Here is a 111433-nt window from a genome sequence, read left to right as displayed (position 1 = left end):
CTGGTCGGCGGCCGCGACTCCAAGGACCGCACCCTGTCCGCGCTCGGCCCCGGCCTCGACCGCTCCGCCGCCCCCGAGGTGCGCCACCGCGTCCTGACCCTCCTCGCCGGCCTCCCCGAAGGCTCCGCCCCCGCCCCCGACTCCCTCCTCGCCCGCCTCCGCTGGGAACGCCCCCCTGGCGTGGTCGCCTCCGACCTGCGGGCCCGCCTGGCCACCTGGACGCTGGACGAGGCGGAACTCCTCGGCGTGACGGGGCGGGGGGCACTCGCGTCCCACGCCCGCGCGCTGCTGGCCGCGGGCCCGGAGGCGGGCGAGGCTGACGCCGCCCGGCTCCTCGCCCCCCTCCTCCCCGAACCCCTCGACCACGTCCTCCTCCAGGCCGACCTCACGGCCGTCGCGCCGGGGCCGTTGCGGCGGCCGCTCGCCGACGCGCTGACCGTGCTCGCCGACGTCGAGTCGAAGGGCGGGGCGACCGTGTACCGGTTCACGCCCGGGTCCGTGCGGCGGGCGCTCGACGCCGGGCAGAGCGCGTCCGACCTGCACGCCTTCCTCGCCGCGCACTCCCGTACGCCGGTCCCCCAGCCCCTCACGTACCTGATCGACGACGTCGCGAGAAAACACGGCCACCTGCGCATCGGCGCCGCGTCCGCGTACGTCCGCTGTGACGACGAGGGCGTCCTCAACGAGATCCTCGCCGACAAGCGTGCCCAGGGCCTGCGCCTGCGCCGCCTCGCCCCGACCGTCCTCGCCACCCAGGCCGACCCGGCCGCGCTCCTCGACGGCCTGCGCTCCCTCGGCTTCGCCCCGTCCGCCGAGAGCGCCGAGGGCGACGTCCTCATCACCCGCGCCCACAGCCACCGCACCCCGCCGCGCACCCCGCCCGAGCCGGTTCCGGACGGCCCGCCGCTGCCCGACACCACCCTCATCGACGCCGCCGTACGCGCCATCCGCGCCGGCGACCTGGCCTCCACGACCCCCCGCAAGACCACCACCCCCGACACCGGCGAACTCCCCCGCACCACCCCCGCCGAGACCCTCGCCACCATGCAGGCCGCCGTCCTCACCGGCGAGACCCTCTGGATCGGCTACGTCAACGCCGAGGGCGCCGCCAGCCAACGCGTCATCGCCCCCGTCCGCGTGGAGGGCGGCTTCGTCACGGCCTACGACCACACGGCAGACGAGGTCCGCACCTATCCCCTGCACCGGGTCACGGGGGTCGCGGAGCTGGCGGACGACTGACGGGCCCTGCCCCGCACGCGTCCGGGACCTTCGAAAGAGTGAACGCATCCCTGTTCGCCCGACACACCGGAACGTGATCCAACAGGGTTGCGCCCATGGTCAGTTCATCCCACGAGGGCTTACACCGCATCTTCCAGGAGCGGCCGGAGATCCTCGCCCCCGTCTTCCGAGTACTGGACGTCCCCTTCCCCGAGAAGGCGACCCTGGACGTGCTCACCCCCGACGTCACGGAGACCAAGCCGCTCGAACGCCGCATCGACACCGTGCTGCGCATCGGCCCGTCCGACGGGGACGACTTCCTGCTCGCCGTCGAGGCACAGGGAGCACGAAAAGCCGACAAGGAGTCGAGCTGGCCGTACTACGTCGCCCACCTCCAGGCCAAGTACCGCCTGCCGGTGCTGCTGCTCGTGGTCTGCCAGGACCTGCCCACGGCCAAGTGGGCGGCCGGTCCCTTCGACTGCGGAGTCCGGGGCTGGACCACACAGCGCACGCACCCGCTGGTCGTCGGCCCCGACAACCTGCCGGTGATCACCGATCAGAGGACGGCGGCGGAGAACCCCGCGATGGCGGCCTTCTCCGCTCTGGCACACGCCCGCAGCCGCCGTATCGACGCCATACTGGAAGCACTCGGCCGTGGCCTTCAACAGCAGGACCCGAAGGCCGCCGACTACTTCTACGAGTTCCTGGACATCAACCTGCGGGGCACCGCAGCCGGAGACAAATGGAGGGAAATCTTGACCTTCGTAAGCTACTTCCCCGGGCGCGGCACGGTCCGCGAGACGGCCTACCTCGAGGGCAAGGCCGAGGGTAGGGCCGAGGGCGAAATCAGGGGCAGGGCTGAGGCTCGCGTCTCCATGATCCTGCGCGCCCTGGAGATGCGCGGCGTCGACGTTCCCGAGGACGTCCGGGAACACATCGCCGCGTGCACCGACCCGTACACCCTCAGCCTCTGGTTCGAAAAGTCACTCACCGTCACTACCGCAGGGGAGCTCTTCGCCGGGCCCCCTGCCCCCTCGACGGACACATCCGACGCGAGCTGAACGCCCCCTCGGCACACGGCCCGGGACCATGCCAGGTCCCGGGCCGTCGTACGTGGTCAGGACGACGCGTTCCCCGTCAGCAGCAGCACCAGGAACACCATCACGCCGAGCGCCTCCAGGATCGGCTTCGCCAGGAGGAACGCGGTCGTCAGCAGGGCCGCGGTCAGCGTCACCGTCAGCGCGAGGGTGCGCTGCGGGCTTCGGCGGGTCGGGGGTGCGTACCACTGGGGGCGGCCGGGGTGGTGGGGCGGAGTGGGGTGGGTGTTCATGGGGACAGCCAAGCCGTCGGGCCGGGGGTGCGGCACCGTGCGGGTACTCAGGCGGCGGGGCCGCGGCCGCGTGTTCGTACTCAGGCGCCCCAGCGGGCCACCGCCGTCCCGGCGGGGATGCGGCACACTGGATGTTTGGCCTAGCGAAAGGGCACCCCCTGGTGAACGGACCGCTCATCGTCCAGTCGGACAAGACTCTGCTTCTTGAGGTCGACCACGACCAGGCCGACGCCTGCCGCCGCGCGATCGCCCCGTTCGCGGAGCTGGAGCGCGCGCCGGAGCACATTCACACGTACCGCGTCACGCCGCTCGGCCTGTGGAACGCACGGGCCGCCGGGCACGACGCCGAGCAGGTCGTGGACGCCCTGGTCGAGTTCTCCCGGTATCCCGTGCCGCACGCCCTGCTGGTGGACGTGGCCGAGACCATGGCGCGGTACGGGCGCCTCACGCTCAGCAAGCACCCCGTGCACGGGCTCGTGCTCACCTCCACCGACCGGCCCGTGCTCGAGGAGATCCTGCGGTCCAAGAAGGTCCAGCCGCTCGTCGGCGCCCGGATCGACCCGGACACCGTCGCCGTGCACCCCTCCGAGCGCGGCCAGATCAAGCAGACCCTCCTCAAGCTGGGCTGGCCCGCCGAGGACCTCGCCGGGTACGTCGACGGCGAGGCCCACAAGATCGACCTGCGCGAGGACGGCTGGGCCCTGCGCCCCTACCAGCGCCAGGCCGTCGAGGGCTTCTGGCACGGCGGCAGCGGCGTCGTGGTGCTGCCCTGCGGCGCCGGCAAGACGCTCGTCGGCGCCGGTGCCATGGCCGAGGCCAAGGCCACGACCCTCATCCTCGTCACGAACACCGTCTCCGCCCGGCAGTGGAAGCACGAGCTGGTCAAGCGGACCTCCCTCACCGAGGACGAGATCGGTGAGTACAGCGGGACGAAGAAGGAGATCCGGCCCGTCACCATCGCCACGTATCAGGTGCTGACGACCAGGAGGAAGGGCGTCTATCCGCACCTGGAGCTCTTCGACTCCCGGGACTGGGGGCTCATCGTCTACGACGAGGTGCATCTGCTGCCCGCGCCCGTCTTCAAGTTCACCGCGGACCTGCAGGCGCGGCGACGGCTCGGTCTCACGGCGACACTGGTGCGTGAGGACGGGCGCGAGTCGGACGTCTTCTCCCTCATCGGGCCCAAGCGGTTCGACGCGCCCTGGAAGGAGATCGAGGCCCAGGGGTACATCGCGCCCGCCGACTGCGTCGAGGTGCGCGTCAATCTGACGGACGGCGAGCGGCTCGCGTACGCCACCGCCGAGGCCGAGGAGAAGTACCGGTTCTGCGCGACCACCGCGACCAAGCGGAAGGTCACCGAGGCGTTGGTGCGCAAGCACCAGGGGCAGCAGACGCTGGTCATCGGGCAGTACATCGACCAACTCGACGAGTTGGGTGAGCATCTCGACGCACCCGTCATCAAGGGTGAGACCACCAACGCCCAGCGCGAGAAGCTCTTCGACGCCTTCCGGCAGGGGGAGATCTCCGTGCTCGTCGTCTCGAAGGTCGCCAACTTCTCCATCGACCTGCCCGAGGCGACCGTCGCCATTCAGGTGTCCGGGACGTTCGGGTCCCGGCAGGAGGAGGCGCAGCGGCTCGGGCGGGTGCTGAGGCCCAAGGCCGACGGGCACGAGGCCCGCTTCTACTCCGTCGTCGCCCGGGACACCATCGACCAGGACTTCGCCGCGCATCGGCAGCGGTTCCTGGCGGAGCAGGGGTACGCGTACCGGATCCTGGACGCGGATTCGGTGCTGGCGGAGGAGTAGCGAGCGGGTGGCGGCTCGACGGCTCGACGGCTCGGCGGCTCGGAGAGGGTGGCGGCGCATCGGTACTGGTGGGTGCGCCGGTACGGGCTGATGCACCGTTGCTGGCGGAACCGCCCTACGCGTGCGCCGCTGTTCGCGCGGACCAGCCGCCGGAGGGCCGGGGGCTTCGCAGCAGTGGCACGTGGCGCGCGGAGCGCGGCGAACGGCGGGCGCGGAGGGCAGCGAAGCCGGTGCGAGAGATGACAAAAAGGAGGATTACGGTCACCACGAGGGGTGAGGGCGAGGTCACAGTACGTCGCTTCGCGGCGGTGGCCTCGGCGCGCGGCGGCCCATGGCCGATGCGGCGCCCGACAGGCAGAGGCAGGGGCGGGCGGTCAGCGGCGGCGGACGCCCGCCTCCTCCGCGTACTCGCCGAGGACGGCCACGCCGAACGCCGCGGTGGCGAACACCTTCGCGGCACGCAGGGTGGCGCCGAGGCGGTGCGGGCGGTGGGTGTCGGAGAGGGCCGTCGCGCCGGGGGCGGGGCGGGGTCCGGGGAGCTTCGGGGCGGACAGGGACGCGGGGGTGAAGGTTGCGCTGCTCATGTCTCCATGGTCGGTTTCGCGGGGCCCGCGCACATCGGCCTGCGGGGGTAAACGTCGGCGTCCGCCGGTAGGACTCGGGGGGCATGGGCGGCCTCCGCCGGTAGGACCGCCGGGGGTCTGCCCGTACGCCTCGGGAGGGACGCGCGAGGACGACCGCCCTCAGGGTTTTCTCGGGGGTGCGTCAGGGTTTGCCGCCCTCGGCGCTTCCCTGGCCCCGCGCCCCCGTGCCTTCTCTCCCCTCGCCCCCCTGCCCCGCCCCGGCACCCCGGCGGAAAGCCGGCCCCCACCCCGCCGAAAAACCCTTTGGCCCGCCCCACCCCCGTAACTAAGATTTCCCCTTCCCGCCTCCCGCCCTGTTGGAGCGCCGCCGCCCGGCCGGAAACCGGCGGCCCTGAGCCACGCACCGAGCACATCCCGCACCCGCCGCCGGAGGCCCCCGTGAACGCCGCGCCCCCAGACCCCCTTGCCCGCGAACAGGCGCACCTGACCGCGTCCCGTGCCGCGCTGCGCGCCATGCGCGAGGACGCGGAGTCCCTGGACATCCGGGACGTGACGGCGAACTGGGTCAACGCCGAGGTACTGCAGGGCCAGATCGACGAGCGCATCAAGGCCCTGGCCGACCTCTCGCACACGCCGCTGTTCTTCGGCAGGCTGGACTTCCTGCACGCGCCCGGCGCGGACCAGGCCGAGGGGGCCGACGGGGAGAGGTTCTACATCGGGCGGCGGCACGTGCACGACGCCGACGGCGACCCGATGGTCATCGACTGGCGCGCACCCGTCTCGCAGCCGTTCTACCGCGCGTCGAAGAAGGACCCGCTGGACGTCGGCCTCCGGCGCCGGTTCGGTTACACCGGCGGCGACCTCACGGCGTACGAGGACGAGCACCTGACGGACACCACCGAGGCCGAGCAGGTCAGCAGGCTGCTCCAGGAGGAGATCGAGCGGCCGCGCGTCGGCCCGATGCGGGACATCGTCGCGACGATCCAGCCGGAGCAGGACGAGATCGTGCGCGGCGGCCTCGGCGGTTCCGTGTGCGTGCAGGGCGGGCCCGGCACGGGCAAGACGGCGGTCGGCCTGCACCGGGTCGCCTACCTCCTCTACGCCCACCGGGAGCGGCTCGCCCGCACCGGCACGCTGGTCATCGGGCCGAACCGCTCCTTCCTGCACTACATCGAGCAAGTGCTGCCCGCGCTCGGCGAGTTGGAGGTGCGGCAGGCGACGGTCGCCGACCTCGTCGCGCATGTCGAGGTGCGCGGCACGGACGAGCCGGAGGCCGCCCTGGTCAAGGGCGACGCGCGGATGGCGGAGGTGCTGCGGCGGGCGCTGCGGTCGCACGTCACGATGCCGAGGGAGGCGATCGTGGTGGTGCGCGGGTCGCGGCGCTGGCGCGTACCGGCGTACGAGTTCGAGGAGATCGTCGGGGAGTTGCTGGCCCGCGACATGCGGTACGGGGCCGCGCGCGAGGCCCTGCCGCAGCGCGTCGCGCACGCCGTGCTCGTGCAGATGGAGCGGTCCGGGGAGGCGCCGGACGACCGGGTGCAGGACGCGGTGGCGCGCAACGCGGCGGTGAAGGCGGCCGTCAAGGCGGTGTGGCCGCAGGTGGATCCGGCGCGGCTCGTGCTGCGGCTGCTGGGCGACGCGGAGTTCCTGGCGGAGCACGCCGAGGGGCTGCTCTCGGAGGCGGAGCAGAAGGCGGTGCTCTGGGCGAAGGCGCCGCGTACGCCGAAGAGCGCCAAGTGGTCGGCGGCGGACGCGGTCCTGATCGACGAGGCGGCGGACCTGGTGGCCCGTACGCACTCGCTCGGGCATGTCGTCCTCGACGAGGCGCAGGACCTGTCCCCGATGCAGTACCGGGCCGTCGGGCGGCGCTGCACCACCGGGTCCGTGACCGTGCTCGGCGACCTCGCGCAGGGCACCACGCCGTGGGCCACGCCGAGTTGGGACGAGGCGCTGGCCCATCTGGGCAAGTCCGACGCCGTGGTGGAGGAGCTGACGGCCGGTTTCCGCGTGCCGCGCGAGGTGATCGCGTACGCCTCGCGGCTGCTGCCCGCCATCGCGCCCGGCCTCGCCGAGGTCAGCTCGGTGCGCCAGTCCCCCGGCTCCCTGTCCGTACGCCACGTCGACGACCCCGACGCGGCCGCCCTCGCCGCCTGCGCCGAGTCCCTCCGCCACGAGGGGTCCATCGGCCTCATCGCCGCCGACCACCGCGTCCCCGCCCTCGCGGCGGCACTCGCCGAGGCCGGGGTCACCCACCTGTCCCCCGGCGAGGAGACCACCCCCGACACCCGTCTCACCCTCGTCCCCGCGTCCCTGGCGAAGGGCCTCGAATACGACTACGTGGTCCTGGACGAGCCCGCGGCGGTGGTGGCCGCCGAGCCCGACGAGCGCACCGGCCTGCGGCGCCTGTACGTGGCGTTGACGCGGGCGGTGTCGGGGCTGACGGTGCTGCACTCGACGCCGCTGCCCGAGGTGCTGGCGACGGCGTGACGTGGCGGTCGGCCGGAGCCGGAGCGTGCCGGTCGGCCTGACCCGCGGCGGGGACGGATCAGGCGTCCAGCGCCCGCCGCCAGGCCGAGACGGCTTCCGCCGAGACCGGCGCGTCCCACCCGTCGGGCCGGGCCGCCCCGCCGATGTGGAAGGCGTCGAGCCCGGCCGCACGGAGCCCCGGCACGTGGTCGAGGCGGAGGCCGCCGCCGACCAGGACGCGGGGCTCGTACCCCGGCTCCCCGGAGCGCGCGGCCTCGGCGAGGAGCGTGGGCAGGCCCTCGTCGACACCGGCGGCGGCACCGGCGGTGAGGTAGGTGTCGAGTCCGGGCAGGTCGGCGAGCTGCTTGCGCAGGGCGTCCCGGTCGGCGGCCCGGTCGATGGCCCGGTGGAACGTCCACCGGCACCCGTCGAGGACCTCCACGACCGCGTCGACGGCGGCGACGTCCGCGCCGCCCGCCTCGTCGAGGAACCCGAGGACGAACTCGTCGGCCCCCGCGTCCCGCAACTCCCGCGCACGCCGCGCCAGCACGGCCACGTCCCCGGCGGCGAACCCGTCGGCGAGCCGCAGCATGACGCGCAGCGCGATGTCGACGCAGGAGCGGATCTCCGTGAACGTCGCGACGGACGGCGTGAGCCCGTCCGCGGCCATGTCGGTGACCAGCTCTAGGCGGTCCGCACCTCCGGCCTGGGCGGCGACCGCGTCCTCGGCGTCGAGGGCGATCACCTCCAGGAGCGCGCGCTTGCTCATGGATGTCTTCCTTCTGGAGTCGGGGCCGGCTGTGGGCTGACGTCGTGCGGAGCGCCGACTACAGAAACACAGGTCTAGTCCAATTACCAGGGTACGCGCAGATCACCCCGGCGCGAATCGAACCGCACCGGGGTGATCAGGCCACGCACCGAGTTGATCAGGCCATGCGACGCTCCGCGGCACCGCGGAGCGTCCTGGTGGCCGCGGGCCTCAGCTCAAGGGCTGAAAGCCCCGCAGCCGCAGGCTGTTGCCGACCACGAAGACCGACGAGAACGCCATCGCGGCGCCCGCGATCATCGGGTTCAGGAGCCCCGCCGCGGCCAGCGGCAGCGCGCCGACGTTGTACGCGAAGGCCCAGAACAGGTTGGACCTGATGGTGCCGAGGGTGCGGCGCGAGAGCCGGATGGCGTCGGCCGCGGCCCGCAGGTCGCCCCGGACGAGGGTGAGGTCGCCCGCCTCGATGGCCGCGTCCGTGCCCGTGCCCATGGCGAGCCCGAGGTCGGCCTGCGCGAGCGCCGCCGCGTCGTTGACGCCGTCGCCGACCATCGCGACCGAACGCCCCTCGCCCTGGAGCCGCTTGACCACGTCGACCTTGTCCTGCGGAAGCACCTCGGCGATGACGTGCTCCGGCGCGATGCCGACCTCGGCGGCGACGCTGCGTGCGACGGCGGTGTTGTCGCCGGTGAGCAGGATCGGCGTGAGGCCGAGGTCGCGCAGGCGGCGGATGGCCTCCGGGCTGGTCTCCTTGACGGCGTCGGCGACTTCGAGGACGGCCCGCGCCTCGCCGTCCCAGGCGACCGCGATGGCCGTACGCCCGGCCGCCTCGGCCTCGCCCTTGGCCCGCTTCAGGTCCTCCGGCAGCTCCATGGCCCTTCCCCGAGCTCTCGACTCCGCTCGAGCAGGGGAGACCCCATTGGCCAGCAACTGCTCACGGCCCACCAGGACCGCGTGCCCCTCGACGATCCCCCGCACCCCGAGCCCGGGGACGTTCGCGAAGTCCTCCGGCACCGGCAGCGCGCCGACCCGCTCGGCAGCGCCCGCCGCGACGGCCTGGGCGATCGGGTGCTCCGAAGCGTGCTCCAACGCGCCCGCGAGCCGCAGGACTTCGTCCTCGCTCGTGCCCTCGGCCACGTGCGCGGCGAGCAGCGTCATCCGGCCCGTGGTGACCGTGCCGGTCTTGTCCAGGACGATCGTGTCGACGCGGCGCGTGGACTCCAGGACCTCCGGGCCCTTGATCAGGATGCCGAGCTGGGCGCCGCGCCCGGTGCCGACCATGAGCGCGGTCGGCGTGGCGAGGCCGAGGGCGCACGGGCAGGCGATGATCAGTACGGCGACGGCGGCCGTGAACGCGGCGGTCAGGCCCGCGCCGTTGCCGAGCCAGAAGCCGAGCGTGGCGACGGCGAGCGCGATGACGACGGGCACGAAGACGCCCGAGACGCGGTCGGCGAGCCGCTGGGCGGCGGCCTTGCCGTTCTGCGCGTCCTCGACGAGCCGCGCCATCCGGGCGAGCTGGGTGTCGGCGCCGACGCGGGTCGCCTCGACGACGAGGCGGCCGCCGACGTTCAGGGTGGCGCCGGTGACGGCGTCGCCGGGGGCGACCTCCACGGGCACGGACTCGCCGGTGAGCATGGAGGCGTCGACGGCGGACGAGCCCTCGACGACGCGCCCGTCGGTGGCGATCTTCTCGCCGGGCCGGACGAGGAAGTGGTCACCGGCCTTCAGCTCGCCGACCGGAACAGTCTCCTCCCGCCCGTCCCGCACCACGGTGACGTCCTTGGCGCCCAGTTCGAGCAGCGCCTTCAGGGCGGCCCCCGCCTTCCGCTTCGAACGGGCCTCGAAGTAGCGCCCGGCGAGGATGAACGCGGTGACCCCGGCGGCGGCCTCCAGGTAGATGTTCGCGGCGCCGTCGCTGCGCTCGATGGTCAGCTCGAAGGCATGCGTCATGCCGGGCGTCCCGGCCGAGCCGAAGAACAGCGCCCACAGCGACCACAGGAACGCCGCCGACGTACCGACCGATATCAGCGTGTCCATGGTGGCCGCGCCGTGCCGGGCGTTGGTGACCGCCGCCCTGTGGAAGGGCCAGGCCGCGTACGTCACGACGGGCGCCGCGAGCGTCAGGGACAGCCACTGCCAGTACTCGAACTGGAGCGCGGGGACCATCGCCATCGCGATGACGGGCACGGAGAGCACGACGGCGGTGATCAGCCGCTCCCGCAGCGTCCGCAGCGCGGCGGCGTCGGCATCCTCACCGCCCGCCTCGCCCTCCCCTCCCCCGCCGGGCTCCGCGCTCGGCGGGGCGGGCTCCTTGGCGGTGTACCCGGTGGCCTCGACGGTGGCGATCAGGTCGGCCACGGCGATGTCGTCGCCGTCGTAGGCGACCTTGGCCTTCTCGGTGGCGTAGTTGACGGTCGCCGCCACGCCGTCCATGCGGTTGAGCTTCCTCTCGATGCGGGCCGCGCACGAGGCGCAGGTCATGCCGCCGATGGAGAGTTCTACCTCCGTGGTCCCCGCCGCCTGCGGGGAGCCGGTGGGCCGGGTGGACTGCGTGGTCGACATGTCAGCCGCTCTCCTCCTGCCCGGCATACCCGGGCCCGGTATCGCTTACGAGTCCATGTATACCCCTGGGGGGTATCCAGACGCAAGCAGATCCCCTGAGGGGCAACCGCTTGACTTCATACCCCCAGGGGGTATCGTCGTCGACATGAAGACCGGACTGAGGATCACCGCGTACGCCGCGGCCGTAGCGGCCGCCTTCACCGCCGCGTACGGCGTCGGCACGAACGTCGACACCGTGAGCAAGCCCGCGGCGCACAGCGAGAAGAGCGAAGGGGGGCACGGGAAGGACGGCGGCGGGCACGAGAAGCCCGCGGGCGCGGCCGCCGCACCGGCCGGGCTGCAGGTCTCCGACCAGGGGTACGCGCTCGACCTCAGGACCCCGCGCGCGAAGGCGGGCGAGCGCACCGACCTGCGCTTCACCGTCCTGAAGGAGTCCTCGGGGGCGCCCCTGAAGACGTACAAGAAGGACCACGGCAAGGAGCTGCACCTGATCCTCGCCTCACGGGACCTGACGACCTACCGCCACCTGCACCCCGCGCGTGCCGCCGACGGCACCTGGTCGGTCCCGGCGACGCTGCCGAAGGCCGGGGACTACCGCGTGTTCGCGGACTTCACGCCCCGGGGCGCCGACGCGAAGGTCACCCTCGGCACCGACTTGGCCGTGACCGGCCCGTACGCCCCCGGGAAGCTGCCGACCGCGACCGCGACGGCCAAGGCTCCCGACGGCTACGAAGTGCGGCTGACCGGCGGGCTGACCCCCGGCAAGCCCCGCGAGGTGACCCTCCGCGTCACCCGCGACGGCAAGCCGGTCACCGACCTCCAGCCCTACCTCGGCGCCTACGGCCACCTCGTCGCGCTGCGCGCCGGTGACCTCGCCTACCTCCACGTCCACCCGAACGGCGAACCGGGCGACGGCGCCACGAAGCCCGGCCCCGAGGTGTCCTTCACGGCGACCGCACCGAGCGCGGGGGCGTACCGCCTGTTCCTGGACTTCCGGCACGAGGGCGTGGTGCGGACGGCGGCGTTCACGGTGCGGGCGGGCGGGGCGGAGCCCCACGACGCGGGGACCGGCACCGAGTCGCCCCACGGCCACTGACCCGCCCCACCGGACCTGCCTGACCTGCCGGTCCTCAGCCTCAGCCTCAGCCTCAGCTGAAAATGCTCAACTCCTCCTGCGTCGCCCCCGCCAGCTCGAACTTCGCGTCGGACAGGGGGCGGCCCGCGTACAGGCGCACCAGCGTCGGGGCGTCCCCGATGTACCGGGCGGGCGGGCGGCTGCCGTCCGTCACGCCCAGGAACAACGGCTCGTCGTAGCCGTCGAGGTCCGCGTGCAGGGGCGGGGCCTCGGACTGCTTGCTGAACGCGATGAGCAGCGGCAGCGCGTCGGCGAGGCCGGCGCCGCCGTACGCGCCCGGCAGGCCCCACGCGTCCCGTACGTCGCCCGCGTGCACCCACTCGCCGAGGGCGACGCCGTCGAAGAGGCCCTTCGACGCGGCGATGGCCGCGCCCGCGTTGGTCATGCCGTGCTCCAGCTCGTCCACGATGCGGGAGGTGGGCCAGTGCGCGCGTTCGGCGATGTCCCGGTCGTTGCCCTCGGCGGTGAACACCCCCTCCTCGAAGCGGCTCTCGATCACTCGGCTCAGGGCGGCCGAGCAGTGCGCGAGCACGTCTCGGACGGTCCAGCCGGGGCAGCAGGTGGGGATCGCGAACGCCTCGTCGGCGGCGGAGCGGAGGAGGGGGATGAGGGCGTCCCGCTCCGTGCGCAGGAGCCGACCTGGCCGGTCGGATTCGTACGCTTCGTCGGGCGTGTTCGCGTCGTCGTACGTCATGGCGGCCAGCCAAGCGGGCGTTGCCCCGAAAGGCAACGTCCAGGAACGTTTTCGCCCCGGCCGGACGGCGCGCCTCGCCCTCCGGGCGGGCTGGGAGTGCCGGGGTGTTGGCCGGTCCGTAGGAGGGTTGGGCGGGTGGGTGGGAGGGAGCCCGTCCGGCGGTTGGGGACGAGCGCGGAGCGCGATCGGGGGTGCGGTGGGGAGCGCCGCTAGGGTCGGGGCATGGCTGCAGACGATGTCGAAGGGCTCCGGGCCCGCTGGCGGGAGGCGCTGGTCGGGGCGCGGGGCACGGGGCCGGGGCCCGACCCGGAGGCGTACGGGGAGAATCTGATCGCACGGTGGGGCGAGGCGCACCGGCGGTACCACACCACGGACCACCTGCTCGCCGTCCTGAACCACATCGACACCCTCCACCCCCACGCGGACACCCCGCACTTGGTGCGGCTCGCCGCCTGGTTCCACGACGCGGTCTACGCCCCGGACCGCTCGGAGAACGAGGAACGCAGCGCCCGCCTCGCGGAACGGGCCCTGCCGGAGGCGGGCCTGCCCCCGGAGGCGACCGCGGAGGTGGCCCGCCTGGTCCGCCTCACGACCACCCACGACCCGGCGGAGGGCGACGCGAACGGCGAGGTCCTGTGCGACGCGGACCTCGCGATCCTCGCGGCGCCCCCGGACGCGTACGCCGCCTACGCGGCGGCGGTCCGCGAGGAGTACGCCTTCGTCCCCGACGAGGCGTTCCGCGCGGGCCGGGCGGACGTCCTGCGCCAACTCCTCGCCCTGCCCCGCCTGTTCCGCACGGAGTACGGAGCGACCCACTGGGAGCCCCTGGCCAGGGAAAACCTGACGACGGAACTGGACCTGCTCACGTAGCCTCGCGCCATGCTCTTCAACGGCGGGGAACGCATCGACGAGGCGACGGCACACGCGGTGGCGGCGCTGCGCGCGGTGGCGACGGCGGAGTACGACTGGACGGTCCCCGCGGGCGACCTGGAGTGGAGCTGCCTGGACACGGCGCAGCACATCGCGGAGGACTTCACGGCGTACGCGACCCAGCTCACCGGCCGCACCGCGGGCACCGGCGCGTACGTCCCCGTCGAGATGCGCCTGGAGGAGGGCACGGACGCGGACGGCGCGGTGCGCGTCGTGGAGGCGACGGCGGGCCTGCTCGCGGCGGTCGCACGGACCACGCCGCGGGGCGTGCGCGGCTGGCACCCCTACCCGTCCGGCAGCGCGGACGCGACCGGCTTCGCCGCGATGGGCGTCGCGGAGCTGCTCCTGCACACCTACGACGTCCTGCGCGCCTTCGGCGTCGCCTACGCACCCCCGGCCGACCTGTGCGAGGCCCTCCTTTCCCGCCTGTTCCCGAACGTGCCCCCGGCCCACGACGGCGAGGACCACTGGTGCGTCCTGCTGTGGGCCACCGGCCGCGGCACCCGCGAGGGCCACGCCCGCCTGGACCGCTGGCGCTGGCACAACCCCCTGCTGCTGCCCGCGGGCCCCGTCGACCTGGTCGAGGTGTCCCCGGACGCCGCCGCCGACATCGCCGGGGGCGGCACGGGCGGCTTCGCCTGGGCCGACGACGGCCCGTCCGGGGGCACGCGCGGCGCGGCCGACCGCACCGCGAAGGCGTACGCCGCCGGGACGCACCGCCCCGAGTGGGGCATGTTCGCCGTCGTCCGCGCCGAGGACCAGCGCGCCGTCGGCGCCATGGGCTTCCACGGCGTGCCCGGCGAGGACGGCTGGGCCGAGGTCGGCTACAGCCTGGTCCCCGCGGCCCGCGGCAACGGCTACGCCACGCGGGCCCTGCGCGCGCTCACCGCCTGGGCCCTCGCCCACCCCGACCACACCGGCGTCCGGGGCCTGCGCGCCCTCTCCGACGTCGGGAACACCGCCTCCCACGGCGTCCTGGCCCGTGCCGGGTTCAGCCGCGCGGCCGATCGGGAGGACGCGGTGGTCTTCGAGCACCCGCGCGACGCCTGACCGCGCCCGGCCACGCCCCGGCCGACGCCTGACCGCGCCCGGCCACATCCCCGTCGACCGGCCCGCCCAACAGCGGGAATGCCCACACCCCCGAACGCGTTGGCGAAAAACGTGCCCTCTCGCATGCCCATAGCCGTCCACACCCTCGGCGTCGCCGTCTTCGCGCTCGGCACCAGTGAGTTCATGCTGTCGGGGCTGCTGCCCGCCGTCGCCGACGACATGAACGTCTCCGTGCCGCGCGCCGGACTGCTGATCTCCGCGTTCGCCATCGGCATGGTCGTCGGCGCCCCGCTGCTCGCCGCCGCCACCCTGCGGCTGCCGCGCCGAGCCACCCTCATCGCCCTCATCAGCGTCTTCGGCCTCGGCCAGATCGCGGGCGCCCTCTCCCCCTCGTACGCCGTCCTGTTCGCGTCCCGCGTCGTCAGCGCGCTCGCCTGCGCCGGGTTCTGGGCCGTCGGCGCGGCCGTCGCCGTCGCGATGGTGCCGGTGACACAGCGGGCGCGGGCCATCGCCGTCATGCTCGGCGGCCTCTCCCTCGCGAACGTCCTCGGCGTGCCCGCGGGCGCCTTCCTCGGCGACCACTTCGGGTGGCGCTCCGCCTTCTGGGCGGTCGCCGGGGCCTCCGCGCTCGCCCTCGTCGGCGTCGTCCTGCTCGTCCCGCGCATCGCCCCGCCCGCCGAACAGCCCGTCCTGCGGCGCGAACTCGTCATCTACCGCGACCGGCAGGTGTGGCTCGCCGTCGCCGTCGTCGCGCTCGCCGCCGGCGGGGTGTTCTGCGCGTTCAGCTATCTCGCTCCGCTCCTCACCGATGTCGCGGGGCTCGGGGAGAGCTGGGTGCCGGGGGTGCTGGCGCTGTTCGGGGTGGGGGCGTTGATCGGTACGGCGATCGGGGGGCGGGTGACGGATGGGCGGCTCTTCACCGTGCTGTTCAGTGGGATCGCCGCGTCCACCGTGTTTCTCGGCTCCCTCGCGCTGCTCTCCGCGAGTGCCGTCGCCGCGGTGATTCTTGCGTTTCTGCTGGGGGTGTCCGCCTTCTATACCGGGCCCGCGCTCAACGCCCGCGTCTTCGAGGTCGCGGCCGCGGCGCCCACCCTCGCGGGGGCCACCGCCACGGCCTCGTTCAACCTGGGGAACACGGCGGGGCCGTGGCTCGGGGGGACCGTCATCGATGTGGGGTGGGGGTATGAGTCGGCTGCTTGGGCGGGGGCTGGGCTCACCACGTTGGCGTTGGCGACTGTTGCGGTGTCCGTGCGGGTGCGGGGCTCTGCCGAGAGCTCCCCGATCCCGCCCCTTCCCGAAGCTGGGGGCTCCGCCCCCAGGCCCCCGCTCCTCAAGCGCCGGAGGGGCTGAAATCGCTCACTGACGCCACTTGTTCACTTCAGGAAGTCCGAGCACACGTACGTTCCCGGGCGGGCGTCGGCCCTCGGGCGGAGTGTGATGCGGATGTCGTCCGTCCGGGTCGTGCCCTTGGCGTCGGCCATCGCTCGGGCCCTTGCGATGCTGCAGACGAGTTGGCCCTTGAGGTTGCGGTTCTCCACGGGGGAGCCGAGAAGTGCTCCTGCTGGGATGTGGACGGTGACCCTGTCGTCGTCGACGGTGGCGTCGTAGCTGCCGTCCCGCCCCAGCAAGGTGGTGAGTCCGGCGTCGCGTTCGGAGTCCACCGGGCCGACCAGGAGGTACTTGATGACGGTCTTGGGGTCCGTGACCCGGGACGCCGGGATGCCGGGGCGGGCGACGCCCTCCAGGCGGCCCGCCTGCGAGACGAAGTAGAGGCGCAGGCCCTTGGTGAGGCCCCCGGGTGCCTCGCCGCCGTCCAGGACGCCGGTGGGGCGGACTCCGCAGCCGGTGAGCAGTACGGCGGCCAGAGCCGCCAGGGCGAGGGACGCGCGCTTGGTCGTGGGCTTCACGCGTGGTCCTCCCTCGGGCGTCGCCACGGCAGCCGCAGCGTGAACGCCGCGCCGCCGTCCGGGCGGTTGGCCGCCTCGATCGTGCCGCCGTGCAGGCGGGCGTTCTCCAGGGCGATGGCGGTGCCCAGGCCGCTGCCCTCGGAGCGGGTGCGTGCGGAGTCGGCCTTGTAGAAGCGGTCGAAGACGTGGGCGAGGGTCTCGGGCGGGAGGCCGGGGCCGCGGTCGGCCACCTCGACGGTCAGCCAGTCGCCCGCCGGGTCGGTGGCGAGGGTCAGGGTCACGGGGGGCGCTCCGTGGCGCAGGGCGTTGCCGACGAGGTTGGCCACGATCACGTCGACGCGGCGGCGGTCGACCATCGCCCGGACGCCGGGGGGCAGTTCGGTGCGTACGCGGTCGGTCAGGGCCCGCAGGGACAGCGAGGCGGAGACGGCTTCCGCGAGGTCGGTGGGGGTGAGGTTGAGGCGGGCGGCGCCCGAGTCGAAGCGGGACATCTCCATCAGGTCCTCGACGAGCCGGGACAGCCGTGCCGTCTCCTCGCTGACGGTGCGGGCCGCGTGGGCCGAGTCCGGCGGCAGCGCGTCCGCGTCCTCGTCGAGGACGGTGGCGACCATCGTCATCGCGGCGAGCGGGGTGCGCAGTTCGTGCGAGACGTCGGCGACGAAGCGCTTGGCCCGCGCGTCCTGCTCGCGGAGTTCGGCGACGGACGCCTCCAGGGCGTCGGCGGTCTTGTTGAAGTCCCTTGCCAGGTCGGCGAGTTCGTCGCGGCCCCGGACGCGTACCCGGGAGGTGAGGTCTCCGGCGGCGTGGCGGCGCGTGGCACGGCCCAGTTCGCGTACCGGACGAAGGACCGTACCGGCGGAGAGCAGCGCGAGGACCGCGGCGAGCAGCACCACCGGCACGATGCCGCCCCGCACCGCGTCCAGGACACCGGCTGTCGCCTCGCTCTCCGCCCGCAGCGACGTGACGGCGAAGGCGTCGAGGCCCGAAGGTGCCGCGCCGTCGAACGTGACGGGGGTGCCCACGACCAGGTAGGGGCTGCCGTCGCGGTCGACCCGCTGGAAGCTCATGCGGTTGTGGGCGCGCACCGCCTGGCGCAGGGCGGGCGTGATCCGCGAGCGGTCGGCGGACGCGTCGGACGACACGGTGAGGGAGCGGTAGCGGGCCACGACCACGGCGTCGTCGCCGAGGCCGTCCGCGACGGTGGTGGCGAAGCGGGTCAGGGCCACCTCGTCGGCGGGGACGTCGAAGTCCGCGGCGGCCTGCTCGACGCGGTTCTTGAAGGCGGTGCGCACCGCGTCCTGCTTGCGTTCGAGGACGGCGGTACGGGATTCGCGGTACGCGAGCGCGGTCGCCGTGACCGCGCTGACCAGGGCGATGAGGACGAAGGCCACGACGAGGCGGGTACGGAGGCCGACGAGGCGCCGCAGCGCGCCACGGGGGCCGCCTCGGGGGCGGGGTGGCTCGGCGGGGCGGCTCGGCGGGGCGGCTCGGCGGCGGGAGTCGCCGGGCCCGGCGTCGGTACGGCCGCCTGCGGCACCCCCGGCCTCCGGCCCCCGCGCCCGCTCCCGCGCCCACTTCCGCTCCCGCGCCCGCTCCTTGCGGCGGACCACCCTCACACCGGCCCGAACCGGTAGCCGAAGCCCCGTACCGTCTGGATGTAGCGCGGCCGCGCCGGAATGTCCTCGATCTTGGCGCGGAGCCTGCCCACCGCCGCGTCCACGAGGCGGGAGTCCCCGAGGAAGCCGTGCTCCCACACGGACTGGAGCAGTTGTTCGCGGCTGAAGACGTGCGCCGGGGACGCCGAGAGTTCCAGGAGCAGGCGCAGTTCGGTGGGCGGCAGGGCGATCGGCGCGCCGCGCTTGGCGACGGTGAGCCCGGCACGGTCGATGACGAGGCCCGCGTGGTCCTCGCCGCGTGCCGCCTGGGAGGGTTCGGCCCGGCGCAGCGCCGCCCGGATCCTCGCTTCGAGGACGGGCGCGGTCACCGGCTTGACCACGTAGTCGTCGGCGCCCGCCTCCAGGCCCCGCACGATGTCGGTGTCGTCGCCGCGCGCGGTCAGCATGATCACGGGCACCGTGGAGCCGCCCTCGCGCAGCCGTCGGCAGACCTCGAAGCCGTCGATGCCGGGCAGCATCAGGTCGAGCACGGCGAGTTCGACGGCCGTGCCCCCCGGGTCGGCGAGGAGGGCGAGGGCGTCCTCACCGGTGGCGGCCGTGGCGACGTCGTAGCCGTGCCTGCGCAGCACCAGTTCCATGCCGTCACGCACGGACACGTCGTCCTCGATCAGCAGTACATGGGCCATGCGGCCGATTATGCGCGAGGGTTTGCCCTGTTCAGGCCGGTCGCGGGGGCCAGGACGGGCGTTCTCGCGCATTGTTACGTGCTCATCATGCGGCCATGGACCGGCCACCATGTACGGGCCCGACGGTGGTCCGCATGAGCATCCACACCGCTTCCCGGGGCTCCGCCGCCCGAAGCTCCCTGAGCCCCGCCGCCCGGCGCACGGCGTCCCGGCGCACCACCCGCCTCCGCGTCGCCGCGGCCGTCGCCGCCCCCCTCCTCGCCCTCTGCGTCGCCTGCGGCGGCGGGGAGGACGGCGTCAAGGACGAGGGGGTCGCCTCCGCCCCCGAGGAGCCGACCGCGGACGGGGCCTCCGGCAAGGGCGAGGGGAAGGACGGCGGCCAGGGCAAGGACGACTCCAAGCCCGCCACCGAGGGCAAGAGCGCCTTCTACGACGCCCAGCTGACCTACGTCCGCTGCATGCGCACCAAGGGCGGCCTGAAGGACTACCCCGACCCGAAGCTGAGCGGCTACCTGGACTGGTCGAAGATCGACAAGATCGTCGACCCGAAGGGCCACGGCGAGGAGTACAAGGGCGGCAAGAACGGCGTCTGCGCCGACGAGTTCGTCGCCGCCTCGGACCTGGCGCCCAAGCGCGACGCGCAGAAGGACTACGAGTCGATGCTGGCGCACGCCAAGTGCATGCGCGACAACGGCGTCTCCAAGTTCACCAACCCCACGATGTCCGGCGGCAACGTCGTCCCCGGCGGCGACCCCAGCCCCGCGGACCCGGCGCTCGACCAGGGCTCACCCGCGTACAAGCAGGCCCGCGAGGCGTGCAAGGGCAAGCTGCTCGAGGGCCTGGACGGGATGCAGTAGATGAAGCGGCGTACGGGAATCCTCGTCGGCGGCGTCGCCGCGGCCGCCGTGGCGGTGGGCGCGGGCGCCCTGGCGTACGGGGGCGGCGACGCGGGCGGCGGCCGGTCCGAGCGGCCGCCCGCCACCACCACCGTCACCCGGACCGACCTCGTGCTGTCCAAGACCGTCGACGGGAAGATCGACTACGCGCGGCGCCGCGCCGTGAAGTCCGCCGTCCCCGGCACGGTGACGGTCGCGGCCCGCGAGGGCGCCACCGTCACCCGCGGGCAGGCCCTCTACGAGCTGGACGACAAGCCCGTCACGCTCCTGTACGGCCCGGTGCCCGCGTTCCGCGAGATGAAGGTCAGCGCCCGCGGCAGCGACGTACTGGAACTGGAGCGCAATCTCGTCGCGCTCGGCTACGGCGGCGGCCTGTACGTCGACCCGCGCTACGACCGGGCCACGGCCGCCGCCGTCAAGCGGTGGCAGAGGTCCCTCAACCGGACGCCGACCGGCAGGGTCGGCAAGGGGGACGTCGTCTTCCAGCCCGAGCAGGTCAAGGTCGTCCGCGCGGACGCGGCCCTCGCCGACCAGGTCGGCCCGGACACGGCCGCCCTCACCGTCGCCTCCACCAAGCCCGTCGTCCGCGCCCAGCTCGACCAGACCGACGCCTCGCTCACCGCGAGGGGCACCAAGGTCGAGGTGGCCCTGCCCAGCGGCACCACCAAGCGCGGCCGGGTCACCGGAACCGTCAAGCCGGAGGGCTCCGGCGAGGAGGAGGCCGGGGACACCATCACCGTCGAGGTCTCCCTGGACGGCGGCGCGGCGGCGGCCTCCGGCGAGGACGCCAGGGCCACGGCGAGCGTGAAGTTCGTCAGCGAGAGCCGCGAGGACGTCCTGACCGTCCCGGTCGAGGCGGTCGTCGCGCTGCGCGGCACGGACGGCGGCTACGGCCTCCAGCTCGTCGAGGGCCGCACGTCCCGGATGGTGCGGGTCGAGACAGGGATGACGGCCGACGGGCGCATCGAGGTCAGCGGCCCCCGGATCAAGGAGGGGCTGACGGTGGGGGTGGCCACGGAATGACGAACTCCACGCCCGGCTCGGCACCGGGCTCCACGTCCGACCCCTCGTCCGGCCCCTCGTCCGGCCCCTCGTCCGACCCCACACCCGGCTCCGCGCCCGTCGGCTGCGCCCCCGTCGTCGAACTGCGCGACGTCACCAAGTCGTACGCCGGTGACGTGCACGCCCTGCGCGGCGTCAGCCTCACCGTCGGCGCGGGCGAACTCCTCGCCGTCGTCGGCCCTTCGGGGTCCGGCAAGTCCACGATGCTCCACGTCGTCGGCACGCTCGACGCGCCCACGGCGGGCACGGTCCGCGTGGCCGGGTACGACGTGGGGCGCCTGTCGGACGCGCAGTTGTCCGCGCTGCGCGCCCGCCACATCGGCTTCGTGTTCCAGCACTTCCACCTGGCGGCGGGCCGCGACGCCGTCGACAACGTCGCGGACGGACTCCTGTACGCGGGCGTGCCCCGCAGACAGCGCCGCGCCCGCGCCCGCGCCGCCCTGGAGCGGGTCCGGCTCGGCCACCGCCTCGGGCACCGGCCCGCCGAGCTGTCCGGCGGCGAGAAGCAGCGCGTGGCCATCGCCCGCGCGCTGGTCGGCGACCCGGACCTGCTGCTCGCCGACGAGCCGACCGGCGCCCTGGACAGCGCGTCCGGCGAGGTCGTCATGGAGCTCCTGCACGAGCTGAACGCGGCGGGCACGACGATCTGCGTGATCACCCACGACCAGGAGATCGCGGACTCGCTGCCGCGCCGGGTCCGGTTCCGGGACGGCGAGATCGTGTCCGACTCCCGCTGCCAGGAGGCGATGTCACGATGACGCCCGCGCCCCGGCCCGAGCCGTCCCGACGCAAGCCGCCCCGGCTGAGGCCCTCCCGACCCAAGCCCTCCCGGCTCAGGCCCTCCCCGCTCGCGCCCCGCGACATCCTGCGCCTCAGCGCCGTCGGCCTGCGCGCCCGGCGGGCCCGGGTCGTCCTGTCCGCCCTCGGCATCGCCATCGGGATCGCCACGATGGTCGCCGTGGTGGGCCTGTCCCAGTCGAGCAAGTCGGACCTGATGGCGCAGTTGGACCGGCTCGGCACGAACCTCCTCACCGTCGAGGCCGGCGAGGACAGACAGGGCAGGGAGCTGAAGCTGCCGAAGTCGGCGGTGGCGATGGTCGAGCGCGTCGGGCCCGTCCAGCACGCCACGGCGACCGGGAACGTCGACGCCAGGATCCGGCGCAGCGACGTGGTGCCCGAGGAGCGGACGGCGGGCGTCACCGCCCAGGCGGCCCGCACCGACCTCCTCGACGCCCTCAACGCCCGCGTGGCCAAGGGGATCTGGCTGAACAAGGCCAACGAACGGCTGCCCGTCACCGTCCTCGGCTCGGTCGCCGCGGAGCGCCTCGGCATCACCGAGCCGGGCGGGAAGATCATGATGAACGACGAGTACGTCGTCGTGGTCGGCATCCTTCAGCCCGTGGAGCTCGTCCCCACCCTGGACCGGGTCGCGATGATCGGCTTCCCGGCCGCGGCGAAGCACTTCCGCTTCGACGGCCACCCCTCGATGATCTTCGAGCGGTCCCCGGACGGGACGGTCGAGGACGTCAGGGCCGTCCTCGCCCGCACGGTCAGCCCCGGCTCCGACGGGTCCGTCAAGGTCTCCCGGCCCTCGGACGCGCTCGCCGCGAAGGCCGCCACCGACAAGGGCCTGACCAGCCTGATGCTCGGCCTGGGCGCGGTGGCGCTCCTGGTCGGCGGGGTCGGCGTGGCCAACACCATGGTCATCTCGGTCCTGGAGCGCCGCCAGGAGATCGGCCTGCGGCGCGCGCTCGGCGCCACCAGGAACGCGGTCCGGCTCCAGTTCCTCACGGAGTCCCTGCTGCTCTCGGCGCTCGGCGGCGCGGCGGGCGCGGCGCTCGGGACAGTGGCGACGTTCGGCTTCGCCCTCGCGCAGGGCTGGACGGCGGTGGTCCCGCCGTGGTCGGTGGCGGCCGGGTTCGCGGCGACGCTGTTCATCGGCGTGCTCGCGGGTCTCTATCCGGCGGTACGGGCCTCGCGGCTGCACCCGACGGTCGCCCTGAACGCCACGTGAGGGGGCGCCCAGCGCCTTGGGCCCGGACACGCGCCCCCGGCCCCCGTGCCGTCGGGCCGCTACGCCCCCCGGCCCTTACGCCTCCCGCTCTGACGTCTCCCGCCCCTTGCGCCGCCGCAGCCCCGCCTCCGTCAGCCGCCGCACCAGCTCCTTGGACCCGACCTCGACCGCCCCCGCCCGCACCGCGTCCCCGTACCGGTGCGCGGGCAGGTCGTAGTGGTCCCGCTCGAAGGCCCGCTCCGGCACGCCGATCCGCGCGGCGAACGCGTGCAGTTCCTCGTACGAGACGTCGCTGACCAGGTGCGACCACAGGCGGCCGTGGCCGGGCCAGACGGGCGGGTCGATGTAGAGGGTCACCGGCGCACCGACCCGAGCGAGCCGACGGCGGCGACCGTCACGCCCGCCTTCGCGCACACCCAGTGCGGATCGGCGCCCAACTCCGGCTCCACGTCCAGCGCGTGCGGGTCGCCCGAGCCGCACACCGGGCACAGCGGCCAGCGTCCGTACCGCTCCAGGAGGGCGTCCTGCACGTCCTGCGCGACGAGCCCGGCGACGAAGTCGACGCCCTCGGGCCACTGCTCGACCCACCAGCGGCGCTGCGCCACGGAATCCTCGACGAACGACACCACGTCCGGCTCGGCGACCTCGTCCGCGACCAGGTCGGCGAGGACGAGCGCGCGGGCCGCGTGCAGCGCCCGCTCCAGCGGGCCGACGGGGACGGAGGATGCGGAGGAGTCCATACAGCCATTGTGCGCCCCGCCGCGCGCCGGGCGGTCCGGGGGCGACGGCGGCCCGGGCCCCGCGGGCCCGGGGACGTCGGGGGTCTTGACCCGCCCCGGGCCCGAAAATATCTTTCAAGAGTGACCCATGACGTGAAGGAAATTTTCGTGGGCGGAGCGCCCCCGGCCCCGGCCGCCCTCGCGGCCAAGGTCCGCACGCTCGCGCCGTCGATGACCCGCTCCATGCAGCGGGTCGCCGAGGCCGTCGCGGGCGACCCGGCAGGCACCGCCGCCCTCACCGTCACCGGTCTCGCCGAGCTGACCGGCACCAGCGAGGCCACGGTGGTCCGCACCGCCCGCCTCCTCGGCTACCCCGGCTACCGCGATCTGCGCCTGGCCCTCGCCGGGCTCGCCGCCCAGCAGCAGTCGGGCCGCGCCCCCGCCGTCACCGCCGACATCGCCGTGGACGACCCCATCGCGGACGTGGTGGCGAAGCTCGCCTACGACGAGCAGCAGACCCTCGCCGACACCGCCGCCGGGCTCGACACCGTCCAGCTCGGCGCGGCCGTCAGCGCGCTGGCCGCGGCCCGCCGCGTGGAGGTGTACGGCGTCGCCGCGTCCGGGCTCGTCGCCCAGGACCTCGTACAGAAGCTGCTGCGCATCGGGCAGGTCGCGCACGCGCACTCCGATCCGCACCTGGCCGTCACCAACGCGGTGACGCTCCGCGCCAAGGACGTCGCCATCGCGATCACGCACTCCGGGTCCACCGGTGACGTCATCGAGCCGCTGCGGGTCGCCTTCGAGCACGGCGCGACCACCGTCGCGATCACGGGACGGCCCGACGGCCTCGTCTCCCAGTACGCCGATCACATACTGACCACGTCCACCGCCCGCGAGAGCGAGCTGCGGCCCGCCGCGATGTCTTCCAGGACCAGTCAGCTCCTGGTCGTGGACTGCCTGTTCGTGGGTGTGGCTCAGCGGACCTATGAGACCGCGGCGCCCGCGCTCGCCGCTTCGTACGAGGCTCTGGCCCACCGGCACAGCCCTCGCGGGGGCGCCGGCAGTCGTTGACAGCGCCCTCGGCGTGGGCGGGCGCCGATCGGCCTTCGGCCTCGTCCTCAAGCGCCGGACGGGCTATCAATACCCACCGCCGCACCGCACCCCGCCCGTATCCCCTCCCCCGAAAGAGCCGCACCCCTATGACCTCCACGCCCACAGGGCCCGCCGCCTACGGCGAACTCCGTGCCCAGTTGGAGACCCTCACCACCGAGGCGTTCCGGCCCGAGCTCTCCGAGATCGACCGGCTGCCCACGGCGGAGATCGCCGCGATCATGAACGGCGAGGACGCCTCCGTGCCCACGGCCGTCGCCGCGCAGGTGCCGCGGATCGCCGCCGCCATCGACGCGACCGCCGAGCGCATGGCCCGCGGCGGGCGGCTCGTCTACGCGGGCGCGGGCACCGCGGGGCGGCTCGGGGTGCTCGACGCCTCCGAGTGCCCGCCGACGTTCAACACCGACCCGGGCGACGTCGTCGGCCTCATCGCGGGCGGCCCCTCCGCCGTGATCACCTCGATCGAGGGCGCCGAGGACCGCAAGGACCTGGCCGCCGCGGACCTGGACGCGCTCGGCCTCACCGCCGACGACACCGTGGTCGGCGTCTCCGCCTCCGGCCGCACGCCCTACGCCATCGGCGCCGTCGAGCACGCCCGCGCCCGCGGCGCCCTGACCATCGGCCTGTCCTGCAACGCCGACAGCGCCCTCGCCGCCGCGGCCGAGCACGGCATCGAGGTCGTCGTCGGGCCCGAACTCCTCACCGGCTCCACCCGGTTGAAGGCGGGCACGGCCCAGAAGCTCGTCCTCAACATGCTGTCGACGATCACGATGATCCGCCTCGGCAAGACGTACGGGAACCTGATGGTCGACGTGCGCGCCTCCAACGAGAAGCTGCGCGCCCGCTCCCGCCGCATCGTCGCCCTCGCCACCGGCGCCTCCGACGAGGAGATCGAGGCGGCCCTCACGGCCACCGACGGCGAGGTCAAGAACGCCATCCTCACCCTCCTCGGCTCCGTCGACGGCCCCACGGCGGCCCGCCTCCTCGACGAGTCGAACGGCCACCTCCGCGCGGCGCTCGACAACTCCCGTACGAAGTGAACTCCCGCACGAAGTGAACTCCCGTATGCCACAGGGGCTGTTGGGGCCTGGTGGACTCCGGATTTACGGCGCGAAAGTCATCTTACGGAGCGTACGGGCCCTCACGAGGATGCCCTTGACCGTCAGCTGGTGACGCTCAAGGGAGGGAAACGCGCATGCCCGAGCAGAACGCGCCCACCGAAACCCAGGCCCAGGAGGCCCTGCGCGCCGCGCCGCCGATCATTCTCGCCCCGGGTCCCCGGGAGGCCCCGACCCAGCTCCCGCCCGTGCCGCACGACGTCTGGGAGCTGCCCGGCGGCACCGCCTGGGTGTACCGGGGCGAGGGCAACAGCGCCCTGACCCGCCCCGTGCTCCTCGCCGACGGCTTCAACACGGGGCCGAGCACCGCCGAGTTCTCCTGGAACGCGCTGGAGTTCAGCGCCGCGTACCCGCTCCTGAGCGAACTGCGCAGGCGCGGCAGGGACGTCGTCCTGGTCGGCTTCCAGGAGCGCAGCGCGTCGATCCTCGACAACGCGCAGGCCGCGATCGCCGCCATCCGGCGCGCCAACGCCGAGCGCGTGGGCAAGCACCCGCTGGCCGTCGGCGGCTTCAGCATGGGCGGACTCGTCACGCGGTACGCCCTGGCCAGGATGGAGGCCGAGCCCGACGGGGACGACCACGAGACGCAGCTCTACTTCTCGTACGACAGCCCGCACCGCGGCGCCTGGATCCCCATCGGACTGCAGGCCTTCGCGCACTACATCCGCAAGCTCGACGCCCGGTTCTCGAACCAGATGAACAGCCCCGCCGCCCGGCAGCTGCTCGCCCAGCACATCGCCGAGTGGCAGGACAGCCCCGCCCCGGACAAGGAACGCGAGGAGTTCCTCGCCGAGCTGGGGCGCGTCCACCACTGGCCGCGGCGGCCCCGGAAGATCGGCGTCGCCAACGGCGTCGGCACGGGTGAGGGCAACGGCATCCGGCCCGGCGTGGACGCCGTGAAGGGCAAGGGCATCGGCATCGTCGGCACCGACCTCAACACCCAGTCCGCGGGCGACGACCAGCTCGTGGCCACGCTCCGCGTCATCACCCTGAAGAAGCCGGAGATCCGCACTTCCGGCCTGCCCGAGTTCGACGGCGCGCCCGGCGGCACCCTGGAGGGCTTCGGCATCCTCGCCGACAGCCTGAACCAGGTCTTCGGCCTCGGCGTCGACGTGCCCGTCCGCGAGCACTGCTTCGTGCCCGCGGTCAGCGCCGTCGCCATCCGCGACGTCCACACGCAGGACGACCTCTACACCGACATCGGCACCCTCGCCCCCGAGGACAGCGAGCTCGACGAGTTCAAGGTCGCCTCCCACAACGAGCCCCACACCCACATCACCGAGGAGCTGTGCACCTGGATCCTGGACCGCCTGCCGTAGCCGAAGGGCGGGCACCCGCCCGCGGTGGCGGCCGTCGCGGGGCGGCTGCCGCCGCGGGCACGGGGGTCAGCCCGCCCATCTCCCCGACAGGAACGTCACCGCGAACAGCGTGCTCAGCGGCGCGAGCACGCACAGGCCCGCGTACGCGCGCCACGGCGCCCGCAGGCTCCACGCGGCCAGGCCCGTCCACAGCGGCCACCACAGCAGCGTCGCGCGGGGCACGGACGTGTACCAGTACGAGGTGCCGAGCGCCCACAGGTTCAGGGCGATGTACGCCGCCTCCGGCCACCGCCCGCGCCACAGCAGCCCGCCGAGCAGCGCCAGCCCGACGACCATGGCGGCGAGTTCGACCTGGGACATCAGGGCGTACCCGGTGGAGCAGCGGCCGTCGAACGCCGCGTTCCAGGTGTTGCCCCAGGCCTCCCACGGCGGGTGGAAGGTGCGGTACCAGCCGCGTTCCTGGGCGTGCTTCCAGGCCATCCAGTCGCCGGTGCGGTCGTACAGGTACAGCGTGTACGCGAGCGCGGGCAGCGCGGGCAGCGCCAGCCAGGGCAGTCGGCGCCAGTCGCGGCGGCCGTCCCGGGCGAGGAGGAAGTCGACGGCCAGGGCGGCGGCGAGGAACAGGCCGCTGACGCGGGTCGCCGTGGCGCACGCGGCGAGCGTCGCCGCGAGCCGCCAGCGGCCCGACCTGGCGGCGAGCCAGGCGGGCAACGCGAAGGCGAGGAAGAGGGATTCGGAGTAGCCCGCGGCGAGGAAGACGGCGCAGGGCGAGAGGAGGACGACGAGGACGGCACGCCGGGCGAGGGCCTCCGCGCCCCCGAGCCGGACCACTGTCCCCGCCCCCGGCCCCACTCCGGCACCCGTGCCCCCGCCCGCGCCTTTGTCCGTCCCCGCCCCCGGCCCCGCACCGACACCGGTGCCCTTGCCCGCCCCCGCACCACCGCGCCTGCCCTCGCCCACCCCCGCACCACCGCCCGTACCCCTGCCCACCCCCGCACCACCGCGCCTGCCCCTGCCCACCCCCGCGAGCTTCGCCACCCGGGCCAGCGCCAGCATCGCGACCGCGCCCGAGACCAGCGAGATCAGCAGCCCGGCCGCCACCCAGTCCGGCACGACGAGCCGCACCGCCCGCAGCGCCAGCGGAAACCCGGGGAAGAACGCCTCCTCGTTCTCCAGGCCGTCCGCGTACCCCGGCGCGGGCCCGAAGTAGCCGTACTCCGCTATGTGCCGGAAGTGCGTCCAGTCCCACTGCTCCCACACCGAGAACAGCCCGGGCGCCTTCTTGGCACGGGAGTTCGCGGGAAACAGCCACCCCACGCAGTACCCGGTGACGAACAGCCCCACCCGCGTGCCCAGATACACCTGGAGCACGAAGCGGTCGGTCGCGTCGAGCCGCCCCGCGAGCCGCCGCAGCACCGCCCGCCCGCCACCGGGCCGCCGCCGCTCCCGCTCCCGGACGTCGGGCCAGGGCGGGCGCGGGGAGGGCCGGGTGGCGGTGGTCGCCGGTGCCGCGGGCATGCGTGGTCTCCGTTCGGGCGCGCGAAATCGCCCGGCGGCGCGCGGTGCGCCGCCGGTCGGGGGTGCTGCGGGGGTGCCGGTTACGGGCGGGTGGCGGTGACGGGCGAGGTGCGGCTACGGGCCGGGGTGCCACGGCGAGCGCGTCACGGGCCCGGGGGATCAGCCGGGGTCGTCCGTCGTGTCCGACGTCGGGGGCGGTGTGGTCCGCGCGCCCCGGTACGGAGTCTCGGTCGCGCCCAGGGTGCCGGTGGTCGGGGGCGGGGTGCTCGGGGGGTGCGTCGGCGAGCGGCTCGGGTCGGCGCCGGTGTCGGTGTCGGTGTCGGTGTCGGCCGAACTGCCGGAGGTGCCGGTGGTGGTGGGCGGCCCGCTGGCGTCGGGGGGCTCGGTGGTCTCGGTCGGGCCGGGCGAGGACGAGGTGTCGGTGGGGTCGGGCACGGGGTCGCCGGAGGAGGGCGCGGGGCGCGGGGCGCGGGTGTCGGCCGGGGACACCCGCTCCTCGGACCCGGCGAGCCCGGCGGCGACCGCGCCGCCCATGCCGCCGCACAGCAGCACGGCGCCGGCCGCGAGCACGGCGAACCTGCGCCGCCGCACCCGCTCGCCGCGGGCCGTGACCACGGGCGCGGGCGCCGGGTCGGTGCCGCGCTCCGCCGCCGCGGCCAACTCCCTGAGCGCGTCCGCCAGCGGATCGTCGTGGTGGTGCTCAGTCACCGTGCGCCTCCTGGGTACGAGGGTCCTGCAAGCGGTCGGCCAGTGCGGCCCGCCCCCGGGACAGATGCGTCTTGACCGTGCCGGTGGACTGGCCCGTCTCCGCGGCGATCTGCTCCACCGACAGATCGCAGATGTAGTGCAGCGCCACCGTCCTGCGCTGCTGCGGGGACAGCCCCTTCAGCGCCTCGACGAGGACCACGGAACCGGGGTCGGGCGCGCCCGCGGGCGGCGCGCCGCCGTGCCGCTGCCAGGCCTGCTCGGTGCGCCGCCGCCCGTGCCAACGGCGCACGGCGAGGCGCCAGGCCACGGTGCGGATCCACGCCTCGGGCGAAGCCTCCTTCACCAGGCGCCCACGCCTGCTCCATGCCTTGACGAACGCCTCCTGCACGACGTCCTGCGCCTCCTGGAGGTCGCCGAGCATCACGTACAGCTGGCCGGTGAGCCGTCGGACCGCGTGGGCGTAGAACTCCTCGAACTCCTCAGCGGTCAATGACGTGCTCCCCATCTGGTCGGTACACCTTCTCTAGACCGGCGGGGGTGCGTCCGGTTGACACCGGTCGCGAGATTTCTTCCGGACCGGGAACGCCGAAGGGCGGCACCCCCTGAGACAGGGAGTGCCGCCCTCGTTCGCGTACTGCGACGAACCGCCGATCCTCGAGGGGATCAGAAGTCCATGTCACCGCCCGGCATGCCGCCCGGAGCGGCCGCGGCGGCCTTCTCCGGCTTGTCGGCGATGACGGCCTCGGTGGTGAGGAACAGCGCGGCGATGGACGCGGCGTTCTGCAGGGCGGAACGCGTGACCTTCGCCGGGTCGATGATGCCCTCGGCGATCATGTCGACGTACTCGCCGTTCGCGGCGTTCAGGCCGTGACCGACGGTCAGGTTGCGCACCTTCTCCACGACGACGCCGCCCTCGAGGCCGGCGTTGACCGCGATCTGCTTCAGCGGGGCCTCCAGGGCCAGCTTCACAGCGGCGGCGCCGGTGGCCTCGTCACCCTCGAGCTCCAGCTTCTCGAAGACCGAGGAGGCCTGCAGCAGGGCCACGCCACCACCGGCGACGATGCCCTCCTCGACGGCCGCCTTCGCGTTGCGAACGGCGTCCTCGATGCGGTGCTTGCGCTCCTTGAGCTCGACCTCGGTCGCGGCACCGGCCTTGATGACGGCCACGCCGCCCGCGAGCTTCGCCAGGCGCTCCTGGAGCTTCTCGCGGTCGTAGTCCGAGTCGCTGTTCTCGATCTCGGCGCGGATCTGGTTGACGCGGCCCTGGACCTGGTCGCTCTCACCGGCGCCGTCGACGATGGTCGTCTCGTCCTTGGTGATGACGACCTTGCGGGCGCGGCCGAGCAGGTCGAGACCGGCGTTCTCCAGCTTGAGGCCGACCTCCTCGGAGATGACCGTGCCACCGGTGAGGATGGCGATGTCGCCGAGCATGGCCTTGCGGCGGTCGCCGAAGCCCGGGGCCTTGACGGCGACGGACTTGAACGTGCCACGGATCTTGTTGACGACCAGCGTGGACAGGGCCTCGCCCTCGACGTCCTCGGCGATGATCAGCAGCGGCTTGCCGGACTGCATGACCTTCTCGAGGAGCGGAAGGAGGTCCTTCACGTTCGAGATCTTGGAGTTGACGATCAGGATGTACGGGTCATCCAGGGCCGCCTCCATGCGCTCCATGTCGGTCGCGAAGTACGCCGAGATGTAGCCCTTGTCGAAGCGCATGCCCTCGGTGAGCTCAAGCTCGAGACCGAAGGTCTGCGACTCCTCGACGGTGATGACGCCTTCCTTGCCGACCTTGTCCATGGCCTCGGCGATGAGCTCGCCGATCTGGGTGTCGGCGGCGGAGATGGAGGCGGTGGAAGCGATCTGCTCCTTGGTCTCCACGTCCTTGGCCTGCTCGAGCAGGGCGCCGGAGACGGCCTCGACGGCCTTCTCGATGCCGCGCTTGAGGGCCATCGGGTTGGCGCCGGCCGCGACGTTGCGCAGGCCTTCCTTGACGAGCGCCTGGGCGAGGACGGTCGCGGTCGTCGTGCCGTCACCGGCGACGTCGTCCGTCTTCTTCGCGACCTCCTTGACCAGCTCGGCGCCGATCTTCTCGTACGGGTCCTCGAGCTCGATCTCCTTGGCGATGGACACACCATCGTTGGTGATCGTGGGGGCGCCCCACTTCTTCTCGAGGACGACGTTGCGACCCTTGGGGCCCAGGGTCACCTTGACGGCGTCGGCGAGCTGGTTCATGCCGCGCTCGAGGCCGCGCCGTGCCTCCTCGTCGAACGCGATGATCTTGGCCATGTGAAGTGGTCCTCCCGGACGGGGTGGAAAAGCAAACGGACCGTGCTGGTGCCCGCGACGGACGGCCTGCGCGCCGTGTGGTTCCTTGCCCCACCCGGCCTGCGGACCTCACCGACCCGATCCAAGTTCTGTCACTCTCACTCGTAGAGTGCTAACGCCAATGATTAGCACTCGACCCCCTAGAGTGCAAGGTCGCCTCGAAGAGGCGACGATGAGGGGCGGCGGTCGGGAGACGGGCGGGCGCAAGGTCGCCCCCGGCTCCCGCGCGAGACACCCGCGCCCCGGCGCAACACCCCGATCTCGGAACGACGTAGGGCCCGCGCCCCGTTCCCGGGGTGCGGGCCCTACGTCTACTGCGTCGCGTCGGTGGCCGATCGCGTCAAGCCGCTCAGACGGCGAGCTTGACCATGTCCGCCTGCGGACCCTTCTGGCCCTGCGAGATCTCGAACTCGACTCGCTGACCTTCTTCCAGGGTGCGGTAGCCGTCCATCTGGATCGCGCTGTAGTGGACGAATACATCCGCACCACCGTCGACCGCGATGAAGCCATATCCCTTCTCCGCGTTGAACCACTTGACGGTGCCCTGAGCCATGCCTAACTCCCCTATTACTGGCCCTTGCGCAGACCCGCACTTCGCGGACCCGGGTCAGACCTCACCCCCCATGGGTTGGGGGTGTGCGCCGGAACGCGTCGACCGCGGCTGAATGTATCTGTCCAACTGCCCTCTGCAACAGGTCAATCGGACGAGAATTCTGGGCACGCGCTATCGGAGATTCCCGGAGAATTCCACGGAACTCAGGGCAAGTCGGGCCCGACAAATGCCGCATAGGGCTCAAATAGGCAGGACACTTTGGCTACTTCTTGTCGGCTCCGCGGCCGACTTCGAATATGCGCGCGGCACTGCGTACGCCGGAAACGGCGCTCCATTCCCAACTGTACCGCGCTCAACCATACAGAATTGCCCCCTCCGCTTCTCTCGCGGAGGGGGCAGTCCCGGTGACTCTGCGTGCGCTCAGCCGCCGGCGACGGCGGGAATGATCGAAACCCCGGCGCCGTCCGGCGTCGCGGTCTCCAGACCCTGCTCGAACCGCACGTCGTCGTCGTTCACGTACACGTTCACGAACCGCCGCAGCTTGCCCTGGTCGTCCAGGACCCGGGCGGCGATACCGGTGTGGTTCTTCTCCAGGTCGGCGATGACCTCACCGAGGGTCGCCCCCTCGGCGGCGACCTCGGCCTTGCCGCCGGTGTAGGTGCGAAGAATGGTGGGGATGCGGACGTTGACGCTCATGGGTTCACCTCAGGGGTACGGGGAGGACGGGGAGCGCCCCGTCAGGGGCGCGAGGAACTGCGCGAGGACGGACCACGACCCGCGGTCGGCAGCGGACCACAGGCCCTACGGCGACTAACCGGCAAGCCCCGCGGAGCGGAACGCGTCGAGGCTCGGCTTGATCGTGGCCGTCGCCTGGGACGTCTCGGCGACCGCGTCGAGCGTCTTGAGCCCGTCCCCGGTGTTGAGCACGACGGTGGTGAGCGAGGGGTCGATGAGGCCGGCCTCGATCAGCTTCTTCGCGACGCCGACGGTCACCCCGCCCGCGGTCTCCGCGAAGATCCCCTCCGTGCGCGCGAGCAGCTTGATCGCGTCGACGACCTGCTCGTCGTCGACGTCCTCCACCGCGCCACCCGTGCGGCGCGCGATGTCGAGGACGTACGGCCCGTCGGCCGGGTTGCCGATGGCCAGGGACTTGGCGATGGTGTCCGGCTTCTGCGGCCGCACGACGTCGTGGCCCGCCTTGAACGCGGTGGACACCGGCGAGCAGCCCTCCGCCTGCGCCCCGAAGATCTTGTACGGCTTGTCCTCGACGAGGCCGAGCGCGATCAGCTCCTTCAGACCCTTGTCGATCTTCGTGAGCTGGGAGCCGGAGGCGATGGGGATGACGAGCTGGTCGGGCAGGCGCCAGCCGAGCTGCTCGCAGATCTCGTACGCGAGGGTCTTGGAGCCCTCGCCGTAGTACGGCCGCAGGTTGACGTTGACGAAGCCCCAGCCCTCGCCGAGCGGGTCGCCGATCAGCTCGGAGCAGAAGCGGTTCACGTCGTCGTAGTTGCCCTCGATGCCGACGAGCTCCCCGCCGTACACCGCGGCCATGACGACCTTGCCCTGCTCCAGGTCGTGCGGGATGAACACGCAGGAGCGGAAGCCCGCGCGGGCGGCGGCGGCGCCGACGGCACCGGCGAGGTTGCCCGTGGAGGAGCAGGACAGGGTGGTGAAGCCGAAGGCGCGCGCGGCTTCGAGCGCCTGCGCGACGACGCGGTCCTTGAAGGAGTGCGTGGGGTTGCCCGAGTCGTCCTTGATGAACAGCTTGCCCTGCTCGACGCCGAGTTCGGCGGCGAGGTTGTCGGCCTTGACGAGCTTGGTCCAGCCCGGGTTCAGGTTCGGCTTGTCGGCCACGTCGGCGGGGACGGGAAGCAGCGGGGCGTACCGCCAGATGTTGGCGGGTCCTGACTCGATCCGCTTGCGCAGGCCCTCCGGGTCGCCGAGGGGAAGGTCGTAGGCGACTTCCAGGGGTCCGAAACACTCGGCGCAGGCGAAGATGGGGCCGAGGTCGAAGCGGGTTCCGCACTCGCGGCAGGAGAGACCGGAAGCGGGTCCGAGATCGACGGTGTCCGCGGAAGGCGTGGTGGTGGCGACAGTCTGCACAGCCATGGAGGCGAGGCCCTTTCTCCTCATCTTCCTCGCGGCGCATCTCGCCACGAGACGGAATTGGCACCTTCCCGAGCCGGGAGCCTCGCGGCGCGCGTTCGCGGCGACGAGACCGGCTGGAGGGTTGCCGGGGCTTCAACGGGCCGTATCCCTCTGCCCCTCTGGATGAGCGGTATTCGATTGTGACGCCCGGGACCCCCGACATGCGATGGTCACCGGCGTTGTTCAAGACTGTAACCGAAGCCTTGGACCCTTGAGATAGTCGTCCGATGCGCGAGATGGATCACAACCGGGAGGACGCGCGTGCTGGAAGAGGTCGAGCGCTGGCTGAGCAGGCGTTCCTGGTCCGTCGCCGACCGAGCGCCCGGCGCCCTGACAGCCGCCAAGCGTGACCTCGGCACCTCGGTGAGCGTGGTGCTGCCCGCCCTCGACGAGGAGGAGACGGTCGGCGGGATCGTCGCCGAGATCCGCAGGGAGCTGATGGAGCGGGTGCCGCTCGTCGACGAGCTCGTGGTGATCGACTCCGGCTCCGCGGACCGCACGGCCGAGGTGGCCGCGGCCGCCGGGGCCCGGGTGGTGCACCGGGACGCGATCCTGCCGCGGCTGCCCGCCGTGCCGGGCAAGGGCGAGGTCCTGTGGCGTTCCCTGCTGGTCACCCGCGGTGACATCGTGGCGTTCGTCGACGCGGACCTGAAGGAGTTCTCGGCGGACTTCGTCTCCGGCATCGTGGGGCCGCTCCTCACGGAGCCGGACGTGCAGTTCGTGAAGGCGATGTACGACCGCCCGATGACGGTGTCCGACGGCCCCGCGGCCGACGGCCCGGCGTCCGGCGCGACGGCCGGGCAGGGCGGCCGGGTCACCGAGCTGATGGCGCGGCCCCTGCTGAACATGCACTGGCCGCAGCTCGCGGGCTTCGTGCAGCCCCTCGGCGGCGAGTACGCGGCCCGCAGGTCGCTCCTCGAACGCCTCCCCTTCCCCGTCGGGTACGGCGTGGAGCTCGGCCTGCTCGTCGACGCGCTGCACACCGTGGGCCTGGACGCGCTCGCGCAGGTCGACGTGGGGGTGCGCAGGCACCGGCACCAGGACGGGCAGGCGCTCGGCCGGATGGCGGCGGCGATCTACCGCACCGCGCAGCTGCGGCTCGCCCGCGCCCATCTCGTACGCCCCGAGCTGACCCAGTTCGTCCGCGGCGAGCACGGCTTCGAGCCGCGGACGTACGCGGTGGACACGGAGGAGCGGCCGCCGATGGCGGAGGTGGCGGAGTACGCGGAGCGGCGGGTGGCCTGAGGGGGTGGGCGGGGGCGCCGGGCGGGCTGTGCCGGGGGCCGCGGGCAGGTCGTATACGGCCCGCCCGCCGTTCGCGCGCGGGGCGCGGAGGGGACGTCTCAGGCAGGGCCGCTCAGGGATGTGACGTTCCCCGGCCATACGTTTGAGCGTTTCCGCGAGCGGCTAGGTTTCGGCACATGGCTTCCCAGCAGGCGGGCGCAGCCCAGGTCCTCGTCGCGTCCAACCGCGGCCCGGTGACGTACTCCCTCGGCCCCGACGGGACGCTCGACGCCAAGCGCGGCGGCGGCGGGCTCGTCTCCGGGCTCAGCGCCATCGGCGACGAGGCCGACGCCCTGTGGGTGTGCTCGGCGCTCGGCGACGGCGACCGGGAGGCCGTGCGGCGCGGGGTCGGCGAGCCGGGGGTGCGGATGCTCGACATCGACGCCGCCGTGCACGCCGACGCGTACAACGGCGTCGCGAACTCGGTGCTCTGGTTCGTGCACCACATGCTGTACCAGACGCCCCTCGAACCCGCCTTCGGGCCGGAGTTCCGCGCCCAGTGGGCCGCGTACGAGACGTACAACCAGGCCTTCGCCGAGGCGCTCGCGCACGAGGCGGCGCCGGGCGCGGCCGTCCTCGTGCAGGACTACCACCTGGCGCTTGTCCCCGGCATGCTGCGCGAACTCCGCCCCGACCTGCGCATCGGGCACTTCTCGCACACGCCCTGGGCGCCCGTCGACTACTTCCGGCTGCTTCCCGACGACATCGCCGAGCGGCTCCTGCGCGGGATGCTCGGCGCGGACCGGCTCGGCTTCCTCACCGGGCGCTGGGCCGACGCCTTCACCGCGTGCTGCGTGGCCGTCCTCGGCGGGACGTCCGGGACCCGGATCGGGGTGCACGGACTCGGGGCCGACGCGGACTTCCTGCGGGAGCGGGCGCGGCGCCCCGACGTCGAGGAGCGCCTTGCCGCGCTGCGGGAGCAGATCGGGCCCGGCCGGAAGGTCATCGTCCGGGTGGACCGCACCGAGCTGTCCAAGAACATCGTGCGCGGACTGCACGCCTACGCACAGCTCCTCGCCGAGCGGCCCGAGTGGCGGGAGCGGGTCGTGCACGTCGCCTTCGCCTACCCGTCGCGGCAGGACCTCGCCGTCTACCGCGACTACACCGCGGAGGTGGCGCGGGTCGCCGACGCCATCAACTCCGCGTACGGCACCGACGGCTGGACGCCGGTCGTCCTCCACGTCAAGGACGACTTCGCCCGCTCCCTCGCCGCCTACCGGCTCGCCGACGTCGCCCTCGTCAACCCCATCCGGGACGGCATGAACCTCGTCGCCAAGGAGGTCCCCGTCGTCTCCGACGAGGGCTGCGCGCTCGTCCTCTCCCGGGAGGCCGGGGCCCACGAGGAGCTCTCCGAGGACGCGCTCACCATCAACCCGTACGACGTGTCCGCGACGGCCGCGGCGCTCCACGAGGCCCTCCTGATGCCCCGCGCGGAACGCGAGGAGCGCACCAAACGCCTGGCCGCGGCCGCCACCGCCCTCCCCCCGCCCCAGTGGTTCCTGGACCAACTCCAGTCCCTGACCACCCCCTGACCCCGCCGCTCCGCGCCGGATATCACCCACCCTCCCCCAAGCTCTCAAGGAGCAGGGGGGAGGGCGGGCGCAGCCCAGGCCGACGGCGTCATTTACGACGAGGGAAGGGCATAGGCCCAACAGGCCCCGCCCTCAGGGCAGTTGGGCTGCCAAAGCCGACAGGAGGGCGACCACGCCAGCAGGACCCGCGGTCACTACGTCCGCGCGGTCGGCGAGGTCCGCGACCTCGGGGCTCCCGCTGCACACCAGCAGCCCCCGCGCCTCCCCGTCCGACCGCAACTTGTCCACCGCCGTGAAGGCGGGCACGTCCCCGAGGTCGTCCCCGGCGTACAGGACGGACTCGGCGCCCACCTCACGTACGTAGTCGACGAGGGCGACCCCCTTGTCGACGCCGGGCGGCCGCAGTTCGAGGACGAGCCGCCCCGGCTCGACGATCAGCCCGTGCCGGGAGGCCAGCTCCCCCAACGGCCCCCGCAACGCGTCGAACGCGGCCTGCGGATCCAGGGCCCGCCGCGTGTGGACGGCGACAGCCCGCCCCTTCTCCTCGATCCAGGTCCCCCGCCATGCCCCGATCGCGTCCAGGAACCCGGGCAGTTCGGCCCGCACGGCGGCGACACCGGGATGCGGCTCGGCGGCCTGCACGGTCCCGGTGACGGCGTCCCACCGCTCGGCCCCGTAGTGCCCGAGCACGACGAGGTGTTCGAGCCCGGGGACCCCGGCGAACCCGCCGTAGCGGACGGCGACGCCCGCGGGCCGACCGGTGACGACGGCCACGGAACGCACCTTCGGGGCGAGCGCGGCCAGCGCGGGCACCGCGTCGGGATGGGCCCGCGCCCGCTCGGGGTCGGGCACGATCGGCGCCAGCGTGCCGTCGAAGTCGAGGGCGATCACGGCACGTTCGGGCCGGGCCAGAAGCGCGGCGAGGCCGTCCCGCCCGGCGGGAGTGAGCGGCTGCGGCAGGGAGTGCGTCGGGTCACCCATGGGCCAGACCTTAACGTCAACGCTCGGCGCGCCGCGCCTGTCGAACCCGTCGCAGTCGGTTCACGGTGACCGGATCGTGGGCGAGGGCCCGCTCGTCGTCGAGGAGGGCGTTCAGGATCTGGTAGTAGCGGACGGGGGCGAGCCCCAGCTCTTCCCGGACGGCCCGCTCCTTGGCGCCGGGCCCGGCCCAGTTGCGCCGCTCGAGGGCGAGCACGGCCTTGGCCCGGCCGGAGAGTTCGCCGGGGCCGGAGAGTTCGCCGGGGCCGGGGGTCTCGCCCGGCCCGGGAAGCTCACCCGGCCCGGGAGGCCCGCCGGGACCGGCCTGCGCGTCGTCCGTCATGACGCCCACGCTAACCCCGGCGCCCCCGCGTCACTGCGCGCTCTCCTCCGCGTCCGCCTTCGACTCGATCTGCCCGAGGATGGACTCGGGGCTGCCGTTCTTGTCGACGGTCTTGCCGATGTACTTCTTGATCTGCACGGAGACCTGCGCCCAGGACGTCTTGTCGACCGGGTACAGCTGCGAGGCGGGCAGCTCCTCCAGGAACTGGCCGAGCTTCGCGGAGTCCTGCTTGTCGTCCGTCATCTCCTGCGACGCCGACGTCGTGACGGGCAGCAGGTCGTACTCGCGCGAGAAGTCCAGGACGTTCTTCTTGCTGTAGACGAAGTTGAGGAACTCGCCGATCTCCTTGCGGTGGCCGTTCTGCTTGAAGGCCATCATCCAGTCGGCGACACCCATCGTGGACTGGGCCTTGCCGTTGACGCCGGGCATCGGCACCATGCCGTACTTCAGGCCCTTCTTCGAGGCCATCTGCATCAGTGTGGGGTGCCCGTTGAGCATGCCGACGTCGCCGCGCGTGAACGCGGCGAAGGCCTCGGCGCGGTCGAGCTCGCCGGGCGGGGTGGGGCCGGTGAGGCCCTTGCCGACCAGCTCGTTCTTCAGCCAGTCGAAGGTCTGTACGTTCTGCTTGGAGTCGATGTCGTACGAGCCGACGTTGTCGGTGTAGCCGCCGCCCCCGCTGAGCAGCCACTGCATCGTCTCGGCCTGCGCCTCCTCAGGGCCGAGCGGCAGCGCGTAGGGGATCTTCACGCCGCGCGCCTTCAGCTTCTGGGCGGCGGCCTGGAGTTCGGTCCAGCTCTGCGGCGGCTTGATCCCGGCGCTCTTGAACAGCTTCTCGTTGAAGAAGAGCAGGCGCGTGGACGCGGCGAACGGCATGCCGTACTGCACCCGGTTCACCTCGCCGGCCTTCGAGAGCGGGGCGAGGAAGTCGGCCTGGGTGGGGATGGAGAGCAGGTCGTCGGCGGAGTACAGCTTGTCCCGCGCGGCGTAGTCGGCGTACGCGCCGATCTGGGCGAGGTCGGGGGCGTTCCCGTCCTTCACCATCTCCTTGACCTCGCGGTCGACGTCCGTCCAGGAGTGCACGGTCACATCGACCTTGATGCCCGGGTGGTCGGCCTCGAACTTCTTCGTCAGTTCGCTCCAGTACTTCTTGGAGCTGTTGGCGGAGGAGTCGCCGTAGTCGGCGGCCACGAGCTTGAGGGTGACGTCGCCGGAGTCCCCGGAGTCGCCGCCGCAGCCGGCGAGCAGCGCCGTCATGCTCAGTGCGGCCACCGCCGCGGTCAGACCTGTCACGCGCCGCTGCACTGCTGTTTCCCACCCTCGTCGTACGTACAGAACCGCGAGTTTCCCCCGCGCCCGGATACAAGGTCTACACCACCCGAGTATCACTTCTGCAACGGCCTTGCCTTATTGCCCCACACCCACCCCCGCCTGCGGCATCATCCAGCCCGCCCCTCGCGGCACCACTCAGCCCGCCCCTCGCGGCACCATCCAGCCCGCCCCGGCGAAGTTTTCAGCCCGTCCGGCGCTTGAGGACGAGGCGCGAAGCGCCGATTCGACGGCGCACCGTCCCACCCGCACGGGACGACCAGGCCATCCCAGCCCGTCCGGCGCTTGAGGACGAGCGCGCAGCGCGACCGGCGGCGCCCCCGTCCCGCCCGCACGGGACGACCAGGCCATCCCAGCCCGTCCGGCGCTTGAGGACGAGCGCGCAGCGCGACCGGCGGCGCCCCCGTCCCACCGCAACGGGACACCCACCCCCGGGGTCCAGGGGCGCAGCCCCGGTTTCGGGAAAGGGGCGGGGCTGGGGCGCCCCCGCGAGGGCCGACCACAACGCAGGTGGACTAGACCTCTCGCGGGGTCACACGCGACACTGTCCCCGTGAGACATGTCATCGCCCTGGACGTGGGCGGCACAGGAATGAAGGCCGCCCTGGTAGGGGCGGACGGCACACTGCTGCACGAGGCCCGCCGCCCGACCGGCCGAGACCGCGGCCCCACCGCCGTGGTCGAGTCGATCGTCGAGTTCGCGGCCGACCTGAGGGCCCACGGAGTGGCGCACCTGGGCGAGCCTGCGGCAGCGGCAGGCGTGGCCGTACCGGGCATCGTGGACGCCGACCACGGCATCGCGGTCTACGCGGCCAACCTGGGCTGGTCCGACGTACCCCTGCGCGCCCTCCTGAGCACCCGCCTGGAAGGCATCCCCGTGGCGCTCGGCCACGACGTCCGCACGGGCGGCCTCGCCGAGGGCCGCCTGGGCGCGGGCAAGGGCGCCGACCGCTTCCTCTTCGTCCCCCTGGGCACCGGCATCGCGGGCGCGATCGGCATCGACGGCACCATCGAGCCCGGCGCCCACGGCTCCGCGGGCGAGATCGGCCACATCGTCGTACGCCCCGGCGGCCCCCCGTGCGGCTGCGGCCAGCGCGGCTGCCTGGAGCGCCTGGCGTCCGCCTCCGCGGTGAGCAAGGCCTGGGCGGAGGCCAGCGGCGACCCGACGGCGGACGCGGCGGACTGCGCGAAGGCGGTCCGCTCCGGCGACCCCCGCGCCCTCGCCGTCTGGCAGAACGCGGTCGACGCCCTCGCCGACGGCCTGCTCACGGCCCTCACCCTGCTGGACCCGCACACCCTGATCATCGGTGGCGGCCTGGCGGAGGCCGGGGAAACCTTGTTCACACCGCTGCGCGCGGCGGTCGCCGCCCGCGTGGTCCAGTTCCAGACGCTGCCGGAGATCGTCCCGGCGGCACTCGGCGACGCGGCGGGCTGCCTGGGCGCGGGCCTGCTCGCGTGGGACCTGCTCGACGCCACCGGGCAGGCCCCGGCGGCCCCCGCCACGCCCGACACCACCACCACGACCAACCCCGCGACCCCGACTCCCCGGAGGTAACCACCTGATGGCCACTAGCAAGGTTCTCGCCGGTGCTCAGGTGGTACTGCCCACCGGGACCGTGTCGAACGGCCGCGTGATCGTCTCGGACACCGGCCGCATCGCGGGGAGCGCTCCCGCGGACCCCGGCGCGATCGAGACGATCGACCTGACCGGCCACTGGCTGGTCCCCGGCTTCGTCGACATCCACAACCACGGCGGCGGCGGCGCGTCCTTCACCAGCGGCACCGCCGAGGACATCCTGCGCGGCGTCCAGACGCACCGCCTGCACGGCACCACCACCGTCGTGGCCTCGACGGTCACCGGCGAGATGGACGCCCTCGCGCAGCGCGCGGGCCTGCTCTCCGAGCTGGCCGAGCAAGGCGACATCGCGGGCGTCCACTTCGAGGGCCCGTTCATCTCGCCGTGCCGCAAGGGCGCCCACAGCGAGGCCCTGCTGCGCCACCCGGACCCGGCGGAGGTCCGCAAGCTCATCGACGCGGCCCGCGGCCAGGCCCGCATGGTCACCCTCGCCACGGAGCTGCCGGGCGGCATCGACTCCGTACGCCTGCTCGCCGAGCACGGCGTGATCGCGGCGATCGGCCACACCGACGCCACGTACGAGCAGACGAAGGCCGCCATCGACGCGGGCGCCACCGTCGCCACGCACCTGTACAACGCCATGCCCGGCCTCGGCCACCGCGCCCCCGGCCCCATCGCCGCCCTCCTGGAGGACGAGCGGATCACCGTCGAGCTGATCAACGACGGCACGCATCTGCACCCGGCCGCCTTCGGGCTTGCCTTCCACCACGCGGGCGCGGACCGCGTCGCCCTCATCACGGACGCCATGGACGCGGCGGGCTTCGGCGACGGCACCTACCTGCTCGGCCCGCTGGAGGTCGAGGTGAAGGAGGGCGTCGCACGGCTCACCGAGGGCGGCTCCATCGCCGGCTCGACGCTGACCATGGACCGTGCGTTCAAGCGGTCGGTGACCGTCGACAAGCTGCCCGTCGAGGACGTCGTCGCGGCGGTCTCCGCGAACCCCGCCAAGCTCCTCGGCATGTACGACCGCGTCGGCTCGCTCGAACCCGGCAAGGACGCCGACGTCGTCGTCCTGGACGCGGAGTTCACGCTGAAGGGCGTGCTGCGCAAGGGCGAGTGGGTCATCGAGCCCTAATTCACCCCATAGCAGCGGCGGTTGGTCCAAGCCCTGGGCCAACCGCCTTCTTTTTGGCATGATCAGGGCCCGAAAGCCGCACGCGCACGCAGCACGCGGATCCGTGGTCCCGGGGGTGAAGCAGTGATCGTCACGGTCACGCTGAACGCCGCCCTGGACATCACGTACAAAGTGCCCTCCCTCACCCCGCACACCTCGCACCGCGTCACCGAAGTGACCGAACGCGCGGGCGGCAAGGGCCTGAACGTCGCCCGTGTGCTCGCCGCCCTCGGCCACGACGTGACGGTGACCGGCTTCGCGGGCGGCGACACCGGCCGCACCCTGCGCGACCATCTCGCCGGCGTGCCCGGCGTCCGGGACGGCCTGCGCCCCGTCGCGGGCGCCACCCGCCGCACCCTGGCCGTCGTGGACGCCCGCACCGGCGACACCACGCAGCTCAACGAGCCGGGCCCGACCGTCTCGCCCACCGAGTGGGCCGGATTCCTCAGCTCCTACGAGGAGTTGCTGACCGGCGACGACGTGACGGCCGTGGCCCTGTGCGGCAGCCTCCCGCCCGGCGTGCCGGTGGGCGCGTACGCCCTCCTGATACGCGCCGCGCGCGCCGCCTCCGTACCCGTACTCCTCGACACCAGCGGCGAACCACTGCGCCGCGGCGTCGCCGCCCGCCCCGACATCGTCAAGCCCAACGCCGACGAACTCGCCGAACTCACCGGCGCCCACGAGCCGTCCCAGGCCACCCGCGACGCCCGCCGCCGCGGCGCCCACGCCGTCGTGGCCTCCCTCGGCCCCGACGGCCTCCTCGCCCTCACCCCCGACGGCACCTGGCGCGCCAAGCCCCCGACCCCGGTCCGCGGCAACCCCACCGGCGCGGGCGACTCCGCCGTCGCGGGCCTCCTCTCCGGCCTGGTCCGCCATCTCCCCTGGCCGGACCGCCTGTCCCGAGCGGTGGCCCTGTCGGCGGCGACGGTAGCGGCCCCCGTGGCAGGCGAGTTCGACGCGGCGGTCTACGAGGAAGTCCTACCGAAGGTCGCGGTGACAGGAAAACCACCCGCGGCGTAACCAACCAACGAGTGGCGCGGTCCCCTTTGATCCCGCCCCGGCGAATTTCTCAGCCCGTCTCGCAGGGACTTTCCGGCCTGCCCGGCGAATCCTCAGCCCGTCCGGCGTTCGAGGACGAGGCGCGAAGCGCCGATTCGACGGCGCCCCGTCCCACCCGAAGGTGACTCCCACCCTTGGGGTCCAGGGGCGCAGCCCCGGTCTCGGGAAGGGGCGGGATCGGGGAACACCTCACTCCTTGACGTGCCCAGCCTTCAACCAGACCCGATCAAGCACGGCGTCACACTTGTCCCCCGCCTGGCAGGACACGGTGACCGTGTTGGTGCCCTTGTTGAGCTGGACGAAGGCAAAGGTCTTCGTCCACCCCTTGTCCCACGCCCCCTCCTTGGCCCCGGTGAAGTTGTCCATGTTCAACTTCCGCCCGGAGGCGGTCCCGTTGATCCCGAGCGTGGTCTCGGCGGCCTTGCCCGGAACGGAGTACCCCACGAAGACGGTGTAGGCCCCGCTCTTGGGAATCCCGTCGACGGTCCACGTGACCTGCGCACCGGGCTTGTTGAGCCCGGCGACGTACACGCCACCCGCGGACTGCGCCCCCTTGATGTCGGAGGCGGTGGTGGTGCCGCCCTCCAGCTTGAGGGCCTTGGCGTCGGACTCGGGCAGCTCGGCGTCGTCCTTGTCGTCGTCCTTGGACGCGGAGGGGCTCGGCTCGTCGGTCTCGGACTGGCTGACCTTCGACCCCGGCTTCTTCGCGTCGTCCTCGCCGCCGTCGTCACCCCCGCCGAAGACCATCGCGGCGCCGATGCCGACGGCCACGACGGCCACGACGGCGATGGCGCCGATCAGCAGCCCCTTGGTGTTGGGCCCGCGGCCACGGCCACCGCCACCGGCGGGTGCGTACGAGCCCGGCGCTCCGGGCCCGCCGGCCTGCCGCATGGGCGCGGTGACGCCGGGCTGCGCCTCGGGCGCCGCGTAGTGGGCGTTGGGCTGCCCGTAGGCCTGCTGCGGGGCCTGCTGGCCGTACGCGGGCTGCTGACCGTACGCCGGGGCCTGACCGTGGGCGGGAGGCTGGCCCTGGGCCTGCTGCCCGTACTGGCGCTCTCCGACCGCGCGTACGTGGTTGTACGAGGACCGCGGCCCCGGGTAGCCGTACCCGCCGCCCGAGGGCGGTGTCGCACCGGCCGCCTGGCCGTCCGCGTACAGGTAGCCGAACGGGTCGTCATCGCCCTCTGGCGCGCGCGGCGTGTGCTCGCCGTTATTGCCGGGCGTCATTCGCAGGTCACTCCCTCGCATCGCGGATGCGGGCGAGCCTACCCGTTCCGGGTGACCGCCCGAGTTGACGTTGACTTCTTCCCGGACACGGGCGGGGACATCGGCCGGAACACCTGCGGTCGCGCCCGCCGGGGCGGCCGCGCCGGGGCGCTCCGCGCTCCGCATCCGTTACCGCGTACGGGAGTTCACACCCCTACCGCGCGCACGGCGCACAGGCGGTGCGCTTGCGTGTGCGCACGCTCATCCGGCCCGCCGGTGCTGCTTGGCCCGCGACCTTTTCTCCACATACATCCGTTGGTCGGCGGAGTGCAGCACTTCGTCCGCCGACATCCCGCAATGTGCCCATCCGATGCCGAAGCTGGCGCCGACGCGCACCGCGCGCCCATCCACCCTGATCGGCGGGATGATCGCGTTCCGCAGCCGCACCGCGAGGTCCTGCGCGTCGGCCCGGCCGAGCCCGTCGGCGAGCACCACGAACTCGTCGCCGCCGAGCCGCGCCACCGTGTCCCCGTCCCGGACGCCGCTGGTCAGACGGCGGGCGACCTCGATCAGGACGGCGTCACCGGTGTGGTGCCCGAAGCGGTCGTTGATCGACTTGAAGCCGTCGAGGTCGCAGAAGAGGACGGCGAGGCCCTTGGTGCCGTCGTCAGGGGCGGCTTCATCGGGCGGGGCAACTGTATGGACGTGGTGGTCAAAGCCGTCGCCGTGCGCCCCCGCGTGCGCGCCCCCGGAGGGCCCGTGCCCGTGCCCGATGGCGTGCCCCGACGCGTACAGCCCGCTGTTGTCGTACGCCGCGTCCAGCGAGTCCACCGTGGACGGCTGACCCGCGTGCGGCCTGCGACAGAGCCGGGAGCTGAGGCGGGCACGCAGTTCGGCGGAGTTCGGCAGGCCGGTCAGGGAGTCGTGCGAGGCGCGGTGCGCGAGCTGCAGCTCACGGCGCTTGCGCTCCTCGATGTCCTCGACGTGGGTGAGCAGGAACCGGGGCCCGTCCGCGGCGTCCGCGACCACCGAGTTCCGCAGCGACACCCACACATACGTCCCGTCACGCCGCGCGAACCGCAGCTCGGCCCGCCCGCCCTCGGCCGATGTGCGCAGCAGCGTCCCGATGTCCTCGGGGTGCACCAGGTCGGAGAAGGAGTAGCGGCGCATCGCGGACGCGGGACGGCCGAGCAGCCGGCACAGCGCGTCGTTCGTGCGCAGGATCCGCCCGTGCTGGTCACCGCCCATCTCGGCGATGGCCATGCCGCTGGGCGCGTACTCGAAGGCCTGCCGGAAGCTCTCCTCGCTGGCGCGCAGCGCCTGCTGCTCGCGCTCAAGGCGGACCAGGGCGCGCTGCATGTTGGCGCGCAGCCGGGCGTTGCTGATGGCGATGGCGGCCTGGAAGGCGTACATCTGGAGCGCCTCGCGCCCCCACGCGCCCGGGCGCCGTCCGTTGCGCGGCCGGTCCACGGAGATCACGCCGATCAGCTCGCCGCCGGACGATCCGGTCGCGTACATCGGCGCGAAGAGCCGGTCCGAGGGGTGCCACTCGTCCTCGAAGCGCGGCTCGGGGCCTTCGGTGTACCACTGCGGCACATCGTCCTCGTCGAGGACCCAGCCCTCCGTGTACGGGATGAAGCGCAGCGCCCCCCAGGCCTCGCCCATGGCCAGGCGGCGCTCCCAGGACTCCCGGGAGCCGACGCGGCCGGTGATCAGGGCCTCGGCGGCCGGGTTGCCCGCGAACGCGGCGACGACGAGATCGCCGTCCGGGCGTACGAGATTGACGCACGCCAGCTCATAGCCAAGGCCGTTGACCACGCCGTCGGCGACGGTCTGCAGCGTGTCCGCGAGGCTGCGGGCCGTGTTGAGGTCCGCAACCACCTGATGCAGCTGCCGCAGGGTCGCAAGACGGACGTACGGCTCCGACTCGGTCTCCATGCTCGCTCTCCCCGAGACCTCGACAGCAACTCCAGGATCCGCAGCGTCCTCAGTGTCCGTAACTCTGAAACTCTGAATCTCTAGCTCTGACTCTGAAACTCTGAATCTCTAGCTCTGGCTCGCTGACTCTCCGCCGTGCGTTCCTTCGCGCCCCGTCGCGCTGTGGCGCCCCAGCGTCTGTGCCTTTACGTGCCTGTTCCGTGTCTGTCCGATTGCCACCGTCACTGAATCACAGCGAGCTGCCCACTCGGTACACAGGGTCAACAAAATATGGGCCCTGTGACTCAAGTCACAGGTGGGAGGTCCGATTTGAGCCCTGGAGTTGAGCCAAATTTGAGCTATGCGGAGGGTGGTGCACAAGCCTTGGCCAGGGGGCCACGGGACTGCACCACCGGGGTCCCCTCTCGTGCGCGTCGAGGTTCGGCGTCCGCTCTGGCGCCGGAGTCTGGCACCGGGATCTGGCGCCGGGGCCTGGCGCCGGGATCTGGCGCCGGAGTCCCGCCTCGGAGTCCCGCGAACCTTACGCCCCTGCGGAGTCCGCCGTCCCCGGAAGTCCTAGGTCTCGCCCTAGGACCATCCTCGGCCCGGGGTCCGATGCGGAAAGCCCGAATCCACGACTAGCGTCAACAACGTGGCTGCCGATCTGACCTTCACGACCCAGACCCCGACCCGGGCCCCGTCCACCCCTCATCCTGTGGGGGTGAGCAACGACGAGTTCCGCGCCGCCATGTCCCGCCTGGCCGCGGGCGTGGTCCTGGTGACGGCCCAAGAGCCCCCGCTGGACCCGGACGACCCGACGGCCCCGGGCGGCGAGGAGGTCGGCATGACGGCAACGGCCTTCCTCTCCGTGTCCCTGGACCCGCCTCTGGTCATGGTCAGCCTGCGCGAGGGCTCCCGCATGGACGACCTGCTCGCGGAGCAGCCGCTGTGGGCGGTGTCGGTCCTGACCGAGAGCCAACGGCACATCGCGGGCCGCTTCGCCATGAAGGGCCGCATCAGCGACCGGCTCCTCTTCGAGGACATTCCCTACGTACGCGGCGACATCACCGGCGCCCCCCTGGTCGGCGGCGCCCTCGCGACCCTTGAGTGCCGCACGGAACAGACCGTGACGGCGGGCGATCACACACTGGTCATCGGCCGCGTACTGACGGCGGAGCTGCCGAGCGCGGACGGGGGCCCACTCCTGTACTTCAAGGGCCGCTACCGCCAGCTGGGCTAGCCGCCGGGGCTATCCCCAGCCCTTCCCCGACCGTCCCTGCTTCGTCTCCCCGCGCCGCTTCTTCTCCCGCAGCCGCCGCTCGTTGATCCCGCGCGGGATGCGCGTGGCACGGCGCGGCTTGGGCGGCGGAGCGGTGGCCTCCGCGAGCAGGGAGGCGAGGCGGGTGGCCGCCATCTCCCTGTTCCGCCACTGCGACCGGTGCTCACTCGCCCGTACGCTGATGACGCCGTCCACGAGCCGCGACTCGAGCCGCTCCAGCGCCCGCTGCTTCCACACCTCGGGCAGCGCCTCCGTGCGCGCGAGGTCGAAGCGCAGCTCGACCTGCGAGTCACTGGTGTTGACGTGCTGCCCGCCGGGCCCCGACGACCGCGAGAAACGCCACATCAGCTCGGCCTCGGGCAGCGAGACGGAGCCACGGATGACATAAGCGCGGAGACCGGACATGTGCTCCATCGTCCCGCGTACGAACACCCCACGTCACCCGTTTTTCCCGCCCACACCCCGCCCCCCCCGAAGACCACATCAAGGTCCCCATCCAGATCCCCGCCTAGATCCCCGCCTAGATCCCCATCAAGGACGGAGCGGGGCCCGCATCGAACGAGTAAAGAAAGTAAAGACAGTCCTCGGCATATGGAACCTTCGATACCCCCCTCGGCGTTCATAGGGGTGTCGGTAGCTTCGTCCCAGCACGAAGCCCGCAAAGTACGCACGTACTACACGGTTGTACTCACGCAACTAGGAAGGGACTCCCAACAATGGCTGTAAGCCTGTCCAAGGGCGGCAACGTCTCGCTCACCAAGGAGGCACCTGGCCTGACCGCCGTCACGGTCGGCCTCGGCTGGGACGTCCGCACCACCACGGGCACCGACTTCGACCTGGACGCCTCCGCCATCGCGGTGAACCCCCAGGGCAAGGTCTACTCCGACGCCCACTTCGTCTTCTTCAACAACAAGGCGACCCCGGACCAGACCATCGTCCACACCGGCGACAACGTCACCGGCCAGGGCGAAGGCGACGACGAGCAGATCAACGTCAACCTCGCGGGCCTCCCCGCCGACGTCGAGAAGATCGTCTTCCCGGTCTCGATCTACGACGCCGAGAACCGCTCGCAGAACTTCGGCCAGGTCCGCAACGCGTTCATCCGCATCGTGAACCAGGCCGGCGGCACCGAGATCGCCCGCTACGACCTCTCCGAGGACGCCGCCACCGAGACCGCCATGGTCTTCGGCGAGCTGTACCGCAGCGGCGCCGAGTGGAAGTTCCGCGCCGTCGGCCAGGGCTACGCCTCCGGCCTCGTCGGCATCGCGCAGGACTTCGGCGTCAACGTCTGAGGTTCCACCGCCTAGCGGACCAGCACCAAGCAAGGGCCCCGACCCCACCAGGTCGGGGCCCTTCGCCATGCCCCCCGCCTCACCTCTCTCCCACACACCGACTGGCACTAGCCCCTCCTCCCAACTATTCTCAATTCCCAACTAGTCGAGAAGGCGTGACCGAGAGGGGGAGGACCCCGCCATGCCAGAAGCACCGCGCGCAACCATCGCGGGCGCGAGCACGGGCTCGGGCACCGGCACCGGCACCGGCACCGGCACCGGCACCGGCACCCCAGGGTCCGAGACCGTGAGGACCGGCACCGCAGGGCCCGACGCCGCGCGCACCAGCGCCGTCAACACCGCCTGGACCCGGGCTGCCCTGCCCCTCTGCCTCCTGGCCATCCTCGACACCGAGAAGCAGAGCTACGGCTACGCCCTCCTCAACCACCTCGCCACCGCAGGCATCCACGGCGTCAAGGCCGCCACCCTCTACCCGGCCCTCACCCGTCTCGAAGAGGACGGCTCCGTCGAGATCGAGTGGGGCGCCGGCGAGGGCGGCCCCGGCCGCAAGTACTACCGCATCACGGACGCGGGCCGAGCCCGCCTGCACCACGACCGCACCGCCTGGGCCTCCTTCACCCACTCTGTCGCCACCCTTACCGGAACCGACGCACCCACCTCGCCCAGTGCGCCCGGTGCAGCCAGCTCACCCGGCGCACCCGATACATCCGGTGCACCCGGCACATCCGGTGACCCCGGCACGGCACGGCCCACATCTCACGCAGCGGAACCGGGGGAACCGACATGACCAAGGACCGCCAGCCGCAACTCACTTGGGAGCGCAAGGAAGACGAGGCCTGGGCCGCCTCCGTCGAGCTCCGCCTCGTCCTCGACCACGACGCCCCCTCCGGCCTCGCCGACAACGTCCTCGCCGAGGCGCACCAACTCGTCCACGAGGAAGGCCGCACCGCCCTCGACCTCCTCGGCGACGCCGACGCCTACGCCCAGTCCGTCTCCGACGAACGCATCCCCGAAGAACACCGCGCCCGCATCGACGCCCACGGCCTCACCCCCGGCGAACGCGTCTCCAGTTCCTTCGTCACCCTCGGCATCGGCGGACTCCTCTTCTGCGGCTTCGAATGGTTCCGCGACGGCCTCTGGGTCGGCATCGGCTGGCCCTCCTTCACCATCACCGCAGCAGTCGTCCTCGGTTCCACGCTGGCCTCCGCGGCCCTCGCCGCCCGCATCGCCGGCCGGGTACGCGGCGCCTGGTACTTCGCAGCCGCCGCTGCCGGAGCCGTCTGCGCGCTGGTCGGCGCCACGCCCTTCGTCCCCACGGGCCAACTCTTCGCCGTACCCGCACCCGTACTGATGCTCGCCTGCCTCGCCCTCATCACCGCGGCCGCGAAGTTCCCCGACAGCGCCATCGACCGCTGGTTCGCCCCTGCCCCTTGCAGCGATGACGACGCCTGGTTGGCCCGCCTCGACGGCCTCCTGCGCGGCCGCCACGCCATGTCGTCCACCCAGGCCCGCGACCACATACGCGAGGCCCGCCACCACCTCGCCTCCACTCCCGGCACCGAGCCCGCCGCCGACGTCTTCGGCGACGTCGAGGTCTATGCCCTCCGCCTCTCCGAAGGCCCCCGCCGCAACCAGCGCCTCGCCCGGCGCCAGTTCTACGGTTCCTGCTTCCTCACCGTCTGCCTCACCATCCTGCTCATCGACAACCTGACCGACCCCGACGCCTCCCCCTTCTGGCTCGCCGCCAACACGGGCGCCCTCGGCGCGATCCTCTGGTCCCTCCTCAGCGAATGGCGCCGCTCCACCAAACGCGCCACCCCCACCACCCCGGACCCCGGCAACTCCCCGTCCCCGGACGCCCGGTCCTAGCCCGGCCCTCAGCTCCCCTTACTGGCCCCAGCCCTCGACTCCCTGTCTAGCCCTGGCGCTCGACTCCCTGTCTAGCCTCGGCCCTCGACGCATCGCCCCGGACGCGGCCGTCCCCTCGCTCCCCGTGACCCCGCCGTCCCTGGCTGCCACCCCGCCCCTTACCGGGCGGCTAGCCTGCGCCGCATGATCCTCGAACCGCTCACCTCCGCCGCCGACGGCACCTCCCCCGGCGACCTGCCCGGCCCTCTCCTCACAGAACTCACCGCCCTCTACGCCTCCAACCACGAGTTCTTCGCACTCAGCGGAGACTTCCCGGACGCGCACCACATCAGCACCGAACAGGTCGCCACCGCACTCGCCGACGAACTCTCCCAACCCGGCGCCGAAGTGCTCCTCGGCCGTTCCGAGGGCCGGCTCATCGGCGTCGTCGTCACCCTCGACCACCACCCCGACCCGGCCGATCCCGACCCCTGGATCGGCCTCCTCCTGGTGGACGCCCGAGTCCAACGCAACGGCCTTGGCCGCCGGTTGGCCACCACCACCGAGGACCACTTCCGCACCGCGGGTCGTACGGCCGTACGCCTCGCCGTCCTCGACAACAACCCGAAGGCCCTCGCCTTCTGGACCGCCCTCGGCTACGAACTCCTCGACCACCGCGAGGACACCCAACTCGGCCGCCCCTGCGCCGTATTGCGCAAGCCGCTGTAAGCGCGTGACGCAGGGCGACTCAAGTGATCGCGCTCCATAGCCCTATGCCGTATGGGCCTATGCCCATGGGCCGGTGCCTTGCGGATCGACCCCCTGTGAACCGGCGCACTGTGAACCGGCGCCCGATGGGCCTAAGGGTTGTCCGGCTTCCCGTCCCCGTAGAGCCAGTCCGCCCACACCTTCTTCAGTTCCTCACGCGCTTCATCGTCCCCCGCGTGCTTCTCGACGTAGGTCGTGAAGTCCTTGGTGTTCGCGTTCGCATGGCGGTAGGTCTTCGCCCAGCCCTGGATGATGTCGTAGAACGTATCGTCGCCGACCGTCTCGCGAATCTTGTGGATCACCATCGCTCCCCGGTCGTACACCGGTTCATCCGAGATGCTCGCGGCGTCCGGCTGCCTCGCCGGCGGGAAGTCCCAGAGGGCTTCGTCGTCCCCTTGCTCATACAGCGCGTCGAAGGTGTCCTGCGCGCTGTCCTCTCCATTGTCCTCCTCCCACAACCACTCCGCGTAGCTGGCGAGGCCTTCGTTCAGCCACATGTCCTGCCATGTCTTCGGCGTGACCGAGTTGCCGAACCACTGGTGGGCCAGTTCGTGGACAAGCGTCGACGTGTTGACCTCGGATACGGGGAACACCGGCTTGGTCTGGGTCTCCAGGGCATAGTCCAGGTTCACCCGGTCGTCGACGATCGCTCCGGTCGAGGAGAAGGAGTAGGTGCCGAAGTTCAGCTCCGCCCAGTCCATGATCTCGGGGATCTTCGAGAGGACCTTCTTGGTCTTCTTGTACTTGTCGTCCGGGAGTGTCCGGTCGATCGCCGTGAACACCGGGATGCCGGAGTTCGACTTGGTCGTCATCGACTTCTCGGTGTCGTACTTACCGATCGCCACAGTCGCCAGGTAGGTCGCCATGGGCTCGGCGTTGTGCCAGGCGAACGTGGTGCGGCCGTTTGTCGTGGTCTCGTGCGTCAACTCGCCGTTGGAGATCGCCTTCAGCCCCTTGGGCACGGTGATCTTTATGTCGTATGCGGCCTTGTCGCTCGGGTGGTTGTTGCTCGGGAACCACGCCATCGAACCGGCGGGCTCGCCGACCGCGAGCGCACTCTCCTCCCCCTTCAGCCAGCCCTCCTTGGATTCGTCTGCATCGGTGACCGTCTGCGGCGTCCCGGAGTAGCGAACGGTCGCGCGGAACGTCTCGCCCCGATCAAGGTCGTCGCGCGGGCGCACGGTCAGCTCGTCACCGGCGCGGTTGAAGCGGGCTTCCTTGCCCTCGACGGTGACCTCCTTGACGTCCAGGCCCTTGAGGTCGAGGTTGAAGGCGCTGAGCTTCTTGGTTGCACGGGCTGTGATTTCCGCTGTGCCGGTGAGGTGGCGGTTCTCCGGGTCGTAGCCGAGGGTCAGGCCGTAGTGCGCCACGTCGTATCCCCCGTTGCCGAGCTTGGGGAAGAACGGGTCGCGCACACCCGCGGCGCCGGGAGTTCCGTCGATCCCGCTGCCGGAGCAGGCGGTGAGGGCGGTCAGCGTCAGGGCGGCCAGGGCTGCGGGGGCGATACGGCGGGCGCGGGGCCCCTTGGTCAGGGGGGCGGTGACTCGGTAGTTCACCTCGGTGATCCTATGGCCACCGCCCCGCGAGACCTCATGCCAGGGGCGTCAGCTGAGCGGCGTCCGCTCGGACTGGAGCAGTCAGCGGTTGAGCGCAGCCACTCCCGCCTTCGCGAACTTCTCGTCCAGATCACCGCTGGGCGCACCCGCCACGCCTATGCCCGCGACCGGGGCGCCCTTGGCGGTGACCGGAGCGCCGCCCGCGAGGAAGAGCGTGCCGGGGATGTCCTTCAGGTTCGGCGTCTGCGAGAGGCGCTTGGCGAGCTCGGAGGTGGGGGCGTTCCACGACACGGCCGTGTAGGCCTTGCGCTCGGCGGACTCATACGACTGCGGCCCGGCGCCGTCGCCGCGCAGCGTGACGATGGTGTTGCCGTTGCGGTCGACCACGGCGACCGTCACGCGCTGGTTCTCCTTCTTCGCGGCGTCCAGGGCGGCCTCCGCGGCCTTGGTCGCGGCGGCCACGTTGAGGTGCGTGGAGCTGGTGAGGTAGCGGTTGCCGGCGTCGGCGGTCACGGCGGCCTGGGCGGCGGCGTCCGGCGTACCGGCCGTGGCCGAGACCGTGCCGAACGTCGCGGCGGCGACCGTGGCCAGCGCCGCGGCAGTGGTGAGGATTCGCGTGCGCGGGGAGAACTGCTTCATCGACTTCATGTCCGTTGACTCCTGTGCGAATGAGGGCTGTTGAGAGTGGGCGGCGAGTCGATCCCCGCCTCGCAATCCATCGTCCGGCCGCGGACAGCCTCTCCTCGTCGGCACTACGGCTGCCTGCCGCGCACGATTCGGCTGACGGCCATGTCAACCGATCGGTTGATCCGGCCGCTCGGCGCCACAAGCCAGAATGGGGATGTCTTCCCAGTTCAGGCGCGTGCGATCAGGCGCGTGCGGCCCGTCGCGTCATCGTGTGAGGTCAAGCGTGCGAGCGAGTCGGGCGCGTCGGACCGAGCGCACGCGACCAGGCGCACAAGATCAGATGGACAAGATCAGATGCGCGGGGTCGAGCGCACGGGACCAGGTACAGGGGATCGGGCGCACGGGATCAGGCCCGTGCGGTCAAACGCGATCAGCGGCCAAGAAGGAGGCCAGCGTGGAACGGCACACAGACGGCCTCGGCGCTGTCGAACAGCACCCGGACAGCCTCAGCACCATGGATCAAGGCAAGGACGGCCTGCGCGAGGTGCGCCAGGACGAGGGCGGCACCCCCGCCATGCATCAGCAGATGGCCGGCCTCCACGCGGCGGACCCTGAGTCGCGCTGGCTCGGCCCCGTCATGCACACGGCTTTCTTCCTTCTCCTCGCCGCCTCCCTCACCCGCTTCCTCCTCCGCCACCCGGGCGAGCCCCGCACCCCAGGCATCGTCGCCCTGTCCGTGGCCCTCGCCGTCCTCTATCTCCTCGGACCCGCACCCGGCGCCGCGCCCAGCGCCCAACGCCCGTTCTGGCTGGGCTCAGTGGTCGGCGCGTGGGTGGTCCTGGTCGTCCTCGCGCCGAGCTTCGCGTGGTGCGCGGTGCCTCTGTTCTATACGGGCCTGCGCACGCTCCCGACACGAGCGGCACTCGTCCTGGTCACAGCCCTCACCGCCCTCGTGGTCGCCGCACAGCTCAGACTCGCCGACAGCTTCGACCCGAACCTGGCCTTCGCTCCACCCGCCGTCGCAGCCGTGGCCACCGCCGTGTTCATCCACATGCAACGGCAGACAGCGCAGCAGAGCGCCTTGATCGACGACCTGATCCGCACCCGACGCGAGCTGGCCGCCACCGAAAGACGCGAGGGCACCCTCGCCGAGCGCCAACGCCTCTCCATGGAGATCCACGACACCCTGGCCCAGGGCATGTCCAGCCAGCAGATGCTGCTGCAGGCCGCCGAGCGCGTATGGGACACCGACCCGACGACAGCCCGCGCCCACATCCGGACAGCGGCAGCCATCACCGAGCGCGGGCTGGCAGAAGCCCGCAGGTTCGTCCACGACCTGGCGCCCGCAGACCTCGCGGACGCCGGTTCCGACGACGGCGAAGCCCTGCCGTCGGCCCTGAGCACCCTGGCCACACGCGAATCGGAAGCGGAACTGGCCATCCGGTTCCACGCCGAGGGCAAGCCCGTCCCCCTGCCCGGCAGAGCCCAGTCGGCGCTGCTCCGGATCGCGCAGGGCGCCCTTGCGAACGTACGCGAGCACGCGGACGCGAGCGCGGCCGCGCTGACGCTGACGTACCTGGACGACCAGGTGGTCCTCGACATCGCGGACAACGGGAAGGGGTTCGTGGTCGCGGGGTTCGCCGGCGGGCAGGACGAGCGGGTGTCCGAGGTTGGGGACGACGCACAAGAGGGCGCGTCCACGGGGGATCGGAGAGGGCTCGGTTCGCGGGAGCCGGGCGCTCGGGCCAGGCGGGGGCATGGGCTGCCTGCGATACGGGCACGGGCTCGGCAGCTCGGGGGGACACTGACGGTTGAGTCGGCACCGGGCGAGGGGGCGGTTCTGTCGGTCTCGATCCCCTTGACCGCGCCTTCGGCCACGGGCACAGGCGTTGGCACGGGCACGCCTGCGGTGACACCTTCGCCTGCGCCGGGGGCCTCGCCCGCGACTCCGTCCACGCCGACGCTTCCGCCCAGCGCCTCATCCTCGTCCGCGCCACCGTCCCGGTCCACACCGTCGCCCTCGTCCACGCCGCCGGCCCCTTCCGCACCATCGGCCCCTTCCGCACCGCCGCACCCGTACCCAAGCCCGCCGCCCGCGGCGCCGCCACCCTCCGATCCGCCGTCATCCGGGAGTGCCCATGAGCAGTAGTACGCCCACGAGTGAGCCGGTGCGGCTGTTGGTGTGTGACGACCATGTGGTGGTGCGTGCCGGGTTGCTGGCGCTGTTGGCCAGTGCGTCGGGGATCGAGGTGATCGGCGAGGCCGGGACAGGTGAGGAGGCAGTGGCGCTGGCGGCCAAGCTGGCGCCGGACGTGGTGCTGATGGACCTGCAGCTGGGCCCGGGGATCGATGGTGTGGAGGCGACACGGCGCATCGCGGCCGGGGAGCGTGGCGGCGAGGGCGGTGGCGACAGCAACGGCGACAGTGGCGGCGGTGGCGACAGTGAGGAAGGGGGTGGTGGAGCGCCGCGGGTGCTGGTTCTCACCACGTACGACACCGATGCTGACATCACGCGGGCCATTGAGGCGGGGGCGACCGGGTATCTGCTGAAGGCCGAGCGGCCCGAGGAGTTGTTCGCGGCGATCCATGCGGCGGCGCAGGGGCGTACGGCGCTGTCGCCGCCCGTCGCGTCCCGGGTGATGGCACAGATGCGGGAGCCGCGGCCCACGCTCACGGCCCGGGAGCTGGACATTCTCAAGCAGCTCGCGCAGGGGAAGGGGAATCGGGAGATCGCGAGGACGCTGTTCATCAGTGAGGCGACGGTGAAGACGCACCTGGGGCGGATCTACGACAAGTTGGGGGTGGATACGCGGGCGGGGGCGGTGGCGGTGGCCAAGGAGCGGCGGTTGCTTCCCTGAGAGCGCCCCAAGGCGAGCCCGAGGCCACCCCGAGGCGATACAAGTCCACCGCGAGGTGATGCGAGGGCGTCTGGAGGCGATGCGGAGGCGTGCCGAGGGTGGGGAGCGTGGCACCATCGGGCGCGTGCTCGATATTGGTTACGCCCTTTCTCGCCGTTTTCCGGACCCGCCGCAGATGGACTACCGCGTGGCGGATGTTCACGCGCTGCGGCACGACCTGTTCTGCGGGGATGTGTATCTGGCGGATACCAAGGCGGACCGGGAAGTGGGTACGGCGTGGGGGTGGGTGCCGGTGCTCGACTTCGCTTGGGCGCTGTGCGACATCGTGGAGCAGTTGGACCGGGATCCGCTGGGGAGCCGGGCGTCGCGGTCGCAGTTCGCGGAGCTGGACTTCACGGAGTCGACGGACCGGATGCTGTTCGAGCGAAGGTTCGGGTGGGTGGACATCGAGGCGGACTGGATGAAGGCGGAGGAAGAGCCGCTCACGTTCTCACACGGGGAGCTGCGGAAGGAGGCGCGGGATTTCCTGCACGACTTGTTGGCCGACCTCATCGACATGCATGAGGAGCTGGGGGCGAACCCGGTGATCTGGACGTTGCAGGCACAGTTCCCGCGGGTGGGCTGACGTCTTCCGCCGGTGGGCCGACGTCCGGTCGGCAGGGTGGGCCGAGGCCGTGGGCCAGGTCCGGTGAGGGGCAGGCGCGGGATGCGGGGCGGGATCCGGCGCAGGGTCCGCTGAGGGCGGACGGTGGGGGGATGTCACATTCGGGGTGGGGGTGTGCGTCGTAGGGGTGAACGCGTTCTCGTGCCCGTGAGGGTTGACTGAAACGGAGGCCGCCCATGGCCCGCGCCACCCGTGCTCCCCACTCCCCAGGCCGTTCCCAGACCCACATCACCGTGGTCGGTGGTGGGTTCGCCGGGCTCACCGCCGCCATCACGGCTGCGGAGGCAGGCGCACGTGTCACGTTGCACGAGGCGCACCACACGCTGGGAGGCAGGGCCCGGACGGCCGAGGGGGCGTACAAGACGAACGAAGGGCCGCATGCGCTGTACAGCGGTGGGCCGCACTGGACGTGGTTGAAGCAGCGGGGGTTGATCGGGGACCTCGCGCCGATCCCGCCGATCGAGGGGACGCGGCTGCGGCTTCGCCACCAAGGGGTGCTGCGTCGTACGCCGCCGTTCGCGATGCTGAAGTTGTTGCGCCGGTCGCCGGAACAGGCGCCGGTGGATGTGGACTTCGCGACGTGGGCGGGCGCGCAGGTGGGTGAGGAGGGCGCGCGGGCGGCGGCGCACTACTCGGCGGTGGCGTTGTTCCACCACGACCCTGGTTCGCTGTCGGCGCGGTTCGTGCACACGCGGTTGCGGCGGGCCGCGAAGTTCCCGCCGGAGGCGCACTATCCGGTGGGTGGCTGGGGTGCGGTCATCGACCGGATGGCGGGCCTGGCGTGGAACCTGGGGGTGCGGGTGGAGACGCTGACGCGAGTGGACGACGTCGGCGAGCTCACGGATCGGGGCCCGGTCGTCGTGGCGACGTCGCTGGACGCGGCGCGAGGGCTGCTGAAGGACGACACGCTGCGCTGGGAGAGCGGGCGCACGACCCTGGTGGATGTGGCGGTCAGGAACCGCCGCGGGGACCTGTTCGCGGTGTCCGACCTGGATGAGACGGGGTGGGTGGAGCGGTTCACCACGCAGGACCGCACGCTCGCGCCCGCCGGTGAGCAGCTCATCCAGGCGCAGATCCCGCTCGGCCCGAAGGAGTCCAAGGCGGACGGTGTCGCCCGCGCCGAGGACCTGCTGGACCTCGGTTTCCGGGACTGGCGCGAGCGCGTGACATGGCGGCGGGCGAGCGTGGCGAACGGCCGCACCGGGGCACTCGACCGCCCCGGCACCACCTGGCGCGACCGGCCGGCGGTGGACCGGGGCGGGGACGTGTATCTCGCGGGTGATCAGGTGGCGGCGCCCGGGTTGCTGGCGGAGGTGTCGTTCAACAGCGCGATCGAGTCGGTGACACTGGCGCTGACCAGGAGGAGGGGGATGGCCGGTGGAGGGCGGCCGGGCGACGACACGCCCTGGGTCGACCTCAAGTCCGCCTGAGCAGGTCGACCTCAAGCCCACCCGAACAGGTCGACCTCAAGCCCACCCGAGCGGGTTGACCTCAAGCCTGCTTGAGGTTGAAGAGTGGCGAGGGCCAGCAGCCCGGGCAGCCCCTCAGCGGCCCGGGCGGACCCCGACGCCACCCCGCCCGCAAGGAGACCTCATGCGCGCCGTCCGCCTCCACACCTTCGGCCCCGCCGAGAACCTCACGTACGAGACGGTCGAGGACCCCCGGCCGACGGCGGGCCAGGTGCGTATCGCCGTCGCCGCGGCGGGAGTCCACCTCGTCGACACGGCGATCCGCGCGGGTGACAAGGGACCGATGCCGGAGTTGCCCGCGCTGCCCACGGTCCCGGGCCGAGAGGTCGCCGGAACCGTCGAGTCCGTCGGGGCGGGCGTACCCGCGGACTGGCTCGGGAAGCGGGTGGTCACGCACATCGGCTTCGCGCCCGGCGGGTACGCCGAGCTGACCGTGACCGACGCGGCCCGGCTGCACGAACTCCCCGATGGCCTGGACTTCGCGGAGGCGGTGGCGTTGATCGGGACGGGGCGTACGACGATGGGGATTCTGCAGTTCGTGGAGTTGGGCGAGGAATCGGTGGTGCTGATTCCGGCGGCGGCGGGCGGCATCGGGACACTGCTGGTGCAGTACGCGAAGCATGCCGGGGCGACGGTGGTGGGCCTGGCGGGCGGTCCCGCGAAAGTGGCGCGGGTGCGGGACAACGGGGCGGATCTGGCGGTGGATTACACCGACGCGGGGTGGCCGGACGAGGTGCGGGGGTACCTCAAGGGGCTCGGCGACGGAGGGCGCGGGGACGCCGGGAGTGGGGACGCCGGGAGTGGGGACGCCGGGGGTGGGGACGCCGGGGGTGGGGCAGGCGGGGGTGGGGCAGGCGGGCGCGGGGAGGACGGGCGCGCGGTGACCGTCGTGTTCGACGGGGTCGGTGGGGCCGTGGCGCGGGCGGCCGTGGAGTTGCTGGGGGCGGGTGGGACGCATGTGACGTTCGGGTGGTCGGGGAAGGAGGGGCCGGTGACGCTCGGGGCGGACGAGCTCGCGGAGCGGGGGATCACGCAGGTCAACCCGTTGGGGGCGGCGATGATGGAGAGGGCGGGCGGGGAGAATCCGGTACGGGTGCTCGAGCTGGCGGCGCTGGGGGCGTACGCCGGGGGGTACTTCACGCCGGCGGTGCAGCGGTTCCCGTTGCGGGAGGCGGCTGCGGCGCACCGGGCGCTGGAGTCCCGGGGGACGTCGGGCAAGGTGGTACTGATCCCGTAGCGGGTGGGACGGGGTGGCGTCCCGTGGCGGGGCCACGCCGAGCCCCCACCCCTGCCCTCGGGCCCCGACCCCGGTCCCGCCGCCCTCGGGCCTCGACCCCGATCCCGCCCCTCGGGCCCCGCCCCCACCCCAGCCCCACCCCACACGGTGGCGAAAACAAGGTGCTCGTACGACAAACGGGAACTACCGTCCGTTATATGGACTCCGCACGCCCCTCCACCCACACCTCCGCCGCCCACACCTCCGCACCCCACCCCACCACCACCCCCCTCACCATCCGCCCCCTCCCCGAGACCGACATCGACCGCGCCCTCGACCTGGCGTACCTCGTCTTCCACGACACGCCGGAGGAGGAGAAGCGCAAACACCACCACGACCTGCTGCTCGGCTGCGACCGCATCGGCGCGTACGACGGGGACGCCCTGGTCGGACTGATCGCCGCGTTCCGGTTCACGGTGTCGGTGCCGGGCGGCGAACTCCCCTGCCCCGGCCTGACGTTCGTCTCCGTGGCGCCGACGCACCGCCGTCGCGGCGTGCTCTCCGGGATGATCGCGAAGTTGTACGAGATGTGCCAGGAGGAGGGCCGCCCGGTGGCCGCGCTCTGGGCCTCCGAGGACGCGATCTATGGCCGGTTCGGCTTCGGCCCGGCCACCCACGGCAACACCGTCGAGATCAACTCCGAGCGCCCGCTCGCCCTGCGCGTCACCCCGGACGACGGCCCCCTGCGCCTCGTCGACCCGGCGGACGCCCCGGCCCTGCTCGGCGCTTACTACGACCGCACCCGCGCCGACCGCGGCGGCCGCATCGCCCGCAGTGAGGCGTGGTGGAGCGAGGAGTGGCTGGTCACGGAGGACGAGGAGGACGACGAGCTGTCGCCGCCGCGGGTGGTCGTACTCGGCGCCCGGCCCGACGCCACGCAGCCCGACGCCACGCAAGCCGACGCCACGCGGGCCACCGCCACGCAAGCCGACGCCACGCGGGCCACCGCCACGCAAGCCGACGCCACGCAGCCCGACGCCACGCAAGCCGACGCCCCCCAACCCCCCACCGCCGAAGCCGTCAAGGGCTACGCCGTCTACCGCACCAAGACCCGCGACGACGCCCCCGGCCTGGTCCGCCTCGACGAGTTGGAGGCCGACACCCCGCAGGCCGCCGCCGCCCTCTGGCGCTACCTCGCGAACATCGACCTCACGGGCGTGATCCGCGCCTGGGGCCGCCCCGTGGACGATCCCCTGCTCCTGTTCGCCGCGGACCGCGACCAGGTCCGGGTGACGGGTCACTTCCCGGCGCTGTGGCTGCGGTTGGTGGACGTGCGCGCCGCGCTCCTCGCCCGCGACTGGGCCGCCCCCGCCGCCCTCGTCCTGGAGGTCACGGACACCCAAGTCCCCGCGAACGACGGCCGCTTCCGCCTGACGGTGTCGCCGCGGGACACCGCGCACGAGGGCGCGGGCACGGAGACGTACAAGGCCACGTACGAGCCCACCAGCGCCCCCGCCGACCTCAGCGTCGAGGTCCGCGACCTGGGCGCCGCCTACCTGGGCGGCACCCGGATCACGGCGGCCGTCCGTGCGGGCCTGGCCACGGAGCACACCCCGGGCTCGGCAGCCGCCCTGGACGCGGCCCTGCGCACGGCCCATCTCCCGCACACCGCGGACGAGTTCTGACATCCGGGTTCCGGAAGGCCAGGCTCCAGGAGCCGGGCCTCCCGGAAGCCGCACGCGACGAGCCGCACGCCAAAAACCGGGCGCTACAAACCGGCCGCCACAAACCGCACCCTACGAACCGAGTGCGGTCAACGCGCCGTCCGTCAGCCGGTACACCGTCCACTCGTCCTGCGGCCGCGCCCCCATCGCCTCGTAGAACGCGATCGACGGCGCATTCCAATTCAGGACGGACCACTCAAGTCGCTCGTACCCGCGCTCGACGCAGATCCGGGCCAGTTCCCGCAGCAGCGCCTTCCCGTGGCCGCCGCCGCGCGCCTCGGGGCGCACGAACAGATCCTCCAGGTAGATGCCGTGCACCCCGCGCCACGTGGAGAAGTTCAGGAACCACAGGGAGAAGCCGACGGGCAGCCCCGTCGTGTCGTCCACAGCGATGTGCGCGTACGCGGCGGGCCGCTCGCCGAACAGCGCCTCGCGCAGTTGTTCCTCGGTGGCGCGCGCCTCGTGCGGCTCCTTCTCGTACTCGGCGAGCTCACGGACGAGGGTGTGGATGAGCGGGATGTCATCGGGCGTGGCGGTACGAATCATGCGCGCAGCAAGCCACAGGCAGCGGCGCGGGGTCAACCGCGTTTCCGCGGCCCGAGGAGTGCGTGGGGTCCGCGAAGTCCAAGGAGCCCGGGGAGCCCGGGCTCCCCGGCGAGTCCGGCGAGTCCGGCGAGTGCAGGGAGCTGACAAGCCACCGTCAGGGTCGCACCGAAAGGCCCCCGGCTGAGGACCACCGACCCTCAGCGCCCCGACAGCCGCCGAGCCACCTCCAGGTGATCCGCCGCCAGCGGCCGCCCGTCCTCGATGTCCCAGAGCGCGTTCTGCAGCACCCGCCCCATCGTCCACGCCCTGGCCCGCTCCCGGTCCAGGCCGAGGATCTCCGTCATGGCGTCGAACCGCCAGCACACCTCGTCCGCCTCGAAGAGGTTGTCGAGGGCGGGCCACAGGTCGAACCCGGGGTCACCGGCGAGCGGCTTGGGGTCGATGGCGAGCCACGGCTCGCGGTCGGAGGCGAGGACGTTGTCGAAGTGCAGGTCCCAGTGCAGCATCCGGTCGCCGGGCTCGCCCACGACCTCGCGCACGGCGTCCGCGCAGCGCGCGATCAGGGCCCGCTCGCCCGGGTCGCGGACGGCCTTGAGCGCGGCCGGGGTGTCCTCCAGCATCTGGCCCGCGATGTCGCCGAGGGTGCGCATGCCGGGCGGGGCGGGTACGGCGGTGAGGCGGGCGAGGAGTTCGGCGAGGATGACGACGGCCTTGCGGGTCTCGGCGGGGCCGGTCTCGGCGTACTCCGAGAGCTCCTGGCCGTCGCGGGCGCGTTCGAGCAGCATGGTGCCGGTCGCGTCGTCGTAGTCGAGCAGCCGCACCGCGCCGTCGCCGTTCCACACGCGCAGCGCGACCGGCTCGCCCTCCGTCTCCTCGTCGAGGACCTGGAACTTGACCACGGCGTCGCTGCCGTCGGCCCGGAGCACGGGCAGCACGAGCGCCGCCATGCCGTACATGGACTCGCCGACGACCTTCAGCTCCCAGCGGTCGACGAACTCCGCGACCCGCGCGGGCAAAGCGGCGATGAAGGCACGGCCTGCCTCGCCCGCGTACTCGTACTGCGACTCGATCAGCTCGTCAGGGACCTTGATATCGATCACGCGGGCGACACTACCGACGCACCGGAATCACCACATGCGATTTATTCCGGACACAGACCGCACCACATTCCGGCCCCGGGCGCCTCACGTGCCTCACGAGATCCCCGCGTCCTTCAGCACCTTCCCGAACCCCGACTCGGTGTACAGCGCGTCGCTCGCCGCCTTCTCGCCGTCCACGACGACCGTCGGCGTCCCCGTGACCCCGTCCTCCGTGAAGGCGCTCATCGCGGTGCCGACCCAGCTCTTGTACGTGCCGTTGGTGACCGCCTTCGTGAAGGCGGCGTCGCGCAGGCCCACCTTGTCGGCGATCTTCAGGAGGAAGGCGGGCGTGAACGCGTCCTCGCTCTCCTCGGGCTGGTTGACGAAGACGGCGGAGTGGAACTGCGGGAACTTGCCCGCCTCGACGGCGGCCCGCAGGGCGTTCGCGGCGTTCACCGAGCCGCTGCCGCCCAGGTTCCGGTCGAGGAAGGAGGCGATCGTGTACTCGACCTTCACGTCACCGTCGACCAGCGGCCCCACGAGGGCCTGCGCGCCGCCTTCCTCGAACTTCTTGCAGAACGGGCAGCGCGGGTCCTCGTACACCTTGACGGTGTGCTTGGCGCCGGGCTTGCCGACGGTGATCACGCCGCCCTTCACGGCGGTGGGCACCTTGGCGAGCCGCTCGACGGAGACGGGCGGAACCTTGGCCTCCGGGACGACCTCCTGCGACGACGAGGAGGACGGCCCGCCAGAAGCCCCGTCGGAGGCCCCGTCGGACGGACCCGCCGACGACTCGCCGTCCGCAGCCGAAGCCGACGAAGAGGCCGAAGCGGACGGCGACTTCTTGCCCGCCCCCATCCAGTCGTCCCCGCCGTCGTCGGAGTCGCACGCGGTGACGGCGGCACCGAGCAGCGCGACGGCGGTCACCGAGGCGGCCACGCGCCCGGCCTTGCGTACGGCCCGTACGGCCATGAACAGCCCTCCCAAAACGTCAGTACCACTGGCCCGAAAATCTATCCGACCCCTGCCCAGCGGCCCATACGACCAGTAACGTCCCACCCCATGAGCAGCACGAACACCGTGAACGGCGGCATCTCCTTCTGGTACGCGGACGACGGCCTGCCCACGGCCCGCGAACCCCTCACCGGCGACACGACGGCCGACGTGTGCGTGGTCGGCGGCGGCTACACGGGACTGTGGACGGCGTACTACCTGAAGAAGGCCGCGCCCTTCCTGCGCGTCACGGTCCTGGAGCAGCGGTTCTGCGGCTACGGCGCCTCGGGCCGCAACGGCGGCTGGCTCTACAACGGCATCGCGGGCCGCGACCGCTACGCCCGCCTGCACGGCCACGACGCCGCCGTCCGCCTCCAGCAGGCCATGAACGCCACCGTCGACGAGGTGATCCGCGTCGCCACCGAGGAGAAGATCGACGCCGACGTCCACCACGGCGGTGTCCTCGAAGTCGCGTACACGCCCGCCCAACTGGCCCGGCTGCGCGCCTTCCACGAGGCGGAACTGGCGTACGGGGAGAACGACCGCACGCTGCACGGCGCCCGCGAGACCGCCGAGCGGATCCGGGTCGCCGGGGCCGTCGGCTCGACCTGGACGCCGCACGGCGCCCGGCTGCACCCGGTGAAGCTGGTGAAGGGCCTCGCGGCGGCCGTCGAGGCGCTCGGCGTCACCATCCACGAGTCGACGCCGGTCACGGAGATCAAGCCGAAGCACGCGGTCACCCCGTACGGCACGGTCCGCGCCCCCTACGTCCTGCGCTGCACGGAGGGCTTCACGGCGTCGCTCAAGGGCCAGCGGCGCACCTGGCTGCCGATGAACTCCTCGATGATCGCCACCGCCCCGCTGCCCGCCGACGTCTGGGAGACCATCGGCTGGGCGGGCCGCGAGACGCTCGGCGACATGGCGCACGCGTACATGTACGCGCAGCGGACCGCCGACGACCGCATCGCCCTCGGCGGCCGCGGCGTGCCGTACCACTTCGGTTCAAGGACGGACAACGACGGCCGTACGCAGCCTGCCACCGTCGACGCCCTGCGCGAGATCCTGGTCCGCTTCTTCCCCCAGCTCACCGGCGTCCGCATCGACCACGCCTGGTCGGGCGTCCTCGGCGTACCCCGCGACTGGTGCGCCACCGTCACCCTGGACCGCGCCACCGGCCTCGGCTGGGCGGGCGGCTACGTGGGCTCCGGCGTGGCCACCGCCAACCTCGCCGCCCGCACCCTCCGCGACCTCGTCCAGAGCGACTCGGGCCAGGCGGGCCCGACCGACCTGACCGCCCTGCCCTGGGTGAACCACCGCGTCCGCAAGTGGGAACCGGAGCCGCTGCGGTGGCTGGGAGTGCACGGGATGTACGCCACGTTCAGGGCCGCGGACCGCCGTGAGGACAGCTCGCACAGCGCGGCCTCGTCCCGTCTTGCCCGACTGGCGGAGCGGGTGGCCGGACGCCACTGAGATCAGCAGTCCCCTCTCCTCTCCTCCCCCTCCCCCTCCCCCTCCCCCGGGGTGACCGTCACACCCTTGTGTCACGATCACTCGTTGACCCGGGCGGCGCGGTCGGCCTCTTCCAGGCCGGCAAGGAGCTCACGGCGAGGACGACCTCGGTGTCGGCGGACAACCGCACGCTGAAGGCGACGCTCGACCTGACGGACGTCCCCGCCGGCACCTGGCACATCAGCGTCATGGCGAACGGTGAGTACGCGCGCACGGTCAAGGTGACGGCACACCGCACCGGCCACCGCGACGGCTCGGCGACGAGCAAGCCGACCGGGACCGTGGCCCGCCAGCGGAGCCACGGTCAGTCCCGGAAAGCGCGAAGGCCCAGGTCACCTCTTCGGTGGCCTGGGCCTTCGCATGCCGGAGCCCCCTGTCGGATTCGAACCGACGACCTTCGCTTTACAAGAGCGGCGCTCTGACCAGCTGAGCTAAGGAGGCAGTGCAGTGACGTGCCCGTGCAGTGTAACCAACGGGTCCGACACGGCCGGGGGTCCTCTCGAAAATTTCCGCGAAGGTCGTGACCTTCCGGCTACTGACAGACCAACGACCTGCGGGGTACGGTCACGGACAGTTCACCCACGTGGACTAGACCCATCCTTTACTCGGATCGTCCGGCACGTTCCTGCCGGTGAAGGGGGCCCTCACCATGGCCACTGTTTCGTTCGACAAGGCGACCCGGATCTACCCGGGTTCCACCAAGCCCGCCGTCGACTCTCTCGAGATCGAGATCGAGGACGGCGAGTTCCTCGTCCTGGTCGGCCCGTCCGGCTGCGGCAAGTCCACGTCCCTGCGCATGCTCGCGGGCCTGGAGGACGTCAACGCCGGCGCCATCCGCATCGGTGAGCGCGACGTCACGCACCTGCCGCCGAAGGACCGGGACATCGCCATGGTGTTCCAGAACTACGCGCTGTACCCGCACATGTCGGTCGCCGCGAACATGGGCTTCGCCCTGAAGATCGCGGGCGTCGACAAGGCCACCATCCGGCAGAAGGTCGAGGAGGCCGCGAAGATCCTCGACCTCACGGAGTACCTGGACCGCAAGCCCAAGGCCCTCTCCGGCGGTCAGCGCCAGCGCGTCGCGATGGGCCGCGCCATCGTCCGCGAGCCGCAGGTCTTCCTCATGGACGAGCCGCTGTCGAACCTCGACGCCAAGCTCCGTGTGTCGACGCGTACGCAGATCGCCTCGCTCCAGCGCCGCCTCGGCATCACCACGGTGTACGTCACGCACGACCAGGTCGAGGCCATGACGATGGGCGACCGGGTCGCCGTGCTCAAGGACGGCCTGCTCCAGCAGGTGGACTCGCCGCGCAACATGTACGACCGCCCGGCGAACCTCTTCGTCGCGGGCTTCATCGGCTCCCCGGCGATGAACCTCGTCGAGGTCCCGATCACCGACGGCGGCGTGAAGTTCGGCAACTCCGTGGTCCCCGTGAACCGCGAGGCGCTGTCCGCCGCCGCCGACAAGGGCGACCGCACGGTCACCGTCGGCGTCCGCCCGGAGCACTTCGACATCGTCGAGCAGAACGGCGGCGCCGCGAAGACCCTCTCCAAGGAGTCCGCGGACGCCCCGGCCGGCCTCGCCGTGTCCGTGAACGTCGTCGAGGAGCTCGGCGCCGACGGGTACGTCTACGGCACCGCCGAGGTGGGCGGCGAGCCGAAGGACCTCGTGGTCCGCGTGAACGGCCGCCAGGTGCCGGACAAGGGCGCCCAGTTGCACGTCGTGCCCCGGCCGGGCGAGACCCACGTCTTCTCGACGTCGACGGGCGAGCGGCTCAGCGACTGACCGCCGGCCACTTGGCGAAGGGCCCCGCACTCCGGTGCGGGGCCCTTCGCCGTATCCGGCGGTCCCGCGCCGCTCGGCGGCGGCCGTTGGTCGTACCCGGCCGCCGTACGCCGCACACCCTCCGCCCCCGCCCCCGTCAAGGGTTGTCGACAAATACCCCGGCACAACGGTCATTTCGATCCTTGTGCGTCAACGCGCGAGCAGAAAGACACCTGCCCCCGTAGCTCGACCGGGTGACTAAATGTCGCCAAATCATCACCTACCGCTACTCTCACTCGCGTGACGCACTCCGCCAACCACACCCAGAAGTCGCGCCGGGGCCACCGCGGCCCCGGCCGCCGCATCGGGCGCACGCTCGCCCTCGTCCTGCCCGTCGTCCTGGTGCTGTCCGGCACGCTCGCGGTCACCCGGGTCAACTGGTCCGGCAGTTCCTCGGACTCGGTCCTCACCGCCTCGGCGGGTGACCTGTCCGTACCGGCCAAGTCCCGTGCCCCGCAGGACGTCCTGCGCCACCGGCTCCTCCTCGAACTCCAGGAGAAGAACCCCGGCGTCGCCCTCACGCAGCTCCAGCAGGAGGTCGACCGGCACCCCTCGCTCGCCAAGCACTGCGTGTCCATCGCCCGCGCACTCGGCCGCGCCGCCGTCCGGGCGTACGGCCCGAGCCGCGCCCAGTCCTATGCGCGCCCCGTCTGCGACACGTCCTTCGCCACGGGCGTGGCCGCCCACCAGAACGGCTGAGCGCGCCCGTACGGCCCCGACAAGGGCCGGTAGGGGCCTCTCAGGGGCCGAGGCGGCACAGAACCCTGCGCGGTACGCCGCGTAGGGTTCCGTCATGACCACCGGTGCCCACCACCCCGCACGGCCCACGCAGGCCGTCGTCCTGGCCGGCGGCCAGGGCTCACGCCTTCGCCCGTACACCGACGACCGGCCCAAGCCCATGGTCGAGATCCCCGGCACGGGGACCCCGATCATCGGCCACCAGCTGGCCTGGCTCGCCGCCGAGGGCGTCACGGACGCGGTCGTCTCCTGCGGCCACCTCGCCGAGGTGCTCCAGGAGTGGCTGGAGTCCGCCGATCTGCCGCTGAAGGTCACCACGGTCGTCGAGAAGGAGCCGCTCGGCCGCGGCGGCGGCCTCAAGTACGCCGCCGCGCACCTGCCGCACACCGACCGGCCCTGGTACGCGACCAACGGCGACATCTGGACCCGCTTCTCGCTGCGCGACATGGCGGCCTTCCACGCCGAGCGCGACGCCACCGCCACCCTCGCCCTGGCCCGCCCCCGCATCCCCTGGGGCGCCGTGGAGACGGACGCCTTCGGCCACATCACGGACTTCATCGAGGCCCCGCCGTCGCCGTACCTCATCAACGCGGGCGTGTACGTCTTCTCGGCGGCCTTCACCGGCCTGCTGCCCGACCGCGGCGACCACGAGCGCACCACGTTCCCGCGCCTGGCCCGGGAGAAGCGCCTGGCCGGTTTCCCGCTGCCGCAGGGCGCGTACTGGCGCGCCATCGACACCGCCAAGGACCTCACCGAGGCGGCCAAGGAGCTGGCGGCCCAGAACCCCTGACCGCGCCCTGAGTTCGTCGCGCGTACGCCGATGGGAACGTCGATGGGGCCCCGCACACGTGCTGTGTGCGGGGCCCCATCGACGTACCGGGGACGTACCGGAGGCGGGCGCCTCAGCCGAGGACACCGCCGAGCAGGCCCGGCTTCGCGCCGCCGCCCGTGGTGCCGCCACCGCCGGTGGAGCCGCCGGAGCCGCCGCCCGTGGTGCCGCCGGAGCCGGTGTTGGCGCCGCCCGTGCCGCCGGTGGTGGCCGCCGGGCCGCTGGTGGCCGCGGGCGGCTCCTCCTGCGTGGGCGCCTGCTGCTGCGACGACGGCGCCTGGCCGCCGGTGCCCTGCGTCGCGCTCGGCCGGCCCTGGCTGGCGCCGCCGGTCTCGGCGGCCGCGCCCGGGGTGCCCTCGGCGCCCCGGGTGGGGCTGGCCGAACTGCCCTGCGTGGGCGCGCCGTCGGCGGTCGCCGACGGGCTCTGCTTGTCGCGGCGCAGCTTGCGTTCGCCGTCGGAGCTCTCCGGCAGCGGGGAACCGGGCAGTTCGTTGCGCGGGGCCTCGCCGGGGCCGGGCACGGTGACGCGGTCCGCGTCCCGCACGGCGCCGCCGAGCAGCGAGCCGACGAGCAGCGTGAGGCCGACGACGACGGTCCCGATGAGCGCGCCGCGCCGCAGCACCCGGCGCCGCAGCTCCCACAGCTCCGCGCGCGGCCCGAGGGTGCGCCAGGCCTCGTTGGCGAGGCGGCCGTCGACGGAGTAGACGGGTGCGCCCGCGATGATCAGCGGGGACCAGGCGGCCAGGTAGATGATGTCGGGCGCGTCGTACGCCGGGACGGTCTTCCAGCTCACCGTCACCAGGAGCGCCGCGGAGAGCAGCACCCCGATGGACGCGGCGAGCCGCTGCCAGAGGCCGAGCACGGTCAGCACGCCGACGATGACCTGCAGGAAGGCGATGACGAGACCGGCACCCACGGGGTGCTGGAGCGCCCAGTCCCGCAGCGGCTCGGCGAGCGCCCACGGGTGCAGCGAGTTCAGCCACTTGACCATGGAGCCGCGCTCGCCGCCGTCGAAGTAGACGGGGTCGCAGAGCTTGCCCATGCCGGCGTAGATCGAGATGAAGCCGAGGAAGACGCGCAGCGGGAGCAGCACGACGCCCAGGTTCAGGCGGCGGCCGGGGAAGTAGGCGTGCCGCTGGGCGGCCGCCGTTCCGGTGCCGCCGCGGCGCCCGGTGGCTGCGTCCCTGCCGTCCCGGTCGTCCCCGCCGTCCCGGTCGTAGCCGTCGTCGGCGTACCGCGCGGCCTCGGCCTCGTGGTGCTCGTCGTCGGCGCTGCCGGGCAGCCGCATCTGCGGGAGCAGCCGGGTGCCGTCGCCGGGGTCGCGGGGCGGCGTGAAGGCGGCGGTCTCGGCCGGGTCGCGGGGCGGTGTGAAGGCCGCGGTCTCGGCCGGGTCGGCGTACGGATCGTCGAGGTCGACGCGCGGGATGACCTGGGTGGAACCGCCGTCGTCGAAGACGTCGCGGCCACCCCCTTCGGCCGAACGGCGCACACCGCTCGCACGAACGGCCTGAAGCAGTCCGCTCGCGTCGAGGTCGCCCGGCGCGGACTTGCCGCTCCACACGACGGGCGCGCGCCTGCGCGCCGGCGCGGCCCCGGCGGCGGGGATCCGCACGGTGTCGTCCGTGGTGTTCAAGTCGCGTGCGATACGCGGCGATTGGGTCCGCCCGGAGGTCCGGAGCTGCACGCGGAAGCTCGCGTGATTGACGATGACCTGCGCCGGGTCGCAGGGCACCTTCACCATGCTCAGCGCGGGAGTGTCGTCGAACCCTGACGAGCGTCCCCCCGTGGGTGTGCGGGGTGTTCTGGTGTCCACACTCATCTAACCGAGTGATGTGTGGTTTGGACACTGCCTTGACCCACGGCAAATGTCCGGACCCCGTCAAGCAGCCCCGGCCAGGCCTGCGCGGGGCCCTCCGGAGTCTGACATTCCCCGGTACGGGGCGTGAGCGAACGGGCATGATGGCCCGTCACTGGCTTTGCCGCTCGCACATGCTCGGATCCGGGGGGACACCGATGTCAGGCACAGCAGCCACCGATCGAAGCAGCAACCAACTCGTCTTCAGCGACCTCACGGACTACCCGGTGATGGCGCAGGCCCTGGACAACCAGTGGCTCCCGGCCGACCTGGCCGCGGGCCGCCAGTCACGGCACGCGCCGCGCACCGGCACCGCCGAGACCCTCGACGCCGCGTCCGCCGAACTCCGCCGCTCCCTGGTGAACAGCGGCACGCTCGTCGTCAACCGCGCCTATCTGATCAACAACGAAGCGCTCTACCGCAATTACCTGCCCTCGGCGGACCCGGCCGACCGCGCGGCCTTCGCGCGCCTCCTGAACGACCGGGTCCTCGTGCCGTACCTGTACAAGGAGCGGCATCCCGTCGCCGAGTTCGGCTGGACGCACGACGCGCACGTGCACCGGGCCTGGCAGCGGCTCGTGGAGGAGGAGTCCTCGCCGGCATGCGTGCGGTTCTCGTGGGACGACACGGTCAACGAACAGGAGAACGGGCACGTCGGCCGGTACTTCACACGGCAGGTCACCTCCCTGAGCTGGCTGCCCGCCGAGCTCCTCAAGGAACACCTGCGCATACCCGCCGAGCTCGCGCGCGCCCTCCAGCAGGGGATACTCCGCGACATCGCCGTGTGGGCCAACCACCAGGACCGCGCGTCGGGCATCACGCGCAACACCCTGTACGAGGAGTTCCTCACCCGGCCCGGCACCGAGCCGCACGAGCGCCTCCTTCGCGAGGGCGCCCAGATCATCCCCGCCAAGCAGCTCATCGACCTGCTCTACAGCATCGGCGTCCCCGACAAGGCCGGGCGGATCCTGCCGCTGACACCGCCCGACTCACCGCCCCGCTCCGTACTCGACGAGCTGAACCGGACGTCCGACGACGACCGCGACCCCGAGGCGATCGGCGTCCTCCTGCGGAACCTCTTCGCCGACGACCTGCACCGCGTCGTCGACGGCCCCAACTCCTACGGCTCGCTGTCCCTGACCGACGTGCTCGCGCTGCGCGCCGAGGAGGAGTGGCGCACGTACATAGACGCCCTGAGCTCCCTGGTCTTCGGTCGGTTCGACTCGGGCCGCGTCCCCGCGCCCGACGAGCTCGCCCACGCCACCGCGTCCATCGCCCGGCTGCACGCCCGGATGCTCCGCAAGGCCCGCGCCGTCAGCCGCGGCCCCGGGGGGTTCGCACGGGAGATGGGGGTGACGCTGCTCCTGGAGTCGGCCGGGCTCGTGCTGCAGTTGGTGAGCGGGGAGGTGAGCGTGCTGTCCGGGTCGATCCAGGCGGCGAGCACGGCGGGCGGCCCGTTGACGATCCGGCTGCTGTTCCGGGACCGCGGCGCGGGACGGGCACGCGGCGGAGGTCTCGGGCACAGCATCACATTTCCGACGGTGCGTCTGGGCAACCTCCAGAAGGACTGGGGGACCATTCTGCGGGCGTACGGCGGCCGGGTCGTCGACTCCGACCGGGCACCGGCCGGCGGCCTCGCGGACCAGCAGGCCCCGGCGGCCGCGTACTGACGACGGAGAGGACCGCACCCATGACCACCGAGCGCACCGACCGATACGCACGACTGCGCGCGGAGCGCCCGGAGTTGTTCGTGAACTCGCCCGGCGGCATCGAGATCCTCACCGACCCGGAGTCCGTCGCGGCGGCGGGCGGTGTGCTCTACGAGGATCCGTACATGCTGCTGCTGCGCGACGCGGTGCGGTTTCCCGACGGCCGCACGGGCACGTACATCCGCTCGCTGGGCGCGACACCGGAGCGGGGCTGTGTGGTGCTGCCGCTGCTCGACGGCCAGGTGATCATGGTGGAGCACTTCCGGCACGCGACGCGGACGTGGCAGTGGGAGGTGCCGCGGGGCTTCGGCACGCGCGGCCTCAGCGATGAGGAGAACGCGGCCAAGGAGCTCCTGGAGGAGATCGGCGCGACGGCGCAGACGCTGGTCCCGCTCGGCGAACTCCACCCCGACTCGGGGCTGCTCGGCATGAGTGCGCTGCTCTACGCCGCGTACGTCGACGGCTTCGGGGACGTCTCGCGGGCCGAGGCGATCCGCCGGGCCGTGCCGGTGCCGTTCGCCGAGGCGGAGGCCATGGTCGCGGACAGCCGCGTCACGGACGCGTTCACCATCGCGGCGCTGTGCCGGGCACGCCTGAAAGGCCTGCCCGGCACCACGTGACGCGGGTGTCAGGCGCGTCGGCGCGCCGCCTCGTACAGCACGACACCCGCGGCCACACCGGCGTTCAGCGACTCCGCGCCGCCCGGCATCGGGATGCGCACCCGGAAGTCGCAGGTCTCGCCGACGAGCCGGGACAGGCCCTTGCCCTCGCTGCCCACGACGATGACGACCGGGCCCTCCAGGGCCTGCAGGTCGCCGATCTCGTGCTCGCCGTCGGCGGCGAGGCCGACCACGGCGATGCCCGCCTTCTTGTACGCCTCCAGGGCGCGCGTGAGGTTGGTGGCGCGCGCGACCGGCGTGCGCGCGGCGGTGCCCGCCGACGTCTTCCAGGCGCCGGCCGTCATCCCGGCGGCCCGGCGCTCGGGCACCACGACGCCGTGCCCGCCGAAGGCGGAGACGGAGCGGACGACCGCGCCGAGGTTGCGCGGGTCGGTGACGCCGTCCAGGGCGACGATCAGCGGGTCCTCGCCGTCGTCGTGGGCGGCCGCGACCAGGTCCTCGGGGTGCGCGTACTCGTACGGCGGCACCTGGAGCACCAGGCCCTGGTGGTTGAGGCCGTTCGTCATCCGGTCCAGCTCGGGGCGCGGGGCCTCCATCAGGTGGATGTCGCCGCGCTCACCGGCGAGCTGGAGCGCCTCGCGGACGCGCTCGTCGTTGTCGATGAACTGCTGGACGTACAGCGTGGTGGCGGGCACGCCCTCGCGCAGCGCCTCGTAGACGGGGTTGCGGCCGACGACCAGCTCGGACGCCGACTTGCCGCCCCGGCCGCGCGGCGCCTGCTTGCCGGTGGCGCGGCGCGCCTTGGCGTTGGCGGCGCGCTGCTTGACGTGTCCCTTGCGCATCTCGGCGGGCGGCGTGGGCCCCTTGCCCTCCAGGGACCGGCGCCGCTTTCCGCCGCTGCCGATCTGCGCGCCCTTCTTGCCGGACATGCGGCGGTTGTTAGCGGCCATGACCTACCTGTCTGTGTGTCGCGTGGTCGCGATCCGCGCGCGGAGGCGTGCGGACGCGTCTGAAGTCGTCGTATATGCAGTGTGCCGCCCGAGTCGCCGGGCGGCACATCAGCGTGTGGTCCGCGCTAGCGCGGACCGAGCGTCCAGCGGGGGCCCGACGGGCTGTCCTCGATGACGAGGCCCGACTGGCCGAGCTGGTCGCGGATGGCGTCGGCGGTGGCCCAGTCCTTGCGGCCGCGGGCGGCCTCGCGCTGTTCCAGTACGAGGCGTACGAGGGTGTCGACCACGCCGTGCAGGTCCTCACCGCCGTCGCCGTCGCCGCCCGCCCAGTGCGGGTCGAGCGGGTCGAGGCCGAGGACGCCGAGCATGGCCCGCACCTCGGCGAGGCGGGCGATCGCGGCTTCCTTGTCGTCGGCGGCGAGCGCGGAGTTGCCCTGCCGGACCGTGGTGTGGACGATCGCGAGGGCCTGCGGGACGCCCAGGTCGTCGTCCATCGCCTCGGCGAACGCGGGCGGCACCTCGGCGGCGGGCTCGACCACGCCCCCGGCCTTCTCCACCACGCGCTGCACGAAGCCCTCGATGCGCGCGAACGCGGACTCGGCCTCGCGCAGGGCCTCCTCGCTGTACTCGATCATCGAGCGGTAGTGCGGGGTGCCCAGGTAGTAGCGCAGGACGATGGGGCGCCACTGCTTGACCATCTCGGAGACGAGCACGGAGTTGCCGAGGGACTTCGACATCTTCTCGCCGCTCATGGTGACCCAGCCGTTGTGCACCCAGTACCGCGCGAAGGCGTCGCCGAAGGCCTTGGCCTGGGCGATCTCGTTCTCGTGGTGCGGGAAGATCAGGTCGATGCCGCCGCCGTGGACGTCGAACTCGGTGCCCAGGTACTTGTGGGCCATGGCCGAGCACTCCAGGTGCCAGCCGGGACGGCCGCGGCCCCAGGGGGTCTCCCAGCTGGGCTCCCCCGGCTTGGCGGCCTTCCACATGGCGAAGTCGCGCGCGTCGCGCTTGCCGGTCTCGCCCTCGCCCTCGGGCTGCAGGAGGTTGTCCAGTTCCTGGTTGGACAGCTCCAGATAGCCCTCGTACGACCGCACGTCGAAGTAGACGTTGCCGTCGGCCTCGTAGGCGTGCCCGCGCTCGATCAGGCCGCGCATCATCTCGATCATCTCGGTGATGTGGCCCGTGGCGCGCGGCTCGTACGTGGGCGGCAGGCAGCCGAGGACGTCGTAGCCGCTGTTGAAGGCGCGCTCGTTCTCGTAGCCGATGGACCACCAGGGGCGGCCCTGCTCCGCCGACTTCTTGATGATCTTGTCGTCGATGTCCGTGACGTTGCGGATGAACGTCACGTCGTAGCCGCGGTGGGCGAACCAGCGGCGCATGATGTCGAAGTTGAGGCCCGACCGGATGTGTCCGATGTGCGGGGCCGCCTGCACCGTGGCGCCACACAGGTAGATCGAGACACAGCCTTCGACGAGGGGGCTGAAGTCACGGATCTGCCGGGCGCTGGTGTCGTACAGGCGAATCGTCACCACTCCAGGGTAGTGGGCGCCGGGCAGTGCCCCGCGCACACTGGGGACACGGGGCACGAACCGTGACGTTCGGGTCCGTCAGATGCGGCCGACGACCTTGCGGGGCGTCACGCGGACGACCACGCGCTGCGCGTCGTCCTTGGCCGCCGGGTTGAAGTCGGCGTAGTCCTTGCCCGTGTACTTCCGCGACAGCTCGTCGATCAGCTCCTGGCCGCCCTCGGTGGTCAGCTGGGCGGTGCCGCGGATCTCCGCGTACGTGTAAGGGGCGTCGAAGGGCTGGAGAAGCACCGTCACGCGCGGGTCGCGGCGCAGGTTCTTCTCCTTCCGCCGCCCGAGGGTGGTGGAGATGAGGACGTCGTCGCCGTCGCGCGTCACCCAGACCGGTGAAAGCTGGGGGCTGCCGTCGGGCTGGATGGTGGCGACGGTGACGAAAACGGGCGTGTCGAGCAGGGACTTGAGGTCGTCGGAAAGCTGTTCGGACATGACTTCGCTCCTCGGCGGTTGATCGCTTGACGAGTCGTAGCCCTACCCGATCGCAGGGCGCCGCACCACGGGGCGAGGCGGGTTTCGGCCCCGCTCAGCCCGTACGGACGACCAGTGCCGTCGCGATGCCCATGAGGCCCTCGTCGCGGCCGGGGAAACCGAGGCCGTCCGTAGTGGCGCCGGAGACGGTGACCGGCGCGCCGGCCGCCTCGGAGAGCACCTTCTGGGCCTCGTCGCGCCGCTTGCCGATCTTCGGGCGGGGGCCGATCACCTGCACGGCGACGTTGCCGATGGTGAAACCGGCGTCCCGGACGATCCGCGCGGCCTCCGTGAGGAGGGTGAGCCCCGACGCCCCGGCCCACTCGGGCCGCCCGGTGCCGAAGTGGGCGCCGAGGTCGCCGAGGCCCGCGGCGGAGAACAGCGCGTTGCACGCGGCGTGCGCGACGACGTCCGCGTCGGAGTGCCCGGCGAGCCCGGGCCCCTCCCCCTCCCACTTCAGCCCGGCGCACCACAGCTCACGGCCCTCTTCGAAGGCGTGGATGTCGGTGCCGATGCCGACCTGAGGCAGGGGGTACGGGGAGGTGGGCACCCCCGGCCCCGGCTGAGGCTGGGGCTGCGCCCCCGGATCGGCCCCCGGATCGACCTGCGGCTGGGACTGCGGCTGCTCAGAAGCCATCGTTGGCCCTCCTGCGGGCGAGTACGGCCTCAGCGAGGACGAGGTCGAGGGGCCTGGTCACCTTGAACGCCTCCTCGTGGCCGGGCACGAGCACGACGGGCTCGCCGAGCCGCTCCACGAGTCCCGCGCAGTCCGTGGCGCCCTCACCGACGACGGCGGCCTCGTGGGCGCGCAGCAGCGTGGCGCGATCGAAGCCCTGCGGCGTCTGCACGGCCCGCAGCCGGGCGCGCTCGGGGGTGGCGAGGACGGGCTCGGGCTCGCCGGGCGGGCCGGGCTCGACCTCCTTGACGGTGTCGGCGACCGGCAGCGCGGGGACGACGGCGGGCGCCCCGTCGCGGACGGCCTCGATGACGCCGTCGACGGTGTCGACGGGGACCAGGGGGCGGGCCGCGTCGTGCACGAGGACGATGTCGATGTTGGCCGGCAGGGCGTCGAGGCCGAGCTTCACGGACTCCTGGCGGGTGGCGCCGCCGGGCACGACGAGGAAGTCGGTCCGCTCGGGCAGGGCGTGGTCGGCCAGCAGGGTCTTGACCTCGGGGGCGCCGTCCGGCGGGGCCACGACCACGACGAGCGAGACGGCGCGGGACGCGGCCATCGCGCGCACGGCGTGGATGAGCATGGGCGTGCCGTTCAGGGCGCGCAGGGCCTTGGGGGCACCGGGGCCGAGCCGGACGCCCCGCCCGGCGGCGGGGATGACCGCGGCGGTGCGGAGGGGCTCGGCGGGGTGTGTGGACTGGGCGTGCTGGGCGGGGCCGGGCCGGCCCGCCACAGAAGATGCGTCAGACATCGGTTCCGTTCAGGTTTGTGTGCTCGGCCGACATGGGTATGGCCTGGGCGTACCCCCGACCGTAGGTTGGGGGAGTGCCGGGCGCGACGCCTTGACCGGACCCTTCCGTGACATCCGGTCGAGCCAGCTGCCCGAGCCCGGCACGCCAAAGTACCGGGGGATCTTTCCGTACACGCGAACCGGCGGTGAAGACCGGCGGTACGCGCATGCGCGTACCGGGGCCGAAGGCTGCCCGCTTTCGGGTACGAACATGCCGCAGTGCCCGGCAACACCTTTCAGGAGTCGGCGGGCACCGCGGCAATGTGTGCGCTGTCTTGTTCGTCCCGGGACGCACGCCAGGTGGTGTGGCGTCGCGCTGCGTCGGTCAGGACTTCAGGACGCGAGGACCTCGTCGAGCAGGGCCTCGGCCTTGTCCTCGTTCGTGTTCTCCGCGAGGGCCAGCTCGCTCACCAGGATCTGACGGGCCTTGGCGAGCATGCGCTTCTCACCGGCGGACAGTCCGCGCTCACGCTCCCGACGCCACAGGTCACGGACGACTTCCGCGACCTTGATGACATCGCCGGAGGCAAGCTTCTCAAGATTTGCCTTGTAACGACGCGACCAGTTCGTGGGCTCTTCTGCGTACGGTGCGCGCAGTACTTCGAAGACCCGGTCGAGGCCGTCCTGGCCGACCACATCACGCACACCGACGAACTCTGCATTGTCCGCTGGCACACGTACCGTCAAGTCGCCCTGGGCGACCTTCAGCACCAAGTAGGTCTTGTCCACGCCTTTGATCTGGCGAGTTTCGATGGCCTCGATCAGCGCGGCCCCGTGATGGGGATAGACCACGGTGTCGCCAACCTTGAACGTCATGTGACAGGTACCCCTTCCGTGGCTATCCAGGGTAACACGGATACGGCGTCTTCTGAATGGCGTTTTCGCAGGTCAGGGCATATCTCGGGGCTTGACAACAGCAACAGGAACGTGCTGCGCGGGGGCTGCGGAAGGGGGTATTCGCAGGTGGGAGCGGCTGTCCGGGGACGGGGAAACACCCCCGTCACGCACCCCGGGAGAGCGCCGCAAGGGGGCGAACGTCCCGGTTTGCCGGGTTCCCGTAGGTGAACTTCCGCTACTCCGTTCGGCATGCGGTGACGCGTACGAGACGACGCTCGGGACGCGTTCGGGATCACTTCGCGACGACCCCGGAGGCGCGTCTGGCGCGAATCCGGAATTGATCAAGAAGCGCGAGCGCCGGTGCGCCGGAACCGCGCTCCGATCCACCCGATGGCAGGTCCCGTGCGTCATCCACTGATCAATTTCCCGGCCCCCTCCGCATTTCCTTATCCGAAAATCGCCGGAACACCGCCGGCCGCGGATTTACGAATACGGAACGGGCCAGGGAACGGGTGGGGCACGGGAGGTCGCGGGGGCCAGGGGGAGGTCATGGGGAGGCCGGGGAGCGGGGCGCGGCAGGAGCGCCGGACGGGGGCGCCGGGAGGCTCGCGGCTCCGAGGGGCGGGTCGGGTGCGGTGGCGCGGGAACGGCTCGGTAACCTAAGCCCGCTGACACACCCTTAGGGCGGCTTTACGGTCGCCCGCCAGGACGGCGTCAAGGCCGCCCGCCCCCTCCGTACCGCCCACGTTTAGGAGTTGCCGCCGCCGTGAGCCGCAGCCTTCGACGCGGCGCCATCGCCGCCACCGCCCTCGCGTTCTCGCTCGCCGCGCTCACCGCCTGCGGTGCCGGAAACAACGCCCAGACGATCGAGATCAAGCCGGACAACGCGGCGACCGCCGTCGGCGACATCAAGATCCAGAACGCCATGATCATCACGCAGCCCGACCGGGAGTCGACAGGCCCCGCCATCGTCTCCGCGACGGTCTTCAACAACGGCCGCACCGCCCAGACCCTCGAATCGGTGAAGGTCGACGGCACCGGCAAGACGGCCGAGCTGAGCCCCGCCAAGGGTGAGAAGAAGGGCAAGGGCGGCGGTCTGACGATTCCGGCCGGCGGCTCGATCGTCATCGGCGGCAAGGACAACGCCGCCGCGGTCCTGCCCAGCAGCCGCGAGTCCGTCCAGGACGGCAACGCGCAGCCGGTCACCTTCGCCTTCAGCAAGGCCGGCGACGTGAAGCTGAAGACGTTCGTCGTGCCCGCCGAGAGCTACTTCAAGAAGTGGGGCCCGAGCGAGCTCCCGAAGGCCCCGGACGCCAAGCCCTCGGGCGACGCCTCCGGCAAGCCGTCCGGGAAGCCGTCGGGCAAGCCCTCGGGGTCGCCCTCCGGCAACCCGTCGGGCACGCCGTCCGGGGACGCCGAGGGCGCCGCGGGCGCTGACGGCGCCGAGGGCAGCGAAGGCGTCCAGGGCGCGGGCACCACGCCGTCCGGCGAGGCCGGGCACGACGGCGCCGCCCAGCACTGACGTACTCCCGTACGCGGCCTCGCACCGAGGTCGCGCACGCGGGACGGCTTGAGAAGAGCACGTGGAAGGGCGGGAACCCCGAGGGGTCCCCGCCCTTCTGTTTCGCTCTGTTCCGCCGCTCACGCGCGCGTGGCCGTCGTCGGGACGCACGCGCGCGTGGCCGCTGCCTACGGCTCGAACTTGTAGCCCAGGCCACGGACCGTCACCAGGTAGCGCGGCGCGCCCGGGTCGGGCTCGATCTTGGCGCGCAGACGCTTGACGTGCACGTCGAGGGTCTTGGTGTCGCCCACGTAGTCGGCGCCCCAGACGCGGTCGATGAGCTGCATGCGGGTCAGGACGCGGCCCGCGTTGCGCAGCAGCATCTCCAGGAGGTCGAACTCCTTCAGGGGCAGGTCGACCTTGGAGCCGGAGACGGTGACCACGTGGCGGTCGACGTCCATGCGGACCGGGCCCGCCTCCAGGGCCTGCGGGGCCACCTCCTCGGGCTCTCCGCGGCGGCGCAGGACCGCGCGGATGCGGGCCACCAGTTCGCGGGACGAGAAGGGCTTGGTGACGTAGTCATCGGCTCCTATTTCCAGGCCGACGACCTTGTCGATCTCGCTGTCCTTGGCGGTGACCATGATCACCGGCACGTTCGAGCGGCTGCGCAGCTGACGGCAGACCTCGGTGCCGGGCAGGCCCGGCAGCATCAGGTCGAGCAGGACGAGGTCGGCGCCGTTGCGCTCGAATTCGTCGAGTCCGTCGGGTCCGGTGGCCGCGATCGCGACCTCGAAGCCCTCCTTGCGGAGCATGTACGACAGGGCGTCGCTGAAGGATTCCTCGTCCTCGACGACGAGCACTCGGGTCACGGAAGGACCTCCGGGGCGGCAGGAATGGGTTCGTATGCGGTTGTGTCGTCGGGCCTGGCGCCCTGGTGCGCGCCGTTCGGCAGGCCGTGCCCGGCGCCGCGGTCGCGCGTCGCGCCCGCCTCGGGCAGGCGCAGGGTGAAGGTGGAGCCCTGTCCCTCCGAGCTCCACACGGTGACCTCCCCGCCGTGCGAGGCGGCCACGTGCTTGACGATGGCGAGACCGAGGCCGGTGCCGCCGGTGGCGCGCGAGCGGGCCGGGTCGACGCGGTAGAAGCGCTCGAAGATGCGCTCCTTGTCCTTGTCGGAGATCCCGATGCCCTGGTCGGTGACCGCGACCTCGATGTGGTCGCCGCCCGGTGCGGTGACCCGGCGCGCCGCTATGCCGACCCGGGTGCGGGCCGGGGAGTAGTTCACGGCGTTCTCGACGAGGTTGCCGAGAGCCGCGGCGAGCTGGCCGCGGTTGCCCCAGACGTGCAGGTCGGAGACCGCCGTCCGGCTTCCGGTGCCGCTCTCGGCGGCGGGCGCGGCGGCGCTCCCCACGGTCGCGGCCATGGTGATCTGTTTGGTGCCCGCCTGGTGCCGGCAGCGGTCGATGGCCTCGGCCACCAGCTCGTCGACGCGCACCGGCTCGGCGTCCTCGAGGGGGTCGTCGTTCTGCACCCGGGAGAGGTCGATGAGCTCCTGCACGAGGTTGGTCAGGCGGGTCGCCTCGTTCTGCATCCGGCCCGCGAAGCGCTCGACGGCCTCGGGGTCGTCGGCGGCGTCCATGACGGCTTCGGAGAGCAGCGAGAGCGCCCCCACCGGCGTCTTGAGCTCATGGCTGACATTCGCCACGAAGTCGCGGCGCACCGCCTCGATGCGGCGGGCCTCCGTGAGGTCCTCGACGAGCAGCAGGACCAGACGGGAGCCCAGGGGCGCCACCCGCGCGGAGACCGCGAGCGCGTCCCCCCGGCCCGTGCCCCGGCGCGGCAGGTCCAGCTCGACCTGTCGTATCTCACCGTCGCGCCGGGTGTCCCTGGCCATCTGCAGCATCGGCTCGACGGCGAGTTTGCCGCCGCGCACCAGTCCGAGGGCGTACGCCGCGGAGCTCGCCTTGACCACGCTGTCCGCCTCGTCCAGGACGACCGCGGAGGAGCGCAGCACGGAGAGGACCGTGTCGACGCCGGGGGGCAGGACCGCGTCCGTGTGCAGGGATGTCCGGGTGGGCCTCTTCTGGTCGCGTTCGCTCCAGCGAAACGCCAGCATGGCGATGACGCCGGTGCACACCCCGGCGATCGCTGCCGCTGCGGCGACCGCCGCGTTCACGTCCATGCCTCCAGGTTATGCGCGGTCGGAGTACCGGCCACAGCCATCCGGGTGGCCGCTCGAACACTCGTCGCTCAGAGTTCACTGTGGGGACGGCAGTGGTTCATTTCGGCGGGGCGACCCGTCGGACCGGCGGATTCCGGTGTGCGGCACGCGATCCGGGGGTGGAGCGCGGGTCGCCTCACGGGGCCCCTGGTGCAGTCTGGCGCATCGGGCGGGCGGCGGGACTCCGTCGCCCATAGTTCACCTTGGCGACAGGGTTGATTCATTTGAGATGACTTAAACGGACGCGTCGGGCCGCCACCGTGGGAGCGTGGGGGTGAGCCCCTGTGACGTACGAGAGAGGGACAGCCACATGCGTGACGCGTACCACGAGGAACTTGACTCGATCGGCGAGGGCCTGGTCGAAATGGCCCGCCTTGTCGGGTCGGCGATCGGGCGCGCCACCACGGCCATGCTCGACGCCGATCTGAAGCTGGCCGAGAGCGTGATCGCCGCCGACCAGAAGGTCGACGACCTCCAGCACGAGCTGGAGGCGCGCGCGATAGCCCTGCTGGCGCGGCAGCAGCCGGTCGCCACCGACCTGCGGATCGTCGTCACCTCGCTGCGGATGAGCGCCGACCTGGAGCGCTCCGGCGACCTGGCCCAGCACGTGGCCAAGCTGGCCCGGCTGCGCTACCCGGAGTCGGCGGTGCCGCGCGACCTGCACGCGACGATCCTGGAGATGGGCCAGCTCGCGCAGCGCCTGATGGCGAAGGCGGCGGAGGTCATCATCACCAAGGACGTCGATCTGGCGCTGCAGTTGGAGCAGGACGACGACGAGATGGACCTGCTGCACCGCACGCTGTTCCAGCACCTGATGGACGACCGCTGGAAGCACGGCATCGAGACGGCCGTCGACGTGACGCTCCTCGGCCGCTACTACGAGCGCTTCGCGGACCACGCGGTGTCCGTCGCCAAGCGCGTCGTGTACCTGGTGACGGGTGAGCACGCGGACGAGATCCAGCCGGGCTCGGTGCCCGTAGAGGGCGCGTAGCACCTGCCGGTGGGGCACCGGGGTGGGCGCGAAGGCCTGTGCGCCCACCCCTTTCGCGCTGCGTCAGCCGCAACCGCCGCCGCACTGGCACGCGCCGCCGGACTGGCAGCCACAGCTACAGCCAGGACCGCACTGACAACCGTCGGCACAGGTGTCGCTCTTGGGGGACTCGGCCATGTGTCTCCTCCTCGAAACCTCGAAGGCGTACTGCGAAGACGTACTGCCTGCCCCTCCATTGCACGCCCGGGGCAGCGGGGCGCGTCAACGGCGCACGCGCGCGCGTCCATTCACCCCGCGCCGCCGCCCGCCGTCCGCCCCCTCCCACGCGCCCCCGCGCGTCCGGAATCGCACACAGGGAAAGGGGCTCCACGCGCGCGTGGAGCCCCTTTTCCGTACGGGGTTTCCCGTACGGGTGGGCCTACTTCTTCTTGCCCTGGGTCTGGGGGGCCCGCTTTTTACCACAGGTCAGCAGCTTGAGCACCCCAACTGGCCTGCTGCGGAGGGGTCGTTGGTGGTCATCTACTGTCATCGTCGGTCGTTGCTTGAGGGCCCAGAGAGGGCCCAGCTCGCGGGCCACAACACCCTCAAGATCCCATGTCGCTCCAACAGGCAGCCGCGTGTGAGTATGTGAAAAATGGCGGCGAGAGATGCAGCAGCCGGAGTACGGTGCGGCAATGAGCACGTCCGCGACGGGGCGAGAAGATGTCTCCTACCTCGCGCCGCTATTCAACGCTGCCGCAGCCTATCGAGGCGACAACCACTTCCTGCTGCTGCCTGACCCGGCAGAGCGCAGCAGCCTGGCCAAAGACGACGAACCTCTGAAGTCATGGGGCGCCGCCAAGTTCATCCAGTCCTCCTTCTCGGCTGGCCTCATACACGTCGAAGCATTGACAAAGCTCGTGACCGTTGCGCGCCAGATCGACCCGTACAGTCCTTGGACCCTGCTGCGTGGGGCACTTGAGAACTTTGCCACCGGTGCTTGGCTTCTGGCAGGAAATGACCGGAATGAACGCCGCCACCGCGTGCTTTCCCTCTGGGCTCAGGATTTCCACAACCGCGACCAGCACGAGAAGGACACCAACCACGTCACGGGGCCGAACGGCAAGACAGGAGCGGAGCGCCGAGAAGAGGTCAAGCAGCTGGCACAGGGCCTCAATCTCTCCAACCTGTCTAAGCCTGAGGCCACGAGCATCATCTACGAAGCCGCCGCAGCCGCTGGACTCAACCCCACCGAAACCCGAGCATTGTGGCGTGTCGCCTCTGGCTTTGCGCACGGTCGCTTCTGGCCCAACCTCCGCGCTTCGGAGTTTCGCGGTGCAATGCCCATCTCGAACGGTAGCCACCTGGTGGAGCTTGTAGTTAGTGACGACAAGCTGGAGGACATGGCGGAGGCATGCCGCAAGATCCTCGAACACACGGCCAGCCGGTACAAGGCACGCAGCAGCACCCAGTGATCCTGGTGCACAAGGCACTAGAAGCGCGGCCTTCGGCCGCACGACCTCTGGCAGCTCGCTGCGCTCGCGCAGCGGCCACCGGGGAACGTGATTCGCCGACTGCGGACAGCGCGGACGGCTCCAACATGGAGTCCTCATACGGCCGTGACACTGCCCTGATGCCTGACACCGTCACGGCGTCGTGACACCCAAACCCCTAGGCGCACGCGGTGTCACGCGCCCTGACATTTCGCCTGACACCGGACGCTGACAGCCTCTGACGCCCGCTCTGACACTCTGCCCCGGATGCGTCGCAGAACAGCATCCCAAAGCGGGACGGCTCTCGCCTCCTCCCTGGATTGCCAACCTCGGTACCTTCCAAGAGGCAGACGGCATGCTCGGGCAGAGAAGCAAGAAGAGCACAGCGCCGCACTGGTGCTCTTCTTACTCGTCCACGGCCGCCGCACCTCCCCGCGCAGCTTCCTGAGGCTTTTCAGCGCCGCACGACGCCTGTGGCCACCGCCCGCCCCGCGTGCCTGAAAAGCCGTCGCTCTCCACTCCTGGAAAGTTGAGGGAAGACAGCGTCCGCAGCGTCCGCGCGACTCTTACCGAGCCCTCTGACCTGCGCTTTCAACGCGGACGCTAAATAGATTGTTTAGCGTCCACCAGCGTCCGGAGCGACCAAGCCCGCACTGCGTCTAGGAGTCGATTTCCGCAAGTCAGGCCAGCTCTGAGTGGATCGGGGTTGTGGACGCTGCTGAAGCTGTCCGCCGCCGCAGGATGAAGAGGTCCCCCTCCAGCGGGGGCGCGGGTGGCCTCTTCATCCGGTTGGGCGGGCTGCAACAGGCGGGATCCCATGTTGCAGCCGCTTGTCGTGCGCGGCCTGAGCGCCGACTGTTCAGGCCGTCACAGCCTCCTGGCTTCTGTCACATGTGACGGCGGCGTCACACCCAAACCCTTAGGCAGACGCGGGTGTGACGCGGCCGTAACGGCGGACTTCACGTGGCATCACACCGGCCGTCACGCCTGCCCGCGCGACGGCGTCCGGTCCCGTACGGCGGCCGTCGCGCACGAGCACAGCGAGCTGCCAAGGGTCGTGCGGCCGTAGGCCGCTCCTTCTATCACCCTCTGCGACGAACCGAGTGTCAGCGAGCGCCTCTAACGCTAGCGGCAGGGACCGCTAGCGTTAGCACCCCCGATAGCGGACCATTTGGGCTCTGGTCAGGACGCTAGCGGTTAGCGGCCAACATAGGAGAACTCAGGATTCGGCTCGAATCCTGGGCTTCAGCGGGGCGGGGCGACCGCTAGCGCCCTTCGAGGGGTAGCTACCTAGGGTTACTGCGGCAGGAAGCCGGGCTTCGCCTGGCCAAGGTCCTTCAAGTGCGCGAGGTAGTCCTGGGCGGCAGGCTCAGAGGCGTAGCGGCGCCGCATCTCTGCGGCCAGTTCGCGGCTCGTCATGATGAGCGACGGGACCGACTGGCGGTCGCCCTGGAGAGCGCGCTCCCCCATGATGAGCGCTTGCTCGAGGTCGCCCTCACGCGCCGCGGTAACGCCGAGCGTGACGCGCGCCTCCGAGTTGCGCATGGGTGAGCGCTCCGTGCCGTCGAAGTCGGTACCCGCTCGGAGGACTTCCTCGGCGAGGGTGCGGGCGAGCTTGTCCTCACCGACCAGGCGATAGCAGTCCATCGAGTAGAAGTCGAACTTCGCGGGGTCCACCACGAAGTGGTGGTCAAGGTTCTCGGGGTGCGGCATCCCTTCGAGCAGGCGACGGCCCTTGTCGAGCGCCACCTCAACCTGTCGACGGTCTCCGAGCCGCGCCCACGCCTTGGCCTCTTGCCCAACGAGCTGCACCGCGACGCTGTGGCCGGCGGCCACCTCAGCCCCTGCCTGAGCGGCAGCGATGACGCCGCGATAGTCGCCCGTCGTGAGGGCGAACCAAGCCCGCATCTCGTGGGCCCACCCAGCAACTTCTCCGTGCTCCGCCTCCGTGGCGAGCGACAGCGCGGCTTGACGGGTTACCTCGGCTGCGTGTCGGTCGCCTGAGTCGTACTCGACGCAGCCCACCAAAAGGGCGAGCCAGCCGGAGAGCGCCAGCACCTCGCGGTGCTGCGCGAGCGTCAGGCTCTTGGAGTGCAGCTCCACAACCCGCCGCAGCCACTGCCGCCCCTCGATGAGGAGCTGTTCGCTCGGCATGTACGGGTACTCAGAGCAGAGCCGATCCGTGGTGATGCGCAAGGCATCAAGCGTCGCCGTATCGACGTCCGAGCGACTGAGACGGCTCACGATCTCGAAGGTCTCCATACCGCTCGCCGCGAGCACTTCCTTGTTGCCGTCCCGCCGACCAGGCGCCGGAAAGAGCGCCTGCGTCACGGTGCCGAAAAGAGCCGCGATGAGCGGCCGGTAGAACTCGTTCGGGATCTGGCCGGACTCCCAGCGCTTCCACTGTCGGATCATGCTGTCGTCGGCGGGAAGCTCATCCACAGCGTGCACACGGAGAGCCCTCACCGCGTCCCGCTGCGACCAGTCGCGAGCTGCGCGCTCCGCCGCGATGCGTCGCGCCCACGCGGGCCTGTCGTCGCCCATAACACCCTCCTCCGAGTGCCTACGCGCCGAGTCTCGCGCGCGGACCGTGGGGACACGGAAGGGGACAGCGAGGTGACACCGGACATGTCCCCATGCCGTTGTACTGCCCCCAACGGTGTCACTTACGTCAAGGGCCGTCGCCCCGCATGCTGGCCACAGATCACGCACCACCAGGCGCGGAGCGCTTCTCCAGCGCTTCGAGCCGTTCAGCCAACGCCTGAACCTGGGAGCGGATTTCCTTGATGTCGTCGCGCACGTCGTCGTTAGGGGCAGCACCGTCGCTGACGAAGTTGCCGAGGTTCCCGGCTGACACAATCAGCCCTTCCGCCCGGAGCGCGGCCAGCCCGTTTTGGACGGTCTGGCTCGCGAACCCGAAACGGTCCATCAGCTCACGCTGTGACGGGAGCTTGTCGCCGGGCTTCAACTTCTTGATGTCGTCGCGGAGTGCGTCCGCGACTTGCACCGCCTTTGGCTTGGGCCCTCCTGTGACAGTCATGCCTTGAGAGTACCGAGCCCCACCACAGCGAACTAGTGCGCATCACAGCACAAGGCTTGTGCACCACAGCAGACTAGTGCACGCTAGTCAGCAAGCGGGGCTCGAAACCCAAGAGCGCTTCCCGTGGAAATCCCTGGTCAAGGCCAGGAACAGCAAGGAGCGGCTCCCTACCGCCAAGCAGATAGCCGCTCCCTGACCCTCGAAGGGGTATCTCCATCATGCCTGCAACCATCATTGAGCGGCCGACTGGCCAGGAACTTACGGCTGTGGAGCTGGACTTAGTTGCCGAGCTGGACGGCGGTGAGCGCGGGATCGCGCTGTACGCCTCCGACATGCCCGACGACGCCGACGTCTCCGGCCGCGACGCGCAGGTAGGCGCCTGGATCGTCCAGGGCGTCGAGAGGCTGGGAGCGGCCGTCGTCCGGCGGGACGCTGAGACGCTGCGGCTGTACAACCTGGCCTCCATCTACCGCCGCCTCACCCCGCAGGACCGCGCCTGGTACGGCTCCCGCTTCGCGTCCCGCCGCCGCGAGAACACCGCCAGCGACCTGGGTGCGCTGACCATCGCCGCCGCCTCGTTCAACCTCCCCGGCGCGCTGCCCCGGCGCCACAGTGCCCCGGCCGCCCCCGCCCCCGTCGCGTCGTCGCTCACCGACGGCGAGTTCGCGCGGCTGCGCGACCACCTGCGGGAGATCCGGGAGCAGCTCCACAGCATGGAGCGGCGCATCGACGTCCTGGAGACCGCCGGGGACGCGGGCCGCTCTCAGGTGCTGGCCGGGACGGCGGTGACCCGATGAGCGCCGTGGCCGTACCGCCCGCGCCTGCCCTGCCCGCGTCCGTGGCGCCGTCGCACGTCGCGAAGAGGAATCCGGCCCAGACCGGCAACCTGCGTCTGCGGGCCGCGCTGTTCGAGTCCGGCCTGACCTACGAGGACCTGGCCGACCAGCTGGGCGTGGACCCCAAGACCGTGGAACGGTGGGTGAACGAGCCCGGACGGCGCCCCTACGCCCGTCACGCCCACGCCGTGGCCCGCGCCCTGGGCTGCGACGTGTGGGACCTGTGGCCCGCGCAGCGTCCCGCCGCCCCCGACCCGGCCGCCGCCTTCCTCCCCCTCGCCCTGGCCGCCCGCAGCGCACTCAGCCGTGCCGAGTCGGTCGACCTGGGCGGCGCCAGCGTGGCGGAGATGGCGCTGCACCTGGGGGCCGTCTCCGCCGCCCTGCGCACCGTGCTGGATCTGCTCGACTCCACCCCGGGGGCGACGGCATGAGCCTGCACGACAAGCCGCACCTGAACTCCAAGCGGCGCCGCAACCGCAAGGCCCGCCTTGCCGAGCGGGACGGGCAGCGGTGCACCTGGTGCCGCCGCCCGTTCGCAAACCTGCGGGAGGCCACCCTCGATCACGTGGTGCCGATCTCCCTGTTGTGGACGTGGTCGGCCGACTGCCTGGTTCTGGCCTGCCACCCCTGCTACAACGCCAAGGCCGACCGCTTCCCGCTCTCCCTGGCCCTGCTCGTGCTGTTCACGTACGGCGTTCAGCAGTCGGCCCCGAGCGTTCACGCCGTGTCCGGTGAACGCGTTCACGGGGACGTTCACGAGCAGCCGACGGGCAGCGTTGGTGAACAGTCGGTCGGCTCGATCGGGGTCGACTGGCGGTTGTTAGCCCGACTCGCCCACGCCCACCACGCGGTGTTCACGGCGACGTGGCCGGGGCCCGAGTCGGCCGACCCGATCGGCCATCGATCGGTCCCTGACCTGTATGAGCGTCCGCGTCACGCCGTGGCGCCGCGCCCGACGGGTCGGCCCGACTGCCTGCGCTCTGCTGCTCGACTCGTACGCGAGTGTTCGCGGCCGACCGGTGAGGCGGTGCCCGCATGAACGCCGTGAACAGTCGGCCTTACGAGTCGGCCCGCCCTGTACCCGAGTCGGCCGTGGGCACCTCCGCCGTGAACGCCCGCGTGAACGCCGACACGGCTGCCGTGAACGCCGGGCCCGCCCCGGTGAACACGGGCGCCGACCCGGCCGCGCTGTGGGCCGCCGCTCAGGCCGAGATGCTGCCCGACGCCTTCCCCGAGTACGGCGGTGCGGAGTGGGCCGCGCTCCCGACGGCCGATCCGCGCCGGTTCGCTGCAGCGCTCGCCGCGGCCGAAGCCTGGCGCCGCCACACCATCCGGGAACGCTGGCTCGCCTCCCTCGATGACGACGCCTGGCGGCGCGAGACGACCCGCGAGGCGACCGACGCCGTACGCCGGATGCGTCTGTCCACGCGGCCCACCCTGGCCGAACTGGACACGCTTGCCCGCCCGTTGGTGCCGCACTGCCTCACGGCTACTCCCGGGTGGCCGCCGGTGGCGATCCCCGGCAAGCCCGGCCGCTACCTGTCTCACCCCTCCGACCGGGAGACGGCATGACCGACAAGAGCACCGCCGAAGAGGCCACGCCCCCGGTCCCGCCGCCCACCGACCCCATGGCCGTCGCCCGGCACCTGGCCCCCGACTGGCAGCACGACGGACTGCTGACGCTGAGGCACTGGCGCGGCGCGTGGATGTCCTGGGAGTTCTCGCACTGGCGCGAGCTGGACTCTCAGCAGGTCCGCGCGAGCCTGTACAAGCAGCTGGAACACGCGGAGTTCGATCACGTCACCGGCAAGGGCCCGGAGCTGCGCAGGTGGGCGCCGAACATCCGCAAGGTGGCCGACCTCATGCAGGCCATCGCGGCTGTGACCCACCTCGCGCCGACCATCGACGCCCCGGCCCGACTGGACGCGTCCGGTCGCCAGGTCCGCGACGGCGCGGGCCCGGTCGTGGCGTGCACCAACGGCCTGTTGCGCGTGGCAGACCGGGCCCTGATGCCGCTGACGCCTGGCTTTTTCAACCTGGTGTCCGTCCCGTTCGACTACGACCCCGACGCGGCCGCCCCGCACTGGGAGGCGTTCCTGAGGCAGGTGTGGCCGGACGACCCGCACTCCATCGCCGCACTTCAGGAGTGGTTCGGCTACGTCCTGTCGGGTCGCACCGATCAGCAGAAGATCCTGCTCATCGTCGGCCCGACCCGCTCGGGCAAGGGCACCATCGCGCGCATCCTCGCGGCCCTGGTCGGTGAGGGGAATATGGCGGGCCCCACCCTCGCGAGTCTCGGCACGAACTTCGGGCTCTCGCCTCTGCTCGGGAAGTCGCTCGCCGTCGTTTCCGACGCACGCCTGACCGGCCGCGACGGGCCGCAGATCGTCGAGAGGCTGCTCACCATCTCCGGTGAGGACACCATCGACGTGGACCGCAAGTTCAAGGACCCGTGGACGGGCAAGCTCCCCACCCGGCTGATGATCCTGTCCAACGAGCTGCCGAACTTCGGCGACTCCTCCGGCGTCATCGCGCGCCGCTTCGTGGTCCTGAACATGACCGTCTCCTGGCTCGGCAAGGAAGACACCACCCTCACCGACAAACTCGCCGCCGAAATGCCCGGCATCCTCAACTGGGCGTTGGGCGGACTGGCCCGGCTCGAAGTGGCCGGACGGCTCACCGAACCGCCTTCCTCCCGCGAGGCGGTCACCACCATGCAGGACACCGCCTCACCCACGAGCGCGTTCGTCCGCGAGTGCTGCGAGACCGGCCCTCAGTGTGAGGTCACCGTGGATGAGCTGTGGGCGGTGTGGCGCACCTGGTCGGAGGACAACGGCATCCGCGCGGGCACCAAGCAGATGTTCGGCCGCAACCTTCAGTCCGTCGTGCCCCAGGTGCGTGTCATCAAGCCGCGCGACGCGAACGGCAAGCAGGTACGCGCCTACAGCGGACTCGCTCTCTCAGATGACGCCCGCAATAGCGAGAATCGCGCCTCATCGCGCCTCACGGACTTCGGCGCGGGCGGCTACGGCAGCGCACTGAGGCGCGGTGAGACGGACGAGAGGCGCACTGAGGCGCAGGAATACCGCACTCCGGAAACGCCCCTACCTGCACTGAGTCGCGATGAGGCGCGTGAGACGCGCATTTTCGAGAACCCCGGCGTCCAACAGGAGTTGCCTCGCGAGCCGTCGCGGGAGAACGCACCGCTGTGCACCGAGTGCGGCGGTCCGTTCGAGCCTCTCGAAGCGGGCCAGACCACCCATCCCACCTGCACCCCGGCCCTTGGAGGCACGGCGTCATGAGCACCCCGCGACCCGCGAACGACGACCCGCGCGCCAACCTGCGCGGCGGTCTGCCCGACCGCTACCTGACCCCGGAAGACCTCGTGGTCATGTTCAGCCTGCCGAGCGTGGAGACGGTCTACGCCTGGCGCCGCAAGCGCATCGGCCCGCCCGGCTTCCGCGTCGGCAAACACGTCCGCTACGACCCCGCCGCCGTCCGCGCCTGGGTCGACGCTCAGGCCGCCCTCGAAGATGACTACGCCGCATGAACGGCTGCTAGGTCTAGCAACCGCCCTCGCTAGACCTAGCAACGTCGCTAGCACCCAATCCGCCCCCTGATCAGGGATCTAGCGTCTAGCACCCCGACCGGCCGGACCCCCGGAAACCCTCTGAGGGCGGCACCGGACACCCCGGCGCGGTCGCTAGGACACCAGGGAGACAGCTCCCGCCTGAGGCCTCTACCGGTAGAGGCCAGAACCTCTACCGGTAGAGATCCCGCTAGCGCACCGCCCCCGCACTGACCAGCCCGGTAGGCGGTAGAGGCCCCGACTCCAAGGGCCCGCAAACCCCGCCGAACCGCTGCTACCGGTAGCAGCCTCCCCCGCTACCGGTAGCAACCCCGATAGCACCCCACACCCCCACCGATCAGGCCCGTAGCGAGTAGCGGGCCTCCCTCAGCACACCCCAAAACCGGCCGGACGGCCGCCTGGTGGCCCTCCTGCGCCCTGCTACCGGCCGCGCCCTGCGGCCAGCAACCGACAAGGAGCACACAGCCCATGTCCATCCACCTGGAAGACCGCTGGCACCAGCGCTCCCGCCCCGGCGGAGACCGCCGACGGACCGCCCGCTACGGACGCGGCCCCCGCTACCGCGCCCACTTCATCGACGACATCGGACGCCACAAGTCCAAGACCTTCCACGACCGCCGCGCCGCCGAACGCTGGCTCGCCCACACCGCTCAGACCCACACCCCGAAGGGACACGGCTGACCATGGCAGGAAGCATTCAGGACCGTTGGTTCAAGACCGAGACCGACGCCAACGGCAAGGCCACCCGGGTCAAGACCGACCGCCACGGCAAGGGCATGCGCTACCGGGCCCGCTACTTCACACCCGACGGCCAGCGGAAGGCCAAGTCCTTCCCCGACGGACAGAAGCGTCTCGCCGAGCAGTGGCTGAGCAGCATCACAGCGGATGTGGCCCGCGGTGACTTCATCGACCCGAACGCGTCCCGTACGACGTTCCAGGAGTTCGCGGAGAAGTGGCTTGCGAGCCAGAGCGGCGACCCGAACACCCGGGCGTCGATGCAGTCTCAGCTCAAGCTGCACGCCTTCCCGCGTATCGGCTCGCGTCAGCTCGGGTCGTTCCAGCCGAGCCACGTCCGCGAGTTCGTGACGCAGCTCGAAGCGTCCGGCATGTCCGGCGCGTACGCCCGCGTGATCTTCTCGAACGTCCGCGCCGTGCTCTCCGCCGCCGTGGAGGACGGATGCCTGCGCCGGAACCCCTGCAATTCGCGCACGGTGACCCCGCCGGCCATGGGTGCCCGTCGCGTCGTGCCCTGGGAGCCTGAGCGCGTCTTCGCCATGCGCGCCGCCATGGTCGAGCGCTTCCGGCCCATGGTGGACGTGGGCGCGGGGTGCGGTCTGAGGCAGGGCGAGATTCTCGGGCTGGCCGTCGAAGACCTGGACTTCGAGAACGGCACCCTGCACGTGGTGCAGCAACTCAAGCTGAGCTTGAGCAAGGCCGTGTTCGCCCCTCCGAAGGGCGGCAAGCTCCGTGACGTACCGCTGCCCGATCCCGTGGCCGACGCTCTCAAGGAGCACATGAAGCGGTTCCCGCCGGTGGAGATCGAGCTTCCGTGGATGCGTGCGAACGGCCAGCCCGCGACGCGGCAGCTCATCTTCAGTGGGCCGAATGGCGGGCACGTCTGGCGTACGTCGCTCAACGAAGACCACTGGAAGCCCGCTCTGGCCAAGGTGGGCGTCATCCCGGAGGCCAGGAGCCGCGAGCACGCCGCCGCCCGTGAGCACGGCATGCACGCGCTCCGGCACTTCTACGCGTCCGTGCTCCTGGACGCTGGGGAGAGCATCAAGGCCCTCGCTGAGTACCTCGGACACTCCGACCCAGGCCTGACACTGAAGGTGTACGCACACCTCATGCCGAGCAGTCGGGACCGAGCCCGGAAGGCACTCGGGCGGGCCCTCCGGCCCCACCAGGACCCGACGAACTAAGGCTCAGAGACCCGTCTCGGGCCGCTCAGGCATCACCTTGGGCGGCCCGATACTCCTCGTACTGCGTCCAGGCACGTTCCAAGGTCTCGATAGCTGCCGGAATGGCGCCACGCTCTTCGAGGTAGTCACGCTGGCCCGGCAGCCCTTTGCGTGAGGGCCAGTCGGGATCAGCGGAAGCGTCCCGGGCGAGATCCCCAATAGCGCTGGACTGGTTGGCATGGGTCTTCAACCACGCAGTGAAGCTCTTCGACTCAGGCATGCCCCCATCCTTCCGCCGCCCCGTCGGGGCTAATCACCCGGTGCAGCTCCGGACGTGCTCCGGCCGCATGACTCGGAGGACTGAGGGCCCAGAGTGGTCCCAGGCCGTGAAAATGCCTCCCATCCGCGCCGTATGCGCAGGTGGGAGGCATGATCACAATCTCTACTTCTTCTTGCCCTGGTTCTTGACCGCCTCGATGGCCGCCTTCGCGGCGTCCGGGTCGAGGTAGGTGCCGCCGGGGTTCAGGGGCTTGAAGTCGGCGTCCAGCTCGTAGGAGAGGGGGATGCCGGTGGGGATGTTCAGGCCCGCGATGTCGGCGTCGGAGATGCCGTCGAGGTGCTTGACGAGGGCGCGCAGGCTGTTGCCGTGGGCGGCGACGAGGACCGTGCGGCCGGCGAGGAGGTCCGGGACGATGCCGTCGTACCAGTACGGGAGCATGCGGACGACGACGTCCTTCAGGCACTCCGTGCGGGGGCGCAGCTCCGGGGGGATGGAGGAGTAGCGCGGGTCGGCGGACTGGGAGAACTCCGTGCCGTCCTCGAGGGCGGGCGGCGGGGTGTCGTAGGAGCGGCGCCACAGCATGAACTGCTCCTCGCCGAACTCGGCGAGGGTCTGCGCCTTGTCCTTGCCCTGGAGGGCGCCGTAGTGGCGCTCGTTCAGGCGCCAGCTGCGGTGGACGGGGATCCAGTGACGGTCGGCGGCCTCCAGGGAGAGCTGCGCGGTGCGGATCGCGCGCTTCTGGAGCGACGTGTGGACCACGTCGGGGAGCAGGCCGGCGTCCTTGAGCAGCTCACCGCCGCGGACCGCCTCCTTCTCGCCCTTCTCGTTCAGGTTGACGTCCACCCAGCCGGTGAACAGGTTCTTCGCGTTCCATTCGCTCTCGCCGTGGCGGAGGAGGATCAGCTTGTACGGTGCGTCGGCCATGCCTCTGAGCGTAATCGAACCGCCGGAGGGGTCGCCCCCGGGAGCGATTGACGGTTGCCGTCAATCGAGTGGCGGGGAGGTTCCTGTGGGTCGTAAGTTGTGCTTGCCGTTTTCGACACTTACAAGCCGCGTCTGTACCGCCCGGGGGATCCATGTCATTCGTCGCCATGAGACGTGCCGTCAAGGAGTCCGTCTCCGGACTTCCACCCGCCTTCTGGTGGCTGTGGACCAGCACCCTGGTGAACCGCCTCGGCGGCTTCGTGGCCACCTTCATGGCGCTGTATCTGACCGTGGAGCAAGGCTACTCGGCCACGTACGCGGGACTCGTCGCCGCCCTGCACGGGCTCGGTGGTGTCATCTCCTCGCTCGGCGCGGGCGTCATGACCGACCGGCTCGGGCGGCGGCCCACGCTCCTGATCGCGCAGGTGTCGACGGCCGCTTCGGTGGCGCTGCTCGGGTTCATGACGCACCCGGTGGCGATCGCGGGCGTCGCCTTCCTGGTCGGCATGGCGAGCAACGCCTCGCGTCCGGCCGTGCAGGCGATGCTGGCCGACATCGTGCGGCCCGAGGACCGGGTGCGGGCCTTCTCGCTCAACTACTGGGCGATCAACCTGGGGTTCGCGATCTCCACGGCGGGCGCGGGCTTCATCGCCTCGTACAGCTACCGCGCGGGCTTCCTCGTCGAGGGCGCGATGACGCTGGTGTGCGCGGTCCTGGTGTTCGTGAAGCTGCCGGAGTCCCGGCCGACGCGCAGTGCGGCGGCCACGGCGGCCGAGGACCAGGTCGGGCTCGGCACCGTGCTGCGGGACGGGCGGTTCATGGGCGTGGTCGGCCTGTCCTTCCTGGTCGCGCTGGTCTTCCAACAGGGGGCGCTGGGCCTGCCGGTGGCGATGGGCGAGGCGGGCTTCTCGCCGAGCGACTACGGCCTGGCCATCGCCGTGAACGGCGTCATGATCGTCGTGCTGCAGATCCCGGTGACGCGGTTCATCGAGCACCGCGACCCGCAGCGCCTCCTCGTGCTGTCCTCGCTCGTGGCGGGGTACGGCTTCGGGCTCACCGCGTTCGCCGGTTCCGTCGGGGTGTTCGCGCTGACGGTGATGGTGTGGACGCTCGCCGAGATCATCAACGCGCCCACCCAGACGGGCCTGGTCGTGCGGCTCTCGCCGACGCACGGGCGCGGCCGCTACCAGGGCATGTACACGATGTCGTGGGCCGTGGCGGGGCTCGTGGCGCCACTGATGTCCGGCTTCCTGATCGACCGCCTGGGGGCGGAGTGGCTGTGGGGCGGCTGTGCGCTCGTGGGTACGGCGGCGGCGCTCGGGTACTGGGGCCTGATGCGGGGGCTTCCCGCGGGGCCGGAGGCAGGGGTGGCGGGGCACGATGTCCCGGCGCCCGAGCCCACGGTTCCGGGGGCCGCGGAGCCGGAGGCCGCGGCGCTGGAGGTCGTGGTGCCTGAGGGCGCGGCACCCCGGCCCTCGGCGCCTGAAGGTTCCGCGCACCGCCGCTACCGTGAGATCAGCGCAGGGCCCACCCAGGGACCCCAGGGAGAGTGACCCGACCATGGCCGAACCACTGAAGACCTTCATCGGCGGCGAGGAGGTCGACGTCCCCAACACCATCCCGGACATCCGCGCCGCCCTGCCCGAGGACCGGCGCGCGGAGTTCGACCGGGCCATCAACGAGGCCGGGGTCGACGAGATCCACTCCGTGATGCGGCACTGGATGCTTCAGGCCGTGCCCGACCCCGAGGCCGAGGCCCTGCTCGACCGGCTCGCCGCCGACGAGGCCGAGAGGCGGAGCATCGCGTGAGCCGTCACCGGAGCCGCAGGTACCGCATCACCTACGCGCCGCCCGCCGACGACACCCTCGCCAAGATGAACGACGCGGACGCCTTCCGGACGGCGATGGAGCGCACGCTCGGCCGCGACCCCTACGGGCACGGTTCGACGGCCGTCTCCACGGACGCCGCCGAGCGCGACCGCCGTGAGGCGACGGTCGGCGGCGCGATCGTCCTCTACTACGTGTCGGGTTCTGTCCTCACGGTGACCGTGGTCCGCCTGGTCCCCTTCGGCTGAGCCCGGCCTCACTCCCCCAGGGCGCGCTGGGCCTCGTACAGGTTGCGCGGCCGGACGGAGCCCGGTGAGCCGTACGCCTCGATACGGGAATTGAGCTCTCCGGAGAAGTCCGGTACGTCGATCTGGTCGAACTCGCGGACCCGGGAGATGCCGACCGTGGCACTGTACGGAGCGATGCCGTCAATTTTGACCAGTCCGGCGCGCTGGTTGGTGACGGTCACGTTCCAGTGCGCGAACCGCGCTCCGTAGAGGGGCCCCGCGCTGGCGTCGCCGCCGTGCCGCCCGTCGTTCTCGACGGTGATCTCGGTGCGCACGTTGGCGAAGGGCATGCCCCGATGCGTGTCGAAGGTCCCCATCTCCATGACGCCCCGGGACCAGACGTTGTACGAGGAGAGCCCCTCCACGTTGATGCCGTGCAGTTGGGTCCCGGCGGGCGCGGGCACCGTGCGCCGCTCGACGCGGAACTCCTCGATCAGGTTGTCGTGCGAGCCCTCGCGGCAGAAGTACGGGTGGTGCGCGCCGCGGCCGCCCACGGAGGTGCGGCGCAGCGTGCAGGCGGAGGCGGCGACCAGGCCGAACCCGTTGTCCACGTGGCGTACGTGGACGTCTTCGGCCCAACAGTCGTACGCGCACTGGAAGGTGACGCCGTTGTGGCCCTTGTCGAGCAGGTGCGGGGACTGCGGGGTCAGCACCGCCTCCAGGGTGAGGCCCTCGACCCCGGAGCCGGTGAGCGCGGGGACATGCGTGGTGAGGCGGGGGTCCCACTCGGGGCGGACGTCCAGCGGCAGGGGGCGTTCGAAGGTGACGGTGTGCCCCTTGACCTGGGCGATCCTTACGGGCCACTCATAGGGCACGTACGACGTCAGCTTCGTCTTGTCGTCCCAGGTGTAGGCCCGCGGACCCGGGCCGCCTCCCGCCATGTGCTCCAGGAGCGTGTGGTCCGCGTCGTCGGCGAGGCGCAGCAGGACGAGGCTGCCGCGGCGCAGCCGGGAGGTGTCGGCGACGCGGACGGACCAGGAGCCACGGGTGGCGGGGGCGACCGTGGTGAGGGTGCGCCACTCGTCGCGCTTGTTGCCGGTCCAGCCCTCGAACGGCCAGTCCTTGGCCCTGATGGCCGCCGTGAGGCTCTCCAGGCGGTCGCGCGGGCACAGCCAGATCAGGCCTCCGGCCCAGGACCAGCTGGACTTGTCGCCGCCGTACCGGCTGCCGTAGGGGCCGATGAGGTCGGTCAGGCTCTTGGTGGCGACCAGCTTCGTGCGGCCGCTGCCCGCGCCCCGCAGGACGACGTCGTCGTCCCCGATGCGGATGATGTCGTCGATCCGGTACGTGCCCGGGGCGAGCTGGACCGTGCCCCCGCCGGCCCTTCCGGCGGCGGCGAGGGCACGGTTGATGGCGGGCGCCGCGTTCGACTGGGCGTCGGGCCTGGCGCCGTATCGGTGGGCGTGGAACAGGCGCTCGGGCCGCGGCAGGCGCCGGGCGCCCCGGCGGGCTCCGGCTCGTCCTACGTAGGGGATCTGGGGGTGGGTGTAGGGGGCCTTGGTGAACTCTCGCCAGAGGGTGGGGGGTTCGCCTGCCGGAGCGGCCGGGGCTCCCGGGGCGACCGGGGCGACCGGGGCTCCCGTGACCGCCGTGGCGACGCCGCCTGTGGCCGCGGCGGCCGCGACGGCGACGGCTCCGCCGAGGATGCCGCGCCTGCTGAGGTCTCCCATGTCCGCCCCGCCTCCCGTATATGTACGTGAACGAGGTTCACGTTTACGTTGGGCGGGAGCATGCCATGCGGCTGGCCGCCGGGGGAAGGGTTCGTACCGTCGGGGTTACGGGCACCGTCGACCTGGGTTGTGCCCGCCCTTCCCCAAGCTCTCGACTTCGCTCGAGCAGGGGAGACCCCTGTCGCCCTGCAGGCACTGCGCGTACGCAGCCGACGCCGACGGCGAGCGCCCGCGGGCTACCGCGGCTGGGTCAAGTGGGTGAACGCGTCCAGGTTGCGCGTGGATTCGCCGCGCGCGACGCGCCACTCGTACTCCTTGCGGATCGCCGTCGCGAACCCCAGCTCCAGGAGGGTGTTGAAGGAGCCGTCGGCCGCTTCGAGGACGGAGCCGAGGAGGCGGTCGAGCTCGTCGGGGGTGACGGCGGCGAGCGGCAGCTTGCCGGCGACGTAGACGTCCCCCAGGGAGTCGATGGCGTAACTGACGCCGTACAGGCGGAGGTTGCGCTCAAGGAGCCACCGGTGCACTCCCTCGTGGTTCTCGTCGGGACGACGGATCACGAAGGCGTTGAGGGACAGCGAGTGCTTGCCCACACGCAGCGAGAGGGTCGTGGACAGCTTGCGCGTGCCGGGCAGCTTCACGACGTACGCCCCGGGCTCGGGGGATTCCCACTCCAGCTCGGCCTCGTCGAGGACCCGCTCGATCACCGCGTCAGGCGTCCCGCCGGCAACGTCACCCATGGTGCGAGCGTACGTGACGCCGATGATCGTGCACGGCGGCGGTGTAGACGTCGGCCGTCGCGGACGCGGCGGTCCCCCACCCGAAGGACTCGGCGTGCCGCGCGGCCGCCGCGCCCATGCGGTCCACAAGCTGTGGAGAGTCGGCGAACTCGCGCAGCACGCGCGCGTAGTGGGCGGGTTCGTGCCCGGACACGAGGAACCCGGTGACGCCCTCGCGCACGGCGACGGGCAGCCCGCCCACCGCGGCGGCGAGCACCGGCGTCCCCGCGGCCTGCGCCTCGATGGCCACGAGCCCGAAGGACTCGCTGTACGAGGGCATCACCAGCACGGACGCGGCCCGGAACCAGTCCGCGAGCTGCTCCTGCCCGACGGGCGGCTGGAACCGTACGACATCCGCGATCCCGAGCCGGGCGGCCAGCTTCTGCAGGCCCTCCGGCTTGGCGAGACCGCTGCCGCTGGGCCCGCCGACGACGGGCACGACGATCCGCGAGCGCAGCTCGGGCCGCTCCTCCAGGAGGACGCCGACGGCGCGCAACAGCACGTCGGGGGCCTTCAGGGGCTGGATGCGGCCCGCGAAGAGGGGAATCAGGGCGTCCTGCGGGAGGCCGAGGCGGTGGCGGGCGGCGGCGCGCCCGTCGGCGGGCCGGAAGCGGTCCAGGTTCACGCCGGGGTGGACGACGGCGACCTTGCCGGGGTCGGCTTCGTAGTGGCGTACGAGTTCGTCGGCCTCTTCGGAGGTGTTGGCGATGAGCCGGTCGGCGGCGCGCACGATCTGGGTCTCGCCGATGACGCGGGCGGTGGGCTCCGGGGTGTCGCCCTCGGCGAGCGCGGCGTTCTTGACCTTGGCCATGGTGTGCATGGCGTGCACCAGGGGGGTGCCCCAGCGCTCGGCGGCCAGCCAGCCGACGTGGCCGCTGAGCCAGTAGTGGGAGTGGACCAGGTCGTAGTAGCCGGGCCGGTGGCCCGCCCAGGCCTGCATCACGCCGTGCGTGAAGGCGCACAACTGGGCGGGCAGCTCCTCCTTGGCGAGGCCTTCGTAGGGGCCCGCGTCGACGTGGCGCACGAGCACGCCGGGCGCCAGTTCGACGGTGGGCGGCAGGGCGCCGGTGGTGGCGCGGGTGAAGATCTCGACCTCGATGTTGATCGCGGCGAGGCGCTTGGCCAGCTCCACGATGTAGACGTTCATGCCGCCCGCGTCGCCGGTGCCGGGCTGGTGCAGCGGCGAGGTGTGCACGCTGAGCATGGCCACCCGGCGGGGGCGGCGCGATGAGCCCGGCAGGCGGATCCTGGCGTAGGACGGGGTTGGGGAGCGACGCCCGAGCCTGGTCACGTAGTGGCTCACGTGGCGGTCCTCCTTGGCCTTGACGGCGGACAGTGCCTTGACGGCGGGCACGACGAGGCGGAGGCCGGGTGCGGACCTCCTGGAGGAGCAACACCGGAAGCCCCAACTCCATTTCCTCTTTACCAAAGCATTACCTTGCCCCTCTCCCCGCGCCCCTTGCTTACGCTTGCCCTCATGGCCCCCCGCACCCCCCGTCCGCCCTCCCGACCTGTGGGAACCGTGACGCGCGGGACCACCAACCCCAACCGGCTGCGCCGCATGGACCGCTGGATCGCCGCCACCCACGGCGCCGCGCTGCGCCGCGCGGACGAGCCGGTCGCCGTCGACCTCGGCTACGGCGCCGCGCCCTGGACCGCCGTCGAGCTGCTGCTGCGGCTGCGCACCGTCGCCCCGCACGCGCGCGTGGTCGGCATCGAGATCGACCCGGAGCGCGTGACGGCGGCCCGGCCCTACGCGCGCGAGGGCCTCACCTTCCGGCACGGCGGCTTCGAGGTGCCGCTGCCCGCGCGGCCGCTGCTGATCCGCGCGGCCAACGTGCTGCGCCAGTACGACGAGGACGCGGTCGCCGCCGTGTGGGAGCGGCTGTGCGCGCGCCTCGCCCCGGACGGCCTCCTCGTCGAGGGCACGTGCGACGAGATCGGGCGGCGGCACGTGTGGGTCGCGCTCGGCCCCGAGGGCCCGCGCACGGTGACCTTCGCGGCCCGGCTCGCCTCCCTCGACCGCCCGTCCGACCTCGCCGAGCGGCTGCCGAAGGCGCTGATCCACCGCAATGTGCCGGGTGAGCCGGTGCACGCGTTCCTGCGCGACTTCGACCGGGCGTGGGCCGCGGCCGCGCCGTACGCGGCGTACGGGGCGCGGCAGCGGTGGCTGCGGGCGGTGCGGGACCTGACGGCGGACTGGCCGGTCCTGGACCGGAGTTCGCGGTGGCGGCAGGGGGAAGTGACGGTGGCGTGGGGGGCGTTGGCGCCGGGGCGGGGCTGAACCCGGCGGTCGGCGGTGGGCCCGGCGCGGGCACCACCTCCGGACCCAAGTGCCGGAATTGCGCCGCGCATGCCCCCTGACCTGCGGGGAACGATCTTCGCGTGCGGTTCGTCACATGTGACGGGTGGGAGTTCGGAGTTGTCGCGCGGCTCTGTCGCATTCGGCACCGGCGTGGCACCATCCCGGGAACACCGGGAAGTTACTGACGGTAAATCAGCTTTGGGGGTGGCGGGCGTGACCGGCAAGAGGCACTCGACGACGACAGCCGTGGCACTGGTCTGCGCGTGCGCGGCCGTGGTCCTCGCCGCGCCGGGCACGGCGTTCGCGAGCCCGGCGGAGCCCACTCCCCCGTCCAACAGCTCCCTGGAGAAGGTCCGCAAGGAGATCGAGCGGCTCTACCGCGAGGCGGGCACGGCCACGGACGCGTACAACGCCGCGGAGGAGAAGGCCGAGAAGCAGTCGGAGGAGATCGTCCGCCTGGCCAGATCCATCGACAAGGGCCAGGCGAAGCTGGACAGGCTGAAGGCCCGCGCGGGCGCCGCGGCCCGCGCGCAGTACCGGGGCGGCGGCGTCCCGGACGAGGCCCGGCTGATGCTCAGCGACAACCCGAGCCGCTTCCTGGACGGCGCCGGACGGCTGCGCCGGGGCCAGCACGCGACGAAGGCCATGCTCACGGAAATGAGCCGCACCCAGGCGGACTTGAAGACGTACGCCAAGGACGCCTCCGCGCAGTGGAAGAAGCTGGAGGCGGGCCGCAAGGCCAAGGCGGAGGCGAAGAAGAAGATCAAGAAGAAGATCGCCACCGCCGAGAAGCTGGAGTCGCGCCTGGAGAAGAAGGAGCGCGACCGGCTGCGGAAGCTGGAGGAGGAGGCCGCGCTCAGGCAGCAGTCGGCCTGGGTGGACACCGGCATACTCAAGGACGCCAACGGCAAGGCGACCTCCCCCGGCAAGAAGGCGATCGCGTTCGCCACGGCGCAGATCGGCAAGCCCTACGTATGGGGCGCGGAGGGCCCGAAGTCGTTCGACTGCTCGGGGCTCACGTCCCAGGCCTGGGCGGCCGCGGGCAAGGGCATCCCGCGCACCTCGCAGGAGCAGTGGAAGCGGCTGCCGCGCGTGGACGTGAAGAACATGCGGCCCGGCGACCTGATCATCTACCACAAGGACGCGAGCCACGTCGGGCTGTACGTGGGCGACGGCGCGATCGTGCACGCGCCCCGGCCCGGGCGCAGCGTGACGCTCGCGGGGGCGGGCTCGATGGAGATACTCGGGGTCGTGCGGCCGGACAAGTAGGACGGGTGCGGCAGGCCGGGTGGGCCGTGCGGGCCGCCAGGACCGGCGGGGTGAGCCGCTGGGACCTGCGGGGTGAGCCGCCAGTACCGACGGGGTGAGCCGGGTGGGCCGCGCACTGTGACCCACCGCACGGCCCCGCGCCCCGCTCAACCCTCCCGGCGTGACGTTCGTCATCCCGGGCAGACCGGGTTCGTGCCCAAATGCGGTCCAGGATGCGGCATATGCCTTCGGCCGTGTGCCGCACGGCATTCCACACACGCCCCAGGTGACGCTATGGTCCCCGTCTGGTGGGGCGTGCGACCGTCGCCCCGCCATGCCCTCGGGGGGAGGGAAGGACGTAGACGATGCCCGTACCCATACCGCGGCAGAGGACGATCCCGGCCGCGGAAGGCGGTCAGGCACACGCGGCGCCGACGACCGAAGGCACCGGCCCCACCGCCCACCACACGGGCACCGACCCGGTTCGCGACGCCCCCGTACACGACACATCCGTACGCGACGGCCTCGCGCACGACGACCCCATAGGGAGCGACCCCATGGTCAGCGACCCCGTGGGCAACGGCACCGGGCTCACCCTGCTGGTGATCGAGGAGGACCCGGCAGGCTCCCTGAGCGTGCCCGAGCTCCTGGACGCCGCGGGCAAACCGATCCGCATCCGCACCGCCCGCAACCTCACCGAGGCCGAGCGGCTGCTCACGGACGACGTGCACTGCATCCTGCTGGACCTGGCCCTGCCCGGCCGCGCCCCCGCGGGCGGCTCCGGCGGCTCCAATGGCCCTGGCGGCTCCGGCGGCCCTGGCGGCTCCGGTGGCCCCAGCAGCCTCAACGGCCCCGGCAACCACAGCACCTCCCCCAACCCCGAGCCCCCCAACGGCAAGGGCCGCGACACCGCCGTCGGCACCGACGGCGCCCCCGACGAGCTGGCCGTGCTCAAGCACGTCCTGCGCCTCGCCCCGCGCCACGCCGTCCTCGCGCTCACCGCGTCCGGCGACGCCGAGATCGGCGCGCAGGCCGTGGGCGTCGGCGCGCAGGACTATCTGCTGCGCGAGGAGCTGGACGGCCGCCTGCTCAGCCGCGCCATCCGGTACGCGGTGGAGCGCAAGCGCGCCGACGCGGCCCAGCGCCAGCTCACCGAGTCCCGGCTGCGCGCGCAGGAGAACGCCCGCCTGGAGCGCGGCCTGCTGCCGACCCCGCTCCTCGATGGCTCCCCGCTGCGCTTCGCCGCCCACTACCGCCCCGGCCGCTCCCGCGCGCTGCTCGGCGGCGACTTCTACGACACGGTGCGCATGCCAGACGGCTCGGTGCACGTGATGATCGGCGACGTCTGCGGCCACGGCCCCGACGAGGCGGCGCTCGGCGTGGAGCTGCGCATAGCCTGGCGGGCGCTGACCTTCGCGGGCCTGTGCGGCGACGAACTGCTGTCCACGCTCCAGCGGGTCCTGGAGCACGAGCGGGCCGACGAGGAGATCTTCGCGACGCTGTGCACGGTGGACATCGCGCCGGACGGCCGCCGGGCCGGACTGTGCCTGGCCGGGCACCCGTCACCGCTGATAGCGCGCCCGGGCCGCCCGGCGGAGCTGCTTCCGTACGACAACGGGGGCCCCGCGCTCGGCCTGCTGCCGCGCGCCCGCTGGCCGCGCCGCCAGGTGGAGCTCGGCGGCAGCTGGAGCCTGATGCTGTACACGGACGGCCTGATCGAGGGCCGGATCGGCGAGGGCAACCAGCGGCTCGGGCAGGACGGCATGGTGGAGATGGTGCGCCGCAAGATGGCCGCGGGCCTGCGTGGCGATGGGCTTCTGGAGGCTGCCGTGAACGAGGTCAGGGACCTCAATGGTGGCGACCTGACGGATGACGTGGCGGTACTGCTCCTGGACCGGGCTCGCTGAACGTCTTGGGATGCGCGGTCCGATCCTGCGGGCCGGTGGGGGCTGGTTGCGCAGTTCCCCGCGCCCCTTCGGGGCGCGAGGCGACCCTCAGCGTCCGCCGTTGTACGGACCGTACGGACCGTCGCTGCTGGAGCCTCGGCGGCCGCCGCCCCCACCGGTGATCTGCCGCAGCGCGGGCCGCACGTCGACCATGTACACGATGGTCGCGATGAGGCCGATGATGGGCAGGAACGACAGGATGTTGAAGATCAGGTTCACCACGAAGGCGAGCCCGAGGATGATCAGCCAGAAGGGCTTGGTCTTCTTGTCCGCCGCGCGATAGGCGTCCTCGCGTCGGATCGCCGCGTCGAGCAGCGCGAAACCACTGAACGCGATCAGGGCCAGCGACAGCAGCCACATGAGGTTCGAGAACCCCTGCATCAGCACAACGTCCACCACCAGTCTCGGCGAGTCCCTACCCGAAGTACGCAGTCACCGTACCCGCTACCCGAACAACGGGCCGGACACTCCGAGAGTGCCCGACCCGGTGCGGCGCCGACGGGTCGACGCCCCGCCAGTCGACGGACGTCCTACTTGGCGGGCGGCGTGGTCTTCTTCGCCGTCGTCTTCTTGGCGGCGGGCTTGTCCGCGGCGGTCTTCTTGGCCGCGGTGCTCTTGCGGGCGGAGCCCTGGGCCCCGTTCTCACTCGCGCCCTCGGCCTGCGCCGACTGCTCGGCCTCCTCGGAGTCCGGCTCGACGGCGTCGGCCAGCTCGGTGAGCTCCTCGGCGGCCTCGCCGCGCCAGGCGCGCACGGTCTGCTCGCCGTGCTCGGCGACCTGTTCGTACTTCTCGCGCGCCTGGACGACGTACTCGAAGGCGACGCCGACGCCGCGCAGCGCCAGGTCCTGGGCGCCCTCGCCGATCTTCTTCAGGTCGGTGTCGAGGTTGCTGATGAGCCCGCCGACCCGGGTCTGGATGACCTCACGCGCCTCCTTGGCGCGGGCGGCGGCCTTGTCCTGGACCTCCTTGGGGTCGGTCCTGCGGACGGCGTCGATCCGCGCCGGGGCCTCGGCGGCGAGCTGCTCGATCAGGCCGGGCACCTTCTTGGCCTGCTGGTACGCCAGTTCGGCGCTGCCGGCCACGAAGTAGAGGGGCTTGGGGTCGGTGATGGTCTTGCGCACGTCGTCGGTGATGGGCATGGCGAATGGTCCTCCCGGATTCGCGTCAGCTCGGGAACTACTGGTCCGAGGACTTCCCACGACCGTCCGCGGACTTCTCGCTGCTGTCCGAGGACTCGTCACTGCTGGAAGCCTTCTTGCTCCTCGAAGACCGCTTCCCCGAGGATTGCTTGCCTGCGGGTGCTGCATCACTGCCGTCGGCCGTGCGGGAGCCGTCAGCGTCGGTGTCCGGGCTCGCGCCGCGGACGTCGTCGTACGACGCCTCCTCGGCGCTGCCGTCCGCGTACGCGGAGGTCGCGAAGCCGTTCTCCTTGCGGAACGACTCGTAGATCTGCAGAAGCACCTGCTTCTGCCGCTCGTTGATGGACGGGTCGGCGAGGATGACGGCGCGCGTCTCCAGCTCGTCCCGCTCCTTCTCGTCGAGGATCCCGGCCCGGACGTACAACGTCTCGGCGGAGATCCTGAGCGCCTTGGCGACCTGCTGCAGAACCTCGGCGCTCGGCTTGCGCAGCCCGCGCTCGATCTGGCTCAGATACGGATTGGACACCCCGGCGGCATCGGCGAGCTGCCTGAGCGACAGCTGCGCGGTGCGCCGCTGTTCGCGCAGATACTCCCCGAGATTGCCGACGTTGAGCGATGCCATGCTCCGATACTGCACCCACCCCGCTAACTTTTGCAAGCACGTCGCTTGCAAAAGTGCGCCATGTCACGCGACCGGGCCGCCGGACGTACGTACCACCGAGCGGGCGGCTCGACCTGTCCTGTCACTGGTCGGCGACGTGTGGCAGGCATGTGGGATACGAGTCGTGGCTGGAGCGCGATCACCTGATGCTGCTCGACTTCGACCCGCTGGTGACTGGCATGTCCTCACAGCCGTTTCGGCTGTCCTGGGTAGGGCCGCACGGGAAGCCGGTGCGGCACACGCCGGACTTCTTCGTCCGGCACGCGGATGGCACGGCCCTGGTGGTGGACGTACGCCCGGATGGCCGAATCGGGCCAAGGGACGCAGTGAAGTTCGCGGTGACCGCGGCGGCATGCCGGGCGGTGGGCTGGGACTTCGCGCGGGTCGGCACGGCACGAAGACTGTGAAGTCGTCAGCCGCGGAGATCGAGTATCGGCTCGGCAACCCCGAAGGCGTCCGCACACTCATCGCCAGCTGAGCCAGCGCAGCCGAGACGGAACTATGCGCAAAGAGCTCAGCGTCCATCCCTGACATACAAGATCACGGATGACGACGGAGACCCGGGACATGACAGACACAGCCCCTCGATACCTCTACCTCGCCCGGCATGGTGAAGCGTCAGCAGATGAGACGACCCTGACGGACAGCGGCCGGCGCCAAGCCGTTCTGCTCGGTGAACGGCTCCAGAGCACCCCACTTTCGGCGATACACCACGGGCCGCTACCTCGGGCGCAGCAGACGGCCCAGCTGATCAGCGCACAACTTGACGCCGTCCCACTACACCAATCGGAACTGGCCGGCGACTACATCCCCTACCTGCCTGCGAAGGAGGAGCTGCCGCCGGATTCGGCCGACGCCATGCTCAGCTTCCTCGCTCAGGTTCCGGAAGAGGAGCGCAACCGCGGTCCAGCACTGGCCCGGGAAGCACTCGCAGAATTCACGGGCCCGGTCGACGGCGATCGCCCCCGCCATGAACTGGTCGTCACACACAACTTCCTCATCGGATGGCTGATCAGAGCTGCCCTCGACGCACCCGAGTGGCGCTGGATGGGCCTCAACCACAGCAACGCAGCCCTTACAGCCATTCGATACGCACCCGGCAGGCCGTCCTCCGTGCTGCTCTACAACGACATGCGGCACCTGCCCGCAGAACTGCGCTGGACCGGCTTCCCGCCCGAACTCCACATCTGACCAAGAAGGCCGTTTGCCCGGACTTGAGTGAGACGACCTCGCGAAAGCCGTCTCACTCAGGTCCGGGCACCGCAGGTCAGGGGCCGCCTCGCCCGGACTTGTCTGAAACCGGACAACCGAGCGGGCGGCGCGACCGGTCGGGAAAACCACTGGAACAGCGCGGCCGTGTGCCCTTACCGTGCTGCCCGACCAAGTCGCCCTGAGTCAGGACGTGCCGTTGTACACCGTGTGAGACCTCCCGAGAGCTGATCTGTCGCGCGTCGCGCCTGTGCGCCGCGCTCCTTCTTGCTGCGGATTTCTCACTGAGATCGGTGTACTTCTGTGCTCAATCGCTGGGTGGTCATGCCCACCTGCCTGCCGCTCGTCCTCCGCCGTTGCCACACGTGCGCGTCCGAACGCTTCCGGGCCGACGGGAAGTTCCGCGTCAACGCGCACCACAAACTCATCGACGCCTGGCTGCTCGTGCTCTGCGCCGGCTGCGGGGAGACCGCGAAGCTCACGGTCCTGGAGCGGGTGCGGGTGCGCTCCGTACGGCCCGAACTGCTCGACCGGATGCACGGCAACGACCCCGGCCTCGCGGCCGAACTGCTCCAGGATCCGGTGCTGCGGCGCCGCAATCGCGTCGCCCTCGACTGGGACGGCGCCTGGCGCCTCGACACCGGCGGATCGGATCACTTGGACCAGGAGGCCGTCGACGTCTCGGTCCGGTTCGCGGCGCGGATACCCGTGCGGCCGGTGCGGCTGATCGCTGAAGGGTGCGGCCTTTCGCGAGCCGAGGTCGAGAGGCTGGTCGAGGAGGGGAAGGTCGTGTCGGCCGTCAGGCTGGGCGGCAAGGTCTCCGACGACTTCACGTTCACGCTCAAGCGCTGAGTTCCCTTCGGGGCTCTCGTCAGGGGCCTCTTCGGGGCCCTCTTCGGGGCTTTCGTGAGGTCCTCTTCGGGGCTTTCGTCAAGGGCCTTTCCGGGCTCTCGTCAGGTCTGGGGCTTGTCCGGCGGGTTGCGCCGGACAAGCCCCAGGTCCTGCTCCTGGTCCTGCCACTCACCGTCCCGCATGATGACCCTCCCCCGCAGTTCCGGCTCCCCGCGCCACGCGCGCACCGTCGTCGGCACCACACGGACGTACAGGAAAGGCGCGTCCTCCGCGCGCGGGTCCCACCCGAACTTGGCGGTGAAGGCCTCCGCCGCCTCCCCGGGCACCTCGTCGTCCGGGAAGCACTCCGCCTCTCCCTGGAGGAGCACCACGTCGAAGGTGTCCGGCAGGGCCAGGCGCACGCGCGGCTCCTCGCGGACGTTCCGGGCCGTCACGGACGTGGCACCGGTGCACATCCACACGGCCCGCCCGTCCCACAAGAACCACAACGGCACCTGGTGCGGCCCGCGTTCAGGATGTGCCGTCGACACCCATACGTCCCGCTCGGCGGCGAGCCGCTCCAGTGTGTCGCGCCTGCGCTCCGCCGCCCCGCGCCTGACGATTCCCGTGGTCTGCATGGGAGTCGACCCTAGCCAGCGGGTTCGCCCGGCACATGAGGCGCAGGGCCTACTCCCAGCGACCGATGAACCCCTCGGCCGCACAGCGACGTTCGCCACGGGCGCGACCGCAATCGTGCGCACCCGGGTGCACGCGGTCGCCCGTACCACCGGGCGTGAACTCGCCTTCCCGATCCTGCAGACGATCAAGGTCGCGCACGGCCGGATCACCGAGGTCGACCCCTTCTACTGGGGCACGGGGGCCGTCGCCGACCTCGTGCGGGCCGACGGCCGACGGCACGGCACGGCGGAGCGGCGGCGGTCAGCGGTCAGCGGTCAGCGTGTGCTCGTCGGCGGGTCCACAGGGTCAGGTCGCTGCTGGTGGCGATGGCCAGCGTGCGGCCGGAGGGGGAGAATCCGGCGGCGCGGAACTCCGAGTACCGGGCGTGCAGGACGTGCCACCACGTCTCACCGGCCAGGCCCCGGTGGAGGGCGTCGCCCGCGGCGAGGACGACGCGGTGGCAGGGCCAGTCGGGGCTGACGACGGACACGGTCCAGCCGTCGGACGACGTGCTGTGCAGTCCGCCGCCGAAGAGGCCCGCGATGTGGACCGGGGTGCCCGCGATCGGGCCGAGGCCGGGACAGGTGAGGTCCGGGGAGTCGTCCGGCGTGCTGGTCTCGGGGTCGGGGTCGCGGTCCCGCGCGATCTTCTCGCCGGTGACCGCGTCGAACAGGCCGTGCCCGCCGCCCGACACCACCATCACGAGGTCCCGCCCGCTGCGGGGACACACGGCGAAGCCGATGCCGAGCAGCCCGCCGACGGCGATCATGCCGCCGGGCACGAGCCGCCAGGGCTCAGGGGCGGGCACGACGGGCGCGTCGAGGTAGCGCTCCCGCAGCTTCCGCTGGTACTCCGACTGAGACATGCGCAGATGATACGGAGAGGTGGCGGGCCCTTGTCGCACCCAGCGGGGCCCTGGTCACGCCCAGCGGGGCCCTAGGTCGCACCCAGCGGGCCCCGGTCGCACCCACGCGAGTGGGCGGCTTCCCCGGTCGGGAAGCCGCCCACTTGAGGTGTGCGGTGGTTCAGTCGTCGGCGGTGGTGCGGTGCCCGTCGGGGCTCCGTCCCCGTCAGCGCTTGGCGTCCTTGTTGAAGGAGGCCTTGGCCCACAGGTAGCCGACGATGGACAGGCCCAGGAGCCAGGCCAGGGCGATCCAGGCGTCGTTGCC

General features: G+C 71.9%; 106 protein-coding genes, 1 tRNA gene, 1 pseudogene and 1 riboswitch (1 of these 109 cut by a window edge). Of the genes and pseudogenes, 58 read left to right on the top strand and 50 right to left on the bottom strand.

The genetic code is table 11. The features are described 5' to 3' along the window. Together ACZ6BG_RS23050 and ACZ6BG_RS23045 are read left to right on the top strand one after the other, a co-directional pair. Positions 1-1239, top strand: the 3' end of a protein-coding gene (locus ACZ6BG_RS23050; protein ID WP_469004359.1) for a helicase-associated domain-containing protein. Its footprint begins 1302 nt before the window's first position; only the last 1239 of its 2541 coding nucleotides appear in the window; its start codon lies off the left edge, out of view; the stop codon is at positions 1237-1239. A 95-nt stretch (positions 1240-1334) separates the two neighbouring features. Next, positions 1335-2279, top strand: coding sequence for a hypothetical protein (locus ACZ6BG_RS23045; protein WP_469004357.1), 945 nt, complete (start codon positions 1335-1337; stop codon positions 2277-2279). 56 nt (positions 2280-2335) lie between these two features. Here ACZ6BG_RS23045 and ACZ6BG_RS23040 read toward each other — a convergent pair whose 3' ends face one another. Then, positions 2336-2548 carry a hypothetical protein gene (locus tag ACZ6BG_RS23040; RefSeq protein WP_469004354.1) on the bottom strand — a complete coding sequence of 71 codons (213 nt, stop codon included), beginning with the start codon at positions 2546-2548 and terminating at the stop codon, positions 2336-2338. Between the two features lie 161 nt (positions 2549-2709). On the opposite strand from ACZ6BG_RS23040, the gene ACZ6BG_RS23035 reads away from it, so the two are divergent. After that, entirely contained in the window at positions 2710-4353 is a 1644-nt protein-coding gene (locus ACZ6BG_RS23035) for a DNA repair helicase XPB (protein WP_469004352.1), read from the top strand. Between the two features lie 374 nt (positions 4354-4727). Here ACZ6BG_RS23035 and ACZ6BG_RS23030 read toward each other — a convergent pair whose 3' ends face one another. Beyond that, positions 4728-4937: a hypothetical protein gene (locus ACZ6BG_RS23030; RefSeq protein ID WP_469004350.1), complete on the bottom strand. Its 210-nt coding sequence runs from the start codon at positions 4935-4937 to the stop codon at positions 4728-4730. A gap of 438 nt (positions 4938-5375) precedes the next feature. Between ACZ6BG_RS23030 and ACZ6BG_RS23025 the strand changes: the two genes are divergently transcribed. Then, positions 5376-7424, top strand: a complete 2049-nt coding sequence (locus ACZ6BG_RS23025; RefSeq protein WP_469004348.1) for a HelD family protein — start codon at positions 5376-5378, stop codon at positions 7422-7424. Between the two features lie 58 nt (positions 7425-7482). On the opposite strand, the gene ACZ6BG_RS23020 is transcribed toward ACZ6BG_RS23025, so the two are convergent. Further along, on the bottom strand, positions 7483-8172 hold the full coding sequence (locus ACZ6BG_RS23020; protein WP_469004346.1) for a copper homeostasis protein CutC: 690 nt from the start codon (positions 8170-8172) through the stop codon (positions 7483-7485). Between the two features lie 210 nt (positions 8173-8382). Beyond that, entirely contained in the window at positions 8383-10728 is a 2346-nt protein-coding gene (locus ACZ6BG_RS23015; protein WP_469004343.1) for a heavy metal translocating P-type ATPase, read from the bottom strand. Positions 10729-10873: 145 nt separating this feature from the next. Here ACZ6BG_RS23015 and ACZ6BG_RS23010 point away from each other — a divergent pair, with 145 nt between their 5' ends. Then, positions 10874-11824, top strand: coding sequence for a hypothetical protein (locus ACZ6BG_RS23010; protein ID WP_469004341.1), 951 nt, complete (start codon positions 10874-10876; stop codon positions 11822-11824). Positions 11825-11876: 52 nt separating this feature from the next. Here ACZ6BG_RS23010 and ACZ6BG_RS23005 read toward each other — a convergent pair whose 3' ends face one another. Next, positions 11877-12557, bottom strand: a complete 681-nt coding sequence (locus tag ACZ6BG_RS23005) for a maleylpyruvate isomerase family mycothiol-dependent enzyme (RefSeq protein ID WP_469004339.1) — start codon at positions 12555-12557, stop codon at positions 11877-11879. Between the two features lie 222 nt (positions 12558-12779). On the opposite strand from ACZ6BG_RS23005, the gene ACZ6BG_RS23000 reads away from it, so the two are divergent. The 3 genes from ACZ6BG_RS23000 (at position 12780) to ACZ6BG_RS22990 (ending at position 15887) form a co-directional block, all read left to right on the top strand. After that, positions 12780-13427: an HD domain-containing protein gene (locus ACZ6BG_RS23000; RefSeq protein ID WP_469004337.1), complete on the top strand. Its 648-nt coding sequence runs from the start codon at positions 12780-12782 to the stop codon at positions 13425-13427. A gap of 9 nt (positions 13428-13436) precedes the next feature. Continuing rightward, a complete protein-coding gene (locus ACZ6BG_RS22995; RefSeq protein ID WP_469004334.1) occupies positions 13437-14537 on the top strand; it encodes a GNAT family N-acetyltransferase in 1101 nt (366 codons plus the stop codon). Positions 14538-14660: 123 nt separating this feature from the next. Further along, positions 14661-15887: a Cmx/CmrA family chloramphenicol efflux MFS transporter gene (locus ACZ6BG_RS22990; protein WP_469004330.1), complete on the top strand. Its 1227-nt coding sequence runs from the start codon at positions 14661-14663 to the stop codon at positions 15885-15887. 23 nt (positions 15888-15910) lie between these two features. Here ACZ6BG_RS22990 and ACZ6BG_RS22985 read toward each other — a convergent pair whose 3' ends face one another. The 3 genes from ACZ6BG_RS22985 to ACZ6BG_RS22975 all read right to left on the bottom strand — a co-directional run bounded on the left by ACZ6BG_RS22985 (position 15911) and on the right by ACZ6BG_RS22975 (position 18746). Next, positions 15911-16444 (bottom strand): hypothetical protein, encoded by a 534-nt coding sequence (locus ACZ6BG_RS22985; protein WP_469004327.1) that lies wholly within the window; start codon positions 16442-16444, stop codon positions 15911-15913. Further along, positions 16441-17871: an ATP-binding protein gene (locus tag ACZ6BG_RS22980; RefSeq protein WP_469005219.1), complete on the bottom strand. Its 1431-nt coding sequence runs from the start codon at positions 17869-17871 to the stop codon at positions 16441-16443. The genes ACZ6BG_RS22985 and ACZ6BG_RS22980 overlap by 4 nt, the downstream gene beginning before the upstream one ends. Before the next feature lie 185 nt (positions 17872-18056). After that, on the bottom strand, positions 18057-18746 hold the full coding sequence (locus ACZ6BG_RS22975; protein WP_469004325.1) for a response regulator: 690 nt from the start codon (positions 18744-18746) through the stop codon (positions 18057-18059). Between the two features lie 134 nt (positions 18747-18880). On the opposite strand from ACZ6BG_RS22975, the gene ACZ6BG_RS22970 reads away from it, so the two are divergent. From ACZ6BG_RS22970 to ACZ6BG_RS22955, 4 genes are read left to right on the top strand one after another with little or no spacing between them, the layout of a single operon-like run. Next, on the top strand, positions 18881-19603 hold the full coding sequence (locus ACZ6BG_RS22970) for a hypothetical protein (RefSeq protein ID WP_469004323.1): 723 nt from the start codon (positions 18881-18883) through the stop codon (positions 19601-19603). Continuing rightward, positions 19604-20665, top strand: coding sequence for a peptidoglycan-binding protein (locus ACZ6BG_RS22965; protein ID WP_469004320.1), 1062 nt, complete (start codon positions 19604-19606; stop codon positions 20663-20665). Next, entirely contained in the window at positions 20662-21462 is an 801-nt protein-coding gene (locus ACZ6BG_RS22960) for an ABC transporter ATP-binding protein (protein WP_469004318.1), read from the top strand. Before ACZ6BG_RS22965 ends, ACZ6BG_RS22960 begins: the two co-directional genes overlap by 4 nt. Beyond that, entirely contained in the window at positions 21459-22718 is a 1260-nt protein-coding gene (locus ACZ6BG_RS22955; RefSeq protein ID WP_469004316.1) for an ABC transporter permease, read from the top strand. Before ACZ6BG_RS22960 ends, ACZ6BG_RS22955 begins: the two co-directional genes overlap by 4 nt. Positions 22719-22793: 75 nt before the next feature. Here ACZ6BG_RS22955 and ACZ6BG_RS22950 read toward each other — a convergent pair whose 3' ends face one another. Continuing rightward, on the bottom strand, positions 22794-23075 hold the full coding sequence (locus ACZ6BG_RS22950) for a DUF4031 domain-containing protein (protein WP_469004314.1): 282 nt from the start codon (positions 23073-23075) through the stop codon (positions 22794-22796). Further along, a complete protein-coding gene (locus ACZ6BG_RS22945; RefSeq protein ID WP_468457410.1) occupies positions 23072-23458 on the bottom strand; it encodes a hypothetical protein in 387 nt (128 codons plus the stop codon). Before ACZ6BG_RS22945 ends, ACZ6BG_RS22950 begins: the two co-directional genes overlap by 4 nt. 120 nt (positions 23459-23578) lie before the next feature. Between ACZ6BG_RS22945 and ACZ6BG_RS22940 the strand changes: the two genes are divergently transcribed. The 3 genes from ACZ6BG_RS22940 (at position 23579) to ACZ6BG_RS22930 (ending at position 26984) form a co-directional block, all read left to right on the top strand. Continuing rightward, positions 23579-24508 carry a MurR/RpiR family transcriptional regulator gene (locus ACZ6BG_RS22940; protein ID WP_469004312.1) on the top strand — a complete coding sequence of 310 codons (930 nt, stop codon included), beginning with the start codon at positions 23579-23581 and terminating at the stop codon, positions 24506-24508. 128 nt (positions 24509-24636) lie between these two features. Further along, positions 24637-25587, top strand: coding sequence for an N-acetylmuramic acid 6-phosphate etherase (murQ, locus tag ACZ6BG_RS22935; RefSeq protein ID WP_469004309.1), 951 nt, complete (start codon positions 24637-24639; stop codon positions 25585-25587). A 155-nt stretch (positions 25588-25742) separates the two neighbouring features. Next, entirely contained in the window at positions 25743-26984 is a 1242-nt protein-coding gene (locus ACZ6BG_RS22930; RefSeq protein ID WP_469004307.1) for a lipase family protein, read from the top strand. A 66-nt stretch (positions 26985-27050) separates the two neighbouring features. Here ACZ6BG_RS22930 and ACZ6BG_RS22925 read toward each other — a convergent pair whose 3' ends face one another. The 7 genes from ACZ6BG_RS22925 to thrC all read right to left on the bottom strand — a co-directional run bounded on the left by ACZ6BG_RS22925 (position 27051) and on the right by thrC (position 34221). Further along, positions 27051-28502, bottom strand: a complete 1452-nt coding sequence (locus tag ACZ6BG_RS22925) for a mannosyltransferase family protein (protein WP_469004303.1) — start codon at positions 28500-28502, stop codon at positions 27051-27053. 159 nt (positions 28503-28661) lie between these two features. Next, positions 28662-29210 carry a hypothetical protein gene (locus ACZ6BG_RS22920; protein WP_469004301.1) on the bottom strand — a complete coding sequence of 183 codons (549 nt, stop codon included), beginning with the start codon at positions 29208-29210 and terminating at the stop codon, positions 28662-28664. Further along, positions 29203-29700, bottom strand: coding sequence for a SigE family RNA polymerase sigma factor (locus ACZ6BG_RS22915; protein ID WP_469004299.1), 498 nt, complete (start codon positions 29698-29700; stop codon positions 29203-29205). Before ACZ6BG_RS22915 ends, ACZ6BG_RS22920 begins: the two co-directional genes overlap by 8 nt. Positions 29701-29873: 173 nt before the next feature. Then, on the bottom strand, positions 29874-31496 hold the full coding sequence (groL, locus tag ACZ6BG_RS22910) for a chaperonin GroEL (RefSeq protein WP_468457422.1): 1623 nt from the start codon (positions 31494-31496) through the stop codon (positions 29874-29876). Between the two features lie 388 nt (positions 31497-31884). Then, positions 31885-32088: a cold-shock protein gene (locus tag ACZ6BG_RS22905; protein ID WP_005315736.1), complete on the bottom strand. Its 204-nt coding sequence runs from the start codon at positions 32086-32088 to the stop codon at positions 31885-31887. Positions 32089-32508: 420 nt separating this feature from the next. Next, positions 32509-32784 carry a ubiquitin-like small modifier protein 1 gene (locus ACZ6BG_RS22900; protein ID WP_150169311.1) on the bottom strand — a complete coding sequence of 92 codons (276 nt, stop codon included), beginning with the start codon at positions 32782-32784 and terminating at the stop codon, positions 32509-32511. A gap of 114 nt (positions 32785-32898) precedes the next feature. Further along, positions 32899-34221, bottom strand: a complete 1323-nt coding sequence (gene thrC / locus ACZ6BG_RS22895) for a threonine synthase (protein WP_469004296.1) — start codon at positions 34219-34221, stop codon at positions 32899-32901. Then, positions 34215-34366: riboswitch (SAM riboswitch) on the bottom strand. Its footprint overlaps the gene before it by 7 nt. Positions 34367-34497: 131 nt before the next feature. Between thrC and ACZ6BG_RS22890 the strand changes: the two genes are divergently transcribed. After that, positions 34498-35481 (top strand): glucosyl-3-phosphoglycerate synthase, encoded by a 984-nt coding sequence (locus ACZ6BG_RS22890; RefSeq protein ID WP_469004293.1) that lies wholly within the window; start codon positions 34498-34500, stop codon positions 35479-35481. A gap of 176 nt (positions 35482-35657) precedes the next feature. Further along, positions 35658-37052: an alpha,alpha-trehalose-phosphate synthase (UDP-forming) gene (locus ACZ6BG_RS22885; RefSeq protein WP_469004289.1), complete on the top strand. Its 1395-nt coding sequence runs from the start codon at positions 35658-35660 to the stop codon at positions 37050-37052. Positions 37053-37184: 132 nt separating this feature from the next. On the opposite strand, the gene otsB is transcribed toward ACZ6BG_RS22885, so the two are convergent. Genes otsB through ACZ6BG_RS22870 form a run of 3 tightly spaced genes read right to left on the bottom strand, consistent with a single transcriptional unit; the run spans position 37185 to position 39675 of the window. Continuing rightward, positions 37185-38033, bottom strand: coding sequence for a trehalose-phosphatase (gene otsB, locus ACZ6BG_RS22880; protein WP_469004285.1), 849 nt, complete (start codon positions 38031-38033; stop codon positions 37185-37187). A gap of 16 nt (positions 38034-38049) precedes the next feature. Further along, complete coding sequence (locus ACZ6BG_RS22875; protein ID WP_469004283.1) at positions 38050-38373, bottom strand: DUF3263 domain-containing protein; 324 nt, start codon at positions 38371-38373, stop codon at positions 38050-38052. 30 nt (positions 38374-38403) lie between these two features. Beyond that, positions 38404-39675, bottom strand: coding sequence for an extracellular solute-binding protein (locus tag ACZ6BG_RS22870; protein WP_469004281.1), 1272 nt, complete (start codon positions 39673-39675; stop codon positions 38404-38406). Between the two features lie 576 nt (positions 39676-40251). Here ACZ6BG_RS22870 and ACZ6BG_RS22865 point away from each other — a divergent pair. From ACZ6BG_RS22865 to ACZ6BG_RS22855, 3 genes are all read left to right on the top strand, one after another. Continuing rightward, a complete protein-coding gene (locus ACZ6BG_RS22865; protein WP_469004279.1) occupies positions 40252-41253 on the top strand; it encodes an ROK family protein in 1002 nt (333 codons plus the stop codon). Between the two features lie 7 nt (positions 41254-41260). Then, positions 41261-42409 (top strand): N-acetylglucosamine-6-phosphate deacetylase, encoded by a 1149-nt coding sequence (gene nagA / locus ACZ6BG_RS22860; protein WP_469004277.1) that lies wholly within the window; start codon positions 41261-41263, stop codon positions 42407-42409. Between the two features lie 123 nt (positions 42410-42532). After that, positions 42533-43468 (top strand): 1-phosphofructokinase family hexose kinase, encoded by a 936-nt coding sequence (locus ACZ6BG_RS22855; protein WP_469004275.1) that lies wholly within the window; start codon positions 42533-42535, stop codon positions 43466-43468. Between the two features lie 228 nt (positions 43469-43696). On the opposite strand, the gene ACZ6BG_RS22850 is transcribed toward ACZ6BG_RS22855, so the two are convergent. After that, entirely contained in the window at positions 43697-44734 is a 1038-nt protein-coding gene (locus ACZ6BG_RS22850; RefSeq protein WP_469004273.1) for a carbohydrate-binding protein, read from the bottom strand. Positions 44735-44974: 240 nt separating this feature from the next. Continuing rightward, positions 44975-46651 carry a diguanylate cyclase CdgB gene (cdgB, locus tag ACZ6BG_RS22845; RefSeq protein ID WP_469004271.1) on the bottom strand — a complete coding sequence of 559 codons (1677 nt, stop codon included), beginning with the start codon at positions 46649-46651 and terminating at the stop codon, positions 44975-44977. A gap of 700 nt (positions 46652-47351) precedes the next feature. On the opposite strand from cdgB, the gene ACZ6BG_RS22840 reads away from it, so the two are divergent. Continuing rightward, positions 47352-47870, top strand: a complete 519-nt coding sequence (locus tag ACZ6BG_RS22840) for a flavin reductase family protein (protein WP_469004269.1) — start codon at positions 47352-47354, stop codon at positions 47868-47870. 9 nt (positions 47871-47879) lie between these two features. Here the strand turns inward: ACZ6BG_RS22840 and arfB are convergent, their stop codons facing one another. Beyond that, positions 47880-48323: an alternative ribosome rescue aminoacyl-tRNA hydrolase ArfB gene (gene arfB, locus ACZ6BG_RS22835; protein WP_469005216.1), complete on the bottom strand. Its 444-nt coding sequence runs from the start codon at positions 48321-48323 to the stop codon at positions 47880-47882. Between the two features lie 302 nt (positions 48324-48625). Here arfB and ACZ6BG_RS22830 point away from each other — a divergent pair, with 302 nt between their 5' ends. The 4 genes from ACZ6BG_RS22830 (at position 48626) to ACZ6BG_RS22815 (ending at position 51778) form a co-directional block, all read left to right on the top strand. Next, complete coding sequence (locus ACZ6BG_RS22830; protein WP_030363500.1) at positions 48626-49201, top strand: TerD family protein; 576 nt, start codon at positions 48626-48628, stop codon at positions 49199-49201. Between the two features lie 181 nt (positions 49202-49382). Further along, complete coding sequence (locus tag ACZ6BG_RS22825) at positions 49383-49988, top strand: PadR family transcriptional regulator (protein ID WP_469004265.1); 606 nt, start codon at positions 49383-49385, stop codon at positions 49986-49988. Next, positions 49985-51070, top strand: a complete 1086-nt coding sequence (locus tag ACZ6BG_RS22820) for a hypothetical protein (RefSeq protein ID WP_469004263.1) — start codon at positions 49985-49987, stop codon at positions 51068-51070. Before ACZ6BG_RS22825 ends, ACZ6BG_RS22820 begins: the two co-directional genes overlap by 4 nt. A gap of 183 nt (positions 51071-51253) precedes the next feature. Continuing rightward, on the top strand, positions 51254-51778 hold the full coding sequence (locus ACZ6BG_RS22815) for a GNAT family N-acetyltransferase (RefSeq protein WP_469004261.1): 525 nt from the start codon (positions 51254-51256) through the stop codon (positions 51776-51778). Between the two features lie 131 nt (positions 51779-51909). On the opposite strand, the gene ACZ6BG_RS22810 is transcribed toward ACZ6BG_RS22815, so the two are convergent. After that, entirely contained in the window at positions 51910-53373 is a 1464-nt protein-coding gene (locus ACZ6BG_RS22810) for a M1 family metallopeptidase (protein ID WP_469004259.1), read from the bottom strand. An 81-nt stretch (positions 53374-53454) separates the two neighbouring features. After that, a complete protein-coding gene (locus ACZ6BG_RS22805; protein ID WP_469005214.1) occupies positions 53455-54012 on the bottom strand; it encodes a GlcG/HbpS family heme-binding protein in 558 nt (185 codons plus the stop codon). A gap of 562 nt (positions 54013-54574) precedes the next feature. On the opposite strand from ACZ6BG_RS22805, the gene ACZ6BG_RS22800 reads away from it, so the two are divergent. From ACZ6BG_RS22800 to ACZ6BG_RS22775, 6 genes are all read left to right on the top strand, one after another. Next, a complete protein-coding gene (locus ACZ6BG_RS22800; protein WP_469005212.1) occupies positions 54575-56149 on the top strand; it encodes a sensor histidine kinase in 1575 nt (524 codons plus the stop codon). After that, complete coding sequence (locus tag ACZ6BG_RS22795) at positions 56139-56858, top strand: response regulator (protein WP_469004257.1); 720 nt, start codon at positions 56139-56141, stop codon at positions 56856-56858. Before ACZ6BG_RS22800 ends, ACZ6BG_RS22795 begins: the two co-directional genes overlap by 11 nt. A gap of 124 nt (positions 56859-56982) precedes the next feature. Continuing rightward, entirely contained in the window at positions 56983-57483 is a 501-nt protein-coding gene (locus ACZ6BG_RS22790; protein ID WP_469005210.1) for a hypothetical protein, read from the top strand. A gap of 215 nt (positions 57484-57698) precedes the next feature. Continuing rightward, a complete protein-coding gene (locus tag ACZ6BG_RS22785; RefSeq protein WP_469004255.1) occupies positions 57699-58952 on the top strand; it encodes an NAD(P)-binding protein in 1254 nt (417 codons plus the stop codon). Between the two features lie 163 nt (positions 58953-59115). Next, positions 59116-60228 carry a zinc-binding dehydrogenase gene (locus ACZ6BG_RS22780; protein ID WP_469004253.1) on the top strand — a complete coding sequence of 371 codons (1113 nt, stop codon included), beginning with the start codon at positions 59116-59118 and terminating at the stop codon, positions 60226-60228. 197 nt (positions 60229-60425) lie between these two features. Next, positions 60426-61892, top strand: a complete 1467-nt coding sequence (locus tag ACZ6BG_RS22775; protein ID WP_469004251.1) for a GNAT family N-acetyltransferase — start codon at positions 60426-60428, stop codon at positions 61890-61892. Between the two features lie 111 nt (positions 61893-62003). On the opposite strand, the gene ACZ6BG_RS22770 is transcribed toward ACZ6BG_RS22775, so the two are convergent. From ACZ6BG_RS22770 to ACZ6BG_RS22760, 3 genes are all read right to left on the bottom strand, one after another. Beyond that, positions 62004-62477 (bottom strand): GNAT family N-acetyltransferase, encoded by a 474-nt coding sequence (locus ACZ6BG_RS22770; RefSeq protein ID WP_469004249.1) that lies wholly within the window; start codon positions 62475-62477, stop codon positions 62004-62006. A 197-nt stretch (positions 62478-62674) separates the two neighbouring features. Next, complete coding sequence (locus ACZ6BG_RS22765) at positions 62675-63577, bottom strand: aminoglycoside phosphotransferase family protein (protein ID WP_469004247.1); 903 nt, start codon at positions 63575-63577, stop codon at positions 62675-62677. 93 nt (positions 63578-63670) lie between these two features. Further along, positions 63671-64528 (bottom strand): DsbA family protein, encoded by an 858-nt coding sequence (locus tag ACZ6BG_RS22760; protein ID WP_469004245.1) that lies wholly within the window; start codon positions 64526-64528, stop codon positions 63671-63673. Positions 64529-64618: 90 nt separating this feature from the next. On the opposite strand from ACZ6BG_RS22760, the gene ACZ6BG_RS22755 reads away from it, so the two are divergent. Beyond that, positions 64619-66019, top strand: coding sequence for an NAD(P)/FAD-dependent oxidoreductase (locus tag ACZ6BG_RS22755; protein WP_469004243.1), 1401 nt, complete (start codon positions 64619-64621; stop codon positions 66017-66019). Positions 66020-66425: 406 nt separating this feature from the next. Here ACZ6BG_RS22755 and ACZ6BG_RS22750 read toward each other — a convergent pair. Then, positions 66426-66499 (bottom strand) — tRNA-Thr (locus ACZ6BG_RS22750). A 208-nt stretch (positions 66500-66707) separates the two neighbouring features. Here ACZ6BG_RS22750 and ACZ6BG_RS22745 point away from each other — a divergent pair. The 3 genes from ACZ6BG_RS22745 (at position 66708) to ACZ6BG_RS22735 (ending at position 69411) form a co-directional block, all read left to right on the top strand. After that, positions 66708-67844 carry an ABC transporter ATP-binding protein gene (locus ACZ6BG_RS22745; protein WP_469004241.1) on the top strand — a complete coding sequence of 379 codons (1137 nt, stop codon included), beginning with the start codon at positions 66708-66710 and terminating at the stop codon, positions 67842-67844. A 279-nt stretch (positions 67845-68123) separates the two neighbouring features. Further along, entirely contained in the window at positions 68124-68582 is a 459-nt protein-coding gene (locus ACZ6BG_RS22740; RefSeq protein ID WP_087884697.1) for a hypothetical protein, read from the top strand. A 94-nt stretch (positions 68583-68676) separates the two neighbouring features. Continuing rightward, positions 68677-69411, top strand: a complete 735-nt coding sequence (locus tag ACZ6BG_RS22735; RefSeq protein WP_469004237.1) for a nucleotidyltransferase family protein — start codon at positions 68677-68679, stop codon at positions 69409-69411. 112 nt (positions 69412-69523) lie between these two features. On the opposite strand, the gene ACZ6BG_RS22730 is transcribed toward ACZ6BG_RS22735, so the two are convergent. Next, complete coding sequence (locus ACZ6BG_RS22730; RefSeq protein ID WP_469004235.1) at positions 69524-71269, bottom strand: DoxX family protein; 1746 nt, start codon at positions 71267-71269, stop codon at positions 69524-69526. Positions 71270-71463: 194 nt separating this feature from the next. On the opposite strand from ACZ6BG_RS22730, the gene ACZ6BG_RS22725 reads away from it, so the two are divergent. Continuing rightward, positions 71464-72975 carry a hypothetical protein gene (locus ACZ6BG_RS22725; RefSeq protein ID WP_469004232.1) on the top strand — a complete coding sequence of 504 codons (1512 nt, stop codon included), beginning with the start codon at positions 71464-71466 and terminating at the stop codon, positions 72973-72975. 20 nt (positions 72976-72995) lie between these two features. Then, entirely contained in the window at positions 72996-73634 is a 639-nt protein-coding gene (locus ACZ6BG_RS22720; protein ID WP_469004230.1) for an NUDIX hydrolase, read from the top strand. An 8-nt stretch (positions 73635-73642) separates the two neighbouring features. On the opposite strand, the gene rlmB is transcribed toward ACZ6BG_RS22720, so the two are convergent. The 6 genes from rlmB to ACZ6BG_RS22690 all read right to left on the bottom strand — a co-directional run bounded on the left by rlmB (position 73643) and on the right by ACZ6BG_RS22690 (position 78914). Continuing rightward, positions 73643-74584 carry a 23S rRNA (guanosine(2251)-2'-O)-methyltransferase RlmB gene (gene rlmB, locus ACZ6BG_RS22715; protein ID WP_469004228.1) on the bottom strand — a complete coding sequence of 314 codons (942 nt, stop codon included), beginning with the start codon at positions 74582-74584 and terminating at the stop codon, positions 73643-73645. A 125-nt stretch (positions 74585-74709) separates the two neighbouring features. Continuing rightward, positions 74710-76113 (bottom strand): cysteine--tRNA ligase, encoded by a 1404-nt coding sequence (gene cysS / locus ACZ6BG_RS22710; protein ID WP_469004225.1) that lies wholly within the window; start codon positions 76111-76113, stop codon positions 74710-74712. Between the two features lie 78 nt (positions 76114-76191). Continuing rightward, positions 76192-76596: a PPOX class F420-dependent oxidoreductase gene (locus tag ACZ6BG_RS22705; protein WP_469004224.1), complete on the bottom strand. Its 405-nt coding sequence runs from the start codon at positions 76594-76596 to the stop codon at positions 76192-76194. Positions 76597-76690: 94 nt separating this feature from the next. Continuing rightward, the gene (gene ispF, locus ACZ6BG_RS22700) at positions 76691-77272 is read right to left on the bottom strand and encodes a 2-C-methyl-D-erythritol 2,4-cyclodiphosphate synthase (RefSeq protein WP_469004223.1); all 582 of its coding nucleotides are present in this window, start codon (positions 77270-77272) and stop codon (positions 76691-76693) included. Beyond that, positions 77262-78059, bottom strand: coding sequence for a 2-C-methyl-D-erythritol 4-phosphate cytidylyltransferase (gene ispD, locus ACZ6BG_RS22695; RefSeq protein ID WP_469004222.1), 798 nt, complete (start codon positions 78057-78059; stop codon positions 77262-77264). Before ispD ends, ispF begins: the two co-directional genes overlap by 11 nt. Before the next feature lie 372 nt (positions 78060-78431). Then, a complete protein-coding gene (locus ACZ6BG_RS22690) occupies positions 78432-78914 on the bottom strand; it encodes a CarD family transcriptional regulator (protein ID WP_003953493.1) in 483 nt (160 codons plus the stop codon). A gap of 787 nt (positions 78915-79701) precedes the next feature. Between ACZ6BG_RS22690 and ACZ6BG_RS22685 the strand changes: the two genes are divergently transcribed. Next, a complete protein-coding gene (locus ACZ6BG_RS22685; protein WP_469004221.1) occupies positions 79702-80457 on the top strand; it encodes a copper chaperone PCu(A)C domain-containing protein in 756 nt (251 codons plus the stop codon). 167 nt (positions 80458-80624) lie between these two features. Here ACZ6BG_RS22685 and phoP read toward each other — a convergent pair whose 3' ends face one another. Together phoP and phoR are read right to left on the bottom strand one after the other, a co-directional pair. Then, positions 80625-81305 carry a two-component system response regulator PhoP gene (gene phoP, locus ACZ6BG_RS22680; protein WP_030362171.1) on the bottom strand — a complete coding sequence of 227 codons (681 nt, stop codon included), beginning with the start codon at positions 81303-81305 and terminating at the stop codon, positions 80625-80627. After that, complete coding sequence (phoR, locus tag ACZ6BG_RS22675) at positions 81302-82615, bottom strand: two-component system sensor histidine kinase PhoR (protein ID WP_469004220.1); 1314 nt, start codon at positions 82613-82615, stop codon at positions 81302-81304. The genes phoP and phoR overlap by 4 nt, the downstream gene beginning before the upstream one ends. A gap of 349 nt (positions 82616-82964) precedes the next feature. On the opposite strand from phoR, the gene phoU reads away from it, so the two are divergent. Next, entirely contained in the window at positions 82965-83645 is a 681-nt protein-coding gene (phoU, locus tag ACZ6BG_RS22670; protein WP_468457493.1) for a phosphate signaling complex protein PhoU, read from the top strand. 674 nt (positions 83646-84319) lie between these two features. Then, on the top strand, positions 84320-85099 hold the full coding sequence (locus tag ACZ6BG_RS22665) for a hypothetical protein (RefSeq protein WP_469004217.1): 780 nt from the start codon (positions 84320-84322) through the stop codon (positions 85097-85099). Positions 85100-86413: 1314 nt separating this feature from the next. Here ACZ6BG_RS22665 and ACZ6BG_RS22660 read toward each other — a convergent pair. Beyond that, positions 86414-87661, bottom strand: a complete 1248-nt coding sequence (locus tag ACZ6BG_RS22660) for an XRE family transcriptional regulator (RefSeq protein ID WP_469004213.1) — start codon at positions 87659-87661, stop codon at positions 86414-86416. A 160-nt stretch (positions 87662-87821) separates the two neighbouring features. After that, the gene (locus ACZ6BG_RS22655) at positions 87822-88157 is read right to left on the bottom strand and encodes a winged helix-turn-helix domain-containing protein (RefSeq protein WP_469004211.1); all 336 of its coding nucleotides are present in this window, start codon (positions 88155-88157) and stop codon (positions 87822-87824) included. Between the two features lie 218 nt (positions 88158-88375). On the opposite strand from ACZ6BG_RS22655, the gene ACZ6BG_RS22650 reads away from it, so the two are divergent. The 8 genes from ACZ6BG_RS22650 to ACZ6BG_RS22615 all read left to right on the top strand — a co-directional run bounded on the left by ACZ6BG_RS22650 (position 88376) and on the right by ACZ6BG_RS22615 (position 94504). Further along, positions 88376-88954: a hypothetical protein gene (locus ACZ6BG_RS22650; RefSeq protein WP_469004209.1), complete on the top strand. Its 579-nt coding sequence runs from the start codon at positions 88376-88378 to the stop codon at positions 88952-88954. Continuing rightward, the gene (locus ACZ6BG_RS22645) at positions 88951-89424 is read left to right on the top strand and encodes a helix-turn-helix domain-containing protein (protein ID WP_469004207.1); all 474 of its coding nucleotides are present in this window, start codon (positions 88951-88953) and stop codon (positions 89422-89424) included. The genes ACZ6BG_RS22650 and ACZ6BG_RS22645 overlap by 4 nt, the downstream gene beginning before the upstream one ends. Beyond that, positions 89421-90032 carry an HNH endonuclease gene (locus tag ACZ6BG_RS22640; RefSeq protein WP_469004205.1) on the top strand — a complete coding sequence of 204 codons (612 nt, stop codon included), beginning with the start codon at positions 89421-89423 and terminating at the stop codon, positions 90030-90032. The genes ACZ6BG_RS22645 and ACZ6BG_RS22640 overlap by 4 nt, the downstream gene beginning before the upstream one ends. Next, entirely contained in the window at positions 90029-90565 is a 537-nt protein-coding gene (locus tag ACZ6BG_RS22635) for a DUF2742 domain-containing protein (protein ID WP_469004203.1), read from the top strand. Before ACZ6BG_RS22640 ends, ACZ6BG_RS22635 begins: the two co-directional genes overlap by 4 nt. After that, positions 90562-92295 (top strand): DNA primase family protein, encoded by a 1734-nt coding sequence (locus ACZ6BG_RS22630; RefSeq protein WP_469004201.1) that lies wholly within the window; start codon positions 90562-90564, stop codon positions 92293-92295. Before ACZ6BG_RS22635 ends, ACZ6BG_RS22630 begins: the two co-directional genes overlap by 4 nt. Continuing rightward, a complete protein-coding gene (locus ACZ6BG_RS22625; protein WP_469004199.1) occupies positions 92292-92543 on the top strand; it encodes a helix-turn-helix transcriptional regulator in 252 nt (83 codons plus the stop codon). Before ACZ6BG_RS22630 ends, ACZ6BG_RS22625 begins: the two co-directional genes overlap by 4 nt. 507 nt (positions 92544-93050) lie before the next feature. Further along, positions 93051-93263 carry a hypothetical protein gene (locus ACZ6BG_RS22620; protein WP_469004197.1) on the top strand — a complete coding sequence of 71 codons (213 nt, stop codon included), beginning with the start codon at positions 93051-93053 and terminating at the stop codon, positions 93261-93263. Between the two features lie 2 nt (positions 93264-93265). Then, positions 93266-94504: a tyrosine-type recombinase/integrase gene (locus tag ACZ6BG_RS22615; protein WP_469004195.1), complete on the top strand. Its 1239-nt coding sequence runs from the start codon at positions 93266-93268 to the stop codon at positions 94502-94504. Between the two features lie 25 nt (positions 94505-94529). Here the strand turns inward: ACZ6BG_RS22615 and ACZ6BG_RS22610 are convergent, their stop codons facing one another. Further along, a complete protein-coding gene (locus tag ACZ6BG_RS22610) occupies positions 94530-94763 on the bottom strand; it encodes a YozE family protein (protein ID WP_469004193.1) in 234 nt (77 codons plus the stop codon). 162 nt (positions 94764-94925) lie between these two features. Further along, complete coding sequence (locus ACZ6BG_RS22605; protein ID WP_030362183.1) at positions 94926-95687, bottom strand: phosphoglyceromutase; 762 nt, start codon at positions 95685-95687, stop codon at positions 94926-94928. 152 nt (positions 95688-95839) lie between these two features. On the opposite strand from ACZ6BG_RS22605, the gene ACZ6BG_RS22600 reads away from it, so the two are divergent. From ACZ6BG_RS22600 to ACZ6BG_RS22590, 3 genes are all read left to right on the top strand, one after another. Then, on the top strand, positions 95840-97240 hold the full coding sequence (locus ACZ6BG_RS22600; protein WP_469004190.1) for an MDR family MFS transporter: 1401 nt from the start codon (positions 95840-95842) through the stop codon (positions 97238-97240). 7 nt (positions 97241-97247) lie between these two features. Then, positions 97248-97496, top strand: a complete 249-nt coding sequence (locus tag ACZ6BG_RS22595) for a hypothetical protein (protein ID WP_016645027.1) — start codon at positions 97248-97250, stop codon at positions 97494-97496. A 65-nt stretch (positions 97497-97561) separates the two neighbouring features. Next, positions 97562-97762 (top strand): hypothetical protein, encoded by a 201-nt coding sequence (locus ACZ6BG_RS22590; RefSeq protein WP_385715145.1) that lies wholly within the window; start codon positions 97562-97564, stop codon positions 97760-97762. Between the two features lie 8 nt (positions 97763-97770). Here the strand turns inward: ACZ6BG_RS22590 and ACZ6BG_RS22585 are convergent, their stop codons facing one another. The 3 genes from ACZ6BG_RS22585 to mshA all read right to left on the bottom strand — a co-directional run bounded on the left by ACZ6BG_RS22585 (position 97771) and on the right by mshA (position 101550). Continuing rightward, positions 97771-99471 (bottom strand): glycosyl hydrolase family 28-related protein, encoded by a 1701-nt coding sequence (locus tag ACZ6BG_RS22585; RefSeq protein WP_469004188.1) that lies wholly within the window; start codon positions 99469-99471, stop codon positions 97771-97773. Between the two features lie 236 nt (positions 99472-99707). Then, positions 99708-100208 (bottom strand): type III secretion system chaperone family protein, encoded by a 501-nt coding sequence (locus ACZ6BG_RS22580; protein ID WP_469004185.1) that lies wholly within the window; start codon positions 100206-100208, stop codon positions 99708-99710. Continuing rightward, a complete protein-coding gene (mshA, locus tag ACZ6BG_RS22575; protein ID WP_468457552.1) occupies positions 100201-101550 on the bottom strand; it encodes a D-inositol-3-phosphate glycosyltransferase in 1350 nt (449 codons plus the stop codon). Before mshA ends, ACZ6BG_RS22580 begins: the two co-directional genes overlap by 8 nt. Before the next feature lie 174 nt (positions 101551-101724). Between mshA and ACZ6BG_RS22570 the strand changes: the two genes are divergently transcribed. The 3 genes from ACZ6BG_RS22570 (at position 101725) to ACZ6BG_RS22560 (ending at position 105707) form a co-directional block, all read left to right on the top strand. Next, the gene (locus ACZ6BG_RS22570; protein ID WP_469004182.1) at positions 101725-102531 is read left to right on the top strand and encodes a class I SAM-dependent methyltransferase; all 807 of its coding nucleotides are present in this window, start codon (positions 101725-101727) and stop codon (positions 102529-102531) included. A 225-nt stretch (positions 102532-102756) separates the two neighbouring features. Continuing rightward, positions 102757-103821: a C40 family peptidase gene (locus ACZ6BG_RS22565; RefSeq protein WP_469004180.1), complete on the top strand. Its 1065-nt coding sequence runs from the start codon at positions 102757-102759 to the stop codon at positions 103819-103821. A gap of 536 nt (positions 103822-104357) precedes the next feature. Beyond that, positions 104358-105707: a PP2C family protein-serine/threonine phosphatase gene (locus tag ACZ6BG_RS22560; protein ID WP_469005208.1), complete on the top strand. Its 1350-nt coding sequence runs from the start codon at positions 104358-104360 to the stop codon at positions 105705-105707. Between the two features lie 87 nt (positions 105708-105794). On the opposite strand, the gene ACZ6BG_RS22555 is transcribed toward ACZ6BG_RS22560, so the two are convergent. From ACZ6BG_RS22555 to ACZ6BG_RS22545, 3 genes are all read right to left on the bottom strand, one after another. Next, on the bottom strand, positions 105795-106127 hold the full coding sequence (locus ACZ6BG_RS22555) for a DUF2516 family protein (protein ID WP_164328415.1): 333 nt from the start codon (positions 106125-106127) through the stop codon (positions 105795-105797). Between the two features lie 149 nt (positions 106128-106276). Next, on the bottom strand, positions 106277-106885 hold the full coding sequence (locus tag ACZ6BG_RS22550) for a hypothetical protein (RefSeq protein ID WP_469004177.1): 609 nt from the start codon (positions 106883-106885) through the stop codon (positions 106277-106279). 37 nt (positions 106886-106922) lie between these two features. Continuing rightward, positions 106923-107507, bottom strand: a complete 585-nt coding sequence (locus ACZ6BG_RS22545) for a helix-turn-helix domain-containing protein (protein ID WP_469004174.1) — start codon at positions 107505-107507, stop codon at positions 106923-106925. On the opposite strand from ACZ6BG_RS22545, the gene ACZ6BG_RS22540 reads away from it, so the two are divergent. From ACZ6BG_RS22540 to ACZ6BG_RS22530, 3 genes are all read left to right on the top strand, one after another. Then, positions 107501-107953 (top strand): TnsA-like heteromeric transposase endonuclease subunit, encoded by a 453-nt coding sequence (locus ACZ6BG_RS22540; protein WP_469004171.1) that lies wholly within the window; start codon positions 107501-107503, stop codon positions 107951-107953. The genes ACZ6BG_RS22545 and ACZ6BG_RS22540 overlap by 7 nt on opposite strands. Positions 107954-108113: 160 nt before the next feature. Continuing rightward, on the top strand, positions 108114-108737 hold the full coding sequence (locus ACZ6BG_RS22535) for a histidine phosphatase family protein (RefSeq protein ID WP_469005206.1): 624 nt from the start codon (positions 108114-108116) through the stop codon (positions 108735-108737). Positions 108738-109058: 321 nt separating this feature from the next. After that, complete coding sequence (locus tag ACZ6BG_RS22530; protein ID WP_469004169.1) at positions 109059-109607, top strand: DUF1062 domain-containing protein; 549 nt, start codon at positions 109059-109061, stop codon at positions 109605-109607. 101 nt (positions 109608-109708) lie between these two features. Here ACZ6BG_RS22530 and ACZ6BG_RS22525 read toward each other — a convergent pair whose 3' ends face one another. Then, complete coding sequence (locus ACZ6BG_RS22525; protein ID WP_469004167.1) at positions 109709-110224, bottom strand: pyridoxamine 5'-phosphate oxidase family protein; 516 nt, start codon at positions 110222-110224, stop codon at positions 109709-109711. 94 nt (positions 110225-110318) lie between these two features. On the opposite strand from ACZ6BG_RS22525, the pseudogene ACZ6BG_RS22520 reads away from it, so the two are divergent. Then, positions 110319-110474 (top strand): annotated as a pseudogene (locus ACZ6BG_RS22520) (nuclear transport factor 2 family protein); the annotation flags it as partial. A 58-nt stretch (positions 110475-110532) separates the two neighbouring features. On the opposite strand, the gene ACZ6BG_RS22515 reads toward ACZ6BG_RS22520, so the two are convergent. Then, positions 110533-111129, bottom strand: coding sequence for a hypothetical protein (locus ACZ6BG_RS22515; protein WP_469004165.1), 597 nt, complete (start codon positions 111127-111129; stop codon positions 110533-110535). Positions 111130-111433 lie beyond the last annotated feature (304 nt).

It is taken from the genome of Streptomyces sp. NPDC041205 (assembly GCF_055591765.1).
The sequence above is the reverse complement of the archived record's forward strand: the minus strand, read 5'-3'. Positions and strand labels throughout refer to the sequence as shown.

Coding starts and splice junctions, on each gene's coding strand:
- ACZ6BG_RS22690 (WP_003953493.1), bottom strand. CDS start 78,914: ATGACGTTCAAGGTTGGCGACACCGTGGTCTATCCCCATCACGGGGCC.
- ACZ6BG_RS23015 (WP_469004343.1), bottom strand. CDS start 10,728: ATGTCGACCACGCAGTCCACCCGGCCCACCGGCTCCCCGCAGGCGGCG.
- ACZ6BG_RS22600 (WP_469004190.1), top strand. CDS start 95,840: ATGTCATTCGTCGCCATGAGACGTGCCGTCAAGGAGTCCGTCTCCGGA.
- ACZ6BG_RS22570 (WP_469004182.1), top strand. CDS start 101,725: ATGGCCCCCCGCACCCCCCGTCCGCCCTCCCGACCTGTGGGAACCGTG.
- ACZ6BG_RS22640 (WP_469004205.1), top strand. CDS start 89,421: ATGAGCCTGCACGACAAGCCGCACCTGAACTCCAAGCGGCGCCGCAAC.
- ACZ6BG_RS22760 (WP_469004245.1), bottom strand. CDS start 64,528: ATGGCCGTACGGGCCGTACGCAAGGCCGGGCGCGTGGCCGCCTCGGTG.
- arfB (WP_469005216.1), bottom strand. CDS start 48,323: ATGGAGCACATGTCCGGTCTCCGCGCTTATGTCATCCGTGGCTCCGTC.
- ACZ6BG_RS23020 (WP_469004346.1), bottom strand. CDS start 8,172: ATGAGCAAGCGCGCGCTCCTGGAGGTGATCGCCCTCGACGCCGAGGAC.
- thrC (WP_469004296.1), bottom strand. CDS start 34,221: ATGAGGAGAAAGGGCCTCGCCTCCATGGCTGTGCAGACTGTCGCCACC.
- ACZ6BG_RS22745 (WP_469004241.1), top strand. CDS start 66,708: ATGGCCACTGTTTCGTTCGACAAGGCGACCCGGATCTACCCGGGTTCC.
- ACZ6BG_RS22830 (WP_030363500.1), top strand. CDS start 48,626: ATGGCTGTAAGCCTGTCCAAGGGCGGCAACGTCTCGCTCACCAAGGAG.
- ACZ6BG_RS22705 (WP_469004224.1), bottom strand. CDS start 76,596: ATGTCCGAACAGCTTTCCGACGACCTCAAGTCCCTGCTCGACACGCCC.
- ispF (WP_469004223.1), bottom strand. CDS start 77,272: ATGGCTTCTGAGCAGCCGCAGTCCCAGCCGCAGGTCGATCCGGGGGCC.
- ACZ6BG_RS22630 (WP_469004201.1), top strand. CDS start 90,562: ATGACCGACAAGAGCACCGCCGAAGAGGCCACGCCCCCGGTCCCGCCG.
- ACZ6BG_RS22925 (WP_469004303.1), bottom strand. CDS start 28,502: ATGCCCGCGGCACCGGCGACCACCGCCACCCGGCCCTCCCCGCGCCCG.
- groL (WP_468457422.1), bottom strand. CDS start 31,496: ATGGCCAAGATCATCGCGTTCGACGAGGAGGCACGGCGCGGCCTCGAG.
- ACZ6BG_RS22635 (WP_469004203.1), top strand. CDS start 90,029: ATGAACGCCGTGAACAGTCGGCCTTACGAGTCGGCCCGCCCTGTACCC.
- ACZ6BG_RS22960 (WP_469004318.1), top strand. CDS start 20,662: ATGACGAACTCCACGCCCGGCTCGGCACCGGGCTCCACGTCCGACCCC.
- ACZ6BG_RS22605 (WP_030362183.1), bottom strand. CDS start 95,687: ATGGCCGACGCACCGTACAAGCTGATCCTCCTCCGCCACGGCGAGAGC.
- ACZ6BG_RS22725 (WP_469004232.1), top strand. CDS start 71,464: ATGTCAGGCACAGCAGCCACCGATCGAAGCAGCAACCAACTCGTCTTC.
- ACZ6BG_RS22775 (WP_469004251.1), top strand. CDS start 60,426: ATGGACTCCGCACGCCCCTCCACCCACACCTCCGCCGCCCACACCTCC.
- ACZ6BG_RS23000 (WP_469004337.1), top strand. CDS start 12,780: ATGGCTGCAGACGATGTCGAAGGGCTCCGGGCCCGCTGGCGGGAGGCG.
- ACZ6BG_RS22820 (WP_469004263.1), top strand. CDS start 49,985: ATGACCAAGGACCGCCAGCCGCAACTCACTTGGGAGCGCAAGGAAGAC.
- ACZ6BG_RS22620 (WP_469004197.1), top strand. CDS start 93,051: ATGTCCATCCACCTGGAAGACCGCTGGCACCAGCGCTCCCGCCCCGGC.
- ispD (WP_469004222.1), bottom strand. CDS start 78,059: ATGTCTGACGCATCTTCTGTGGCGGGCCGGCCCGGCCCCGCCCAGCAC.
- ACZ6BG_RS22770 (WP_469004249.1), bottom strand. CDS start 62,477: ATGATTCGTACCGCCACGCCCGATGACATCCCGCTCATCCACACCCTC.
- ACZ6BG_RS22995 (WP_469004334.1), top strand. CDS start 13,437: ATGCTCTTCAACGGCGGGGAACGCATCGACGAGGCGACGGCACACGCG.
- ACZ6BG_RS22815 (WP_469004261.1), top strand. CDS start 51,254: ATGATCCTCGAACCGCTCACCTCCGCCGCCGACGGCACCTCCCCCGGC.
- ACZ6BG_RS22990 (WP_469004330.1), top strand. CDS start 14,661: ATGCCCATAGCCGTCCACACCCTCGGCGTCGCCGTCTTCGCGCTCGGC.
- ACZ6BG_RS22970 (WP_469004323.1), top strand. CDS start 18,881: ATGAGCATCCACACCGCTTCCCGGGGCTCCGCCGCCCGAAGCTCCCTG.
- ACZ6BG_RS22975 (WP_469004325.1), bottom strand. CDS start 18,746: ATGGCCCATGTACTGCTGATCGAGGACGACGTGTCCGTGCGTGACGGC.
- ACZ6BG_RS22905 (WP_005315736.1), bottom strand. CDS start 32,088: ATGGCTCAGGGCACCGTCAAGTGGTTCAACGCGGAGAAGGGATATGGC.
- ACZ6BG_RS22965 (WP_469004320.1), top strand. CDS start 19,604: ATGAAGCGGCGTACGGGAATCCTCGTCGGCGGCGTCGCCGCGGCCGCC.
- ACZ6BG_RS22550 (WP_469004177.1), bottom strand. CDS start 106,885: ATGCCCATCACCGACGACGTGCGCAAGACCATCACCGACCCCAAGCCC.
- ACZ6BG_RS22590 (WP_385715145.1), top strand. CDS start 97,562: ATGAACGACGCGGACGCCTTCCGGACGGCGATGGAGCGCACGCTCGGC.
- ACZ6BG_RS22615 (WP_469004195.1), top strand. CDS start 93,266: ATGGCAGGAAGCATTCAGGACCGTTGGTTCAAGACCGAGACCGACGCC.
- ACZ6BG_RS22955 (WP_469004316.1), top strand. CDS start 21,459: ATGACGCCCGCGCCCCGGCCCGAGCCGTCCCGACGCAAGCCGCCCCGG.
- ACZ6BG_RS22720 (WP_469004230.1), top strand. CDS start 72,996: ATGACCACCGAGCGCACCGACCGATACGCACGACTGCGCGCGGAGCGC.
- ACZ6BG_RS22755 (WP_469004243.1), top strand. CDS start 64,619: ATGAGCAGCACGAACACCGTGAACGGCGGCATCTCCTTCTGGTACGCG.
- phoR (WP_469004220.1), bottom strand. CDS start 82,615: ATGGACGTGAACGCGGCGGTCGCCGCAGCGGCAGCGATCGCCGGGGTG.
- ACZ6BG_RS22560 (WP_469005208.1), top strand. CDS start 104,358: ATGGTCAGCGACCCCGTGGGCAACGGCACCGGGCTCACCCTGCTGGTG.
- ACZ6BG_RS22660 (WP_469004213.1), bottom strand. CDS start 87,661: ATGGGCGACGACAGGCCCGCGTGGGCGCGACGCATCGCGGCGGAGCGC.
- ACZ6BG_RS22515 (WP_469004165.1), bottom strand. CDS start 111,129: ATGTCTCAGTCGGAGTACCAGCGGAAGCTGCGGGAGCGCTACCTCGAC.
- ACZ6BG_RS22650 (WP_469004209.1), top strand. CDS start 88,376: ATGCCTGCAACCATCATTGAGCGGCCGACTGGCCAGGAACTTACGGCT.
- ACZ6BG_RS22735 (WP_469004237.1), top strand. CDS start 68,677: ATGACCACCGGTGCCCACCACCCCGCACGGCCCACGCAGGCCGTCGTC.
- nagA (WP_469004277.1), top strand. CDS start 41,261: ATGGCCACTAGCAAGGTTCTCGCCGGTGCTCAGGTGGTACTGCCCACC.
- phoU (WP_468457493.1), top strand. CDS start 82,965: ATGCGTGACGCGTACCACGAGGAACTTGACTCGATCGGCGAGGGCCTG.
- ACZ6BG_RS22885 (WP_469004289.1), top strand. CDS start 35,658: ATGGCTTCCCAGCAGGCGGGCGCAGCCCAGGTCCTCGTCGCGTCCAAC.
- ACZ6BG_RS22540 (WP_469004171.1), top strand. CDS start 107,501: ATGCCATGCTCCGATACTGCACCCACCCCGCTAACTTTTGCAAGCACG.
- ACZ6BG_RS22945 (WP_468457410.1), bottom strand. CDS start 23,458: ATGGACTCCTCCGCATCCTCCGTCCCCGTCGGCCCGCTGGAGCGGGCG.
- rlmB (WP_469004228.1), bottom strand. CDS start 74,584: ATGGCCGCTAACAACCGCCGCATGTCCGGCAAGAAGGGCGCGCAGATC.
- ACZ6BG_RS22585 (WP_469004188.1), bottom strand. CDS start 99,471: ATGGGAGACCTCAGCAGGCGCGGCATCCTCGGCGGAGCCGTCGCCGTC.
- ACZ6BG_RS22625 (WP_469004199.1), top strand. CDS start 92,292: ATGAGCACCCCGCGACCCGCGAACGACGACCCGCGCGCCAACCTGCGC.
- ACZ6BG_RS22805 (WP_469005214.1), bottom strand. CDS start 54,012: ATGAAGCAGTTCTCCCCGCGCACGCGAATCCTCACCACTGCCGCGGCG.
- ACZ6BG_RS22545 (WP_469004174.1), bottom strand. CDS start 107,507: ATGGCATCGCTCAACGTCGGCAATCTCGGGGAGTATCTGCGCGAACAG.
- ACZ6BG_RS22875 (WP_469004283.1), bottom strand. CDS start 38,373: ATGACGGACGACGCGCAGGCCGGTCCCGGCGGGCCTCCCGGGCCGGGT.
- ACZ6BG_RS23010 (WP_469004341.1), top strand. CDS start 10,874: ATGAAGACCGGACTGAGGATCACCGCGTACGCCGCGGCCGTAGCGGCC.
- otsB (WP_469004285.1), bottom strand. CDS start 38,033: ATGGGTGACCCGACGCACTCCCTGCCGCAGCCGCTCACTCCCGCCGGG.
- ACZ6BG_RS22595 (WP_016645027.1), top strand. CDS start 97,248: ATGGCCGAACCACTGAAGACCTTCATCGGCGGCGAGGAGGTCGACGTC.
- murQ (WP_469004309.1), top strand. CDS start 24,637: ATGACCTCCACGCCCACAGGGCCCGCCGCCTACGGCGAACTCCGTGCC.
- ACZ6BG_RS22780 (WP_469004253.1), top strand. CDS start 59,116: ATGCGCGCCGTCCGCCTCCACACCTTCGGCCCCGCCGAGAACCTCACG.
- ACZ6BG_RS22665 (WP_469004217.1), top strand. CDS start 84,320: ATGAGCACGTCCGCGACGGGGCGAGAAGATGTCTCCTACCTCGCGCCG.
- ACZ6BG_RS22555 (WP_164328415.1), bottom strand. CDS start 106,127: ATGCAGGGGTTCTCGAACCTCATGTGGCTGCTGTCGCTGGCCCTGATC.
- ACZ6BG_RS22730 (WP_469004235.1), bottom strand. CDS start 71,269: ATGAGTGTGGACACCAGAACACCCCGCACACCCACGGGGGGACGCTCG.
- ACZ6BG_RS23040 (WP_469004354.1), bottom strand. CDS start 2,548: ATGAACACCCACCCCACTCCGCCCCACCACCCCGGCCGCCCCCAGTGG.
- ACZ6BG_RS22850 (WP_469004273.1), bottom strand. CDS start 44,734: ATGACGCCCGGCAATAACGGCGAGCACACGCCGCGCGCGCCAGAGGGC.
- ACZ6BG_RS22785 (WP_469004255.1), top strand. CDS start 57,699: ATGGCCCGCGCCACCCGTGCTCCCCACTCCCCAGGCCGTTCCCAGACC.
- ACZ6BG_RS22930 (WP_469004307.1), top strand. CDS start 25,743: ATGCCCGAGCAGAACGCGCCCACCGAAACCCAGGCCCAGGAGGCCCTG.
- cdgB (WP_469004271.1), bottom strand. CDS start 46,651: ATGGAGACCGAGTCGGAGCCGTACGTCCGTCTTGCGACCCTGCGGCAG.
- ACZ6BG_RS22645 (WP_469004207.1), top strand. CDS start 88,951: ATGAGCGCCGTGGCCGTACCGCCCGCGCCTGCCCTGCCCGCGTCCGTG.
- ACZ6BG_RS22800 (WP_469005212.1), top strand. CDS start 54,575: ATGCATCAGCAGATGGCCGGCCTCCACGCGGCGGACCCTGAGTCGCGC.
- ACZ6BG_RS22535 (WP_469005206.1), top strand. CDS start 108,114: ATGACAGACACAGCCCCTCGATACCTCTACCTCGCCCGGCATGGTGAA.
- ACZ6BG_RS23005 (WP_469004339.1), bottom strand. CDS start 12,557: ATGACGTACGACGACGCGAACACGCCCGACGAAGCGTACGAATCCGAC.
- ACZ6BG_RS22610 (WP_469004193.1), bottom strand. CDS start 94,763: ATGCCTGAGTCGAAGAGCTTCACTGCGTGGTTGAAGACCCATGCCAAC.
- ACZ6BG_RS23030 (WP_469004350.1), bottom strand. CDS start 4,937: ATGAGCAGCGCAACCTTCACCCCCGCGTCCCTGTCCGCCCCGAAGCTC.
- ACZ6BG_RS22580 (WP_469004185.1), bottom strand. CDS start 100,208: ATGGGTGACGTTGCCGGCGGGACGCCTGACGCGGTGATCGAGCGGGTC.
- ACZ6BG_RS22795 (WP_469004257.1), top strand. CDS start 56,139: ATGAGCAGTAGTACGCCCACGAGTGAGCCGGTGCGGCTGTTGGTGTGT.
- ACZ6BG_RS23045 (WP_469004357.1), top strand. CDS start 1,335: ATGGTCAGTTCATCCCACGAGGGCTTACACCGCATCTTCCAGGAGCGG.
- ACZ6BG_RS22825 (WP_469004265.1), top strand. CDS start 49,383: ATGCCAGAAGCACCGCGCGCAACCATCGCGGGCGCGAGCACGGGCTCG.
- ACZ6BG_RS22900 (WP_150169311.1), bottom strand. CDS start 32,784: ATGAGCGTCAACGTCCGCATCCCCACCATTCTTCGCACCTACACCGGC.
- ACZ6BG_RS22525 (WP_469004167.1), bottom strand. CDS start 110,224: ATGCAGACCACGGGAATCGTCAGGCGCGGGGCGGCGGAGCGCAGGCGC.
- ACZ6BG_RS22655 (WP_469004211.1), bottom strand. CDS start 88,157: ATGACTGTCACAGGAGGGCCCAAGCCAAAGGCGGTGCAAGTCGCGGAC.